The 87,269-nt window shown below is 42.2% G+C and carries 83 protein-coding genes, 1 tRNA gene, 1 other RNA gene and 1 pseudogene; 68 read left to right on the forward strand and 18 right to left on the reverse strand.

Annotated elements, in window-relative coordinates:
- Positions 1-227: 227 nt before the first annotated feature.
- Positions 228-875, forward strand: a complete 648-nt coding sequence (locus CUU66_RS15155; protein ID WP_101643613.1) for an NUDIX hydrolase — start codon at positions 228-230, stop codon at positions 873-875.
- A 153-nt stretch (positions 876-1,028) separates the two neighbouring features.
- Here CUU66_RS15155 and CUU66_RS24260 read toward each other — a convergent pair whose 3' ends face one another.
- The gene (locus CUU66_RS24260) at positions 1,029-1,184 is read right to left on the reverse strand and encodes a hypothetical protein (protein ID WP_180955302.1); all 156 of its coding nucleotides are present in this window, start codon (positions 1,182-1,184) and stop codon (positions 1,029-1,031) included.
- 240 nt (positions 1,185-1,424) lie between these two features.
- Between CUU66_RS24260 and CUU66_RS15160 the strand changes: the two genes are divergently transcribed.
- Entirely contained in the window at positions 1,425-1,814 is a 390-nt protein-coding gene (locus CUU66_RS15160; RefSeq protein ID WP_257968015.1) for a MerR family transcriptional regulator, read from the forward strand.
- Between the two features lie 96 nt (positions 1,815-1,910).
- A complete protein-coding gene (locus tag CUU66_RS15165) occupies positions 1,911-3,212 on the forward strand; it encodes a hemolysin family protein (RefSeq protein WP_101643615.1) in 1,302 nt (433 codons plus the stop codon).
- A 53-nt stretch (positions 3,213-3,265) separates the two neighbouring features.
- On the opposite strand, the gene CUU66_RS15170 is transcribed toward CUU66_RS15165, so the two are convergent.
- The 7 genes from CUU66_RS15170 to CUU66_RS15195 all read right to left on the reverse strand — a co-directional run bounded on the left by CUU66_RS15170 (position 3,266) and on the right by CUU66_RS15195 (position 8,767).
- Positions 3,266-4,120: a manganese catalase family protein gene (locus tag CUU66_RS15170; protein ID WP_101643617.1), complete on the reverse strand. Its 855-nt coding sequence runs from the start codon at positions 4,118-4,120 to the stop codon at positions 3,266-3,268.
- A 144-nt stretch (positions 4,121-4,264) separates the two neighbouring features.
- Positions 4,265-5,110, reverse strand: a complete 846-nt coding sequence (locus CUU66_RS15175) for an aldo/keto reductase (RefSeq protein ID WP_101643619.1) — start codon at positions 5,108-5,110, stop codon at positions 4,265-4,267.
- Between the two features lie 124 nt (positions 5,111-5,234).
- Positions 5,235-5,360: a hypothetical protein gene (locus tag CUU66_RS24915; RefSeq protein ID WP_257968016.1), complete on the reverse strand. Its 126-nt coding sequence runs from the start codon at positions 5,358-5,360 to the stop codon at positions 5,235-5,237.
- Between the two features lie 85 nt (positions 5,361-5,445).
- On the reverse strand, positions 5,446-5,847 hold the full coding sequence (locus CUU66_RS15180; RefSeq protein WP_101643620.1) for a hypothetical protein: 402 nt from the start codon (positions 5,845-5,847) through the stop codon (positions 5,446-5,448).
- A 48-nt stretch (positions 5,848-5,895) separates the two neighbouring features.
- Complete coding sequence (locus CUU66_RS15185; RefSeq protein WP_101643622.1) at positions 5,896-6,429, reverse strand: NAD(P)H-dependent oxidoreductase; 534 nt, start codon at positions 6,427-6,429, stop codon at positions 5,896-5,898.
- A 27-nt stretch (positions 6,430-6,456) separates the two neighbouring features.
- Positions 6,457-8,103 (reverse strand): DHA2 family efflux MFS transporter permease subunit, encoded by a 1,647-nt coding sequence (locus CUU66_RS15190; protein WP_101643624.1) that lies wholly within the window; start codon positions 8,101-8,103, stop codon positions 6,457-6,459.
- A gap of 52 nt (positions 8,104-8,155) precedes the next feature.
- On the reverse strand, positions 8,156-8,767 hold the full coding sequence (locus CUU66_RS15195; RefSeq protein WP_101643771.1) for an HlyD family efflux transporter periplasmic adaptor subunit: 612 nt from the start codon (positions 8,765-8,767) through the stop codon (positions 8,156-8,158).
- Between the two features lie 225 nt (positions 8,768-8,992).
- Here CUU66_RS15195 and CUU66_RS15200 point away from each other — a divergent pair, with 225 nt between their 5' ends.
- The 7 genes from CUU66_RS15200 to CUU66_RS15230 all read left to right on the forward strand — a co-directional run bounded on the left by CUU66_RS15200 (position 8,993) and on the right by CUU66_RS15230 (position 14,329).
- Positions 8,993-9,433: a MarR family winged helix-turn-helix transcriptional regulator gene (locus tag CUU66_RS15200; RefSeq protein WP_101643626.1), complete on the forward strand. Its 441-nt coding sequence runs from the start codon at positions 8,993-8,995 to the stop codon at positions 9,431-9,433.
- 130 nt (positions 9,434-9,563) lie between these two features.
- Positions 9,564-10,742 (forward strand): trans-sulfuration enzyme family protein, encoded by a 1,179-nt coding sequence (locus CUU66_RS15205; RefSeq protein ID WP_101643628.1) that lies wholly within the window; start codon positions 9,564-9,566, stop codon positions 10,740-10,742.
- A gap of 153 nt (positions 10,743-10,895) precedes the next feature.
- The gene (locus tag CUU66_RS15210) at positions 10,896-11,351 is read left to right on the forward strand and encodes a DinB family protein (RefSeq protein WP_101643630.1); all 456 of its coding nucleotides are present in this window, start codon (positions 10,896-10,898) and stop codon (positions 11,349-11,351) included.
- 167 nt (positions 11,352-11,518) lie between these two features.
- Positions 11,519-11,683: an aspartyl-phosphate phosphatase Spo0E family protein gene (locus CUU66_RS15215; RefSeq protein ID WP_101643632.1), complete on the forward strand. Its 165-nt coding sequence runs from the start codon at positions 11,519-11,521 to the stop codon at positions 11,681-11,683.
- Between the two features lie 404 nt (positions 11,684-12,087).
- Complete coding sequence (locus tag CUU66_RS15220; RefSeq protein ID WP_101643634.1) at positions 12,088-12,870, forward strand: transporter substrate-binding domain-containing protein; 783 nt, start codon at positions 12,088-12,090, stop codon at positions 12,868-12,870.
- Between the two features lie 38 nt (positions 12,871-12,908).
- Positions 12,909-13,574, forward strand: a complete 666-nt coding sequence (locus CUU66_RS15225; RefSeq protein WP_101643773.1) for an amino acid ABC transporter permease — start codon at positions 12,909-12,911, stop codon at positions 13,572-13,574.
- Positions 13,575-13,600: 26 nt separating this feature from the next.
- Positions 13,601-14,329, forward strand: coding sequence for an amino acid ABC transporter ATP-binding protein (locus CUU66_RS15230; RefSeq protein ID WP_101643775.1), 729 nt, complete (start codon positions 13,601-13,603; stop codon positions 14,327-14,329).
- A gap of 239 nt (positions 14,330-14,568) precedes the next feature.
- Here CUU66_RS15230 and CUU66_RS15235 read toward each other — a convergent pair whose 3' ends face one another.
- Positions 14,569-15,423 carry a thermonuclease family protein gene (locus CUU66_RS15235; protein ID WP_101643636.1) on the reverse strand — a complete coding sequence of 285 codons (855 nt, stop codon included), beginning with the start codon at positions 15,421-15,423 and terminating at the stop codon, positions 14,569-14,571.
- Positions 15,424-15,698: 275 nt separating this feature from the next.
- Between CUU66_RS15235 and CUU66_RS15240 the strand changes: the two genes are divergently transcribed.
- The 7 genes from CUU66_RS15240 (at position 15,699) to CUU66_RS15270 (ending at position 23,555) form a co-directional block, all read left to right on the forward strand.
- Positions 15,699-15,935, forward strand: coding sequence for a CsbA family protein (locus CUU66_RS15240; protein ID WP_101643638.1), 237 nt, complete (start codon positions 15,699-15,701; stop codon positions 15,933-15,935).
- 440 nt (positions 15,936-16,375) lie between these two features.
- Positions 16,376-18,355, forward strand: a complete 1,980-nt coding sequence (gene uvrB / locus CUU66_RS15245; protein ID WP_101643641.1) for an excinuclease ABC subunit UvrB — start codon at positions 16,376-16,378, stop codon at positions 18,353-18,355.
- 7 nt (positions 18,356-18,362) lie between these two features.
- A complete protein-coding gene (uvrA, locus tag CUU66_RS15250) occupies positions 18,363-21,242 on the forward strand; it encodes an excinuclease ABC subunit UvrA (RefSeq protein WP_101643643.1) in 2,880 nt (959 codons plus the stop codon).
- Positions 21,243-21,532: 290 nt separating this feature from the next.
- Positions 21,533-21,835, forward strand: coding sequence for a DUF4870 domain-containing protein (locus CUU66_RS15255; protein ID WP_101643645.1), 303 nt, complete (start codon positions 21,533-21,535; stop codon positions 21,833-21,835).
- A gap of 25 nt (positions 21,836-21,860) precedes the next feature.
- Entirely contained in the window at positions 21,861-22,985 is a 1,125-nt protein-coding gene (locus CUU66_RS15260) for a DUF4097 family beta strand repeat-containing protein (RefSeq protein ID WP_101643647.1), read from the forward strand.
- Positions 22,986-23,007: 22 nt separating this feature from the next.
- Positions 23,008-23,205 carry a PspC domain-containing protein gene (locus tag CUU66_RS15265; protein WP_101643650.1) on the forward strand — a complete coding sequence of 66 codons (198 nt, stop codon included), beginning with the start codon at positions 23,008-23,010 and terminating at the stop codon, positions 23,203-23,205.
- Entirely contained in the window at positions 23,202-23,555 is a 354-nt protein-coding gene (locus tag CUU66_RS15270; RefSeq protein WP_101643653.1) for a phage holin family protein, read from the forward strand. Before CUU66_RS15265 ends, CUU66_RS15270 begins: the two co-directional genes overlap by 4 nt.
- A gap of 176 nt (positions 23,556-23,731) precedes the next feature.
- Here the strand turns inward: CUU66_RS15270 and CUU66_RS15275 are convergent, their stop codons facing one another.
- The 3 genes from CUU66_RS15275 to nagA form a co-directional block, all read right to left on the reverse strand.
- Positions 23,732-24,487 carry an N-acetylmuramoyl-L-alanine amidase gene (locus CUU66_RS15275; protein ID WP_101643655.1) on the reverse strand — a complete coding sequence of 252 codons (756 nt, stop codon included), beginning with the start codon at positions 24,485-24,487 and terminating at the stop codon, positions 23,732-23,734.
- A 1,569-nt stretch (positions 24,488-26,056) separates the two neighbouring features.
- Positions 26,057-26,794: a glucosamine-6-phosphate deaminase gene (gene nagB / locus CUU66_RS15285; RefSeq protein ID WP_101643777.1), complete on the reverse strand. Its 738-nt coding sequence runs from the start codon at positions 26,792-26,794 to the stop codon at positions 26,057-26,059.
- A gap of 45 nt (positions 26,795-26,839) precedes the next feature.
- Entirely contained in the window at positions 26,840-28,015 is a 1,176-nt protein-coding gene (gene nagA / locus CUU66_RS15290; protein ID WP_101643661.1) for an N-acetylglucosamine-6-phosphate deacetylase, read from the reverse strand.
- Positions 28,016-28,298: 283 nt separating this feature from the next.
- On the opposite strand from nagA, the gene hprK reads away from it, so the two are divergent.
- The 5 genes from hprK (at position 28,299) to CUU66_RS15315 (ending at position 32,289) form a co-directional block, all read left to right on the forward strand.
- Entirely contained in the window at positions 28,299-29,237 is a 939-nt protein-coding gene (hprK, locus tag CUU66_RS15295) for an HPr(Ser) kinase/phosphatase (protein WP_101643664.1), read from the forward strand.
- Between the two features lie 34 nt (positions 29,238-29,271).
- Positions 29,272-30,084 carry a prolipoprotein diacylglyceryl transferase gene (lgt, locus tag CUU66_RS15300; RefSeq protein ID WP_101643666.1) on the forward strand — a complete coding sequence of 271 codons (813 nt, stop codon included), beginning with the start codon at positions 29,272-29,274 and terminating at the stop codon, positions 30,082-30,084.
- Between the two features lie 87 nt (positions 30,085-30,171).
- Positions 30,172-31,125 carry a nucleoside recognition domain-containing protein gene (locus CUU66_RS15305; protein WP_374703004.1) on the forward strand — a complete coding sequence of 318 codons (954 nt, stop codon included), beginning with the start codon at positions 30,172-30,174 and terminating at the stop codon, positions 31,123-31,125.
- Positions 31,112-31,771: a pyrophosphatase PpaX gene (gene ppaX / locus CUU66_RS15310; protein WP_101643668.1), complete on the forward strand. Its 660-nt coding sequence runs from the start codon at positions 31,112-31,114 to the stop codon at positions 31,769-31,771. Before CUU66_RS15305 ends, ppaX begins: the two co-directional genes overlap by 14 nt.
- Positions 31,768-32,289 (forward strand): acyltransferase, encoded by a 522-nt coding sequence (locus CUU66_RS15315; protein WP_101643670.1) that lies wholly within the window; start codon positions 31,768-31,770, stop codon positions 32,287-32,289. The genes ppaX and CUU66_RS15315 overlap by 4 nt, the downstream gene beginning before the upstream one ends.
- Positions 32,290-32,372: 83 nt before the next feature.
- Here the strand turns inward: CUU66_RS15315 and CUU66_RS24265 are convergent, their stop codons facing one another.
- Positions 32,373-32,510, reverse strand: a complete 138-nt coding sequence (locus tag CUU66_RS24265) for a hypothetical protein (protein WP_180955303.1) — start codon at positions 32,508-32,510, stop codon at positions 32,373-32,375.
- Between the two features lie 306 nt (positions 32,511-32,816).
- On the opposite strand from CUU66_RS24265, the gene CUU66_RS15320 reads away from it, so the two are divergent.
- The 15 genes from CUU66_RS15320 to CUU66_RS15390 all read left to right on the forward strand — a co-directional run bounded on the left by CUU66_RS15320 (position 32,817) and on the right by CUU66_RS15390 (position 46,273).
- Positions 32,817-33,995 (forward strand): ATP phosphoribosyltransferase regulatory subunit, encoded by a 1,179-nt coding sequence (locus CUU66_RS15320; RefSeq protein ID WP_308302509.1) that lies wholly within the window; start codon positions 32,817-32,819, stop codon positions 33,993-33,995.
- Positions 33,992-34,621 (forward strand): ATP phosphoribosyltransferase, encoded by a 630-nt coding sequence (gene hisG, locus CUU66_RS15325; RefSeq protein WP_101643676.1) that lies wholly within the window; start codon positions 33,992-33,994, stop codon positions 34,619-34,621. Before CUU66_RS15320 ends, hisG begins: the two co-directional genes overlap by 4 nt.
- A 197-nt stretch (positions 34,622-34,818) precedes the next feature.
- Positions 34,819-36,087: a histidinol dehydrogenase gene (gene hisD, locus CUU66_RS15330; RefSeq protein ID WP_101643782.1), complete on the forward strand. Its 1,269-nt coding sequence runs from the start codon at positions 34,819-34,821 to the stop codon at positions 36,085-36,087.
- A gap of 112 nt (positions 36,088-36,199) precedes the next feature.
- On the forward strand, positions 36,200-36,787 hold the full coding sequence (gene hisB, locus CUU66_RS15335) for an imidazoleglycerol-phosphate dehydratase HisB (RefSeq protein WP_101643679.1): 588 nt from the start codon (positions 36,200-36,202) through the stop codon (positions 36,785-36,787).
- Positions 36,788-37,420: an imidazole glycerol phosphate synthase subunit HisH gene (gene hisH, locus CUU66_RS15340; protein ID WP_101643681.1), complete on the forward strand. Its 633-nt coding sequence runs from the start codon at positions 36,788-36,790 to the stop codon at positions 37,418-37,420.
- Complete coding sequence (gene hisA, locus CUU66_RS15345; protein ID WP_101643683.1) at positions 37,417-38,151, forward strand: 1-(5-phosphoribosyl)-5-[(5-phosphoribosylamino)methylideneamino]imidazole-4-carboxamide isomerase; 735 nt, start codon at positions 37,417-37,419, stop codon at positions 38,149-38,151. Before hisH ends, hisA begins: the two co-directional genes overlap by 4 nt.
- Positions 38,148-38,906, forward strand: coding sequence for an imidazole glycerol phosphate synthase subunit HisF (hisF, locus tag CUU66_RS15350; RefSeq protein ID WP_101643685.1), 759 nt, complete (start codon positions 38,148-38,150; stop codon positions 38,904-38,906). Before hisA ends, hisF begins: the two co-directional genes overlap by 4 nt.
- Positions 38,903-39,550 carry a bifunctional phosphoribosyl-AMP cyclohydrolase/phosphoribosyl-ATP diphosphatase HisIE gene (gene hisIE / locus CUU66_RS15355; protein WP_101643686.1) on the forward strand — a complete coding sequence of 216 codons (648 nt, stop codon included), beginning with the start codon at positions 38,903-38,905 and terminating at the stop codon, positions 39,548-39,550. Before hisF ends, hisIE begins: the two co-directional genes overlap by 4 nt.
- A gap of 83 nt (positions 39,551-39,633) precedes the next feature.
- Positions 39,634-41,142 (forward strand): tetratricopeptide repeat protein, encoded by a 1,509-nt coding sequence (locus tag CUU66_RS15360; protein WP_101643689.1) that lies wholly within the window; start codon positions 39,634-39,636, stop codon positions 41,140-41,142.
- A 134-nt stretch (positions 41,143-41,276) separates the two neighbouring features.
- Positions 41,277-42,236 carry a thioredoxin-disulfide reductase gene (gene trxB / locus CUU66_RS15365; RefSeq protein WP_101643691.1) on the forward strand — a complete coding sequence of 320 codons (960 nt, stop codon included), beginning with the start codon at positions 41,277-41,279 and terminating at the stop codon, positions 42,234-42,236.
- Between the two features lie 326 nt (positions 42,237-42,562).
- On the forward strand, positions 42,563-43,021 hold the full coding sequence (locus CUU66_RS15370; protein ID WP_101643693.1) for an NUDIX hydrolase: 459 nt from the start codon (positions 42,563-42,565) through the stop codon (positions 43,019-43,021).
- 29 nt (positions 43,022-43,050) lie between these two features.
- On the forward strand, positions 43,051-43,950 hold the full coding sequence (gene rapZ / locus CUU66_RS15375; RefSeq protein ID WP_101643694.1) for an RNase adapter RapZ: 900 nt from the start codon (positions 43,051-43,053) through the stop codon (positions 43,948-43,950).
- The gene (locus CUU66_RS15380; RefSeq protein ID WP_101643696.1) at positions 43,940-44,926 is read left to right on the forward strand and encodes a gluconeogenesis factor YvcK family protein; all 987 of its coding nucleotides are present in this window, start codon (positions 43,940-43,942) and stop codon (positions 44,924-44,926) included. Before rapZ ends, CUU66_RS15380 begins: the two co-directional genes overlap by 11 nt.
- Before the next feature lie 38 nt (positions 44,927-44,964).
- Positions 44,965-45,909 (forward strand): DNA-binding protein WhiA, encoded by a 945-nt coding sequence (gene whiA / locus CUU66_RS15385; RefSeq protein ID WP_101643698.1) that lies wholly within the window; start codon positions 44,965-44,967, stop codon positions 45,907-45,909.
- Positions 45,910-46,015: 106 nt separating this feature from the next.
- Positions 46,016-46,273 (forward strand): HPr family phosphocarrier protein, encoded by a 258-nt coding sequence (locus CUU66_RS15390; protein ID WP_101643700.1) that lies wholly within the window; start codon positions 46,016-46,018, stop codon positions 46,271-46,273.
- A gap of 133 nt (positions 46,274-46,406) precedes the next feature.
- On the opposite strand, the gene clpP is transcribed toward CUU66_RS15390, so the two are convergent.
- On the reverse strand, positions 46,407-47,006 hold the full coding sequence (gene clpP / locus CUU66_RS15395) for an ATP-dependent Clp endopeptidase proteolytic subunit ClpP (RefSeq protein ID WP_101643702.1): 600 nt from the start codon (positions 47,004-47,006) through the stop codon (positions 46,407-46,409).
- A 290-nt stretch (positions 47,007-47,296) separates the two neighbouring features.
- Between clpP and CUU66_RS15400 the strand changes: the two genes are divergently transcribed.
- The 9 genes from CUU66_RS15400 (at position 47,297) to eno (ending at position 56,811) form a co-directional block, all read left to right on the forward strand.
- A tRNA-Arg gene (locus CUU66_RS15400) sits at positions 47,297-47,368 on the forward strand.
- A gap of 453 nt (positions 47,369-47,821) precedes the next feature.
- Entirely contained in the window at positions 47,822-49,153 is a 1,332-nt protein-coding gene (gene rpoN / locus CUU66_RS15405) for an RNA polymerase factor sigma-54 (protein WP_101643704.1), read from the forward strand.
- 10 nt (positions 49,154-49,163) lie between these two features.
- Positions 49,164-49,397: a glutaredoxin family protein gene (locus tag CUU66_RS15410; protein ID WP_101643707.1), complete on the forward strand. Its 234-nt coding sequence runs from the start codon at positions 49,164-49,166 to the stop codon at positions 49,395-49,397.
- 278 nt (positions 49,398-49,675) lie between these two features.
- Positions 49,676-50,692: a sugar-binding transcriptional regulator gene (locus CUU66_RS15415; protein ID WP_101643709.1), complete on the forward strand. Its 1,017-nt coding sequence runs from the start codon at positions 49,676-49,678 to the stop codon at positions 50,690-50,692.
- A gap of 59 nt (positions 50,693-50,751) precedes the next feature.
- Positions 50,752-51,759 carry a type I glyceraldehyde-3-phosphate dehydrogenase gene (gene gap / locus CUU66_RS15420; RefSeq protein ID WP_101643712.1) on the forward strand — a complete coding sequence of 336 codons (1,008 nt, stop codon included), beginning with the start codon at positions 50,752-50,754 and terminating at the stop codon, positions 51,757-51,759.
- Positions 51,760-51,955: 196 nt separating this feature from the next.
- Positions 51,956-53,140, forward strand: coding sequence for a phosphoglycerate kinase (locus CUU66_RS15425; RefSeq protein ID WP_101643714.1), 1,185 nt, complete (start codon positions 51,956-51,958; stop codon positions 53,138-53,140).
- Positions 53,141-53,177: 37 nt separating this feature from the next.
- A complete protein-coding gene (gene tpiA / locus CUU66_RS15430; protein WP_101643715.1) occupies positions 53,178-53,939 on the forward strand; it encodes a triose-phosphate isomerase in 762 nt (253 codons plus the stop codon).
- A complete protein-coding gene (gene gpmI, locus CUU66_RS15435; protein ID WP_101643717.1) occupies positions 53,932-55,464 on the forward strand; it encodes a 2,3-bisphosphoglycerate-independent phosphoglycerate mutase in 1,533 nt (510 codons plus the stop codon). Before tpiA ends, gpmI begins: the two co-directional genes overlap by 8 nt.
- Positions 55,465-55,515: 51 nt before the next feature.
- Complete coding sequence (gene eno / locus CUU66_RS15440; RefSeq protein ID WP_101643718.1) at positions 55,516-56,811, forward strand: phosphopyruvate hydratase; 1,296 nt, start codon at positions 55,516-55,518, stop codon at positions 56,809-56,811.
- A gap of 369 nt (positions 56,812-57,180) precedes the next feature.
- Here the strand turns inward: eno and CUU66_RS15450 are convergent, their stop codons facing one another.
- Positions 57,181-57,729 (reverse strand): hypothetical protein, encoded by a 549-nt coding sequence (locus CUU66_RS15450; RefSeq protein ID WP_101643722.1) that lies wholly within the window; start codon positions 57,727-57,729, stop codon positions 57,181-57,183.
- A gap of 836 nt (positions 57,730-58,565) precedes the next feature.
- Between CUU66_RS15450 and CUU66_RS15455 the strand changes: the two genes are divergently transcribed.
- The 7 genes from CUU66_RS15455 (at position 58,566) to CUU66_RS15485 (ending at position 66,461) form a co-directional block, all read left to right on the forward strand.
- Positions 58,566-59,765: an IS256 family transposase gene (locus CUU66_RS15455; protein WP_101643724.1), complete on the forward strand. Its 1,200-nt coding sequence runs from the start codon at positions 58,566-58,568 to the stop codon at positions 59,763-59,765.
- A 687-nt stretch (positions 59,766-60,452) separates the two neighbouring features.
- Positions 60,453-60,686 carry a preprotein translocase subunit SecG gene (gene secG / locus CUU66_RS15460; RefSeq protein ID WP_101643726.1) on the forward strand — a complete coding sequence of 78 codons (234 nt, stop codon included), beginning with the start codon at positions 60,453-60,455 and terminating at the stop codon, positions 60,684-60,686.
- Positions 60,687-60,877: 191 nt separating this feature from the next.
- Positions 60,878-61,624 (forward strand): alpha/beta hydrolase, encoded by a 747-nt coding sequence (locus tag CUU66_RS15465; RefSeq protein ID WP_101643728.1) that lies wholly within the window; start codon positions 60,878-60,880, stop codon positions 61,622-61,624.
- Between the two features lie 29 nt (positions 61,625-61,653).
- Positions 61,654-64,023 (forward strand): ribonuclease R, encoded by a 2,370-nt coding sequence (gene rnr / locus CUU66_RS15470; protein WP_101643730.1) that lies wholly within the window; start codon positions 61,654-61,656, stop codon positions 64,021-64,023.
- 607 nt (positions 64,024-64,630) lie between these two features.
- Positions 64,631-65,098: an SsrA-binding protein SmpB gene (smpB, locus tag CUU66_RS15475; RefSeq protein ID WP_101643732.1), complete on the forward strand. Its 468-nt coding sequence runs from the start codon at positions 64,631-64,633 to the stop codon at positions 65,096-65,098.
- A 128-nt stretch (positions 65,099-65,226) separates the two neighbouring features.
- Positions 65,227-65,588: a transfer-messenger RNA gene (ssrA, locus tag CUU66_RS15480) on the forward strand.
- Between the two features lie 279 nt (positions 65,589-65,867).
- Positions 65,868-66,461 carry a YdeI/OmpD-associated family protein gene (locus CUU66_RS15485; protein ID WP_101643734.1) on the forward strand — a complete coding sequence of 198 codons (594 nt, stop codon included), beginning with the start codon at positions 65,868-65,870 and terminating at the stop codon, positions 66,459-66,461.
- Positions 66,462-67,251: 790 nt separating this feature from the next.
- On the opposite strand, the gene CUU66_RS25455 is transcribed toward CUU66_RS15485, so the two are convergent.
- Together CUU66_RS25455 and CUU66_RS15505 are read right to left on the reverse strand one after the other, a co-directional pair.
- The gene (locus CUU66_RS25455) at positions 67,252-67,482 is read right to left on the reverse strand and encodes an aspartyl-phosphate phosphatase Spo0E family protein (protein WP_101643736.1); all 231 of its coding nucleotides are present in this window, start codon (positions 67,480-67,482) and stop codon (positions 67,252-67,254) included.
- A 2,138-nt stretch (positions 67,483-69,620) separates the two neighbouring features.
- Positions 69,621-70,856 carry a sensor histidine kinase gene (locus tag CUU66_RS15505; RefSeq protein ID WP_101643743.1) on the reverse strand — a complete coding sequence of 412 codons (1,236 nt, stop codon included), beginning with the start codon at positions 70,854-70,856 and terminating at the stop codon, positions 69,621-69,623.
- A 223-nt stretch (positions 70,857-71,079) separates the two neighbouring features.
- Here CUU66_RS15505 and CUU66_RS15510 point away from each other — a divergent pair, with 223 nt between their 5' ends.
- The 12 genes and pseudogenes from CUU66_RS15510 (at position 71,080) to CUU66_RS15575 (ending at position 82,820) form a co-directional block, all read left to right on the forward strand.
- Entirely contained in the window at positions 71,080-72,027 is a 948-nt protein-coding gene (locus tag CUU66_RS15510) for a sugar-binding transcriptional regulator (RefSeq protein ID WP_180955304.1), read from the forward strand.
- A 146-nt stretch (positions 72,028-72,173) separates the two neighbouring features.
- Complete coding sequence (gene deoC, locus CUU66_RS15515) at positions 72,174-72,848, forward strand: deoxyribose-phosphate aldolase (protein ID WP_101643747.1); 675 nt, start codon at positions 72,174-72,176, stop codon at positions 72,846-72,848.
- A 78-nt stretch (positions 72,849-72,926) separates the two neighbouring features.
- A pseudogene (locus CUU66_RS24920) lies at positions 72,927-73,141 on the forward strand (cytidine deaminase); the annotation flags it as partial.
- Between the two features lie 74 nt (positions 73,142-73,215).
- Positions 73,216-74,397, forward strand: a complete 1,182-nt coding sequence (locus tag CUU66_RS15525; protein ID WP_101643748.1) for a NupC/NupG family nucleoside CNT transporter — start codon at positions 73,216-73,218, stop codon at positions 74,395-74,397.
- Positions 74,398-74,828: 431 nt separating this feature from the next.
- Positions 74,829-75,629 (forward strand): spore coat protein, encoded by an 801-nt coding sequence (locus CUU66_RS15535; protein WP_101643751.1) that lies wholly within the window; start codon positions 74,829-74,831, stop codon positions 75,627-75,629.
- 719 nt (positions 75,630-76,348) lie between these two features.
- Complete coding sequence (locus CUU66_RS15540) at positions 76,349-76,663, forward strand: iron-sulfur cluster biosynthesis family protein (RefSeq protein WP_101643753.1); 315 nt, start codon at positions 76,349-76,351, stop codon at positions 76,661-76,663.
- Between the two features lie 221 nt (positions 76,664-76,884).
- Positions 76,885-77,214, forward strand: a complete 330-nt coding sequence (locus tag CUU66_RS15545; protein WP_101643783.1) for a cupin domain-containing protein — start codon at positions 76,885-76,887, stop codon at positions 77,212-77,214.
- Positions 77,215-77,330: 116 nt separating this feature from the next.
- Positions 77,331-78,263: an ABC transporter ATP-binding protein gene (locus tag CUU66_RS15550; protein WP_101643755.1), complete on the forward strand. Its 933-nt coding sequence runs from the start codon at positions 77,331-77,333 to the stop codon at positions 78,261-78,263.
- 4 nt (positions 78,264-78,267) lie between these two features.
- Positions 78,268-79,212 (forward strand): ABC transporter permease, encoded by a 945-nt coding sequence (locus CUU66_RS15555; RefSeq protein ID WP_101643757.1) that lies wholly within the window; start codon positions 78,268-78,270, stop codon positions 79,210-79,212.
- Positions 79,213-79,854: 642 nt separating this feature from the next.
- Complete coding sequence (locus CUU66_RS15560; RefSeq protein WP_101643758.1) at positions 79,855-80,694, forward strand: phytanoyl-CoA dioxygenase family protein; 840 nt, start codon at positions 79,855-79,857, stop codon at positions 80,692-80,694.
- A gap of 735 nt (positions 80,695-81,429) precedes the next feature.
- Positions 81,430-82,488: a lactonase family protein gene (locus CUU66_RS15570; RefSeq protein ID WP_101643762.1), complete on the forward strand. Its 1,059-nt coding sequence runs from the start codon at positions 81,430-81,432 to the stop codon at positions 82,486-82,488.
- Positions 82,489-82,706: 218 nt separating this feature from the next.
- On the forward strand, positions 82,707-82,820 hold the full coding sequence (locus tag CUU66_RS15575; protein ID WP_101643763.1) for a YjcZ family sporulation protein: 114 nt from the start codon (positions 82,707-82,709) through the stop codon (positions 82,818-82,820).
- A 184-nt stretch (positions 82,821-83,004) separates the two neighbouring features.
- Here CUU66_RS15575 and CUU66_RS15580 read toward each other — a convergent pair whose 3' ends face one another.
- Positions 83,005-83,334, reverse strand: a complete 330-nt coding sequence (locus tag CUU66_RS15580) for a MerR family transcriptional regulator (protein ID WP_101643765.1) — start codon at positions 83,332-83,334, stop codon at positions 83,005-83,007.
- A gap of 196 nt (positions 83,335-83,530) precedes the next feature.
- Between CUU66_RS15580 and CUU66_RS15585 the strand changes: the two genes are divergently transcribed.
- From CUU66_RS15585 to helD, 3 genes are all read left to right on the forward strand, one after another.
- A complete protein-coding gene (locus CUU66_RS15585; RefSeq protein WP_101643766.1) occupies positions 83,531-83,710 on the forward strand; it encodes a Fur-regulated basic protein FbpA in 180 nt (59 codons plus the stop codon).
- A 24-nt stretch (positions 83,711-83,734) separates the two neighbouring features.
- Positions 83,735-83,878: a hypothetical protein gene (locus tag CUU66_RS24270; protein ID WP_180955305.1), complete on the forward strand. Its 144-nt coding sequence runs from the start codon at positions 83,735-83,737 to the stop codon at positions 83,876-83,878.
- Positions 83,879-84,123: 245 nt separating this feature from the next.
- Positions 84,124-86,448, forward strand: a complete 2,325-nt coding sequence (gene helD / locus CUU66_RS15590; RefSeq protein ID WP_101643768.1) for an RNA polymerase recycling motor HelD — start codon at positions 84,124-84,126, stop codon at positions 86,446-86,448.
- Positions 86,449-87,269 lie beyond the last annotated feature (821 nt).

Here is an 87,269-nt window from a genome sequence, read left to right on the forward strand (position 1 = left end):
AGCCGAGGAGGCTCAGCGCCCGCCCCGCGGAAAGCGAGCATCCTGTAGTGGAAATCAACCCCCTTGTTCAATAACAACGAAGTTTGCGAAAACAGCCTAGCATAAAAATATTCCTTAAGATTGATTGGTATCCTAAACTTTGTTTGGAAAATATTGAAGATATAAAGCCGGAAATTTTGTAAATGTATAGTCCTGGAAGATTCGTATATTAAAAGGAGATGCACACAATGGAAACCGAAATGCTTACCATATTTGACGATGAGGGAATTGAAATCGGGACAGCGCCCCGCAGTGAAGTACATAAAAAGGGCTATTGGCACCAAGCTTTCCATTGCTGGTTTGTTTGTTCGGAAAATGGGATTCCGTATATTTACCTGCAGAAACGAAGTCCTGGGAAGAAAGATTACCCTGGTCTTTTGGACATAACGGCAGCCGGGCATTTGCTGGCCCAAGAAACGATCGAGGACGGAGTCAGGGAGATACATGAAGAACTGGGTATCGACGTGTCCATAAATGATCTGATTCCGCTGGGGATTATTAAATACTGTGTAATGAAAGAAGAACTAGATTTTATTGATAAAGAATTGGCTCATGTTTATTTATTCCAACATGAAGGAGCGATCAATGAGTTCCACCTTCAGGAAGAGGAAGTTTCAGGCATGGTTAAAATTGAGTTCAATAGCTTCTATGAGTTTTGTTTTGGCAGAAGAGATGAACTTGATATACTTGGATTTGAGGCAGATTCCTCGGGTCAAAAAATAGAATTAAAAAAGACAGCAGCCCGGGAAGACTTTGTCCCGCATGAAAGAGAATACTACGAGGTTATTGCAGAACGAATCAGGGAAAAGCTTGAGAGGCACTTTGACGAGGATTGATCCTGGTTTGATCCAGGACCGCTTAGCATTAAAGGTGCGGATTACTGGGAGTTGAATTGATGGAAGATAAGAAGGCAAATCTGTCATAAATAGAAGCAGGGAAGTTCGCGGCTTCCCTGTATTTTATCTTTGCAGGTCCAGACAACCATTCGACTATCTTTCCGAAATCCGGATATCTGTAAAAGTTTGGTTAAAAAGTTCACTTCTGATCAGCAGGATGCCTAGTACGTCTCGTTCATCTTCAGCAGTGATCACTTCATTTAAAATGGTCGTGCTGCCGTTCTTTACAACTACCTTATATTCATTCATAATCTCACCCCTAACGTATGGCTAAGAATATTATAATGGAACGTGAATTTTTATGAAATATAAACGTGCCTGCCTTCCTGATAAAACACATCATATCACTGCCGCAAACCTGCCTGCGGCACTATTTTTCTTCTAAACTGAAATCTTATGACGTACAGTGGATATTGTAAGATTACTATTATTCCTGTATAATAAGGTCTTAACCATCACGTTATAGTTTGGGGTGATTCCGTTGGGACTGTGAAACTGAAAATCAGCGAGGTAGCTGAGCTGGCCAATGTTACAAAGCGTACAGTCGATTATTACACAAATCAAGGGCTGCTTAGGGCAGAGCGTTCGGCTTCCAATTACCGCTATTATGACAGGGAAGCTGTTGACCAAATCGGGGTCATCGAGCGATTGAAGGATGAAAAGCTGTCACTTGCTGAAATCAAAAAGCGTCTTAAAGTAGATCAAGCTGAAAATGCTGACATAGAAGAACTGAAGATGAAAATTCAGGACTTGGAAATGGATGTCTCAGATATTATGAACATCCTGGAAAAAAAGGGTTTAACAAAAGAAACGATCCGGAATAACCTGTCTCACGAGAGTATTTCTCTTATGCAGACATTACTTCTTTTACTGATATAACTTGACTTGAAAATATATATTCTTAACATATACAGGAGGTGTATGGGAGCTGACTTTGAAAAGCCTTAGGAATGCTTATAAGTCAGACCCTATTTATTGGACATATTAAACTTGATATTGTTAGCGGTGCTGATTGCTATGACTGGATTCTTCGTGGCAACAGAATTTGCGATTGTAAAGGTTAGAGGTTCAAGAATTGATCAGCTTGTTAGTGAAGGTAAAAAAGGCGCAGTTTCTGCCAAGAAAGTCACCACTCATTTAGATGAATATTTATCTGCCTGCCAGCTGGGGATTACCGTAACAGCACTCGGCCTTGGGTGGATAGGGGAGCCGACTGTAGAAAGTCTGCTTCATCCTCTCTTTACGATGTGGAACCTGGATGAGAACATCAGCCACATATTATCCTTCGGAATTGCTTTTGCTTCCGTTACTTTCTTACATGTAGTAATTGGAGAACTGGCACCTAAGACAGTTGCCATTCAAAAAGCAGAGCAGATTACACTTGCATTCGCTGGTCCGATCATCTGGTTCTATAGAATCATGTACCCATTCATTTGGGTTTTAAATGGTTCAGCTCGTGCTTTGACAGGACTTTTTGGCTTAAAGCCGGTTTCTGAGCATGAGCTTGCTCACTCGGAGGAAGAACTTCGCATTCTGTTGTCGGAAAGCTACAAGAGCGGCGAAATTAACCAGACAGAACTTAAATACGTTAACAATATCTTTCAGTTTGATGAGCGGATTGCGAAAGAGATCATGGTACCCCGTACAGAAATTGTCAGCTTGTACGCTGACGATGTTCTAAGCACCGTGTTAGAAACTGTTAAAAGGGAAGGGTACACACGCTATCCAGTCATTGAGGGCGATAAGGACCATGTTCTTGGTATTGTGAACATCAAGGAGATTATCACTTCAAGAATATCGAACGGGGCCCTCTTAGAAGGAGAAGCATCTGTGGAGCCTTATATAAAACCTGTTATCAGAGTCATTGAGACCGTTCCTATCCATGATTTATTGCTTCGCATGCAGAGAGACCGGGCTCAAATGGCCATTCTGATCGATGAGTATGGCGGAACATCAGGTTTAGTTACGGTTGAAGATATATTAGAAGAAATCGTCGGTGAAATCCGTGATGAATTTGATATGGACGAAGTGGCGGATATAAGGAAAATTGCGGAAGGTCATTATATCCTCAGCGCGAAAGTATTAATTGAAGATGTAAATGACATGTTTGGCATTCATCTGACTGAAGAGGATATCGATACTTTGGGCGGCTGGGTGCTGACGCAGAAATTTGATGTGAAGGTTGGCGACACCATAGGTGCGGAAGGCTATGATTTCACAGTGAAAGAAATCGATGGGCATCAGCTGATCTCGGTTGAAATAAAAAAGCAGATATAAGGAAAAGGATTACTTTTTAGGCTCGGCGCCTGTAAAGTAATCCTTTTTTGTTTTTACCTATTCAAATCAGTGAGCCCTGGTGCATGCTCATTTGGTCTTTCCGGAAGCTCTGGAACCGGATGCCCCTCAGGAGGCTGCACCACTGAGTATTCACCGCCGTTACGGCTAGGAGATTGACCGTTTAAAACTTCCGCGATTCTTGTTTCATCTAATCTAAAATTAAATTGGACATTATGGAATCCCATCTCCACATACTTGCGGCATTCCGGGTACTTATTAATATCATAGTTCGGGATCGGGAACAGCTTAGCCCAGTCTACTCCAAGCGATTCTAAGCCCTTAGCGAAAGCATTCTGATGGGCATTGTCTCTTACAATCAAGAAGGCAACGGTTTCCCGCAAAGCTTTATTAGAGCTCATTTCATAAATTCTTGTTTTCTGCAGAACACCAGTTGATTCTAACACCAGGTTATCCAGCAGGTTGGCGGCTAAGTTCCCATGATCATAAACGTAGGAACCCATCCACGGATTGCCGTTAGCATCTTCCGGAAGGGAAGCCTGTGCACCCATGATAAAATGATGGGGAAGCCCGTCCTTAACCGCTTCGTCAAGTGGAGCTCCATCTGCCCCAGCGTCACCAGCCTGTCCTGCGCCAGTGTCATCCAAAAGTGCATTAATGGTATGCTGGACCAATTCAACGTGAGCAATTTCCTCTAAAAAGATGCCCTTCAGCAAATCGCGGAATTGAGCTGCTTTGCCGCGGAAGTTACTGCTCTGAAAGAAGAACTGCATCATCGTACGCATTTCTCCGAAACGTCCGCCGAGAATCTCCTGAAGAACCTTAGCAGCGGCCGGATCCGGCTTATCTGGAACGATCGGATTAATCAACTCTTGCTTATAATAAAACATGTGTATGCCTCCATTCATGTACAATACACATGTATCATTTGCTAAGAAGAAGGTAACTATTCGGGGACTGTCCCCCATTTCCCGAGTTATTTCCCAGAAAAAAAGACAGTCCCCAAAATTTCAGGAGACTGTCTCTTACTATTATTAGAAGTTAAAGTTGTCTGGGTCAGCACCGACACGCTCATTTTTGTTGAGCTCATCAATCGCAGCTATATCTTCCGCTGATAATTCAAAGTTAAAGACGTCTGCATTTTCAATTATGCGGTGTTCTTTAATTGATTTAGGGATGGTAACCACTTCATTCTGCAGATCCCAGCGCAGAATGACTTGTGCCACTGTTTTATTGTGTTTTTCTGCGATCTGCTTAAGCACTTCATTTTCAAATAAGCCGCCCTGCATTAATGGAGACCATGCTTCAAGCTGGATTCCCTGGTCTTTACAGTATGTACGAAGCTCACGCTGGGCCAGCTGCGGGTGATACTCCACCTGATTCACCATCGGCTTAATTTCAGCAACTGTTAATAGATCTTCTAAATGATGGACATGGAAATTACTCACACCGATGGCGCGAACACGGCCGTCTTTGTAGAGTTTCTCAATGGCCTTCCACGTATCCTTATATTTTCCGGCAACTGGCCAGTGGATTAAGTATAGATCTAAATATTCCAGGCCGAGTCTTTTTAAGCTTGCCTCATAAGCCTCAAGGGTAGACTCATATCCTTGATCTGAATTCCATACCTTTGAGGTAATGAACAAATCCTCGCGTTTCAGGCCAGTTTCTTCTAACGCCTGGCGGATTGCTTCACCAACGCCTTCTTCATTCTTATATACGGCAGCTGTATCAATGCTGCGGTATCCATTTTTAATAGCCGCTTTTACAGAAGAAATAACTTCTTCGCCTTCTTCAACTCTCCAGACTCCTAATCCAAACCAAGGCATTTTCACACCATTATGTAATACGGTAGTATCCTGTAAGCTGCTTGCTGCCATTTTGTTTCCTCCCTAATTCATGATTTTACTTCATGAAAAAAGTATCTACTGACTGTTAAAAATAGTCAAACAATTTGATTTGTTGTCTTCGCATTAGCGTTTTGCCTTTAATTAAAAAAGATCATCATTCAGCTTTTGGATGGATCTTTTCTTGAAAAGCACCGTCCTCCGCTTTTCGATCAGGTGAGACCCCGAAGGCGAAGCCGAGGAGGATCGGGCGCCCGCCCCTAAGGTCCGCGAGCATCCTCATGTTCCAATTAACCCCCTTGTTAATAACAACAAAGTTTGCGAAAACAGAAAAACCTGTACCAGTTCCAGGTACAGGTTTTAAGCAATCATTTTTTAGGATGTTTACTTTTCATGGCATTAAGAGCTTTTCGAAATTCATCATCTTTAATGACCATTTTATCTTTTTGTGCTTTTTTCGGATCAGAAGCTGGCTGTGATTTGAATTTTTGCAGCGCTTGACGGTATCCGTCGTCTTTCATTTTCAGGTCCGTGTCTTTAATTGAAGCATTCGTCTGCTTTTTGTTTTGATCCTCTGAAAGTGCAGCAGGGTCATTCTCAGCGCCGGCTGAGGCTTGTTCTGATTGAGGTTCCTCTGTAATCTGGCCAGACAATGGTTCTTCTAAGACCTGAGATGTTTTGGAATCAGAAGAAAGCGCCCGGGAATTCATACGGACCAATAAGATGAGAAGAATTATGGCAACAAGGACGCATACTATCACAATCGTCATCTATTTTCCGCCTCCTTTAAAAACCAATAGATCAAGATAAGAGTATCCTTAAGCTTGTTGATTGACAAACTTCTTAGTGACGAGTGCCACACGCTCACCCAAGGCCCTTCCAAGAACAGCCCCGTTTTCAGAAAGTACTTCATCACTGTCGATGGGACAGGTTACTCCCACTCCGTAATAGGAGCCATACGTAGCATTCTCCGGAAGATTTCCTGGCAGACCGACAATGATCATGCCTTGGTGGAGCATCGGTGTAATTAAGTTAAGCATGGTAGATTCAAGTCCGCCATGTTCAGTTGCGGTTGTGCAGAAGACAGCACCAATTTTATTGATCAGCTTTCCTTCAGCCCATAGATAGCCCAGCTTATCGATCCAAGCTTTTAATCCGGAGCTGATCGTACCGAAATGGCCTGGGCTGCCCCAGATAATCGCATCCATTTCATGCAGTTTGTATACATCGGCTTCCTCAACGGATTGAAGGTAAACCTCAGAGCCTTCCACCATTTCTGCTCCCTGGGCAATGGCTTGTGCAAGCGCCTGTGTATGTCCGCCTTCACTATCATAAACAATACAAATTTTCATGATACATGACCTCCTGGTATGGTTCGTCTATGATTGTAAGTTTCTTTCTGGTGCAGGCAGCATGAGAACTTCGCTGTCCTGTTTCTGCGCCTGGGCTGCCTTTTGTTCAACGATGTCTTCCCCAAAGTTTTTATCCTTTCGAACATCCCGTAAGAAGAAGCTTAGGATGAAACCAATGGCAGAAATGGCTGTTGACCAGTAAAATGCATCATTTATCCCATTAACTGTAGCCTGGATATTGGCTTGTTGTGCCATGAGCTGTACAGTGGTCTGTTGTGCCTGTGCAAGTGGCAGATGCATTTCAGCTGCTACTTTTGAAACTGTGTCACTGAAATTCTGCATGAATATAGGGTCAGCGGTATTCATCTGGTCAGTCGCTGCCGTTAAGTGAAGCGTGGTACGATTTGTAAAGATCGTTGTAATGAAACTTATTCCCAATGAGCCGCTTACATTTCGGGCGGTATTTGACATGGCGGTACCATGGCTGTTTAAACGCCTTGGCAGCTGATTCATCCCAGCTGTCATGATCGGCATCATCAAGAGGGACATCCCAAATGAACGGATCACATAGATAGCAAGGATTGTATTATAGGAAGTACCCATCGTAAACTGAGTGAACTCGTACGTCGTTACCACTGTAATAAATAAACCTACGATAGCAAGCGGTCTTGGACCCACTTTATCAAATAGAATTCCAGATACAGGAGACATGACCAGCATGACCAGTGCCCCTGGAAGCATAAGCAGACCGGATTGAAGGGCAGTAAAGCCTCGCAGGTTCTGCAGATAAATAGGGAGCAGGAACATCCCTACAAACATGGCTACTGTGATGATCACATTGATTAATGTGGCCAATGAGAAGATATCATATTTAAAGACTCTGAAATCCAGAAGAGGTTTCTCGGATCTTAACTGCTGAATGACAAAAACGGTTATAAAAATGATCCCGATAATAGTAGTAGACAGCACGATAGGGTCTGACCAGCCTTTAGAACCGGCTTCCGATACTCCATAAAGCAAAGTTGAGAACCCGACTAAGGACGCGACAGCACCGAATACGTCGATTTTGATATCTTTCGGCGGAAAAATATCTTTTAGTTTAACCAGTGCAAACAAGATAACGAGCAGGCCCAGCGGCACCATCCCGTAAAACATGACTCTCCAGCTATAGTTTTCAATCAGCCAGCCGGAGAGAGTAGGTCCTGCCGCAGGTGCAAACATCATCGCAAGACCAAAGATCCCCATCCCTTTACCCCGCATTTCAGGAGGGAAGATAGAAAGAATGATCGTCATGACTAATGGCTGCAGCACGCCGCCGCCAATCGCCTGAATCAGCCTTCCTGTCAGCATCATGGAAAAATTATTGGATATCCCGCAGATAAACGTTCCGGCAGTAAAGCATATCATTGCGAAAATAAAAAGCTTCCTTACCCCGAATCTTTCAATTAAGAAAGCAGATAGAGGGACAAGTACCCCATTCACAAGCATATATCCAGTTGATAGCCATTGGATGGTTGTAGCTGCTACACCAAATTCATTCATTAAATGTGGAATGGCCACGTTTAAGAGTGTCTGGTTGAGGATCGCCAAGAATAGACCCAGCATTAATACAGAAAGCAGTGGAATATGCTGGCGGATATTATAACCCGCAGCATTTTCGGATTGAGCATTCATGCGGTAAACCTCCTTCCCCTGTTTTTAAAAGGATTAATATATTCAAAAACGATTATTTTTTAATTTTGACTTCGGCATTCATGCCTGGCATTACTTTTTCGGAATAATTATCGATTGAAATTTTAACAGGAATATATTGAGTTACTTTTGTATAATTCCCGCTTGTGTTCTGCTGGCCCATTAGTGAAAAGATTGAATTCGCTGCATGGCCGATGCTTTCTACTTCTCCTTCGATGACTGTATCTTCATCACCATCCACGATTACATCAACGCTGCTGCCAGTTTTCACATCTTTTATTTTTTTCTCGTCAATATTAGCTACAATGAATAGTTCCTTCATATCTACAGCCTGTGCAAGAACAGTACCTGGCTGTACCAACTGGTTTTTGTTTACAGACTCTTTAATAATGGTTCCATTATCGGAAGAGTTAATTGTTGTAGATTGTTTCCCATCGTTTATTTTTCCTAGCTCTGTGTTAGAAGAAATTGCTTCTCCTTCTTCCGCGTTCCATGACGTTAATCTGCCTGCCGCAGGAGAGGCGATTGTCTGGATGTCACCTGAAACATGTGCGTTATTGGTCTTAATATAGGTTGAAGACTGATAATAGTAATACGCTCCTCCGCCTAATAAACCAATCACGATTAAAATGACCAAAATATTCATTAACCATAAATTTTTTCTCACTTTCCTTACTCCTTCCTTTTATAAAAAAGTTATTATTTATTAGTTTTAATAAAAGTTAACTATGTTAACTATATTGACGTAGAATCCATTAAAACATATAATATCTTTGTTGTAAAGATATTTAATTTGGGAAAATGTTAAACCGGTATCCTCTTTAAGAAAATCGGTCTAGTTACCTATATATGCAGAGGAAAGAGGGATGTCATGACAGACGAAAAGAACTACTTGGAAGACATGGATCGAATTACTGAAGCCTTTTTTCGTTTTAAAAATAAATTGATAGAAGAGAAGTACGAAGAGCTTCCAGTTAAAATGACTACGACGAAATATCGAATGCTAAAAACGATCAAACAAACAGACCAATGTATGGTTGCTGATATAGTCAGAAATCTAGAATTATCTTCAGGAGCCACCACTCTGATCCTAAATAAACTGGAAGAGGAAAACCTGCTTACTAGAAAAAGATACGAGAAGGATCGAAGAATCGTATTTCTGAGACTGACCAAACAGGGGGAGGACATTCTTCATAAAATCTCCGAAAGCAGAAAAGATTTTTTTACGGCTGCTTTAAAGACCCTGACAGACGATGAGAAAATGCAGCTCATGCATTTATTGCAAAAAATCACAGTAGATATGGATTTATAGAATACCTCTCTCCGCTGATGCCCGTTATCCGGGTCTTTCTTCATATTGCTTTAACGCAGACTAAGCATGATTTACGAGCTAATTTCTCATACTATCTAAGGTTAAACGAGAAATAGCTGGAGGAATTTCCATGGATAAGCGGGAAGAATTTTTACGGGATCAGAGAATTTGCATGAATATGAATGAGGAGTCTGAGCAGTTTGAAGGGGCAGTTATTCCGCCAACGTTCGGCAACACACTCTTTACCTTTAAAGATTTTGAATCCTTGATTGATGCTGAAAAAAGTCAGCAGACAAAATATGTATATTGCCGGGGAACAAACCCAACAGTAGAGGCAGCTGAAAAGAAGCTGGCTGCTTTAGAGCGGGGTGAGGTCTGCAAATGTTTCTCCTCAGGTATGGCTGCCATATCAGCAAGCCTGACCGCCAGCGTGAAAACAGGGGATCACGTCCTTTGTATCAGCCATTTATATACATCCACGATGGATCTTTTGAAATATCTTTCAAAATTCGGGGTCGAACATTCGGTCGTTTATTCTATTGATCTTGAGGATATTGAAGCTGCCATAATGGATCATACAACCGTCATCTACATAGAAAATCCAACTGACACCTACCTGCGCATTATCGATATCAAAGCGGTATCAGCACTTGCCCGATCTAAGGGAATCCGCACGATTCTGGATAACTCATGGGCGACTCCCCTTTTTCAAAAACCCCTGACTCATGGCATCGATATTGTGGTTCATTCCGCTTCAAAATACCTTGGCGGACACAGTGATCTTTTGGGTGGTGCCTTAATTACAAGCAGAGAGATCATGGATTCAATTTTCAAAAAAGAATATCTTCTCATGGGCGGTGCGCTGGGCCCCTATGCAGCAGCACTGCTGCTCCGGGGCCTCCGGAGTCTGCCATTGCGGATGCTTGGCCATCAAGAAAACGCAAAGAAGGTTGCCGGATACTTGGCGTCACATCCGGAAGTAGCGGCTGTTCACTACCCTGGACTCCCCTCCCATCCTGACTATGAAAAGGCTTCTATGTTTCTAACCGGGTTTTCCGGCCTCATGAGTATTGAATTGAAGAATGAAAGCTTTGAACAGGTCAAAAAGGTCATCAATGCTTTCAGCGTTTTTCAAATCGGCGTTTCCTGGGGTTCTTATGAAAGTCTTGTTCTATCCCCTAATTATGGGTACAATGTTGAGAAATTAAAGCAAGAAAGAATTAGCCCTGGCATCATCCGTCTTTCTGTGGGGCTTGAGCATGAAGACTTTTTGATAAACGATTTACATCAGGCCTTACAGGAAAGCTGAGAGGGGATTTATACCAAGGTAATGTGCAGAGAAAGGAAGCTGCACATTTTTTTATGAAAAATAGTTAGATTTTTCTTGAAATTCGTTTTATGCCTTCCATTATAATAAGGGTAGAAGCTAGGGTGCTAAACGTGCCTGACTGGGAGGATGTATATGAGAAATATTCTTGAAGAATACACTAGGATCACTGACTTTTTTGAACAGCTTAAAACAACACCGGAAAAGTTGTTTTTTTTAGCAATAGGCGAAAACAAGTGGTCATCTGCAGCAATCGTGGCACATTTCATTTACTGGGACCGCTACATACTTGAAAGCAGGCTTCCGGGCATGCTGGAAGGGAGAGACCTTGAGAAGAGCTCGGTCCATGTAGAGGAGATGAATGATCGTGCCAAACACTATGCGCATTCAGGCGTCTCCAAAGAACACCTTTTAGATGAAGCTATAAGCTGGAGAATGAAGTCAGCACAATTATTGAAAGATGCCGATTTTAATAAATCCTTCCGGATAGGTGAAAAACCATTGACTTTAAAACAATTCATTGAGGGAGATATCGAGCATGATCGCCATCATATGCGGCAGATGGAAGAACATATCAAGAGGAATTTATAATAAAATTTTCCTTTAATCGTTAAGGAAACAGGGCAATAGTCCTGTATTTGTTGGAGGGGTTGAAAAATGTAAACAAGTCTATATGAAAGTTAACAATATGGTTTTATTTGAAGTGCAAATATAGTAAAATCTTCCTAAGAACCATAGTAAACGGAGGACGGGCCCTCATGATGACCAAGGCCGCTTTAGAAGAGAAAATTGAAGAAACCCGCACGATCATGATATATACTGCCAGTATAATGGGTATCCTTTCAGCCGAAACTATACAGCTAAGCCAATCACTGGATACATATATTGCCTTATACCAGCTATTAAACAAAAGCGAATCATAAACGTAACCCAAGTGAAAAAATGAAAACTACATAGATTACCCCTAAAGGATGAATCCCGTGATTCATCCTTTTTACTTTGGGAAATAACCGGGAAATGGGGGGACTGTCCCCATGAGTTGGGAAATAACCGGGAAATGGGGGACTGTCCCCGTGTTTGGGAAATAATGGGAAAATAGGGGGACTGTCCCTAGGTTTGGAAAATAACGGGGAAATAGGGGGACTGTCCCTAGGTTTGGGAAATAACGGGGAAATGGGGGACTGTCCCCCGAAGTGCCTCTAAAAAATGGATGGGGCAAAAAGGTTAGTTTCTAGGTTGAGAGGGTAATAGAACTACGAGGCAATTATTATTATTTTCGTAAAGTATTGGCACGCATATGGCCAATGAAAGGAGAAATAGAAGCAGAATGAAGATAAAAAATATCATACTCTCTTTATCAATTCTTTTTCTCATAAGCATTTTGTCTGCATGTGCAGAGAAAGACAAGCTTGCTGATGGATCGGAGCTTATGAATAAGGATGAATTTGTATTTGCGGCTTCAGGCGAATTCAAACCATTCAGTTATATGACAAATGATATGAAAATAAAGGGTTTCGATGTGGAAGTTGGTAATGCAGTTGCAAAAGAGATGGGTTTAAAGCCCGTACCTAAGCGGCTTAAGTTTAAGGGAATTGTTGAAGGTGTTAAGACAGGAAGAGCAGATGCAGCGGTAGCCAGCCATACGATCAATCCGCTTCGAAGTAAACACGTCGCATTCACTACTCCATACTACTACTCAGGACCTCAAATCTTCACCAGACCAGACAGCAAAATCAAAACCGCAGATGATTTAAAAGGCAAAGAAGTTGCAGTCGCGAAAGGATCTACGTACGCGGATGTGGCAGGAAAGTATACGAAGAACCTAAAAATGTATGACAGTGATATAACCGCTTTAAAAGCCTTGGATGGCGGACGCCATGATGCAGTTATAACGGATTTTGTAACTGGGAAAACCGCCCGTAAAGAGGGCTTTAAAATTGAAGGGAAACAGCTGATTGAACGAAGTGAACAGGCAATCGTGCTTCCCAAGGACAATCCTCAGCTTTTGAAAAAAGTAAACAAGGCGCTTGAAAATCTTCGCAAGGATGGGACACTGAAAAAGATCAGCATGAAATACTTTGGAGAAGATATCACGACAAAACCAGAATAAATCTTATTAATCCAATGGATGAAAGGGAGATGGAATTCTTGCCTAGTTTTTCTCATTTTTTAAGTACTTTTGGTGAAACAAAAGGTGTATTTATAGATGCAATGATATTGACGCTCAAGCTTACAGTCGTCTCTGTCTTGCTCGGAATTATAATAGGTCTGTTATTTGCACTGTTAAAAATATCAAATGTAAAAGTGTTAGGGTGGATTTCGGATGCCTATGTCTTTCTAGTCAGGGGAACACCGCTGATTGTGCAGATATTTATTCTGTATTTCGGGTTAAGCGGAATTTTCTTAATACCTGATTTCTGGGCAGCTGCCCTGGCACTCGCTTTTCATAACGGAGCTTATATATCGGAAATCTTCAGGGGGTCCATCCAATCGATTGACCACGGCCAGATGGAAGCGGGGCGCTCACTCGGCATGTCGCAGTCCCTTACTATGCGCCGTATTATCCTGCCGCAGGCTTTCCGCCGTGCCCTGCCGCCGCTCGGCAACCAATTTATCATCGGGTTGAAGGATTCTTCACTTGCCGCTTTCATTTCGATGAACGAGCTGTTTAACGTTGCCACCACACTGGGATCTAACAACTTTGACGAAATGACTTATTTGTTAATCGTAGCCGTATACTATCTGATCCTTGTTGCGTTGTTAACACTCGCAGTAAATGTATTAGAAAAGAAACTGGCAAAGAGTGATCGATAGGGAGGAACGAAATCGTGAAAAAAGAAATGATTCGAGTAGAAAAACTAAATAAATCGTTTGGAGATTTACATGTTCTAAAAGATATAGATGTAAATGTTTATGAAAGTGACGTAGTATGCTTGATCGGAGCCAGCGGCTCTGGTAAAAGTACTCTGCTGCGCTGCCTGAATTTCCTTGAAAAAAAAGATAATGGCACCATCATGATTGAAGGGGAAGAAATAAGCGGCAGCAAAAATAATGTGAATGAAGTACGTCAGAAGGTAGGCATGGTGTTCCAGCATTTCCACCTCTTTCCGCATATGACGGTGCTGGAAAATATCATTGAAGCCCCGACGAAGGTAAAAAAAATATCAAAGAGCCAGGCAATCCAGGAAGCTAGAGAGCTGTTGCGTAAGGTAGACCTTGAGGACAAGGCGGATGTTTATCCAAACAAGCTTTCCGGCGGGCAGAAGCAGCGTGTTGCGATCGCGAGGGCCCTGGCCATGAAACCTGATATCATGCTGTTTGACGAGCCAACTTCAGCCCTTGACCCAGAGCTTGTCGGGGAAGTGTTAAATACGATGAAAGAACTTGCCGAAGAAGGCATGACAATGGTCATCGTCACCCACGAAATGGGCTTCGCCCGCGAAGTAGCCAACCGTATCATCTATATGCACCAGGGACGGATTGTTGAAGAAGCAAGCACCCAAGAATTCTTCACTAATCCAAAAGATGAACGCACAAAGGCCTTCTTGAGCGCTACAACTGTCAAATAATTTGGGGACTGTCCCCTATTTCCCTGGGGAAATGACTTGTTTTATAAAGAAAACGAGCGGAGCTATCCTTATTTCCCTAAGTTTTGGGGGAGGGAATAAACGGTTTTTGTGAATAAAAAAGATGGTTTTTCCGCTTGAAAGAGCTGGGAAACCATCTTCTTTTGTGTGTTTTTAAGACGTGTGGTGCTATTTTAAGCTATAGCTTTTAGGCAAGCTGCTTCCGCCCGGAAGCTGTAAAGTTACCGCTTCGAAGCCCGGTATCCGGCTTTTTCTGCTTCCTTCTCGGAACAGAACCAGACAATGTTATCTGTTGTGCTTTCGTAAAAGCTGCCTCCCGGTACGTGATAAATCTTAGAATTAGCATTTCCTTTGATTTTACCAGAACAGCTTGTGTTTGTTTCTGTATCATCGCTTGTTTCATTCCCTGTACTGCTGCCAGCAGAAGCAGCCTTAACCGAAGAGCCGGTGGATGAAGTATTTTCGCCTTCTGAATTGAAGCCATCCTCATCCGCGTAATCTTCAATGCTCCAGATTCCTTTTTTTGCTTTGCGTGCTTTTTTCTCTGCCTCTCTGAACTGATCTACATATTTCGTATTGGGTGGATAAACCGCAACCCTGGCCAGTCCCTCATCGATTAAGATTTGGTTGTACAGTTTATCGCCAACCCAGATGTATGCAAGCAGGCGGCCGTACTGATCTCTTTCCTCGGCATCCATCTCAAGCGTCACTTCTCGTGCAATCAGATTTTTGGAGGTGAATTCGGATGCTTCCTGCCCAAATGGCTGGACCCCTAACCTCGGATGCTTCGTTTCTGGCGTATCCACTAAAGTCATCCGGACTCTTTCATTTTTTCCATTCGTTAATTTAACATCAATCGTATCTCCGTCTACTATATGTACGACCATACCTCTCAAGCCCTTGACAGGTGCCTTGGCCTGGCTGCTATCTTTGTTCTCTTCCTTACTGCTTGATGGCTGCTTTTCTTCAAGATTCGTATCCTTTGGCTGGTCCCCGCTCTTCTCCGGTGAAGATGTGCATCCAGTTAAGGTGAAAACAGAAATAAGCAGTGATATAAGAATGGATTTCAATTTCATAGTAAAACCTCCTGCTTGCTGTAAAGTGCCTAAAATGTTTCTATCTATGCTACCATAATAAATCCTCATAGCCTAGAAAGGAAGAGGTAGGTCCATGGAGCCTGCTTAATTTTCTGTATTTAGAAAGTGCTGATCTATAAGCGGAGCGGACTACCCAATCATTTAGCATGCAAAGCTGAAAATATACAGCGGCTGCATGCAATTAAGTGATGCTTTCCTATAAAACATATACTAAAATAAATCTATCAATATATTAAGAGGTTGTACAAGGAGTGATGCAAACCGTGAAAGTTCTATCTGCTCTTTTTCTTCCCGGATTAATGGTTATGCTTTTTACAAGAGTCAGCTATAATCAAATTGTGGCCCTGATCCTCACAGTTGCTTTAATCGCTGTCTCTGTTTATAAAGGATATACAAACAGCTGGCTTCTAATTGTCATAGATGCATTTTCACTAACGGCCGGTTTTTGGCTTTCTAACAATTTCATTAAAAAGAAGAAAAAGGGTGCCTGACGATAGCACTCTTTTTTATATGCAAAGTTGTAACTTACAAATATTGCATGTGATAAAAACAGAATGAACGTTCGCTTTTTATTGGTTTTTTTTAGGGGCTTTGTGGTAAAATGGGATATAAGGCTCTTACACCTCATAAACTTAATCTTTCTAGGTATGTATCTGGAGGATTTCGTCTTTACTATATAAATAGATACAGCATAGAACGCTTTAGTTATTTTTAGACATCCTTCCGAGACTTTATTAATAACTAGGCTTTTTTATTTTTAGGCTGCGTGATCGTTAATTTTTTGACTTCGGCTCTTTCTTATATTATTGGGAAGGCTTTCGGATTGCCCATGGGCAAGTTTAACGCAGCTTTTTTAAGATTATGATCACTTAGTTCGAATTTTACAAAATGATGAAGTTATATATAAATTGTTTGATTGGAGGATTGTCTCGTGAAGAATCAATTTGAGCTAGTCTCAAAGTACAGTCCTCAAGGAGACCAGCCTGAAGCAATTAAAAAACTTGTAGCAGGTCTTCGAGAGGGCAAGGAGTTCCAAACACTTCTTGGTGCCACAGGAACGGGTAAAACGTTCACCATATCTAATGTAATTCAGCAAGTGAATAAACCAACTCTTATCATTGCTCACAATAAAACGCTGGCAGGGCAGTTATACAGTGAATTTAAGGAGTTTTTCCCTAACAATGCTGTTGAATATTTCGTCAGTTATTATGACTACTTTCAGCCTGAAGCGTATGTTCCGTCAACGGATACATTTATTGAAAAAGATTCCAGCATTAATGATGAAATAGATAAGCTTCGCCACTCTGCAACATCATCTTTATTCGAGCGCAAAGATGTTATTGTGATTGCAAGTGTTTCCTGTATATACGGCCTCGGTTCTCCGGAAGAGTACAGGGAAATGGTTTTATCCTTAAGGACCGGAATGGAGATTGAACGTAACCAGCTCTTAAGAAAACTAGTAGATATTCAATATGAAAGAAATGATATTGACTTCCAGCGCGGAACATTCCGCGTACGAGGCGACGTGGTCGAGATATTCCCGGCTTCCAGGGATGAACATTGTATCCGTGTCGAATTCTTTGGCGATGAAATTGATCGAATCAGAGAAGTGGATGCATTAACAGGCGAGATATTAGCTGAACGTGACCATGTAGCTATATTCCCGGCATCCCACTTCGTTACCCGTGAAGAGAAAATGAGGATCGCGATACAGAATATTGAGAAAGAGCTTGAAGAACGGTTGGCTGAATTAAGGGAAGACAATAAGCTTCTTGAAGCACAGCGTCTGGAGCAGCGGACCCGCTATGATCTAGAAATGATGCGTGAGATGGGATTCTGTTCTGGAATAGAAAACTATTCCCGACATCTTACTTTAAGACTTCCTGGTTCTACTCCATATACACTTATTGATTATTTTCCTAAAGATTTTCTTCTTGTTGTAGACGAATCCCATGTTTCCCTTCCGCAAATCCGCGGGATGTTTAACGGGGACCAGGCAAGAAAGCAAGTACTGGTTGATCATGGATTCCGACTCCCTTCAGCTATGGATAACCGTCCACTCCGCTTTGAAGAATTTGAAAAAAAGGTATATCAATCTATATATGTATCTGCAACACCTGGCCCGTATGAAATTGAGCATACACCTCAAATGATTGAGCAGATTATTCGGCCTACAGGATTATTGGATCCAGAGATCGAAATACGCCCGATCCAGGGTCAGATTGACGATTTAATCGGGGAAATCCAAGACCGGATCCAAAAGAATGAAAGAGTGCTTATCACGACGCTGACAAAGAAAATGTCTGAAGACCTCACGGATTATCTTAAAGAAATTGGAATTAAGGTTCAATATCTTCATTCTGAGGTAAAAACACTAGAACGGATTGAGATTATCCGCGAATTAAGAATGGGTAAATACGATGTTCTAGTCGGGATCAACCTGCTTAGAGAAGGGCTGGATATCCCTGAAGTCTCACTTGTAGCCATTCTGGATGCGGATAAGGAAGGGTTCCTCCGTTCTGAAAGATCTCTTATCCAGACGATTGGCCGTGCTGCGCGTAATGCAAACGGGCATGTCATTATGTACGCCGACAAGATTACCAACAGCATGGAAATCGCAATACGAGAAACAAAACGCCGCCGTGAAATGCAGGAAGCTCACAATAAAGAGCACGGCATTACTCCAATGACGATTCAAAAAGAGATCCGAGATTCTATCCGGGCGACTCATGTTGCCGAGGAAGAGGAGACATATTCTCCAGCCGTTAAGCTAGGCAAGCTGAATAAGAAGGAACGAGAGAAAATGATTGCCGATATGGAAAAAGAAATGAAAGAAGCAGCAAAAGCATTGAACTTCGAAAGGGCTGCTGAGCTGCGGGATCTGTTATTAGAACTTAAAGCGGAAGGATGACATAAATATGGCTATGGATAAAATAGTTGTAAAAGGAGCCAGAGCCCACAATTTAAAAAACATTGACGTCACCATTCCGAGAGACAAACTTGTTGTGCTGACTGGGTTATCAGGGTCTGGGAAATCATCTCTGGCCTTTGATACGATTTATGCGGAAGGGCAGAGGAGATATGTTGAGTCCCTCTCTGCCTACGCCCGCCAATTTTTAGGGCAGATGGATAAGCCTGATGTCGATGCGATTGAGGGCCTTTCTCCAGCTATTTCAATTGACCAAAAAACGACCAGCCGTAATCCCCGTTCCACAGTAGGTACTGTGACGGAGATTTACGATTATCTGCGTCTTTTGTTTGCACGGGTGGGCAGGCCGACCTGTCCCATCCACAATATAGAAATCAGCTCCCAGACCATTGAACAGATGGTCGATAGAGTTCTGCAGTATCCTGAACGGACTAAGATGCAAGTTCTGGCACCAGTTATTTCTGGGCGTAAAGGAACCCATGTCAAAGTTCTCGAGGATATAAAAAAGCAGGGATACGTCCGTGTAAGAGTGGACGGAGAAATGTATGATGTCGGCGACGAAATCGAACTTGAGAAAAATAAAAAACATTCGATTGAAGTCATTGTTGACCGGATCGTCGTAAAGGACGGAATACAAGGCCGTCTGGCGGATTCATTGGAAAGTGCTCTGAAGCTTGGGGATGGGAAGGTAGTTGTGGATGTCATTGGGGAGGAGGAGCTTCTCTTCAGTGAGCATCATGCATGTCCAATCTGTGGCTTTTCCATAAGCGAGTTAGAGCCGCGTATGTTTTCATTCAACAGTCCTTTTGGGGCTTGCCCAGACTGTGATGGGCTGGGTTCTAAGCTTGAAGTGGATAAGGAGCTCGTTATCCCGATTAAGGATTTGACGCTGAGAAATCATGCGATTGCTCCGTGGGAACCAACCAGCTCCCAGTATTATCCACAGCTGCTTGAGGCCGTTGCCAACCACTATGGAATCGACCTGGATGTACCAGTGAAAGATCTGCCTTCACACCAGCTCGACAAAATTTTGTATGGCTCGGCGGCTGACAAAATCTATTTCCGGTACGAAAATGATTTTGGACAGGTAAGGGAGAATTATATTAAATTCGAAGGTGTTATTAAAAACGTCGAACGGCGATATAAGGAAACAAGTTCTGATTATATCCGAGAGCAGATGGAAAAGTATATGGCTCAGCATGACTGCCCAACATGTAAAGGGTATCGTCTGAAGAAAGAAACACTAGCCGTCCTTATACAGGGAAAGCATATTGGAGAAGTCACAAAGAAATCGATTGAAGAGTCATTGGATTTTTTCGAGAATCTTGAACTGACCGAGAAAGAAACTCAGATAGCCAGATTAATATTGCGTGAAATAAATGAAAGACTCGGGTTCCTTGCAAATGTAGGCCTTGAATATCTTACATTAAGCCGTGCTGCCGGAACACTTTCTGGCGGTGAAGCGCAGCGGATCAGGCTGGCTACCCAGATTGGTTCCCGTCTGACAGGGGTTCTCTATATATTAGATGAGCCTTCCATCGGCCTCCATCAGCGGGATAATGACAGGCTGATCGGGACTCTGCAGAACATGAGGGATATTGGAAATACCCTTATTGTGGTTGAACATGACGAAGATACCATGTTTGCAGCCGATTATTTGATTGATGTCGGTCCAGGGGCTGGAGTACATGGAGGGAACATCGTATCTGCTGGAACTCCTGAGGAAGTGATGAACGACTCGAATTCCTTAACCGGTCAGTACCTTTCAGGGAAAAAGTTCATACCTCTCCCTCTAGAAAGAAGAAAACCGGATGGACGCTATATTGAGGTTAAAGGTGCAAAAGAAAACAACTTAAAAAACGTTAATGCTAAGTTCCCGCTAGGAACCTTTATTTCCGTAACCGGTGTTTCAGGGTCCGGAAAAAGTACTTTAATCAATGAAATCCTTCACAAAGCACTGGCTAAGAAGCTTCATAAAGCTAAAAGCAGGCCGGGAGAACATAAAGAGATAAAGGGAATTGATTATCTTGATAAAGTAATTGATATTGATCAATCCCCTATAGGCCGGACACCAAGATCAAACCCGGCCACTTATACAGGTGTATTCGATGATATCCGTGACGTGTTTGCTTCTACAAATGAAGCAAAAGTCCGCGGATATAAAAAAGGAAGATTCAGCTTTAACGTAAAAGGAGGCCGCTGTGAGGCCTGCCGCGGTGATGGTATTATCAAGATTGAAATGCATTTCCTGCCTGATGTCTATGTTCCGTGTGAAGTCTGTCATGGCAAACGATATAACCGTGAAACCCTAGAAGTAAAATATAAGGGCAAAAATATCGCAGATGTGCTGGATATGACCGTAGAAGATTCTCTTAGCTTCTTTGAAAACATTCCGAAAATCAGCCGCAAACTGCAGACCATTTTTGATGTAGGGCTTGGCTATGTTAAATTAGGCCAGCCAGCAACAACATTATCAGAAGGAGAGGCGCAGAGGGTTAAGCTTGCTTCCGAGCTCCACCGCCGATCTACGGGCCGTTCCTTCTATATCCTGGATGAGCCGACAACTGGACTTCATGTGGATGATATTGCACGTCTGCTTGTTGTCCTGCAAAGACTGGTTGATAACGGTGATACTGTATTAGTGATCGAACATAATCTGGATGTCATTAAAGCCGCAGATTATATCGTCGACCTGGGTCCAGAGGGCGGAGATAAGGGAGGGACCATCCTTTCTTCGGGAACCCCGGAACAAATTGCAGAAGTAAAAGAATCTTATACGGGTAAGTATTTGCGTCCAATTCTTGAACGTGACCGTCAGCGGATGGAAAAGCTGATTGAGGAAAAAGAAAAACTTCATGCAAACACTTAAGCAAGCCGAAAAGGCTTGCTTTTTTGTGTTTTTACTCACAAAGAGTCGAAAGAAAAATTAATCAAACGTTTGATAGGAAATGAAAAGAGGGTTTATTTCCGGGGAAATCTTGAAAAAAAGCTTAAAAAGCATGTCACATCGTTATGTCGAAATATATGATCTAACTTCATGCTCTGCATGAAACTTTTTCGTAAGCCATAACGTAATAATTAACAACAATTAAATCGCATCCGAGATCATGCCTATTGGAGTGTCCGGGATTAATCACAAGAATTAGAGGAGAATGACAAATGGATACAAATAAGATATTAGCTTCCCTAAGTTACTTTAGTATATTTTTCGCCCCTTTCTTACTGCCTATCATTTTATATTTTGTTTCCGATGACTATTTTGTTAAAGAACATTCCAAAAAGGCTTTGGTTTCCCATTTGATTCCGTTTCTCGGGATACTGTTCATCATTTTAGGAGCGGTCGGTGATTTTACAGGCGGAGGCCTGCCTATTTTTTCATTCTTAGGAGTGGGTCTGTATGGTTTACTATGCTTTATTGTATTGATTTGGAATATTGTTAAAGGAATCAAAGTATTAAAGTAATAGTGTAATTTGAGGAGGGATCTCGGTGAAGGAAGAAAGAATACGTATCCTTGAAATGATTGAACAAGGGAAACTGACTGCTGCGGAAGCTCTTACATTATTAGAACAGCTTGAAAAAGCAGATGCACAGGTGGCGGCCAAGCAGAAAGATATGATTAATGAGCTTTCTCCAGCGGCTTCATCCCATCAGTCAGCCGGAAAGCCATTGAAAGAGGAGACATTCAACCAAAAGGTACTGGTGGCAAAGGATAAGCTCTTTGATTTTGTGGATACAGCCTTATCAAAAATTAAAGATGTGGATTTGGACTTGAATTTTGGTACGTTTAGAGAGATAGAGCATATCTTCCAGATTCCGGATCCTGACTTTACTGAGATCATCACCGATGTATCGAACGGCACAATCGAATTAATCCCCTGGGCCAGCCAGGAAGTCCGGGCCGAGTGCAAAGTAAAGGTATACCGGGTGAAGGATGATTTAGAAGCAGTACGTGAATTTATGAAAGAAACGATTTTTCAAGTGGAGAGTGGGGTCTTTCATTTCAGCAATGGGCAGAAGTGGATGAAAGTTGCAGCAAAGGTCTTCGTACCTGACCGGAATTATAAAAAGATCAAAATCAGGATGTTTAATGGTTCTGCCCTGGGAGAAAAGCTGCAGGTACAAAAAATAAATGCGAAAACCGCCAATGGAAAAATCATATTAGCTGAGTTAAGGGGAAAAGAAGCTGAATTTGAAACAGCAAATGGGCATATTACGCTGGAGAGATCACATTTCCAATCCGTGGAGGCAGAAACGATTAACGGACCCATCACGGTAAGCGGATCTTACGAACGAGCGGATGTACATTCCTTCAATGGTCATATTGAGTGCAGAATAGATAATAAAGAATGTGAAAGCATCCGGGCAAAAGCGGTGACAGGCAGTATAGATCTTTTTCTTCCCGCTGGTGCCGCGATTGATGGGGATCTGAAAACAAACCTGGGAGGCTTTAACATAAATCTCGGAGGAATAGATGTAGTCGAGGAAAAAAGTGATGTCGGCAAAAAAAGCCTGCGTTTCAAAGCGGACCATCAATCTCAGAAGAAAATTTTGGTGTCGGGAGAAACTATGTCCGGATCTATTTCTGTAAACAGGGATGTCTTGGAGGCATAGTGTTTGAAAGGGGTATAAACAGTTGAGAAAAAAATTAATAAGATCGAAAACCAACCGGAAAGTAGGAGGGGTGCTTGGAGGATTAGCGCAGTCCTTCGGGATCAACACTACTCTTCTGCGGTTAGTTTTCATTATAGCCCTTATCTCCACAGGGTTTACACTGGCTTTCGTATATTTAATTTTCATGTTCATTCTCCCAAATGAGGGGGATCAGTTTTGAAATGGCTGCTTAAGCTGGTTCTTAATGCCATCATATTTATCCTGCTGGCAAATTATCTGCATGGCATTTACCTATCAGGGTTGGGGGCTGCCTTAGGAGCGAGTCTGCTTTTATCACTGCTGAATATGATTGTCCGTCCAATCTTGATATTGCTTACTCTACCGGTTACAATCCTCACCCTGGGGCTGTTCATCCTTGTCATTAATGCTGTAACATTGATGCTGACCGATGGCCTTATGGGAGAAGCTTTTGAGATTGCGGGCTTTGGCACTGCAGTAGTTGCTGCGCTGGTAATGGCCCTTTTGAATATTATCATCAATAGCCTGCTGAAAGAAGAGAAACGAAAGTAAAGGAATGGCGCTGGCATTACTGTCAGCGCTATTTTTTGTTTCTAAATAAGACAAGGAAAAGAGGTGCATATCGTGCGGCTGTCCTAGGGTTCCGAATAATTCGGAATATAACCTCTCTGCAAAAGATCACAAAAAATCCCGGAAGAAAGATTTTCCGGGATAAGTTTAAGAAAGCGCTAAAGAATAGAAGCGTCGAATCCTGCTTTTTTTAATTGTTTAACGAGTTCTTCTGCATTTTTCCTGTCACTAAAGGCTCCGACCTGGACCTTATGAAGATCTTCCGAAGGCTTCGAAGGGGGAGTTGCTGGTTCAGCTGGAGCAGGCATGGCAGGAGCTGGTTTTGCCGCAGGGGGTTTAGCAGGAGCTGGTTTTGGTTTGGCCTTCAGGCCGTATTGCTGGGCTAAGGCCTTAACGATTGCCTCTGCACAGGCCTTTCTGTAATAATCTGAACGAAGCAATTTGATGTCCCTTCGGCTGGTCATAAAGCCGCATTCGATTAAGATGGCGGTCATGCTGCTTTCCCGGAGTACGTGGAAATCAGCTGTTTTAACTCCCCGGTCCTTCACACCGGTTTTGTTGATCAGGCTGGCTTGTACTTTTTTTGCCAATGCAAGGGATTCTTTAGGCTTTGAGGTGTGAATATATGTTTCAATACCTTCTGCATCCACCCAAGCTGTTCCATTTCCGGCTGCATTTGCATGTATGGATACATATACATCAACGCCCAGTGAATTTGCAAAATCGGTACGCTGTTTAAGCGGCACATCATTTTTATCAGAATGGGCAAAATAGACGGTTACATTCTGATAGGTCAGAAGACTTTCTTTGGCATAACTGGCGACAGCACGGTTAAATTCGTATTCTTTAAAACCATCAGGGCTTCGTTTGCCGGGTGTGTTATAGCCATGCCCGGCATCGAGCATGAATTTCATATGCAAAACTCCCATCTTTAGGAATGACTTGTCCATTATTAATATATGAAGTTTTGTCGAAAAAGGAGTCAGTTTACAGAAAAAAGGATTAAGATATCCCTGGCTTGGGGAGAACGTTGCCTGGTTCCTTAGGAACGTGAATCTGCCATACTAGGGAAACCGTTTCAAATATAGAGTTACGTAATGATTCTAGGCTCTTTTCTAAAAGATTGTTGTTTTTTACTAAGTTTGTGAATCTATTCTATTGTTAAACAGTTGATTGGATGTAAGGTGCGAGACTCCTTGATCCAGCTCAAGGCTTTAGACCCTCGAGTCATAAGCCAATCCGTCTATGGGGAGAAAAGCACTCCCCACAGCCGGCTCGTCTTATGCTTGGCTGACGCACGATGCACATGATGTGCGAGCCAGGCGGGGCCACAGGACGTGGCCGTTCAAGCGTGGTAAGTGCGACTAAGCTTCTGTCTTCACTGTCGTTCGCCAATCAGCAAGTCTTCTTTATCGGGTCTCTGCCTGCCAAATTGTTTAGAATTTTATATCAATTGGGATTATCACTGAGCGTTTAATATTTATATGTTGGGCAGGCACCGCTTTCCGCTTTTCTGTGCGGGAGTAGCGGGTATTGTCCAGCTCCGGACTGACACCGCGGGTCTAGCCAATCGCCATTAAAAGGCAAAATCGGCCTTTTACTGCCGCTAGTCTTATGCCGGGCTAACGCACGATGCACAGGATGTGCGAGCCAGGCGGGGCCACAGGACGTGGCCATTCAAGCGTGGTAAGGGCGACTAAGCTTCTGTCTTCGCTGTCGCTTGCCAATCAGCAAGTCTTCTTTATCAGGTTCTGCTTTTCTTTTAGCGTCTTGCCTCTAATTAAAAAGATCATCATTCTGCTTTTGGATGGATCTTTTCTTGAAAAGACCGTCCTCCGCTTTTCGATCAGGTGAGACCCCACAGGCGAAGCCGAGGAGGCTCAAGCAGCCCGCCCCTAAGGTCCGCGAGCATCCTCACGTTCCAATCAACCCCCTTGTACAATAACAATCAAAGTTTACGAAAACAGCCTTATACTAAAAGCTTGTAGTAAAAGTTTATTCCATGCCTGTTGAACCCTCACGCCTGTATACAGGGAGAGAATTGCGGTCCATTTTTATTGAAAAACCGCTATTTGGGGGGAGATGAACTACACTTTGGTTCCCTTTTTTATCACTTTAGTTCCTGGCTCCTGGAAATATGCGTTTTGGAGGAGGTTTTCCTCCAAAAGAAAAGGAAGCAGTTTAATTCCTCATGGCTTATGCTTAACTCTAAGGGAAATATGCTTATCTTCGGCAGGTTTATGCTTACTTTTATAGGTTTTATGCTTATGTTTTCAACGTTTATGCTGATCTCTCTTCCTCCAATGCTTAAGTATAGTGCTTTATGCTTATCCAGCTGCCTTTATGCTTTTCTTTTGAGGAATATGCTGATTCGCCCAGCGTAAATCTTCTGTGTATTGGCAGGGCTCGTTTTAAAGCAGCACAGCAAGAAGGCTGCCGAGACGTTCTCGACAGCCTGGGTATTTCTAACATTAGAATCCAGTTTAAACTATGTTACCAGTAAGCTGCAGGGCATCCTGGTCAGCGATAAGGGTAACGTTGTGGTGAGTCTTTAAAGCGGAAGCGGGGAATTGTTCGCTTACGGAATCTTCAAAAAGCTGTTTAATGGCTTCTGCCTTGGATGCTCCGGAAGCAAGAAGCAGGATCTCCTTGCTTTTTAAAATACTGGCGATTCCCATCGTGATTGCTTCCCTTGGAACACTGTCAATGCTGTCGAAAAACCTGGAATTGGCTTCTCTAGTGCTTTGGTCGAGCTGTACGACATGTACGGTCGATTCAAACGACGTTCCCGGTTCATTAAATCCGATGTGCCCGTTGCGGCCAATACCTAAAACCTGTAAGTCTACACCGCCCAGTCCTTCAATCAGTTTGTCATATCGCTGGCATTCTTCTTCCAGGCTGCCAGCTTTCCCATTCGGAATATGGGTATTTTGTTCTGCTATATCAATATGGCTGAAAAACATGTCACGCATAAAACTTGCGTAGCTGTTGTGGCTGCTTGGTTCCAGACCAACATATTCATCCAGATTCACCGTACGTACATCTTGATAGCTGGTGCCATTTTGGCGGTGATCCTGTATTAACTCCCGATAAAGTCCAACAGGTGTGCTTCCTGTGGCAAGTCCCAGGACGGCAGAGGGTTTTTCTTTTACTAGATTCATTACTTTATTAGCTGCAATGCGGCTCATTTCCTCAAAGCTTTCTGCTTTTATGACGTGAATATTCAATGTTTTTCACCTCTTATTTATATTGTAAGACCGTAACATTCATTTTAGAGCATATCCGGAAACGCCGCGGCAGTAAGTTGCGGCAATTTGGATATCTGGATTTAGGAGGACCAGGTCAGCATCTTTCCCTCTTGCAATGCTTCCTTTCCGATCAAACACACCTAACTGTTTCGCTGGATTTTCAGAAGCAAGGCGGATCACATCCTTTAGTTCCAAATCCGTAAATTCCATCATATTCTTTACACTGTCAAACATTTTTAAAATGCTTCCGGCGAGTGTTCCATCTTCAAGCAGTGCCTGTCCGTTCTCTACGGTAACTTCCTGACCGCCAAGATCGTAGGTGCCAGCGCGCATGCATTTCGCGCGCATAGCATCGGTTATCAATATTATACCCTCACTTCCCTTGGCATTAACGGCAAGCTGAATCATTTCCGGCCGTACATGATGCCCATCAGCAATGACTTCAGCTTTTAGATCCTTCATTAATAGGGCTGCGCCGGCAACTCCTGGCTCGCGATGATGAAGTCCACGCATGCCGTTGAATAAATGAGTTACCTGCCGTGCCCCAGCCTTAACTGCAGCTTCCATCTGTTCATAAGATGCATCGGTATGTCCCATAGAGGCGACGACCCCTGTTTCATGTAAATAGGAAATAAAGGGCAGTCCCTCCGGCTGCTCGGGGGCTACCGTCACAAGCCTGATGCTATCACCGGACGCTGCCTGCCACTTTTTGAACAGCTCTATATCGGGGGCGATAATGTGCTTTTCTGGCTGTGCCCCTTTTTTGGAAGGATTGATAAAGGGTCCCTCCAGGTGGATGCCTAAAACTTCCGCTTCACCAGGCTGGGATTTTTCCATACGGTATTTGCCAGCATTGATGACCGCCGCTTCTATCTCTTTCACTCCCTGAGTGATAGTCGTAGCGAGGAAACTTGTTGTTCCTTCAGCTGGCAGGACTGAAGCGATCGTATGTATGGCTTCCGGTGTACCGTCCATCGTATCTGCCCCGGCCGCTCCGTGAATATGTATGTCTATAAAACCTGGGATAAGCTTCGAACCGGTCTCTGCTTCAACAACCGTAATCCCATCTGTACGGATGTGAGAGGGATCTTGCCCAGCTTCTGCAATTTTTCCGTCTTCAATCAGCACGTAGCCTTTGTGTAAAACTCCTTCTTCAAGATAAATATCGGCATTAGTTATGAGAATTGAGTTCATTCATCGTACCTCCTGCGGCAATCGCTGCCGTTTAATTCCTTTCTTATTGTACCTTAAAAAGGATTCTAGGGTACTTTTCAGATTACCTTCCTTCAAATTGTGAAAATGAACCTGTCAGTATTCCTATATTCAGAAAGCTGTACCTTTGGCTGACAGCCATAAATGGTCATTTGGTTTTCTTTATACGAAATAGGTTTTCAGCGAAAAAAATGCTACAATATAAAAAATAAATGGCAATAAAAATATGATACATCTTAAAGTGTCTCCAGAAGGAGGAAATTATTTGGCAAAGGTACGAACTAAAGATATTATTGAAAAATTTAACCTTGAGTTGATAAGCGGTGAAGAGGGAATTAACCGGCCGATTGTAACAAGTGATTTATCAAGGCCGGGATTAGAAATGGCCGGCTTTTTCGATTATTATCCAGCAGAAAGGGTGCAGCTCCTCGGCATGACGGAGATGGAGTTTTACGACAAGCTGAGCATGCCCGAGCAGAGGCAGAGAATGTCTTCCTTATGCAGTGATTTGACTCCCTGTATCATTGTCACTAGAGGCCAGGAAATCCCTGAATATCTGATCGAGGCTTCAGAACGTGAATCGGTTCCAGTTCTGCGTGCTTCATCCAAAACGACACGGCTTTTTAGCAGGCTGACCAATTACCTGGAATTTAAACTTGCCCCTACAACTGCAGTTCATGGAGTGCTGATCGATATTTACGGTGTAGGTGTTTTAATAACTGGCAAAAGCGGTGTGGGTAAAAGTGAAACAGCGCTTGAACTAGTGAAACGGGGACATCGTCTTGTGGCAGATGACTGTGTAGAAATCCGGCAGGAGGATGAGGAAACACTAGTTGGCAACTCGCCCGAGCTTCTTCAGAATTTATTGGAAATCAGAGGACTTGGCATCATCAATGTAATGACATTATTTGGTGCAGGCGCTGTCCGGAATTACAAGAGAATATCGCTTGTGATTAACCTGGAGCTATGGGAAAAAACGAAGCAGTATGACCGGCTGGGTTTAGATGAAGAAAAGATTAGAATCCTTGATACCGATCTTACTAAGCTGATCGTGCCGGTTCGTCCGGGACGGAATCTAGCGGTCATCATCGAGGTGGCGGCCATGAACTTCCGTTTAAAGCGCATGGGTTATAATGCTGCTCAGCAGTTTACGAGCAAGCTGGCCGACGTCATCATGGAAAGTGATCACCACGACGAAGTATAAAGAATAGTAATGATAGATAGAGAGGGAAATGTGAATGGAGAATTCAATTGAGCCGATCAGCAAGATCGCTTTTGAGCTTGGTCCGCTTTCAGTCCATTGGTATGGAATCATTATCGGGACTGGAGTTCTTTTAGGCCTGCTCCTGGCGATGAGAGAATCTGAAAGGCGGGGGCTTTCTAAGGATACCTTCCTGGATTTGATCTTATTTGCTGTGCCGGCTGCCATCATTTGTGCGAGGATTTATTATGTATTGTTTGAATGGGAGTATTATTCCAAGAATCCCGGCTCGATCATTAAGGTTTGGGAAGGAGGGATAGCCATTCATGGAGCCCTTATCGGATCTGTGCTGACCGCGTATATTTTTACAAAAATAAAGAAGATTTCATTCTGGAAAGTGGCTGATATAGCAGCGCCTAGCATCATCCTTGGCCAGGCGATCGGCAGATGGGGAAACTTCATCAACCAGGAGGCGCATGGCGGGGAAGTGAGCCGAAGCTATTTAGAAGGCCTGCATCTTCCGGATTTCATCGTAAACCAGATGTACATAAACGGCGCTTACTATCACCCGACCTTCTTATATGAATCACTATGGAATTTAGCCGGGTTTATTCTGCTGCTGTTCTTAAGAAGAGTCAACCTCCGTCGAGGAGAGCTTTTCTTGACATATGTGATCTGGTATTCTATCGGCCGCTTTTTTATTGAAGGATTAAGAACAGATAGTCTAATGCTTACAGATTACCTGCGCATTGCACAGGTATTGTCACTGTCACTAATTGTCATAGCGCTGGCTGTAATCATTTACCGCCGGGTGAGCGGCCAGGCAGTTAAACACTATAAGGATGCATAAAAAATGGCCGGATCTCGCGGATCTATAAAAAGAGGGCAGGGGATAAAGGTTTTTTGAACCGGCTATGACTTACAGGGGGGAAGAGTGTTGTTTCTTGGTATGTTTAAAAGGGGACTGCTGGCTGGCTTAAAGACGACGTGGACACTTGGGAAAGTGATATTTCCTGTCACCTTACTTGTTTCGATTCTTCAATACACTCCAGTGCTTGACTGGATCGTTAAAGGGATCTCGCCCTTCATGAAGGTGCTGGGACTGCCGGGTGAAGCTTCCATTCCGCTCGTTTTGGGAAATTTCCTGAACCTTTATGCAGCGATAGGGGGCATATTATCACTCGATTTAACGGTAAAAGAAGTATTCATTCTAGCTGTTATGCTTTCATTCTGCCACAATCTCTTGATCGAGACAGGTGTAGCCCTCAAAGTAGGGGTTAAGCTATGGATCATCCTGTCTGTCAGGATTGGCTTGGCGCTGGCCTCGGCCATTATGATCAATCTGTTCTGGCATGGAGGCGGCGAGCTTGCGCAATACGGGTCGCTGAAATCAAGGGGCGGCGATGTTTCCGGTGCTCTGCCCATTCTGATGAATGGTATGGAGACGGCCTTGATGGGTATTTTAAAGCTGGCAATCATCGTGATACCATTAATGGTTATCATTCAAATTTTAAAAGAACTGAAGTGGCTTGAAAAGGTGTCTGAGGCACTGGGCCCGATGATGAAGGTTCTTGGGATGAATAAGAACGCCTCCATGACGATGGCCACCGGGCTTATCCTCGGCCTGGCTTATGGGGCAGGAGTTATGATACAGGCTGTGCAGGAAGACGGCGTCAGCAAAAGGGATGCCACTCTCGCCTTTATTTTTCTGGTTGCCTGCCATGCTTTTGTGGAGGATACGGTCATATTCATTCCACTCGGAATTCCTGTGTGGCCCCTTTTCCTAATCAGGGTGATTACGGCCTTTATTTTGACAATGCTTGTATCATACCTATGGAAGAGATCGGAAATGGTCAAATTAAGAAAGGAAGCATCTTATGAGCACATCTAATATCACCACAATCTTATTTGATTTAGACGGAACATTGATTAATACAAATGATTTAATTATTGCTTCCTTTGTAAATACGCTGAATCTTTACTTTCCTGATAAATATAAAGAGGAGGATGTTCTCCCGTTCATGGGACCTCCGCTTTACGAATCGTTTTACAGTGTGGATCAGGAATTGGCACATGAGATGGTAGCAAAATACCGGGAATTTAATCTAGCTAACCATGACCAGCTTGTGAAGGAATTCGAAGGTGTGTATGAAACGGTAGAGGCCCTTCATCATGCCGGCTATAAAATGGCAATTGTTTCAACAAAGCTTCATGATACCGTTTTAAGGGGGCTGAAGGTAGGGCGCCTTGACCGGTTCTTTGATGTGATCATTGGCCTTGATGATGTGGAACGGGCAAAACCGGATCCTGAACCGTTACAGAAGGCTCTTAAAATATTGGATTCAACGCCGCAGGAAGCAATCATGGTGGGAGATAACCACCATGATATTCTTGGCGGGAAAAACGCAGGGACGAAAACAGCTGGTGTTTCTTGGACGGCTAAAGGGAGAAACTATCTCGATCAATTCGAACCGGATTATATTCTTGAGCATATGAGCGAGCTGCTGGCTATTGTGGGGGCAGCGGAGAGCGAATGAGGCGGACTACCCGATATCCTGTAGAGGGAGCGAATTCCCTCTGGCATGTGTATAAGACGGTGCCATTTTGGAAAGTAGTAAAGAACTTCCTGGTCATCCAGGCCGCCAGATATACACCTTTTCTAACGGTGAAAAATTGGCTGTATCGCACATTCTTAAGGATGGATATAGGCGAGCAGACGTCTTTTGCCCTGATGGTGATGCTGGATGTGATGTTTCCTGAGAAGATTTCTGTCGGCCGTAATTCCGTAATCGGCTATAATACGACCATTCTGGCGCATGAGTATCTGATAAAGGAATACAGGCTGGGTGAAGTGGTCATAGGAGACGAAGTGATGGTTGGCGCAAATACGACCATTTTGCCGGGCGTAACAATCGGAGACGGTGCAATCGTTTCAGCAGGCACATTAGTGCATAAGGATGTTCCTCCAGGTGCGTTTGCAGGCGGGAATCCCATGCAGATCATCTATACAAAAGAGCAGCTCCGGGAACGGATGGATCTGGAAGCATCAGAGTAATCAAAAAGGACTTGACGGCAGGCGGTGCCGCAAGTCCTTTTTTGCTGTTTCGATGATTTTAATGCCGCAGACGGTTTGAGGCCTCATTTGATCAGTTCAGTCAAATCCCCTTCCAGGCGCTCCATAATTTCCTGAAGCGTAATACCCCCCTGGGCTGTCGAAGTTTCATAAGCATTCTTTAAAATATCAAAAAAAAGCTCCTGTTTCTGCTCTGTACTCATAACCAAGTCTCCATATAATCGTATTTTTCTAACCACATATCATCTGTTCCTTCAAATTAAGTCCATGAATAAACTCTACATTGTTTAAGACGTTATTACCCAGGGAAGGTTACACTTAAACATGGGGACTGTCCCCCATTTCCCGAATATTTCCCAAGGGGGTTCTTTTTTCTTGACGATTAGGGACAGCAGAAGTAAAATACTTGTAACTTTAATTTATTAGTACATTAGCAAACTAAAGGATTTTGAAAATTTTAAAACTCCTTATGAGGAATCATTTTATAGAGGATGTGTGTTGAGTTGCCTATGCCGTTTATGTTCGAGAAACCGCTCGGAATGAGGGATTCTCTTCCGTTATTATATGAACGAAAAAAGAACCTGCGCTTGGCCGTTTCCGGCGAATTTGAAGCCTGGGGCTATCAGTTTATCGAAACACCTGCACTGGAATACTACGAAACCATTGGTGAAGCTTCCTCCATCCAAAATCAGCAGATGTTCAAGCTTCTTGACCAGCAGGGTGATACCGTCGTTTTAAGGCCGGATATGACTGCTCCCATTGCAAGGGTGGCCGCTTCAAAGCTATTAAAGCAGCAGGTTCCAGTCAGGCTTGCCTATTCAGCTAATGTCTACCGTGCACAGCAGAAGGAAGGCGGGAGAGCTGCAGAGTTTGAACAAATCGGTATAGAAACCATTGGGGACGGAACGATCAGTGCTGACTCTGAAATCATCAGTTTATTAATTTCTTCTCTTAAAAAAGCAGGATTTACAAAATTTCAGATTTCTATCGGTCATATTGGATTTATCCAGCAGCTGATGCTCGATATTTTAGGCAGGGAAGACCGCGTGAGCCAGCTTTCAAATTATTTAATTGAACGGAATTATGTAGGCTACAGAGACCATATCAACTCTCTTGCGCTAGCAAATATAGATAAACAAAGATTAATTGATATCCTAGATTTAAAAGGTACAGAAAATATTTTAGAAAAAGCTGGAGCACTTCTTGAACATAACCGGGGTGCCGAAAAGCTGAATGAATTGGCCCAGCTCATGCAGCAGTTAAAAGAGTATGGAGCAGAGCAGTATGTAAGCCTTGATTTAACCTTGATGAATACGATCAGCTATTATTCCGGAATCGTGTTTGAAGTATATGCAGAAGGTGTTAATTTTCCAGTAGGGAATGGCGGCCGTTATAATTCCCTATTGAAAAAGTTCGGCAGAGATACACCTGCGACTGGTTTTGCCCTCCGGGTCGATCGTCTGATCGAAGCAATGGGGACGCTTAAAGATCAAGCAGAAATAGAATGTGTCATTTTCACACCTGAAAGGAAGCAGGATGCCTTGAAGCTGGTGAATGAGCGGAGGGCAGGCGGAAGCAGGATCGCTATGCAGGATCTTAACGGAATAGGGGATCTGGATTCGTTCACAAAAAACTATTCAGAGGTACATTATTTCATTGGAGCTCCCGGAAAGGATGAAACGCCATGAACGAAATGCTGACTATGGCCATGCCGAAGGGGAGGATTTTTGAAGAGGCACTGGAATTATTAAGGCAGGCTGGTTATTCACTTCCTCAGGAATTTGAAGATTCCAGAAAACTGATTATAGATTTAGAAGACGAAAAGCTGAGGTTCATGCTGGCAAAGCCAATGGATGTTGCGACCTATGTAGAGCAGGGGGTTGCCGATATTGGGATTGCAGGTAAGGATGTTCTCCTTGAAGAGGAACCGGACGTATATGAGCTGCTTGACCTCCATATCAGCCATTGTTATTTGGCGGTAGCAGGAGTTCTGGGTTCGGCCATTAATGAGGCTGCACCAAAAATTGCGACGAAATATCCGAATGTTGCATCCCACTATTTCAGGGAGCAGGGTGAGCAGGTGGAAATCATTAAGCTTAACGGTTCCATTGAACTTGCTCCGTTAATCGGACTGGCTGAAAGAATTGTGGATATTGTTTCTACAGGGCAGACCTTAAAAGAGAATGGACTGGTTGAGTTTGAAAGAATTGCCGAGGTCACTTCAAGGCTGATTGCAAATCGGGCAAGCTATCGTTTAAAGGAACAGCGTATTTCGGAAATGGTGGAGAGATTATCTAAAATAATTAATAAGTAACTATGTGAAGGTCCATGGTTGAAAGTGAATGGAACGCACATGCGAGGCTCCTTTGGAACAAGACAGGGAGACCCAGGTAACACCGGAGGAGCTCCCCGAACGGCCGCGGAATGCAGGGCGTTATGCTTCAATCATCAGACCACTTTAACAGGACTAATAAAAATAAACGCAATTTTAAAAAAGGATGCGGGAAACTCATGAAGATTGAACGGTTGACTAAAGGGCTGTCGCTGAAACGTTCCGTTGAAAATGGGACTCAGGAACAGAGGGACGCAGTCATTGGAATTATCAGCAGTGTACGCAAAAAAGGAGATTCTGCCCTTCATGAATGGACAAGGAAGTTTGACGGCGCAGAACTGTCTGAGCTGCAGGTTTCCTCTCTTGAAATAGACGAGGCGGCAGACTCTATATCAAGTGAGATGGCTGATGTTATAAAGGAAGCGGCGGAAAATATCCGTTCCTTTCATACTAAGCAGCTGAGGAATTCGTGGATGACCACAGATGGAACTGGCACTCTTCTTGGACAGAAGGTGACCCCGCTTGATTCCGTAGGTGTGTACGTGCCAGGAGGAAAAGCGGCTTATCCATCATCTGTATTAATGAATGTGATTCCAGCCCGTACAGCAGGTGTGAAACGCATTGTGATGGTAACTCCACCCGATCGGGATGGCAAGCTGCCTGCCGGCGTTCTGGCTGCTGCAAAAATAGCAGGAGTGGATGAAATATATAAAGTGGGCGGTGCACAGGCTGTCGCTGCGCTGGCGTATGGCACTGAAACGATATCACCCGTTGATAAAATTGTGGGACCGGGGAATATTTATGTGGCCCTTGCCAAGCGTGAAGTGTTTGGGGATGTGGACATCGATATGATCGCTGGTCCGAGCGAAATTGCTATCCTGGCTGATGAGACGGCTATTGCCTCTGAAGTGGCGGCAGATTTACTGTCACAGGCCGAGCATGATGAGCGGGCGAGCAGTGTGCTTATCACTACGTCCGCGGAGCTTGCGGAAGGGGTTTCGAAGGAAGTAGAGAAACAGCTCTCTGCTTTGCCAAAGGAGCCTATAGCCAGAAGTTCAATTAAGGATTTCGGGCGGATTTATGTGGCAGAAACGATGGAGGCGGCCGTTGAAGCGGTGAATGACATTGCGCCAGAGCATCTTGAGGTAATGACGGAAAACCCGATTGAGCTGCTGGGACAGATCCGGCATGCAGGAGCGATTTTCCTCGGAAGATACAGCTCGGAACCCGTAGGCGATTACTTTGCGGGTCCTAACCACGTACTTCCCACTAACGGAACAGCGAGATTCTCAAGCCCCCTTAATGTGGAAGACTTTCAAAAGAAATCGAGCGTAATCATGTACAGCAAACAGGCCTTTGGCCAAAACGCTGCCAAAATAGCCGCATTTGCAAGACTTGAAGGATTAGAAGCCCACGCGAGGGCGATTGAATCGAGACTTGGAGAATAAGCTTGGGAAATGGGGGACTGTCCCCCAAAAAAACAGGCAGAAATGCAGGGATATAGGGACTTTCTTCGTTTGGGAAATAGGGGACTGTCCCCACAATATAGGAGGGGTTTTGATGGAGCGGGTTGCAAGAATCGAGAGGAAGACGAATGAGACGGATATTAAGCTCGAGTTTGGTATTGATGGTGAGGGTCTTGCTTCATTAGAGACGGGGGTTCCGTTTCTCACGCATATGCTGGATTTGTTTACGAAGCACGGGCAGTTTAATTTGATTGTGGATGCTAAAGGAGATATTGAGGTCGATGATCATCATACATCTGAAGATATCGCAATCTGCCTGGGCCAGGCGCTCACGCAGGCGCTCGGTGACAAGCGCGGAATTAAGCGGTACGGCAATGCATTTGTACCAATGGATGAAGCATTGGCACAGGTTGTGGTCGATTTAAGCAACCGCCCTCATCTTGAATTCAGGGCAGAATTTCCTTCACAGAAGGTAGGCACGTTCGATACGGAGCTTGTTCATGAATTTTTATGGAAGCTGGCCCTCGAAACGCGGATGAACCTGCACGTCATTGTTCACTATGGACAAAATACGCACCACATTATTGAAGCGATCTTTAAGGCACTGGCCCGTGCGCTGGACGAGGCTACAACCATAGACCCAAGAGTTAAAGGAGTGCCTTCCACGAAAGGGATGTTATAAATGATCGGCATCGTAGATTATGGCATGGGAAATCTGTTTAGCGTCAGCAAAGCTCTTGAGCGGCTGGGCGCTGACTATTTCCTGTCATCTGACCCTGAAAAATTGGCAGAGGCTAAGGCGATCCTGCTTCCTGGTGTAGGAGCGTTCAAGGATGCAATGGACCAATTAAATGCTCTAGGACTTACACCCTTCTTAAAGGATTATGCTCTAAGCGGCCGGCCGCTGCTGGGCATCTGCTTAGGGATGCAGCTGTTATTTGAGAACAGCGATGAATACGGTTTTGCTGAAGGCCTTTCTTTACTGCCAGGCACCATCAGACATTTCCCTGGTGTTGATGCAGACGGAAATACCTATAAAGTCCCGCACATGGGCTGGAATAAACTCAAGTACCAAGTTCCTTCGCCGCTGTTGAACGGCATTGAAGAAAGCCATGTGTATTTTGTCCATTCTTATTTGGCAAAAACCGATAGTGAAATGATCAATGCAAGTGCAGTTTATGGAGAAGAAGTTCCGGCCATCGTGTCTAGGAACAATGTGATGGGCATGCAGTTCCACCCAGAGAAAAGCGGGGAAACAGGAATGGCGCTGCTCCGAAATTTTATTAACCTGTCAGAAAGCAAGGTGACCTTATGAGTTCATTCATGATCTATCCGGCTATTGATATCCGGGGCGGAAAATGTGTAAGACTTCTTCAGGGGGATTATGAGAAGGAAACCATCTACGGCGATTCTCCGTCCGAAATGGCAAAAAGCTTCGCAGAGCAGGGGACTTCCTGGATTCATATGGTTGACCTGGACGGAGCGAAAGCCGGGAGTCCGGTGAATGATGCTTCCGTCATTCAAGCTGCACGTGAATTAGGAGTAAACATCCAGGTCGGCGGCGGCATCAGGACGGAAAAGGATATTCTTCATTACCTTAATAGCGGGGTTACGCGTGTGATTTTAGGCAGCATAGCGGTGTCTGATAAGGATTTTACAAAGGATATGCTGAAAAAGTATGGACGATCCATAGCCATCGGCATCGATGCTAAAAATGGCATGGCAGCCACACATGGCTGGCTGCAGACGTCAGAGGTAAAAGCTGTTGAGCTTGGTAAAGCGCTGGCTGATGCAGGCGCGGAGACGTTTATATTTACTGATATTGAAACAGATGGCATGCTTTCAGGCCCCAATGTGGACGCTGTTGCAGGGATGGCCAGAGAGACAGGAAAGAGTGTCATTGCTTCAGGCGGTGTCAGCAGCCTGGGGGATATCAAAGGCCTTTCTAGACTAGCCTCAAGCGGGGTGTCGGGTGCCATTGTCGGTAAAGCCTTATATACAGGGGTATTTACAGTGCGTGAGGCGCTTAAAGAGGTGCAGCAATGATAACCAAACGGATTATTCCCTGTCTGGATGTAAAAGAAGGAAGAGTGGTAAAAGGAATTCAATTCTTAAGCCTTAGGGATGCCGGAGACCCGGTGGAGCTTGCTGCCTTTTACGACCGTGAAGGTGCGGATGAGCTAGTCTTTTTAGATATTTCGGCCTCACATGAAGGCAGAAAAACGATGGTTGAAGTCGTGAAAAGTGTGGCGGCATCTCTTGCCATTCCTTTTACGGTAGGCGGCGGCATCAACTCTCTTGAAGATATGAAGCGGATCCTTCGTGCCGGTGCTGATAAAGTTTCGCTCAATACAGCAGCGGTGGTGAATCCAGGCTTAATTTCAGAGGGTGCTAGATTCTTTGGCACGCAGTGTATCGTCGTTGCCATTGATGCAAAGTATGATGAGGAAGCAGGAACCTGGGTTGTATATACGCATGGCGGCAGAACGAAGACAGAGAAGACAGCCGTAGCCTGGGCGCAGGAAGCCGTTACATTGGGTGCAGGCGAAATTCTGCTTACAAGCATGGATAGCGATGGAGAGAAACAGGGATTCAATCTTGAGCTCACCTCCGCTGTCAGCAAAGCCGTGAGCGTTCCTGTTATTGCTTCAGGCGGCGCCGGCAATGCGGAACATTTTTATGAAGCTTTCACACGCGGCAAGGCAGATGCCGCACTTGCAGCTTCTATTCTCCATTACAAAGAAACGTCTGTAACAGAAGTGAAGAATTTTTTACTAAGCCGGGGAGTGAACATACGATGAATGTACAGGATTTAAAATTTGATGAAAAAGGCTTGCTGCCGGCTATTGTCCAGGATATGAATACGAAAGAGGTTTTAACCCTTGCCTATATGAATGAGGAATCTCTTAAGCGGTCTATGGAAACAGGGGAAACCTGGTTCTTCAGCCGTTCGAGAAATGAACTGTGGCATAAGGGAGAAACAAGCGGAAACACTCAGAACATTAAAGAAATAAAATATGATTGTGATCAGGATGCATTAGTAGTCCTGGTTGTACCAAAAGGCCCTGCCTGCCATACTGGATCTGTCAGCTGCTTCACTGAAAGTGTCTATCAATCAGAGGAGCCTGCAGGAGGTTCTGCTGGAAGTTCCTCGCCTGCGGATTTCCTGCTCGAGCTGGAAGAGTTAATTGCAGAGAGAGAAAGACTGCGTCCGGAAGGATCCTATTCAACGTACCTGTTTGAAAAGGGAGTTGACAAGATTCTTAAAAAAGTAGGAGAAGAATCGGCTGAGGTCATCATTGCAGCCAAAAATAGAGACGCAGAAGAATTGAAGTGGGAAACTGCCGATCTCTTCTATCACGTACTCATTCTGCTGCGGGAACAAAACCTGCCATTCACTGAAGTTCTTAACGTACTCAAACAAAGACATCGGGATGGGAAATAATTGGGAAATGGGGACTGTCCCCATTTCCCATTTTTGTGGTATAATGCTTTAGTTAATTAATGTTTTGTTAATGGAGGACTTCCATGTCTAAGGATTCAAAAGCTATACAGCAGGCACAAATTTTTTCATTTCATCCTACAGGCGAGTATTACTTTGCCAAGGGATTAAAATATTTTCACCGCCGGGATTTACATAAGGCGAAAAAGTATATGGAACGAGCGTACGAGCTGGAGGCCGGCGAGCCAATGATTGCATGCCAGCTCGCTATTGTTTGTACAGAGCTTGGTGAATATGAGCATTCAAATGAGCTTCTCCAGACGATCTTAAGCGGCCTTGATCCCTTCATGACCGAATGCCACTACTTTTTGGCGAATAATTATGCCCATTTGGGGATGTTTAAAGAAGCATATAAACACGTAAACGATTACCTGGATAAAGAAGAAGACGGAGAATTCAGTGATGATGCTGAAGAGCTGATCGATCTCATTGCGTTCGAGATGGATGAGACAGGGGAGTCGCTAGAATACCTGGATCAGCAGGACGGATTGATCTTTAAACAGGAAAAAGCCAGGGAACAGCTTGAAACAGGCAATTTTGCCAAAGCCATAGAAACCTTAAGCGAAATAGTAAAAGAATACCCAGAATTCTGGTCGGCTTATAATAACTTGGCGCTGGCCCATTTTTACCTGGGAAAAACGGATGAGGCTTTTAATGTACTGGATGAAGTACTTGAGAAAAATCCAGGGAATCTTTATGCCCTTTGCAACCAGCTTGTGTTTCATCATTATCAAAAGAATGCCGGCAAGGTTGCTGAAATTACAGCCATGCTTGAAAAAATCCGTCCGATCATGAATGAACAGCGATTTAAGCTTGGAGCCACATTCGCCATGACCGGTCAGTACGAACAGGCGTATAAATGGCTTAAGCTTCTGCAGAAAAAAGGGTTTGATCACGACGGCACTTTCTATTATTGGCTGGCGGACAGCGCCTATCACCTTGGACATACACATACTGCAGAGCAGGCGTGGAAACGGGTGCTTTCCTTCAACCCTGAAAAAGAAGGAATGGAGCCATGGAAAGAAGCTAAAGAGGTTTCCGGGTTTGAAGACCATTACCCTTCGATTATGAAACGGCTCGAGAGCGATTTGATCGAGGAAAGATTGTTTGGGATTTTCCTGACCAAGCATTCTATCCATCAGAAACGAGTCAGCAATCATGATGCCTTTACTAACAATAAAAAATTTGATGATCTTGAAAAAGAATACTCAAGGTATATCAGGTCTTCAGTAAGAAAGCATTCTGCCGGGGCCATCCATTTTGCCGATCACACAGCAGATCTGTTATTATCACATTACCGGCCGATCAAGCTTACTGAAGCAGGCGTTTTCCTGATGTGGTTCACTGTTGCTGCCGAAGCGTACAAGCGCGATATACCGCTCAAAAATGTACAGGCTCATGCGGCATCTATCGATTTCATTTGGCATAGGCTGAGAAATGAACCGATGACCCAGAAGGAAGCGGCTGAGAAATATGGGGTTTCAACTGCGACACTTAGAAAATACATTCAATCAGTGAATGATTTGCTCGTTTAACCTGCTCGGTTTTTTTCGGTTTGAGCAAATATTTGGACTGAATTATATAACTTATATACGATAGTGTTTAGGAAATACTAGGATTATCTTTGCATACATTGCGGTGGATGCCTATCATATAAGGGGTGTGCAATATGACTGATGAAAAAATTTATGATGTGATTATAATCGGGGCAGGTCCTGCGGGAATGACTGCGGCCGTATATACCTCCCGTGCAAATTTATCTACGTTGATGATCGAACGCGGCGTGCCGGGCGGACAGATGGCGAATACAGAGGAAGTTGAAAACTATCCGGGTTTTGAAACCATTCTCGGGCCTGAGCTCTCTACAAAAATGTTCGACCATGCCAAAAAGTTTGGTGCAGAATATGCGTATGGTGACGTCAAAAGCGTTATTGACGGACAGGAATATAAAACGGTTAAGGTAAGCAATAAAGAATATAAAGCGAGAAGCATCATCATTTCTTCAGGTGCCGAATACAAGAAAATCGGCGTTCCTGGCGAGAAGGAATTAGGCGGCCGCGGTGTATCCTATTGTGCGGTTTGTGACGGCGCCTTTTTCCGGAATAAAGAACTTTTCGTCATTGGCGGCGGAGACTCAGCAGTGGAGGAAGGCGTTTATTTAACGCGGTTCGCTTCAAAAGTAACGATCGTTCACCGCAGAGATGAACTTCGTGCTCAGAAAATCCTTCAGCAGCGTGCTTTTGACAACGAAAAGGTGGATTTCATCTGGAATCACACGATCAAAGAAATTAAAGACAAGGACGGAAGTGGAAAAGTCGGAAGTGTAACCCTTGTTTCTACTGTAAATGGTGAGGAGAAGGAGCTTCCGGCTGATGGTGTATTTATTTACATCGGCATGCTTCCGCTATCCAAGCCTTTCGAAGACCTGGGAATTACGAATGTGAACGGGTACATCGAAACGAATGACCGGATGGAAACAAAGGTTCCAGGCATTTTTGCAGCTGGAGACATCCGTGAAAAATCTCTCCGCCAAATCGTAACGGCTACCGGCGACGGCAGTATTGCTGCACAGAGTGCCCAGCATTTTGTTGAAGAATTGATGGAGAGCATGAAAGCGGCAAAACAGTAAAAACTTAAATTGGCAAAATTTACATTTCGTCATGTTGTTTTAATTCTGCTGTAACACGAATGAAATATAAAATGGGTATCATTAAAATAGAAATTGACCCCCTTTTATACAAATTTATTTTGTAGAAGCACAGGCAGATGCCTGTGCTAATTTTTTTGGGCAGAGAACCTGCGGGTGGCTATAAGTGGATAAAAATACATTCTATGTTCATTGTAGCGTCATTTTAAAAATAGTATAATGGAATGAATATCATTTTTTGTAAATGCCAGCTATCTACTATTGGAATAGCTATATATAAATGTTGTTGATGATGAGGTGACGAAATCGTGCAGCGTGTAACAAACTGTGTATTGGTTAACGATAATCAAGCATTACTGCTTAAGAAGCCTCGCCGTGGATGGTTTGTGGCCCCTGGCGGCAAAATGGAGCCGGGAGAGTCCATCCGGGATGCCTGTATCCGGGAATATAGGGAAGAAACAGGAATTTATCTGCGCAACCCTTCCATTAAGGGGATTTTTACATTTATCATGAAAGAAGGAGACAAAGTATTATCCGAATGGATGATGTTTACCTTTTATGCCACAGAGTTTGACGGTGTTAATGTAGAGGAGTGCGAAGAAGGGGAGCTTTCCTGGCAGCCTCTTGATATGATCAGTAAATTGCCGATGGCAGCCGGTGACCATCATATTCTTGATTACATGGTACACGGCTCGGGCATTATTTATGGAACATTTACGTACACTCCGGATTTTGAATTGATTGCCTATCGGCTGGATCCCAGCTGATTGGCGGTCTCTAGAGAGAGGGGAAGCATATGAGTACAGGTTCTGTTAACGATATTCAGCTTGTTATTATTACAGGGATGTCAGGTGCCGGAAAAACAGTGGCCATTCAAAGCTTTGAGGACTTAGGCTTCTTTTGTGTGGATAATCTGCCGCCAACCCTGCTTCCTAAGTTCTTGGAACTGATGAAGGAATCAGGCAGCAAAATGAATAAAGTGGCTCTGGGCATGGACTTGCGTGGAAGAGAGTTTTTTGAACATTTATTCCGTGCGCTGGATGAGATGAGTGAAAGATCTTGGATCACACCGCAGATATTATTCCTTGATGCTGATGATTCTGTGCTTGTGAGACGATATAAAGAAACTAGAAGGACCCATCCTTTAGCGCCAGTAGGCCTGCCGCTCGAAGGGATTCAATTAGAGCGGGGCATGCTTGAAGAGCTCAAAGGAAGGGCCAGATTCATATACAATACTTCAGATTTAAAGCCGCGGGAGCTTCGGGAAAAGATCCTCAGTGAATTTTCAACGAATAATAAAAGCACGTTCATGGTGAATGTTATGTCATTCGGCTTTAAGCATGGGATCCCGATTGACGCAGACTTAGTCTTCGATGTCCGCTTTCTGCCAAATCCTCACTATATCGATGCCATGAGGCCTAAAACGGGGCTTGATGAGGATGTTAATGAGTACGTGCTCAAATGGAGCGAAACACAGAAGTTTCTAGAGAAAGTGACAGATTTACTGACCTTTATGCTTCCTCATTATAAAAGGGAAGGCAAAGCCCAGCTTATAATAGCAATCGGCTGTACCGGAGGCCAGCATAGATCGGTTGCCCTTGCCGAATATATCGGCCATTTCTTTAAAAAGGATTATTTTACACAGATCACTCACCGGGATATTGAAAAAAGGAAGGGTCAAACCGATGCAAAATAATCCCACACTGCCTAAGATTGTCGTTATCGGCGGGGGAACAGGATTGCCTGTATTAATACGAGGGCTTAAAAAATATCCGATAGATATCACTGCAATTGTAACGGTGGCAGATGACGGAGGGAGTTCGGGACGCCTGCGGGACGATATGCATATACCGCCCCCGGGAGATGTGAGGAATGTTCTTGCTGCCTTATCAGATGTCGAACCTTTGGTGGAGCAGATGTTCCAGCACCGCTTCAGCCATTCGGTGGAGTTAACCGGTCATTCTCTCGGAAATTTGATCATTGCTGCGATGACATCCATAACCGGGGATTTTGTCCATGCGATACAAGAAATGAGCAAGGTACTAAATGTACGCGGCAAAGTCATCCCTGCGGCAAATCAGAGTGTTGTTCTGCACGCCGAAATGGAAGATGGCTCGATCGTTACAGGTGAGTCCAAAATTCCACAGCAAGGTAAAAGGATTAAAAGGGTTTTTCTAACGCCTGATCATATTCAACCGCTTTCAGAAGCCTTGGAAGAAATAAAAAATGCAAATTTAATCGTTATCGGGCCTGGAAGCCTGTATACCAGCATCCTTCCAAATCTGCTTGTTCCTGATTTAGGCAGGGCAGTCTGCCGTTCAAAGGCAAAGAAAGTTTATATATGCAATCTGATGACTCAGGCGGGAGAGACGTTGAATTTTACCGCAAGCGACCATGTGGAAGCTATATACCAGCATATGCAATGCTCGTTCATTGATGCTATTCTTGTCAATAATGAAGAAATTCCGCAGGATGCCAAACTCAAGTACAAAGAAGAGTATGCTAAACCGGTTATTTATGATTTTGACCGCCTGAGCCAGTTCGGAGTTGAAGTGCTGCAGGAGCCGATTGTAAGCTATGACGGGAATGTAGTCCGCCATGATACAAAAAAGGTAGCAGAAATTTTATATAATTTATTATTAAGTGAACACAAACTGGCAAGTCATCCGTAGAAAAGGATGGACAGCATTCAAGACAGGAGGTGAGAGAGATGTCTTTTGCATCAGAGACAAAAAAAGAGCTTACAACTTTAGAGGTTAAAGACTGCTGTGTCAATGCAGAACTTTCAGCACTCATACGGATGAATGGCTCACTCTCCTTTTCAAACAAAAAACTGGTCGTGGATATCCAAACCGAAAATGCCGCCATTGCGAGAAGAATATATACATTGTTAAAAAAGAGCTTTAATGTTCCAGTGGAGCTGCTGGTCAGGAAGAAGATGAAGCTTAAGAAAAATAATGTGTACATAGTCCGCTTGTCACATCAGGCCCAGGAAATCCTTCAAACGCTTAAAATCATTGGCGAGGGCTTTACCATTCATCGTGATATTTCAAAAGAGCTGACAGCCAAGAAGTGCTGTAAGCGGTCCTATTTAAGAGGGGCCTTCTTAGCGGGAGGATCGGTCAATAACCCGGAAACTTCCTCTTATCATCTCGAAATTTCTTCGCTATACAAAGAGCATAATGACGAACTTTGTGAATTGATGAACGGATTTGATTTAAAGGCTAAAACCCTAGAGCGGAAAAAAGGCTATATTGTGTACCTGAAAGAAGCAGAAAAAATAGCCGAGTTCTTGAATATCATTGGTGCACACAGTGCTCTTTTGCGATTTGAGGATGTAAGGATCGTCCGGGATATGAGAAATTCGGTTAACAGACTGGTTAACTGTGAGACGGCGAACTTAAATAAAACCATCGGTGCATCCTTAAGGCAGGTTGAAAATATTAAACTGATTGAACAGACAATCGGTCTCAGCGTCCTTCCAGATAAGCTCCGGGAAATTGCTGAGCTTCGTGTGGCCTATCAGGATGTGACTCTTAAAGAACTAGGCGAGATGGTTTCCGGCGGCAATATCAGTAAATCCGGAATCAATCATCGACTTAGAAAAATCGATGAAATAGCCGAAAAGCTTCGATCCGGGGAACCGATTTCATAAATGATCAAGAAACGGTTTCAAGAGATGGAATAAATGGTTAAATAAGTATAATACTCTAATGATTTAAAACATAAATAATAAAAAGCGATAGGGGAGGAAAAAAGAGATGGTTGATAAAGTAGTCCAGGTCCGCCTGAAAACCGGGCTCCAAGCCCGCCCGGCCGCACTATTTGTCCAGGAGGCCAACCGGTTCACAGCAGATGTTTTTCTGGAGAAGGATGGCAAAAAAGTCAATGCGAAAAGCATCATGGGGCTCATGAGTCTAGCGGTCAGCACAGGTTCTGAAGTGAAGCTGGTTGCGGATGGCAGAGATGAAGAGGAAGCGTTAGAGGCATTAGAGGCATTTGTACAAAAGCAAGACTAATATTTCAGTAAAAACTGTCCTTAGCGGCAGTTTTTTTCTTGTGGCAAAGGTTTGAACAGGACCCGCCAAAGAATGAAGATTAGTATTATATCAAAAAGACCGCACTCACAAAGGAGGGCGGTCTCATGTATTATTATGATTTTTTCTCAAGGTCGTTACGAGTCATGATTTTGTCAACCAAACCATACTCAACAGCTCTTTCAGCAGTCATGAAGTTGTCGCGGTCCGTATCGCGGGCAATAACCTCAATCGGCTGTCCAGTCCGTTCAGAAAGAACCTCATTTAACTTTTGACGCAAGAAAAGAATGCGCTTTGCAGCGATTTCAATTTCAGTAGCCTGGCCTTGAGCCCCACCAAGCGGCTGATGGATCATCACTTCACTGTTAGGAAGAACATAGCGTTTTCCTTTTTCACCAGCTGCCAGCAGGAAAGCACCCATGGATGCAGCCATACCAATACAGATTGTAGAAACCTGAGGCTTAATGAATTGCATTGTATCGTAAATCGCCATACCAGCTGTAATGCTTCCGCCTGGGCTGTTAATGTAAAGGTGGATGTCCTTCTCAGGGTTTTCCGCTTCAAGGAAAAGCAGCTGAGCTACGATGGAATTCGCTACATTATCATCAATAGCGCTTCCAAGCATGATAATCCGGTCTTTCAATAAGCGTGAATAAATATCATAAGCACGCTCACCACGGTTTGTTTGTTCAATAACTGTAGGAATTAAATTCATATATCTTTCTCCTCCTTTAAAGAAGTAATCCAGATGGATTATTTATCCTCATGTGATAATGATACACAATTGGTCAATTTAGGTCAAACGATAGGCTTGATTATCATTCGACAAACCTCTTGTTTATGTATTAAAATAAAAAACATGTTTGACCTTACGGGTATATTTTCTGCTCGAATTGAAATACTTTAACCATGATACCCAAAGTTATCCGTTTTAAACATAATTTGCTCTTGCAAAAGTGTAAGAAGTTCCATATAATAATGTCTTGAGGCGTTAAATTTTAGCTTGCCCTCGTGGTGCAACGGATAGCACGTGAGATTCCGGTTCTTAAGATGTGGGTTCGATTCCTGCCGAGGGCGTACCAGGACTCTTCGCTGAGTTAAGCGAAGGGTCTTTTTTGTTTGTTTTATCTTAGCCGCTTTTGACCGGTTTGAAGATGCAGAACGGTGGTTGCTTGATCTTTATGCAGGATTTTCTGGATTTATGAACGATTTTTATGATATATGCAGGATTTTTTAGATATATGCAGGATTTTTATGATATATGCACGTTAAATGGAATATATGCAGGATTAGTAAATTCCACACCCTGCTCTTCATAGGCCTGGCATAATATAAGTGCAGCTTAGCGCTATAGTGGTCAGGTCTTCTCCTTGTCCATGAACATGCCCCTTACAATCCAACGAACCGCATTTTGTGTACGTTATTATCAAGGAAATGTATCCTTGACGGCATCTAAAATTGTAAACGGTTACATTTTCCTTTCTATCTGATCTTTTTTTATAATAGAATAGGGATGGGGGGGAGATTGGTATGGAATTGAGGAATGGGCTGTTTCAGCAGCAGAGTTTGAAGCTTTCGATGACGCAGGAGTTAAGCCAGGCGATTGCCTTGCTGCAGTATACGTCTCAGGAGCTTGCTGCTTATCTGGAGGAGAAGGCAGCGGAAAACCCATTAGTGTCTATAGATTCTTCACCTGATGGTTCTTTTAGTGATCGGATGAAACGGAAGAGCAGTATGCGGGCACCCCGTGAAAAAGATGCTAAGTATTGGCTGGAGCAGATTGGCAGCCAATCTGTATCGCTAAGTGATTATTTGAAATGGCAGTTATCGCTATATAGCTTAGACCATATAGAAAAGAAAGTCATGCATTGCTTGATTTTAAATTTAGATCAGAATGGGTATTTGCGGGCATCTCTGGATGATGTTGCCGGGCTTGCCGGCTGTGGCATACCAGTAGTGGAGAATTGCCTGCAGGAACTGCAGAGGCTTGAACCGGCTGGAATCGGGGCCAGGAATTTGCAGGAATGCCTGCTTCTCCAAGCCCAAAGAATGGGGCATGAAATGAAGCATGCCAAACTCATACTGAAGGAACACTTTCTGCTGTTTGCTGAAAAGAAGTGGAAAGAGCTTGCCAGGAAACTGGGTATTTCTTTAAGGGATATACAGGATGTGCAGGATTATGTTCTTACCTTTAATCCAAGGCCGGGTGCTTCCTTTCATCAGGAAAAGGCTTCCTATGTGGTTCCTGATGTGAAGGTGGAGTACAGGGATGGGGGCCTTAGGGTGCGATTATTAGAAAACCAGTCCTATCAATGGAATTTAAACCAGAGCTATTATGATGCATTAAAGGCCTATAAAGACCAGGGCGTTGATAAGTTCATCCAGGAGAAGTGGCAGGAATTTCAGTGGATTTCAAGAAGCCTTCAACAGAGAAAAGAGACCATTTTAAAAGTGACTAAATTAATCGTAGACAAACAGGCACAGTGTTTTATAAAAGGTCTTAGTGAGCTTAAGCCCATGACCATGAGGGAATTGGCAGAGGAACTCGGAATCCATGAGTCGACTGTAAGCAGAACAGTGAGGGAGAAATATGTACAGGCGCCTTTTGGCACGGTCGAGCTGCGGGCTTTTTTCACGTCTAATCTGCAATCTGTTTCTGCTGAAGATATTTCGGCGGCGTCGGCAAAAAAGGAATTGCAGCTGCTTATTGATAACGAAGATAAACTCAAACCATTATCTGATCAAGATATATCTGATATATTGAAAAAGGAAAAGGGGATTATTCTTTCTAGACGCACGGTTGCTAAGTATCGTGATCAGTTGAATATTCCTTCCTCTTCTAAAAGAAAACGCTATAGCTAGGGTGGATGGCATGAAAGAAATCATATTTTATACAAGAGCGCAGTGTCCGCTTTGTGACAAAGCAAAAGAGCTGCTGGAACTCATGAAGGGCGATCTGAATGTTTCTATCAATGAGATTGATATCCATTCAAGCGATCATCTCGTTGAACAGTTTGGGTTAATGATCCCGGTAGTAGAATATCAAGGTGTGGTGCTGCAATATGGCCAGATTGATCCGGCAGAGTTAAAGAAACAGCTGGGATAACATGCTTGCAAATAAGCGGAATTTAATAAAAACCAGATAAAGGTCCGGCCTGGATAGAAGAGCGCTGAAAGGGGGGAAATAACCCGTCAAACTGCAGGTTTTAAGCGGAAGCGCTTGCAGAAAAAACTTGAACATATTAGTTGAACTATGAATATACTCCTGTTAGAATGAGACTTGAAATAGGGAGTATTTTTTTTGCTGGTAGTGGGACATAATATGTCTATGCGGGACAAAAAACGACCAACCTAGTTCGCGGTTAAAGAAGGAGTAATCAATCAATGCGCTCATTAATTGAGGTACAAAGAAAATTATTGCCTGATTTAATGGATGTTATGCAGAAGCGCTATCATATCCTCCGTTACATAAAATTTATGCAGCCTGTTGGCAGGAGAAACTTAGCAGTTAGTCTTAGCCTGACGGAGAGGACGTTGAGGGCGGAGGTTGAATTTCTTAAGTCTCAAAACCTTATTGATATATTCCCTTCAGGAATGCAGCTTACAGATGCCGGCTTCGATTTATTAGAAAAATTAGATGGTGTAATGAGAGAGTTAACGGGTATAGACAAAAAGGAAGATGGATTAGCCAAGAAGTACTCCATTAAAGAAGTCATTATAGTCAGTGGAAATAGTGATGTATCACCCTGGGTCAAAGCAGAATTGGGAAAAGAATGTGCTGCTTGCATAAAAAGGAATTTATCGGGGGAAAATATCATCGCTGTAACTGGCGGTTCTACACTGGCTGCAGTTGCTGATATGCTGACACCGGATTCCCGCAAGACGCTGTTTGTCCCAGCACGGGGCGGTCTGGGTGAGGAAATGGAAAATCAGGCTAATGTAATTGCGGCCAATATGGCTGCTAACATGAATTCTTCCTACAGGGTCTTATATGTACCGGAGCAGGTTAGCAAGGAAGCGTATCTTTCATTTATGAAAGAGCCGGCCATTAAAGAAGTCATCTCTCTTATTAAAACAGCTAACATCGTGGTGCACGGCATTGGTGATGCAACCGTCATGGCTGGGCGGAGAAAATCTTCTCCGGAAATTATGATGAAGATAAAAGATGGGAATGCTGTTGGAGAAGCTTTTGGATACTACTTTAATGAAAAGCCTGAGATCGTTCACAAAGTTCATACAGTCGGTATCCAGAAAGAAGATCTGGACCATGCCGACAGTGTAATAGCTGTTGCCGGCGGCAGTTCAAAAGCCAAAGCAATCAGGGCCTATCTTAAAATGGCACCCTCTGCCACTACCCTAATAACAGATGAATCTGTTGCAAATGAGTTATTAAAGGGCTAAGTCCTTTTAAATATAGTAACTATAAAATTAATTCCCTAATTTTAAAGGAGGATTTTCACATGACAGTAAAAGTTGGTATTAACGGATTTGGCCGTATTGGACGTAACGTTTTCCGCGCGGCTTTAAAGAACCCAAATGTAGAAATCGTAGCAATCAATGACTTAACAGATGCAGCAATGCTTGCACATTTATTGCAATATGATACAGTTCACGGCACTCTTTCTGAAAAAGTAAGTGTTGATGGAGATACTTTAGTTGTTGAAGGACACAAAGTAAAAGTTTTAGCAGAGCGCGACCCAGCTCAGCTTGGATGGGGAGACCTTGGCGTAGAAGTAGTTGTTGAATCAACTGGCCGTTTCACTAAGCGTGAAGATGCTGCTAAACACTTAGAAGCTGGCGCTAAGAAAGTAATCATTTCTGCTCCTGCTAACGACGAAGACATCACAATCGTTATGGGTGTTAACAACGATAAATACGATCCAGCTAACCACCACGTAATCTCTAATGCATCTTGTACTACAAACTGCCTTGCGCCGTTTGCGAAAGTACTTCATGAGCAATTCGGAATCGTACGCGGTATGATGACAACTGTTCACTCTTATACAAACGACCAGCAGATCCTTGACCTGCCGCACAAAGACTACCGTCGTGCACGTGCAGCTGCTGAAAACATCATCCCGACTACAACTGGAGCTGCAAAAGCTGTAGCACTAGTATTGCCTGAACTTAAAGGTAAATTAAACGGTATGGCTATGCGTGTACCAACTCCAAACGTATCTGTAGTTGACCTTGTTGCTGAGCTTGATAAGAATACAACTGTTGAAGAAGTGAACGCTGCACTTAAAGCGGCTGCTGAAGGCGACCTTAAAGGAATCCTTGAGTACAATGAGCTTCCATTAGTATCTACTGACTACAATGGCAGCACCTATTCTTCTTCTGTTGATGCTCTATCAACAATGGTAATGGAAGGCAATATGGTTAAAGTTCTTTCTTGGTATGACAACGAAACTGGCTACTCTAACCGTGTAGTTGACCTTGTTGATTTCATCGCTGGCAAAGGTCTTTAATTCCTAGCATTTGCTTAAATATTACATCTCAATATTTTGGCTTTATTGGTAAAAATATGGCTATAATAACAAAGAGATAAGGGGAGCGGGGATACATACCCTTCTTCCCTCTTTTTTTGAGAATAGCAGATCAAGCCTGCCGCCGGGCGTTAGCCTGCTGATCGGCAAGGCTACATAAAAGGAGGTCTTTAGGTTCATGAATAAGAAATCAGTCAAGGATATTGATGTTAAAGGAAAACGAGTATTTTGCCGTGTAGACTTCAATGTGCCTATGCAAAAAGGTGAAATAACGGATGAAACAAGAATTAAAGCGGCTGTTCCAACCATTCAGTATCTAACTGAGCAGGGTGCAAAGGTTATATTAGCCAGCCACCTAGGACGTCCTAAAGGCCAGGTAGTGGAAGAGTTACGATTAAATCCAGTTGCTAATAGACTAAGCGAGATTTTGGCGAAGAATGTGAAAAAAACAGATGAAGCATATGGTGATTCTGTAAAAGCTGAAATCGAAAAAATGGAAGAGGGAGACGTTCTTCTATTAGAAAACGTTCGTTTTTATCCTGGAGAGGAAAAAAATGACCCTGAATTAGCAAAGTCTTTTGCTGAACTGGCTGATGTATATGTGAATGATGCATTTGGAGCTGCGCACCGCGCCCACGCGTCCACTGAAGGAATTGCCAAGCATCTGCCTGCAGTTGCAGGACTATTAATGCAAAAAGAGCTTGATGTATTAGGCAAAGCATTGCTTGATCCGGATCGTCCGTTTACTGCCATTGTCGGCGGTGCGAAAGTAAAAGACAAGATCGGTGTTATCGAAAATCTGCTTGATAAAGTGGATAACTTGATTATCGGCGGCGGCCTTGCTTATACATTTATTAAATCTCAGGGGCATGAAATCGGTAAATCCCTTCTAGAAGAAGACAAAATTGAGCTTGCAGCTTCATTTATTGAAAAAGCAAAAGAAAAGAAAGTCAACTTCTATATGCCTGAAGATGTCGTCATCGCTGATGACTTCTCAGAGGATGCCAATACTAGACATGTTGATATCACTGACATTCCTTCTGACTGGGAAGCACTGGATATCGGTCCTAAAACACGAGAAAAGTATGCAGAGGTCATTAAAGGTTCAAGATTAGTTATCTGGAACGGGCCTATGGGCGTATTTGAATTGAATGTATTTGCCAACGGAACAAAAGCAGTTGCGCAGGCACTTGCTGATTCTGCTAATACATTCAGTGTAATCGGCGGCGGAGACTCAGCGGCTGCAGCAGAAAAGTTCGGATTAGCTGACAAAATGTCTCATATTTCTACAGGCGGAGGAGCTTCCCTTGAATTCATGGAAGGTAAAGAGCTTCCGGGTGTAGTTGCATTAAACGATAAGTAATGTTCTAGGGACGAAAGCACTTGAAAGGGTGAAAGATATGCGTAAACCAATTATTGCAGGTAACTGGAAGATGAATAAAAAGCTTGGCGAAGCAAAGAGCTTTGTTGAAGAAGTAAAGGGTTTAATCCCATCTCCGGAATCAGTGGATTCTGTTATTTGTGCGCCAGCGTTATTTTTAAATGAATTAGTTCAGCTGACTGAGGGCAGAGACCTTAAAATCGGTGCCCAAAACATGCACTTCGAAGAAAACGGAGCCTTTACAGGGGAAGTCAGCCCGGCTGCTTTAGAAGATCTTGGTGTTCAATATGTCATCATCGGTCATTCAGAACGCCGTGAAATGTTTAATGAAACAGACGAAACAGTGAATAAAAAAGCTCTTTCAGCCTTTAAATACAATTTGACTCCAATCGTTTGCTGCGGTGAAACTCTTGAAGAGCGCGAAAGCGGACAAACTAACGAGCTTGTCGGCAATCAGGTGAAAAAAGCATTAACCGGTCTTACACCAGAACAGGTGAAAAATACAGTTATCGCTTATGAGCCGATCTGGGCAATCGGAACCGGGAAATCATCTACAGCAGAAGATGCTAATGAGGTTTGTGCCCACATACGTTCCGTTGTTGCTTCAGAATTTTCTCAGGATGTTGCAGATGCAGTCCGTATCCAGTATGGCGGCAGCGTAAAGCCATCCAACATTAAGGAATACATGAGCCAGCCTGATATCGATGGTGCACTTGTCGGCGGAGCCAGCTTAGAAGCACAGTCTTTCCTTCAATTATTAGAGGGTGGAAAGAATGAGTAAATCACCTGTAGCGCTGATTATCCTGGACGGCTTTGCATGCCGTAACGAAACAAAAGGAAACGCAGTTGCACAAGCAAAGAAACCTAATTTTGATCGTTTCTGGAACCAGTTTCCGCACTCACATTTAACAGCTTCTGGTGAAGCTGTGGGCCTTCCTGAAGGTCAGATGGGGAACTCAGAAGTAGGTCATTTAAATATCGGTGCAGGAAGACCGGTCTATCAAAGCTTGACCCGCGTAAACCTGGCTATCCGCAAAGGTGAGTTTGAAAATAACGAAACCTTCATCTCTGCGATGAACCATGTGAAGCAAAAGGGAACCAATCTTCATTTGTTCGGCCTGCTTTCTGATGGCGGTGTACACAGCCATATTAATCACATGTTTGCACTCCTGCGACTTGCTGCTAAAGAAGGAATAGAGAATGTGTATATTCATGGAATTTTGGATGGCCGTGATGTTCCTCCAAAATCAGCGGAAGATTTCATTAAGCAGACAGAGGAAGTCATCAAAGAAGTTGGCGTCGGCAAGATCGCTACAATATCCGGACGCTTCTATTCCATGGACAGAGATAAGCGCTGGGAACGGGTTGAAAAATCATACCGGGCGATGGTCGATGCGGATGGCCCTGTTTACAGTTCCGCAATGGAATGTTTAGAAGACTCATATAGAAACGGAATTTTTGATGAATTCGTTCTTCCTTCCGTTATTACGGATAAAACAGGTAAGCCGGTAGCGACTATACAAGACAATGATGCGGTGATTTTCTATAATTTCCGCCCGGACCGTGCGATCCAAATCTCAAACACGTTCACAAATGAAGACTTCCGTGCGTTTGACCGCGGACCTAAAGCGCCAAAGGATCTTTTCTTTGTATGCTTGACTCATTTTTCTGAAACAGTCAAAGGATATGTGGCATTCCAGCCTATCAATCTGGACAATACTCTAGGTGAAGTCATTTCTGCTGCAGGACGCACTCAGCTGCGGATAGCTGAAACGGAAAAATACCCGCATGTTACGTTCTTCATGAGCGGCGGCCGTGAGAAGGAGTTCCCTGGAGAGAAGCGGATTCTCATCAATTCTCCGAAAGTGGCGACCTACGACCTAAAGCCTGAAATGAGCGCTTACGAAGTGACAGATGCATTGCTGAAGGAAATTAGTGAAGATAATTTCGATGCGATTATTCTTAACTTTGCAAATCCGGATATGGTTGGACATTCCGGTATGTTAGAGCCTACAATAAAGGCGATAGAGACTGTGGACGAATGTCTTGGGAAAATTGTGGATTTGATTTTATCCAAAGGCGGATCAGCAATCATTACGGCCGACCATGGAAATGCAGACGAAGTGGTAACACTCGAAGGCAACCCTATGACAGCCCATACGACAAACCCTGTTCCAGTTATCGTTACAAAAGAAGGCGTGACCTTAAGGGAAGATGGCATTTTGGGTGATCTTGCACCAACTATGCTGCAGTTATTAGGATTAGAGAAATCTAAAGAGATGTCTGGAAATTCTATTATTAAGTAAAAACCCGGCCTGTACGGGATAAAAAATGTTAATTCAAAGGAGAGTTTTTAAATGCCATTCATTACACATGTATACGCAAGAGAAGTTCTTGATTCACGCGGTAACCCAACAGTAGAAGTAGAAGTTATGACAGAGTCAGGCTTTTTCGGCCGCTCAATCGTTCCTTCAGGTGCATCCACTGGAGAACACGAAGCTGTAGAACTTCGTGATGGTGACAAGTCCCGCTACCTTGGTAAAGGGGTTCAGCAGGCAGTTTCCAACGTTAACGACGTAATCGCTGATGAAATCATCGGTATGGACGTTACTGACCAAGTTGGAATCGACCGTACTCTAATCGCTCTTGACGGCACTGAAAACAAAGGTAAATTAGGCGCAAACGCTATTCTTGGTGTTTCTATGGCTGTAGCACATGCTGGTGCAGACTCTGTAGGACTTCCTTTATACCGTTACCTTGGAGGAGTTAACGCTAAGCAGCTTCCAACTCCAATGATGAACATCATCAACGGCGGATCTCATGCTGACAACAACGTAGACTTCCAGGAATTCATGATTCTTCCTGTTGGGGCTCCTTCATTCAAAGAAGCGCTTCGTATGGGTGCAGAAGTATTCCATTCTCTTAAGAAAGTTCTTAGCAGCAGAGGGTTAAACACTGCAGTTGGTGACGAAGGCGGATTTGCTCCAAACCTTGGTTCTAACCGTGAAGCATTAGAAGTTATCATTGAAGCGATCAAAGGTGCTGGCTATGAAGCAGGTACTGATATTCTTCTTGGAATGGACGTTGCTTCTTCTGAATTCTTTAACAAAGAAACAGGCAAATACGACCTAGCTGGTGAAGGCCGCACTGGTCTATCTTCAGAAGATATGGTTGCCTTCTACGAAGAGCTTGTTAATGAGTTCCCAATCGTATCTATTGAAGATGGTTTGGATGAAAACGACTGGGAAGGCCACAAGCTTCTGACTGATCGTCTTGGCAAGAAGATTCAATTAGTCGGTGACGATCTATTCGTTACAAACACTAAGAAGCTTGCACAAGGTATCGAGCAGGGCGTAGGTAACTCTATCCTTATCAAAGTGAACCAAATCGGTACACTTACTGAAACATTTGATGCAATCGAAATGGCTAAGCGTGCTGGCTACACAGCAGTAGTTTCCCACCGTTCTGGTGAAACAGAAGATGCAACAATTGCAGACATCGCTGTTGCTACAAATGCAGGCCAAATCAAAACTGGTTCACTTTCACGTACGGACCGTATTGCGAAATACAACCAGCTTCTTCGTATCGAAGATGAGCTTGGCGAGCTAGCTGTTTATGAAGGCTTAAAATCTTTCTATAACTTAAAGCGATAATTGAAAATTAATGAAAGGCCCTAAACCTGACGAGGTTTAGGGCCTTTTTTTTTATCTCTTAATAACTGATAGCAAAAACAAGAACCCTTAATACATAGAGAGAATAATATAAAGTATCCTGCCTGTCCTCAGTTCATTTAGTAGAAAGGAGCTTTATATGAACCGGATTAAATTTGAGCATTTGTTTGCTTTTATTATTATATGTGTACTCTCAGCCTCTCTTTTTATATTTAAAGATAATAGCGAAATTTCGTATCTGATAGTAGGGGTCTTAGCCAATTCCTTAGGAGCCATAAGTGCCTTTTATTTCACAAAACATGATCCGCGCAAAAAACAAAAATAGAATGGGGCAATCCTTGGAGATGCCGCTTATTTATTACTGATATAATCGATAACCAACGCCTTTTGAAATTTTTCTAAAAAGACCCCGATACACGCTGCTGCAATCAATAACGGATAAAACCTATGAATCGTCTCTGCCAGCAGGGAAGCTGTCCAATACCGGTGAAGCAGGCCAGAGCCCCCTTGATAGACAGCTGCAATGGTAACTACTATAAAAAGAGAAAACCAGATGAACGTCAAGGTACTGGTGCCAAACCGGAAAGAAGCCGCTATTATGCCGATCCCTAAGGCAATTACTGGAATCCATAGAGGGTGTAAATGCAACTCTTGAATATGAACTGTCTCTAGCACAATGGGCGAAGTCAGCATGCTCGCTAAATACCATGAACTTATAAAATACGCTAAAAACAAGAGCCATTTTCGGTTATTGTATTTTGTCTTCCATAAGAGAAAAGCAGAGGCAGCGATTAAAAGGCCGTCCAGCCATATGCTGTGATAGATAAATAAAACGAGGGCGGTAAAGAGGCTGAATAGGATATTAATACTGTCTAGAACGCGCAAACCCTTCAAATACATGGGAACTCCTCCTCTCATAACTAATCAAATTCTCTCTATATATAAAAATTATCCTATTTATACAGGGGATAACCTTGAATGGAGAAATATTTTTTGGCAGATTATTGTTTTCTGCTGTACTCAGTACAGCAATATGCCCGCCCTGGGCCTGTATGAAAGGGTTTCTCTATAGGAACTCCTGGAGGTGATCTTATTGCCTTTGTGAAGGTCATTTCTCTAACTGATATGTTCCTCAATCTCCTTATGAGGCCATTTCGCTTTCTGATTTACTATGTTTTGTCCTTTATGCGCTTTATCAAGGACCTTTTGCTTTGTAATTTACTATGTTTTGTCCTTCATGCGCCTTATGAAGGACATTTTACTTTGTGATTTACTTTGTTTTGTCTTTCATACGCCTTATGAAGCCCTTTTTGGTAACTGATTAACGGTGTTTTGTCCCTCATCCGCTTAATGAAGCCCTTTTTGGTATCTGATTAACGGTGTTTTGTCCTTCATTCGCCATATGAAGCCCTTTTTGGAATCTGTTTTACTATGTTTTGTCCTTCATCCGCCTTATGAAGACCTTTTTGTAAATTGTTTTACTATGTTTTGTCCTTCATCCGCCTTATGAAGACCTTTTTGTTAACTGTTTTACTATGTTTCGTCCTTCATGTGCCTTATGAAGGACATTTTACTTTGTGATTTACTTTGTTTTGTCTTTCATACGCCTTATGAAGCCCTTTTTGGTATCTGATTAACGGTGTTTTGTCCTTCATCCGCTTTATGAAGACTTTTTTGGGAGAACGTATTTTATTCTGTGTAAATGGTTATAATTGCCAATGAGGAGATGATCATTTATGCATAAGGATATGACAATTAAGGACTTAGCGAGAGAATGTAAGACAGTAGATGATATACAGTTTATGTTGAAGGATTTGTTCCGGGAAACTCTTCAACTAGTGTTTGAAGCAGAGATTGAGGACCACCTTGGATATGCCAAGAATCATATTTCTGGAAATAACACAGGCAATAGCCGAAACGGTTATATGAAAAAGACTATTAAAACCAAGTTTGGAAACACCACCTTAGATATTCCCAGGGATCGAAAAGGCGATTATGAACCCCAGATTATCAAGAAGTATGAAACTTCCATTAATGGTTTGGAAGATCAAATACTGGCCCTCTATTCTAAAGGAATGTCTACGCGGGATATTGAAGATCATATGCAGGATATTTATGGTATTCATGTATCTCCAACCATGGTAAGTAAGGTAACGGATAAAATTTTACCTCTTGTGTATGACTGGCAAGCCCGTCCTTTGGACGCTGTCTATCCGATCGTTTATTTAGATGCTATTCATTTTAAGGTGCGCCATGAGAATCGGATTATTAGCAAGGCTGCTTATACTGTTTTGGGAATAAATACGGATGGTGTAAAGGATATTTTAGGCATTTGGATTGGCGAGAATGAGAGCGCAAGCTTTTGGCTGAGTGTCTGTTCGGACTTGAAAAGCAGAGGGGTCGAAGACATCCTCATTGCTTGTAAAGACGGGCTTTCCGGCTTTTCTGATGCCATAATTGCTACTTTTCCTCAAACGCACATTCAATTATGTGTGATCCATCAATTACGAGCGAATATGAAATATGTAGCTACTAAGGATCGTACTGGGGTTATGGGGGATTTGAAGAAAGTATATAAAGCTGCCACACTGGAACAGGCCGAGTCAAACTTTGCAAAGTTGAAAGAACTATGGGAGAAAAAATATCCTACCGTTATTAAATCATGGGAAGAAAATTGGCTTGAACTCACAGCTTTCTTCCACTACCCACCGATCATTAGAAAGATGATTTATACAACCAATACAGTCGAGGGTTTTCATAGACAGCTTAGAAAGGTCACAAAAACCAAGAATACTTATCCAACGGATAATGCCTTGAGAAAAATTGTCTATCTAGCCACTATCGGAGTAACGGATAAATGGACTAAACCTATACCAGATTGGCTAGAATGTAAGGCACAGTTTGATATTATTTTTGAGGGTCGCCTTGGGAATTAACCACCTTCAATTTAACTAGGTGGCGTGTGTTGGGACTACGTCCCAAGAGTTTTACGCTTTGCTTCTCCCAAAAGAAGTCAAAAAAAGAGAAGAGAACTCCTCTCTTCTTGTTCAGAACCCTGTCAGGTGCTCGGGGTGCTCTCCAGCATTGCCCTATCCCCCTAGATAGGTAAGAGCCCTAAACATTATGAGCGTTTACAAGATGAATTATTCATTTACACAAAATATTTTATATTCCCTATGAAGGACATTTTACTTTGTGATTAACGGTGTTTTGTCCTTCATTGTCTGATGAAGGCAATTTCACTTTCCGATTTACTGTGTTCATCCTTTTATTCGCATGATCAAGGCCATTCAGTTCTGTTTTAGTATGTTTTGTCCTTGATTCCCTCAACAAGCCTATTTCTCTTCGCCTATCATACTTTGTTCTCTAATCACAATTGTGAAGGACGTTTCTTTATGTCGCCTGATCCGCACTTTAAGTGCAACGAATCACAAGAAAGACAAAGTTAGCTGTTTTTTCCTAAGCCATTAAAAAGCGATGTATAAAATCTGCTAGTCGGATAATAGGCCCTGCCGGCACAAGGTATTACCTATAAATAACCACTTCGAACAACTGCCCCATTGTAGAGATGGAAACTTTATGGTACATTTAAAATACTGTAGTCGTATTCAGGAGGTGAACTCGTGCACGCATTATTAGTTACTCTATTAGTCATTGATTGTATTGCACTTATCATAGTTGTATTGCTTCAGTCAGGAAAAAGCGCGGGGCTTTCAGGTGCCATTTCTGGTGGCGCAGAGCAGCTTTTTGGAAAACAGAAAGCTAGAGGAATGGATCTTATCCTTCAGCGTGTAACCATTGTATTGGCTGTTTTGTTTTTTGTGTTGTCTATTCTGGTTTCTTATGTTCAGCTATAAAATATGTACAGATAAACCCGGCATAAAAGCCGGGTTTTTTGCTATTCATAGGAGCCGAGCCTTTTATGAGCCACTGGTGGAGGATTGCTTTATAATAGAAGGAAATATACAAATCAGGGAATAGTTTCATTAAAACTGCTCCCAATTGGAATAATACAATAAGAGAACATCAACGAAGGAGCTTTTCAATCATGAGAATTAAATTACCGCAGCCATTTACCTTTGAAGGAGGTAAACGTGCTGTCTTACTTTTACATGGATTTACTGGTAACTCTGCAGATGTAAGGATGCTGGGAAGATATTTAGAGAAGCGGGGCTATACCTGCCATGCTCCTCATTATAAAGGACATGGAGTGCCGCCTGAAGAATTAGTCCACACAGGTCCTAAGGATTGGTGGAAGGATGTCATGAGAGCATACGATTTTCTTAAAAGTAAAGGATATGAGGAAATTGCTGCTGTAGGTTTATCGCTGGGCGGCGTATTTTCATTGAAATTAGGTTACACTGTACCTATAAAGGGTATCGTACCAATGTGTGCACCCATGTATATAAAAAGTGAGGAAGTCATGTATAAAGGCGTCCTTGAGTACGCCCGTGAATGGAAAATGAGAGAAGGTAAATCGCCGGAACAAATAGAAGAGGAGATGCAGGAGTTCAGTAAAACACCGATGAACACCTTGAAAGGTCTGCAGGACCTTATAGCAGACGTCCGCGATCATGTTGACCACATATATGCCCCGTTATTCGTGGTTCAGGCCCGCAATGACCACATGATTAATACAGACAGTGCTAATATCATCTATAATTCAGCAGAGTCCGTTAATAAAGACATCAAATGGTATGAAGAATCAGGCCATGTCATAACTCTTGATAAAGAAAAAGAACAGCTTCATGAAGATGTGTATAAGTTTTTAGAAAGCCTAGATTGGCAAGACTAATGTTACCCCGCATAAGGAGGGATTTTTAGATGGATGAAGTAATCCAGCAGCATGTAGAACGTCTGCTTGAATATATGAAAGAAAGCAGCTATAAACCATTAACGGTTCAAGAATTAGAAGAAGCTTTTGGCATAAATGACTCTTCTGAATTTAAAGATTTTGTAAAAGCACTGGTCCATATGGAAGAAAAGGGGCTTGTTGTAAGAACGAGGAATAATAGATATGGGCTGCCTGAGAAAATGAATTTGGTTCGCGGGAAATTGACAGGCCATGCGAAGGGCTTTGCCTTCGTTGTTCCGGATGAGCCTGGAATGGATGATATCTTTATCCCTCCGAGTGAAACAAAAAATGCGATGCATGGCGACATAGTGCTAGCCCGTGTATCTGAGGAAAAATCAGGTTCGCGCCGCGAAGGAACCATTGAGAAAATCGTGGAACGCGGCATACACGAGATCGTAGGTACATATACAGAAAGCAAAAGCTTCGGTTTCGTGATTGCAGATGATAAAAAAATAGCAAATGATATCTTTATACCGAAAGGCGCTTCTATGGGAGCGGTTGAAGGCCATAAGGTTGTCGTCAAACTGGTATCTTACCCGCAGGGCGGTCTTAGTGCAGAAGGAGAAGTCATTGAAATCCTTGGTCATAAGAACGACCCTGGAGTCGATATTCTTTCTGTTATCCATAAACATGGAATCGCCGTTCCATTCCCTGAAGAGGTCATCGAACAGGCGAATAGTGTCCCAGATACCATTGAAGAGGATCAAATCGGAAATCGCCGAGACCTTCGTGACCAGATGATTGTGACCATTGATGGAGCTGACGCAAAGGATTTGGATGATGCTGTAACAGTGACACGCCTGGATAACGGCAACTATAAATTGGGAGTCCATATTGCCGATGTGAGCTATTATGTGACGGAAGGGTCTCCAATCGACGTGGAAGCTGCCGACCGCGGTACAAGCGTTTACTTGGTCGACCGGGTTATCCCAATGATTCCCCATCGTCTGTCCAATGGGATTTGCTCCTTGAATCCGAAGATTAACCGCTTCACTTTATCCTGTGATATGGAGATTAATGCGGAAGGTACTGTTGTTAAACACGAAATCTTTGAAAGTGTGATCAAAACCACTGAACGAATGACGTATTCTGATGTGAATAGAATATTAGTGGATAAAGATGAAGAGCTTCGCAGCCGTTATGAGCCTCTTGTGCCTATGTTCGAAGATATGGAACAGCTGGCACAGGTTTTACGGAACAAACGTATGAAGCGCGGTGCGATTGACTTCGACTTTAAAGAGGCTAAGGTGCTCGTGGATGACGAGGGCCATCCGACAGAAGTCGTTCTTCGTGAGCGCTCAGTGGCTGAAAAGCTGATTGAAGAATTTATGCTTGTCGCCAATGAAACAGTCGCCGAACATTTCCATTGGATGGACGTTCCGTTCATATACCGTATCCATGAAGATCCGAAAGAGGAAAAATTAAGGCGTTTCTTTGAATTCATTACAAATTTCGGCTATATCGTTAAAGGAAGTGCCAATTCCGTACATCCGCGCGCCCTGCAGGAAATAATTGAGGCGGTAGAGGGCAAGCCGGAGGAAATGGTGATATCGACTGTAATGCTCCGTTCGATGCAGCAGGCGAAATATGATCCGGAAAGTCTTGGCCACTTTGGCCTGTCAGCCGATTACTATACTCACTTCACGTCTCCAATCCGACGGTACCCGGATTTGATTGTTCATCGCTTAATCCGTACGTATCTGATTGAAGGCAAGCTGGACCCGTCCACAAGAGCCAAGTGGGGAGCTGTGCTTCCGGAAATTGCGAAGCATACCTCTGAAAGGGAGCGCCGTGCTGTCGACGCTGAGAGGGAAACAGATGACCTCAAAAAAGCTGAGTTCATGATGGATAAAATTGGTGAAGAATACGATGGAATCATCGGCTCTGTAACCAGCTTTGGTATGTTTGTGGAGCTTTCGAACACCATTGAAGGACTTGTCCATGTAAGTGTCATGAATGATGATTATTACCGCTTCGATGAGCGCCATCTGGCTATGATCGGTGAACGTACCGGCAAAGTATTCCGTATTGGTGATGAAATAACCATCCGAGTTTCAAACGTGAACAAAGATGAAAGAGCCATTGATTTTGAAATTGTCGGGATGAAGAATAACCGCCAGAATGAGACTGGAGAAAGAAAAGTCTTTAAAACAGGCGGCGGACGCCGTAAAGATGATACAGGCGGAAGAGGAAATGGCGGCCAAGGCGGATCAAGAGGGCGCCGGGGCGGTAAAGGTGAAAAGTCTGGAGCTGGAAAATCCGCTGAGAGCAAACCCCGCCGCAAGAAAAAGTTCTTTGAGAACGCACCTGCGGCCAAACGTAAAAAGAAAAAGAGATAAGGTGAATTGCAAAAGGGAGCCTTTTATAGAGGCTCCCAGTTGTATTTCTATATTTGGACTGGTTTTTTAGTGGTGGCTTGGACGGCGGTCATAAAGTCACTTTTTTAGTGGAAATCGCTAATATGAAGGCTGAAACCGGCTACTTTGGTGGCCTTTCTTAAAAAAACAGTGGGTTTTGGAGCCAGGAAAGCATGAATTTGGATGATATACCACTCATTTTAGTAAAATTGACTTAATGCAGCCTGGTTTATGCTTTCATTTATGGGTTTTATGCTTATATTTAGAAGGTTTATGCTTATGATTTTAGGTTTTATGCTTAAGTTTTCCTTGTCTATGCTTATCTGGCTGCATTCAATGCTTATATTTGATGCTTTATGCTTATCCAGAGTCCTTTATGCTTATCTGCCAGACAATATGTGACCCTAAGCTTAGCATGAATCAACACCAACTCAAAAAGACCGCCGATACTTTCTCGACAGCTGGGGCCTTACCCAAACAGTGGCAATCTTTCTTCCAGAAACCCCTGTTTGAAGAAAGGGGCTGTTTTTGGTACAATTTTTGGATAGACCATAGAGATACGGATTTTTTTCCGAGGGGAGTAGAAACTATGCCAAAGGGTACAGGAAAACTTATTTCAAATAATAAAAAAGCATATCATGATTATTTTATAGAAGAAACATATGAGGCAGGCATCGTTCTGCAGGGTACTGAGATTAAATCAATCAGAGCGGGAAGGGTCAACTTGAAGGATTCGTACGCTCGTGTCCAAAATGGCGAAATGTATTTATACAGCATGCACGTCAGCCCATATGAGCAGGGGAACCGCTATAATCACGATCCCGAACGGCCAAGGAAGCTGCTGCTTCACAAACGAGAAATTGATAAGCTGTTTGGAGAAACAAAAGAGCAGGGCTATGCGCTCCTCCCATTAAAGGTATACTTGAAAAATGGTTTTGCTAAGGTTTTAATCGGACTAGGCAAGGGTAAAAAACAATATGACAAACGTGAGGACGCTAAGAAGAAAGAGGCCAAGCGTGAAATCGAGCGTGCTTTCCGCGACCGCCAGAAGATGTAGCCATGAATCTCAGGCAGGATGTGGATATAGCATTTTTGCAGGATTCGTGCTATAATAACTTATGTAGCACGTTACAATTGAATAAGCAGTTAAGCTGAATTATTCTCGTACGTCACTTTCTTATATCTGGGGACGCTACGGATTCGACAGGGATAGTTCGAGCTTAAGTTGCGAGTCGAGGGGATCGGCCTCGTTAAAACGTCAAAGCCTATAACTGGCAAACAACAAAACTCTTTCGCTTTAGCTGCTTAATAACAGTTTAAAGTGGTTCGCCCCTCCATCGCCTGTGTGGTAGGGTAGCGGACTCAAATTTAGCAGGCTACGCCGGAGTCCACCGTCTGAGGATGAAGGAAGAGAACAACCAGACTAGCTGCCCGGACGCCTGTCGATAGGCAAATGGAGCAGCGAAACATCAATATGTCGACTACACTCGTAGAAGCTTAAGTGGCGATGTTTCTGGACGAGGGTTCGACTCCCTCCGTCTCCACCATACATATTGTAGGGTGGATTTTTTATTTAGAATGAAAAATATATAAAGCATAAATTGTCCCAAGAGACAGTTTATGCTTTATTTTGTTTTTGGACAGCGGATTCTGCTAATACCGTATTTTGAGTAAAAAGATCCGTAATTTCTTTTTTTACGAAGTAAAATTGTTATTTGAATGAATTAGAGATAATAACTATGTAGTTGATATAATGAATTGGAGAAACTTAGAATGACTATTCTTTATTGTAAGCTGATCAAAAAATTGAAAAGGGGTGTTCCTTGATGACAAATACTAGAATGAATCCTAAGGTTGATGAATATTTAAGTAAGGCGAAAAAGTGGCAGGGAGAATCTGAAAAATTGAGAATGATTATTCTTGACTGCGAGCTGACCGAAGAATTTAAGTGGATGCATCCTTGTTATACATTTGAGAAGAAAAATATCGTTTTAATACATGGATTTAAAGAATATTGTGCGCTTCTGTTTCACAAGGGTGCCTTGTTACAGGATGCTCATGGGATTCTAATCCAACAAACGGAGAATGTACAGTCGGCGCGCCAGATTCGGTTTACCAATGTTCAAGAAATAGTTGAAATGGAAAGCATCTTGAAAGCCTATATTTATGAAGCCATTGAAGTTGAAAAAGCCGGTTTGGAAGTCAATTTTAAAAAGCATGCAGAATACATAATTCCTGAAGAATTACAAAATAAATTTGATGAACTCCCTGCCTTGAAGAAAGCTTTTGATACACTGACTCCGGGACGGCAAAGAGCTTATATTCTTTATTTTTCTGCACCCAAACAATCCAAAACCCGAGTGTCAAGGGTTGAAAAATATATGCCGCAAATTCTCAATGGAAAGGGATTAAACGATTAGTATATTCGATGAGCACGATTCACACAATCTGGAGAAACATGCCCATCACTTATAATTGTTCACCCCGACTTTCAGCAACTTAGCATTGAGTCATCCTTGATAAACGAACTTTTGTTTTATTAAAGGTGGACTCTATTAACAAAACAGAGGCTATACAATTATATGAAACAGTAAAGAAAGAAAACATCTCCGAAATATCGCAGATTTATGAGCAGAGTGCAACAGAGGATGGCTTACCTATAACATTTTCCCGTTATATCGTTCGTGCAACTATTTAATATTTTTCAACTAACTGGTACGTTAGTTTGAGAAGGAGGCTGCTGCGGTAGTCTCCTTTTTGCTTCCTTCAAAGGAATGCTGGTTCAAAATAAAGGATAAATAGATAAGGGAAAAGAGAGGAATAATTTGAGTGTGACAATAATGAGGTACAAAGAATTAGTAAATGAAAAAAGTTACCATATCTCATTTGAACGCATTTGTGAATGAAGAACAAAAGAAGCTAGACTGAGAAATATTGTAATTAAAAGTTGAAATTTATCCGGAACGTTTAAAAGGCTGGATAGTTATTAATGTTAATGACCTAATTAATTCTAAATATCATTATGATAAAACTAGATTAAACGGATGTTGTGGGAAAGATGGGTTAGACGGAAATAACAGGATATGCGTAAATAACCATGAAATCGGCAATGAAATGTCAGGTTGCTGGCAACTCCATTTAACTGCTTTTAAACCCGGATTTAGTAGGTTTAAGAAACTAAAACAATAGACAATTTCATTTCCTATAGGATTATATCTTGAATATGGGTTGCTTAGACAGCGTTTTTTGATTGCGATTGCTGGTTTCAAGATTCTTAAAGACTTCGTACTTATTAAGACAAGCATCAAGTTGTTGACTAATTGCAATTGTATTTGGGCTTAACAGGCCTTCTGTTGAACCTGTATTAATTAGATCTGAGCGAAGTAATATAATTTTTTCTATTATTTCGAAAGGGGTTTTACATAAGCATTGGTATTTCAAGGAAGCTCCTCATTTCCAATTATATAGCAATATATTACCAAAAGAACGCGTCAACGCCTAACAAAATACACACTTGAAGTTAACTTTTTAGTACAAGTCATTAAAAACATACAATATACGGTATGTAACTCTTCTTTATGTTTGTATCTTCACCATATGTGGCAGGGGAAGAATAAGGTACACAAGTTACCTTTTGAAGGTCGCAAGTGCCAGTGTTGACTTTATCAATGTGACAGAGTATTAGGCATAGCAGCAAGAGATTGTGAAATTTCTACTTAAACAAACGGGTGCGATGCTTTAACAGGGCATCGCACTTTTCCTTGTTTGAAAAACAGATCAGGTTTTACAAATATTACATTATTTATGAAATACAGTATAGCAGAAAAAAAGAAATGCAAAATAATACTGTTGCTATCATTTAATAATGAGGGATAAATTTATGTATAGCCAAATAGATAAAATGGGTAGTAAATTTCATTCACTTCAAACAGATATATGGCTTCATCACGATTTGTTTAGTCCTGGGTGGTGGAGTATCTTCATTATTAACGTATTATTTCTTATTCTGTTCATTGTCTTAATCGACCGTTATAGAACGTTGTTAATATCTTTTACTTTTGTGGTTGGTTTTGTAATTGTTGGTCTAGCGAATGAAATAGGCTCTTTTTTTGATTTTTGGAGTTACCCACATCAATTCCTTGTTTTTACACATCGTTTTAATGCAGTAGATTTTGCAGTGGTTCCCGTGATTATGACTTTGACGTATCAATACTTTTCAAAGTGGAGGCCTTATTTTGTCACGATTGTTATTTTGTCAGCAATAATGTGTTTCATTGGGATACCTGCATTTGTTTACTTCGGATTGTATAAATTAGAAAATTGGAACTATCTATACTCATTTTTAGTTACGGTTTTTATGTTTTTGATATTGAAAATTATTGCTGATTTCGTAAGAGATAAATCCAAAAAACATTCGTAGATAAAAATAGGGGTGTAGGTAAAAGGGACGTATCAAATAATTCTTTTTAATAACGGTCAATTTGTCTGAGTAGGCTGATGGCTGGGTCAGATGAGAGGCGAATAATTTGGTGCAATTTTTAGTAGATGTAATAACTTTTAGTAACAGGTGCTCCTGAGGCTATTGTTTTTGTGCAGCTGATAAAAAGAAGTGACTATTTTTTGAGGAAGAAATGTTGCGGCAGCCATTTCCAAATCAATGAGCAGTAGAACTTTTTTTAGTTATTTCATCAATAGCAAAAAAGATGATCGAGCTAATAATGGCAGGTATAAAAAATCCTGGGTAAATAAAGTATGTGAGCAGCCCAAATCCAATATGAATGAATCCAGATAACCAGAAACGAACATTGAAAAACTTCATTGATATAAATTCGGCCATTAATGAGACAGGTAAACCATAAACAAAATTTCCAATTAAACTATAAAAAAGCACAACAATCATAAAAAGAAATACCTCTCCATCCGAATTATACAATTGTCTTTTATTCATAGAGGTAAGAAATGAGATTAGAATAATTCCACTAGTAAAAGTCAGTGACGAATAGAATGCAACTTTGAATTTCCTGAATTTATCTTTAAACAGAGTCTTTCTAATAATAGGAAACAGAAAGCCAATTGTCATGACAATAAGTAAAGTCCTGATTATTAGTAGTGTATTAGAAGCTAAAAGTATCAATAGAAAGATAAGCACAGAGAAAACAAGAATATAAGAGTTTCCTTTTAACATTGGATACCTCGGACCTTTTTAGGCTTATTCTACAATAAGTTAGAGTTAGGAGAAATTGCGACATTAAATATTCCCATAGAGAAAATCCTTAAATATAAGGAGTTTTAGTCGTGTATAATTACAAGGCTTTTTCATTAAGGACTTGCAGTTCCGTTAAAGTGAACTGTGAACTTATTCATGCTAAACATTACTTTTGTGCACTTTAGCCGTTATTCTGAAAGTATAATCAAGTCTAATCATAGCCTGTAACATGCCGACGTTCCAATCAACCCCTAGTTCAATTAACATCAAAGTTTGCGAAAACAGCCCTTAATATAAAAAAACCACCCGGAACTATTTTTATATAGTCGGTTATCCGGGTAGTATTTCATACAGGTCTGCAGTCAGATTCCACTTATACAGGAAGGAAGATGGTAAATACAGTTCCTTTTCTTTTTTCGCTCTCTACTTCGATTGTTCCTTTTAATTTATGAACTGTACTGTAAACCATCAGCATGCCAAGACCTGTTCCTTCTGTTTTAGTTGAATAATAGGGTCTGCCTAATCGTGATATTTCTTCTTTGTCCATTCCGATGCCGGTATCTCTGATTTTGATTATTATGCTTTTATTTGCTTCGTACACATTAATAAACAGCATTCCGCCGTTCTCTTTCATCGCTTCTATTCCATTTTTGTATAAGTTGATCAGGCATTGCTGAAGTTGGTTTTTGTCATAATGTATATATAAAGAATTGTTGAAACTGTATTCTACTTCAACTTGATGCATATTTGCATAGGGAATAATAATGTTTTTCGTATATTCCATTTCTGCTTCAAGATTGGAAAAAATCATATTTTCTGATTGAGGTTTGGCAAATGCCAAAAAGTCACTAACAATTGTTTCAGCCCTTTTTAATTCCTGCAGGGAATATTCGATATATTTTTTTTCTTCCTGTGTTATCGTTACTGACTGATTTAACAGCTGTAAAAATCCGCTTGTTACTGTTAAAGGATTTCTTATTTCGTGTGAAACACTTGCTGATAATTCACTTATTAGGTTCAGCCTTTCTGAGTTCAAATACTTTTCTCGAGCTTTCATATTCGCGAGTATTTGTTCAATTAGCAGCATGATAATTGCCATTACAAGCAAATGAGTGGTTAAACCATAAATAGCAAGAGTCCAGAATTCAATGTTTAATACTTGGTAATAAAAAGATAGGGATGAAAAGTAAAGCACCATAGTAGATAGGGAAATGAGCGAAGCGCATATAATTCTGCTGCGGGCGCCCAGTCTGTTAAACCATGGGCTTAATAAAGGTACTAACGAAAATATAACGGTTGAGAAAATGAATGAATGATATACGCCTTCTCCTCCAATAAAGAATCTATAAGTATTAAGCACTGCATATAATATAAGGGCCCTTTTGTATCCACCGTACAGTGCGATAATAATAAACGGAATGTATCGGAGATCAATGATATATCCAATCTCCAATTTTATCGGAAATGCCATACACAAAAGCATAGTGACAGCGGATAGTATTATAAGAATATATGTGTTGAATTTTTGAAGCCTATTTTCTAAGAAGATCAAGAAAATCAAAACAGGAAAAAGTAAAAAAAGGAAATTTAATAGTAATGTTTCAATCAAGAGGAACTTCCTTTCAAAGTCTTTTTTTTTGAAGGCTGTATACTTTGGTACAACTCTAAATAGATACTACAATAATTGCTAGTTTTTGTGTAAGTAAATAGGAATTTATTTTATTTGCGGAAAAAATGATCAGCGGGAAAATCAAAAACAGAAAATTTGTTCATTTTATCATGAATATCTGATATGATAAAAAGTATTAAATGATGAAAAAGGGGGGATTCCATTGGAGTATGAAAAATTAAATAAAGTAATAGAAGCTGCAAAATTATATTACCTTCTTGATTATAATCAAAATGACATTGCTAAAAAACTTGGTGTTTCCAGACCTACTGTTTCCCGGCTGCTCCAAACTGCTAAAAGTGAAGGAATTGTCCAAATAAAAATTGTAGATACTGCCACAGATACTGAAAAATTGTCGTTAGATCTTGAGCGGAAATTCAATTTGAAAAAAGCGGTAGTTGTTTCAGTCCCCAAATATGAAAACCCCATTATTAAAAATTATCTTGGTGAGGCCGCTGCAAATTTCCTCGACGAAATAGTTAAGGATGGAGATATTATAGGTGTAACCTGGGGGACTACTCTTTATCATGTAGGAATAGAACTAAAGCAAAAGCATGTAAAGGATGTTAAGGTTGTGCAATTGAAGGGGGCTGTAAGCCATTCAGAAACGAATACGTATGCTTCCGAAGTTTTATACTTATTTGGAAAGGCTTACAACAGTTCTCCCATGAATCTTCCGCTCCCCGCAATTGTGGATCATGTAGTCGTGAAAAGAGCAATGGAAGCTGACCGGCATATAAGAAAGATACTTGATTTAGGCAAAAATTCCAATATTGCTGTTTTTACAAATGGAACTATTAATCAGGAATCTCTATTGTTTCAGCTGGATTATTTTTCAGAAGAAGATCTTCAAACTATTTTTGAGCATGCAGTTGGAGACATTTGTTCACGATTTTATGATGAAAAAGGTAACATTTGCAATGACAGCTTAAATGAGCGCACTCTCGGAATTGATCTAGAAGAATTGAAAGAAAAGGAATATTCTATTCTGGTTGCCGGGGGAGCACAGAAAATTGACGGCATTTATGGAGCATTAAAGGGTGAGTTTGCCAACGTCCTAGTGACGGACCAAATAACTGCGCAATTTCTGCTGGATAAATTAAACAGCTGAGAAACAAGACCTTTCTATAGAGGGTCTTTTTTTGAGTAATGTTTAACTTTTGTTCAATTGTATATTTACATTTGTTCACTTCTGATATATAGTAATTCATGCAGAGCTGAAAGCGGTTTATTTGAAAGATCGAAAGGAAGATTTAAATGAATAATAATATAACTAGTTTAATAGATCATACTTTATTAAAAGCCAATGCTGCTGAGTCAGAAATTGTGACTTTGGCAGCAGAAGCTAAGAAATACTCCTTTGCTTCGGTTTGCGTTAATCCAGTCTGGGTTAAGGAGGCTGCCGAGCTATTAAAAGATGCGCCTGAAGTAAAAGTTTGTACAGTGATCGGGTTTCCTCTCGGAGCATCTACTTCAGAAGTGAAAGCATTTGAAACGTCTAATGCCATTGAAAATGGAGCAGACGAAGTGGATATGGTTATTAATATCGGGGCTCTAAAGGATAAGAACTACGAGTTAGTAGAGCACGACATAAAAGCAGTGACGGACGCTGCGAAAAACAAGGCTTTAGTAAAGGTCATTATAGAAACAGCTCTTTTAACAGAAGAAGAAAAGATCAAAGCTTGTGAGCTTGCTGTAAAAGCAGGAGCGGATTTTGTGAAAACTTCAACTGGTTTTTCAACTGGAGGCGCCACGGCTGAAGATATCGCCTTAATGAGAAAAACAGTTGGACCGGATATAGGTGTAAAAGCTTCCGGAGGAGTCAGAGGTCTTGAAGACGCGAAGAAAATGGTACAGGCTGGGGCAACCAGAATTGGTGCCAGCTCAGGTGTTTCGATTGCTAAAGGCGAAATCAGCAGTTCAGATTATTAAAAACTAGTAAAAAATAGATGCCTATCCGGGAAGCTTTGGAGCTGTCGGTTAGGCAGTTTTTTGCGAGGTTAAAGAAGTATGGAGATCAAACAATTAATAAATGAAGCCATCACTGCCAGGAGACAGGCCTAAACTGCTTATTCTGGTTTTCAAGTAGGGGCTGCCATACTGACAAAAAGCCAAAAAGTGTTTCATGGGTGTAATATCGAAAAGGCTTCCTATGGTTGACAAATTGTGCTGAAAGAACGGCAGTATTTAAGGCGGTTTCTGAAGGTCATAAGGATTTTGAGGCCCCGGGATATGCACAAATAAACAGCTTACTTACTAGAACCGAATTGAACCAATACATCAACGTGGAGGGATCAGCATGAAATATTTAGTGGCAATCTTAGGGCTGCTCGTGGTCTTTGGCTTAGCTTTTCTAGCAAGCAATAACCGTAAGCAGATCAAATATAAACCTATTATTATAATGGTCGTTATCCAATTGCTATTATCAGCATTATTATTAAATACGAAGTTTGGATTCGTTATCATAAACGGCATCGCATCTGTATTTGAAAAACTGCTGGCATATGCCGGCGAGGGTATCCAATTTGTCTTTGGGGGCATTGCCAATGATGGGCAAAGTCCATTTTTCTTAAATGTCCTTCTGCCGATCGTATTTATTTCTGTTTTAATCGGTATATTCCAGCACTTTGGCATTCTTCCATTCATCATGAAATGGATCGGATTCCTGCTGAGCAAGATTAACGGAATGGGTAAATTGGAATCTTATAATGCAGTTGCGTCAGCCATTGTAGGGCAATCTGAAGTATTTATTACTATAAAAAAACAATTGGGCAAGCTGCCGCCTAATCGTTTATATACACTAAGCGCCTCTGCAATGTCCACGGTTTCCATGTCCATTGTTGGTGCTTATATGACTATGATAGAACCAAAGTATGTAGTAACTGCTATAGTGATTAACTTATTTGGCGGATTTATTATTGCGTCAATTATTAATCCCTATACAGTCAATGATGATGAAGATATTTTAGAAGTAATTGAAGAAGAAAAACAATCTTTTTTTGAAATGCTTGGAGAATATATATTAGATGGTTTTAAGGTAGCCATTATTGTTGGAGCGATGCTGCTTGGATTTGTAGCATTAATGGCGGCAATCAATAACGTGTTTGATATGATGTTCGGCATTTCATTCCAACAGATTATTGGGTATGTATTCTCACCATTTGCTATCATCATGGGTGTACCTTTCGCTGAATCGGTTCAGGCAGGTGGAATTATGGCAACAAAGCTTGTCACAAACGAATTTGTCGCCATGATGGACTTAGCAAAAACAGCCTCTCAATTCAGTGAACGGACATTAGGAATTGTCTCTGTATTCCTTGTATCTTTTGCGAACTTCTCGTCTATCGGAATCGTAGCAGGTGCCGTTAAAGGACTGAATGAAAAGCAGGGGAATGTGGTAGCTCGTTTCGGGCTAAAACTGCTTTACGGCGCTACTTTAGTAAGTGTGCTGTCAGCTGTCATCGTCAGCGTTATCCTATAAACTTTCAAAAAAGCTTCCCTCCTTCATGGAGGGAGTGCTTTTTTATTTTTCTTAGAAATTGTTTGTCAATTAAAGGAGAGAACAGGAAGAGCGGTAAGACGAATTTATCGGGAAAGTGGCTATGCTCCAATCCTGGGTAACGCTGACTCTGCCGGCACTGTTCTCCCTTACAGGGATTTGGGAAGACCTATATAATATCTGGATCGTGGTTTTAGCCGCTTCAATCTTATACTTGCTGCGGGACTGCGCTTAAAATATTCAACGCTGGGAAGGCAAGCTTAGACAGCGTCTCTTCTAAATGGGGTTGAGGTATGTATATTACTGCCAATTCTTGAAGAAAGTTCATAATGGGATATGGAGGTTCTTTTACATCAATGAGCCGGGCAAAGGAAATATTACTCTTTGTAAGTGAAAATTTGAGGAGTGATTAGATGCCATTCGGTGCACATGAAACGATGGAAGTACATGAATGTTTAATGGAAAAAGTAAATATGCTTAATCAATTTAATTTTTATATGAAGCATGCAAAAAATCCACAATTGACGAATATGATCATCCGTCATCAGCAGGAAGAAATTCGTTCATATAATGAGCTTGTTTCATATACTCACGATTACAATCGATTTACACCGATTTCTCCAAATACGAATATCAGAGGAATGGAACCGCAGCAGATCAATTATGGTCTTCAGAATCCGCCGTCATTTCAACCGGAGTCTTCATTAAACCAGCTTGGCGACAAAGAGGTTGCTATCGGTATGCTGCTGTGCCACAAAAATGCTGCCAGGAATTCTATGTGGGGTGCATTGGAAATAGCCGATCCTACCCTTCGTAAAATTATGATAAACTGTTCAGTTAACTGTGCAAACCAGGCATACGAAGTGTTCTTGTTTATGAACGAAAATGGTATGTACCAAGTGCCAGAGCTAAATAATGAGACAGCAAAAACACTACTTCACAGCTATGTGCCAACCGGTAAGGAATTAGAAAATACCTATTTTGGCCGCCAAGGACAAAATGCAGGTATGTCCGGACAGACAAAAAATGCACAGGGAAACTATACCTTCACAGGAAGCCAGCAGGGAATGGATTTTAACGTAAATTCTCCTCAAAGTACACTGTATGGAGGAAATCAAGAAGCAGGACGCCAGCAATATCCTCAGACAGGTACTCCGGGATATGGCGGAACTCAGGGAATATCACCCTACGGAAACCAAAATTACGGCAGATAATAGTCAGATCGGTATCCACTCGGAGTATTCCGGGTGGTTTTTTTAATAGGCTCTTTTCGCAAAGTTTGTTGCTTTTTAATGGCAGGTTGATTTCCGTTACAGGTGCTCGCTTTCCGCGGGGCGGGCGCTGAGCCTCCTCGGCGTATCGCCTGTGGGGTCTCACCTGTCCCGCTGCTCCCGCAGGAGTCTCGCACCTTCCACTGCAATCAACTGGTTCGATAAGGGAAAACATCTCGCAAAACAATAATCCTTTAGAAAACAGCCTTTTAAATAAAGCTCATTTCTAACGCACGATGCACAAGGATGTGCAAGCCAAGCGGGGCCACAGAAACGTGGCCGTTCGAGCGTGATAAGGGCGACTATGCTTCTGTCTTCGCTGTCGCTTGCCAGTCAGCAAGTCTTCTTTATCAGGTGTCAGCTTTTCTTTTAGTGTTTTCCCTCTACTTAAAAAAAGATCATCATTCAGCTTTTGGATGGACTTTTTCTTGAAGCGCACCGTCCTCCGCTTTTCGACCAGGTGAGACCCCGCCAGGCGTAGCCGAGGAGGCTTTAGGCGCCCGCCCCTAAGGTCCGCGAGCCTCCTCACGTTCCAATCAACTACCTGCTTCAATACCAACAAAGTTTGCGAAAGCATCCATATACATTTAAAAAAAGAAATGGTATAGCAGTCTAAATAAGGGTAATTAAATAGTAATCATCACGGAAGGGAGAGAAGTATAATGAATATTGTAATCAAACCAGCTGCTGCTGCAGAAATAAGCAAATATGATTTTCAGGAAGACGAAGGAATTAGGATAGAAGCTATTTACGTAGGGAGCTGTTCCATCTATGCAGAGCACAACCTCAAAATTGATAAAAAGGGACCGGATGATGATCTCTATGAGATAGAGGGCATTCCCGTACTGATTTCAAAGGAGAGCGGGAAGCTCCTGCATGATCAAATTATTTTAGACTTTAATCCTAGTTTAGGTTATAAGCTGTCTTCTGCTGAAGAAGTATATAAATATAACTTGCAGCTTGTTAGAAGAAAATAAGCCACTGAGACTTGCGTAATAAATGCAGGTCTTTTTTTATAGCAAGAATATAGGGGTTCCATGACGAAAAAATTAATACATCTCTCTTTGAAAATTAAGGACTAAGTTGGAACGCAGTTTATTTTTAAAGGACTATCGCTAAGAAATAGAGAACTAAGATAAAGGCAGGGGGCATAATGGTTAATTGCCGTAAGCCGAAACATAATGGAGAGGTGCAAAAAATGAATCATACACAAGGAAAGCAAAATCTATTTCAGTTGGTTTCAGAGATAAGGGAATACAAAAATTTTATAGTGTCCGAAGTGAATGACCATGTCTTAAGAGCGGCGGTCATTGATGGGGAATTCCACTGGCACCATCATGAGACAGATGAATTATTTATCGTACTTGAAGGAGAGCTTCATATTGATTTTGATCACAAAGAGACAGTTTCTCTCAAACCGGGGGAGGTATATACAGTTCCCGCCGGAGTAAAGCACCGGACCAGATCTGATGGCAGGACCGTTAATTTATGCTTTGAAAAAAATGACACGGATATTAATGGTGTATGATAAAACATTTAATAGGTATTGGAAAACTTTGTAACTTATTGGTTTCCTGTTCGTATATAATGATGGGTGTGTGATTAGAGCATAGAAACAGAATGTTTTAGAAAGAGGTGGAACATATGTCGGTAAATGCATTAGAAGTCCGGTCCTTAACCAAGGTGATCGGCAAAAAAAGGATTGTTGATGATGTGAGCTTCAGCGTGCATAAAGGAGAAATCTTCGGTCTTCTAGGTCCGAATGGAGCCGGGAAAACGACCATTATCCGTATGATTGTAAGTTTGATCAAGCGGACAAATGGAGCGGTTATTGTGAACGGCAATAATCTAGATGAGCAGTTTAAAGAAACGATGAGTGAGATAGGTGCGATTGTTGAAAACCCGGAATTTTATAAATATATGAGCGGGTACAAAAATTTAAAGCATTACGCGAATATGGCAATCAAAGAGGTTTCAGATGAGCGGATTAAGGAAGTTGCCAGATTAGTGAAGCTAGAAGATGCTATCCACCAAAAGGTGAAGACATACTCACTTGGAATGCGGCAGAGGCTTGGTGTGGCCCAGGCATTGCTGCATAACCCTTCGCTGCTAATTTTGGATGAGCCTACAAATGGATTGGACCCGCAGGGAATCAGAGAATTCAGAGATTACTTGCATTCTCTTGCCCGTGAAGGTATTTCCGTTCTGGTATCCTCTCATTTATTATCTGAAATGCAGCTGATGTGCGACCGATTTGCAATCATTGAAAAAGGCAGGCTGATCCATATATCTTCCATGAAAGAAACGATGGAGGAGGATCAAGCAGCAGAAGTTGTGTTTGAAGTCAGTGACAGCAAAAAAGCGGCAGATGTGCTGAAGAATCAAGTGGCAGCTTCAAAAATTAAAGTGATTTCAGAAGAACAGTTTTCCGTCTATGTAGAAAGAACGGGTATCAGTACGATCAATAAGCTATTGATCTCTAACGATATAGATGTATATGGGATTAGCAGGGTTACTGCTACATTGGAAGACCGCTTCTTAGAAATAACGAACAAAGAAGCAGTAAGGGAGGCGTAAGCAGGTGATTTCATTAATCCGTAATGAACTTATGAAAATGTTTCAAAAAAAATCCAGCTGGATTTATATGATTATCATAGTAATAGCAGTCATCGTGGGCGGTATCATCTACAATAAAGTAACCGGCGAACCTCAGGAAAATTGGCAGTCTGGGGTTAAGGCAGAAATAGCCGGGCTCCAGCAGGATGCGAAGGCTGCCAAAGGAGAAGAAAAACAGTTTATTAATAATCAAATTGAACAGAACCAAAAATATCTGGATGAAAATGTGAACCCAAATGCAGTCAGCAACTGGCATTTCATGAATGATGTTGTATATGGCATGACTACGCTGGTTACTCTGCTTGCAGTGATAGTATGCAGTGCAAGTGTATCTTCAGAATTTGCGGACGGGACCATCAAGCAGCTGTTAATCAGGCCGCATCAGAGATGGGCGATTCTTCTTTCTAAATATCTGTCATTGATCATCTATTCCTTGATTCTAGTAGCAACGCTCATCGCGGCAGGATATCTTGTTGGTTTAGTTACATTCGGCAGCGGAGACTTTACAGCGAAGATCTTTGATATGGCTATAGAAGGAAATAAGGAAGCTGAAGTCGGACCTCAGTTCTTCCTTAAGATTGCTTACTACCTTCCGAGTCTGCTGATTATAACGGCTATAGCCTTTATGCTCTCCACTTTATTTAAAAGTCAGGCACTGGCAGTTGGCATCGGAATCTTTGTTCTGTTTCTTTCTTCATCACTTGGAGGATTAATTGTTGTTCTAGCAGATAAATATGAGTGGGCTAAATATCTAATTTTTCCACATCTCGATTTAACGGTTTATGCCTTGCAGGATAAGATATTAGGGGATATAACCCTGCCAATTTCCCTAACCATTCTGGCCGTCTACTATGCCATTTTTATGGCGCTGACTTTCGTGTTTTTCCAGAAACGGGATATTAGTATATAAAAATGGGGAGCTGCGAAGGCAGCTCCTTTTTACGTTTCTCCTAATCAGGTATATTAACATAAGGCTGTTTTCGCAAACTTTGTTGTTATTGAACAAGGGGGTTGATTTCCACTACAGGATGCTCGCGGACCTTAGGGGCGGGCGCCCGTGCCTCCTCGGCTCCGCATGTGGGGTCTCACCTGTCCCGCTGCTCCCGCACAGAAAAGCGGAAAGCGGTGCCTGCCCAACATATAAATATTAAACGCTCAGTGATAATCCCAATTGATATAAAATTCTAAACAATTTGGCAGGCAGAGACCCGACAAGCATAAGACAAGCCGGCTGTGGGGAGTGCTTTTCTCCCCATAGACGGATTGGCTTATGACTCGAGGGTCTCAGCTTGTAGCTGGATCAAGGAGTCTCGCACCTTACGTTCCAATCAACCTGTTTAACAATAGTGTAAGTTCACGAAACTTATTAAAAAACAACAATCTTTTAGAAAAGAGCCTAACATAAAGAAAATATTTGGCGTTCTTACGCGCTGGTTTTATTGCAGTATCGGTTAGAATTTTCTCATAGATCTGCTATACTAAGAAAATAAAACGCTTTCAAATGGTTATCTGCCATGACTTAAAATTACCCGAATAATTGGAGGAATGTAGGATGAGTAAAACCACATTGAACTCTTCACTTAAATACGATACTGCAGAAATCATGGGGGCCCTTTACGGCCCAGGGATTACTGGTTTAAAAGGAGCTTTTGACCGCAAATGGGTAAAAGAACTCGGTGAAGATATTGCAGGTCTCTATGAAGAGGCCCTAAAAAGACCGGGCGGGGCAGTGGGACGAGGTCCTAAGCGCCACTATGTAGAAATCCATCCTGAAGATATCCGCGGTTTTGTAGACCTTGTTACCCATCCTTGGGTTAAAGCAGTTTGCGAATCTGTTCTGGGTCCTGAATATAAAATTGTCGAGATAGGCTTTGATGTTCCTAACCCGGGTGCTGTTAATCAGCCTTGGCACCGTGACTTCCCTGCACCCCAGGATACAATTAAAGGCAGAAGGCTTAACTCCCTTGCTTTCAACGTTACTACGGTCGACGTAGAACCGGACATGGGGCCTTTTGAAATCGCGCCTGGGACCCAATGGGATGATGCGAGCGAGTTCGAACATGAAATGTTCCCTCCGAAAGAGTTTTATTCCCGTTATGAAGGAAGAGCTGAACAAAAAATGCCTAAAATGGGTGATATTTCGGTACGTTCCGCACTGACCATCCATAGAGGAACGGCTAATCACTCTGATCAAGCACGCCCTGTACTGGTGCTAGGAGTAGATGCCCCTGGAGCAAACAATCACGAGCGCCATGACCTGCAAATTACGAAGAAATTTTATGATACCCTTCCAGAGGACCTGAAAGGCCGCTTAATGTGTCGTATTGTTGATGAACTTGAAGTCATTGTACAAGGCCACTCCATTGAAGGGCTGATGATGGGAGAGGCATAATAGGCAGCTCTTTAGTGAGTACGAATTAGTAGTTTTCTAGAAAATTAGCACTTTAGATAAGGCTGTAAAGGCTGTCGAGATATTCTCGGCAGCCTTATTTTATTCAACCCTGTTTAATCGTGGGATTGATACATACATACTTCTAAATCTGGGTGATACCACTCTTGTTAACTATCCAAAACTAGCTCAGTGCTTATGGCAAGTCAATGCGGCTGCTTGAAGATCTGAACGACATAGCCCGCTTACTTTCTGCAGCATCCTTGGGGGGGATAAGCATAAGAGCAGGATTCATAAGCATTAAGGCTGCGGAATAAGCATAAGGCAGAAAACATAAAGCATTGATTTTTAGTAGATCAGCATAAACCTTGAATAGATAAGCGTAAAACCCTAACAGATAAGCATAAACCTTCAAAACATAAGCTTAAACTGCTGAAAGTAAAGCATAGAAAGTTAAGATAAAACTAAAAACCTGCTAATTTGTCTAAAACTTATTAATTTTACTTGGCTGGCCGATAGAAAATACATTTACAGTACATAAATTTCATATTCGAAAAAATATCGAGTCTGTAACAGAGAAGTCGACCAAGCAGTTCGATACAAGGAGGGGGAGCCGATTAAATAGATTGTCAATAATCCATAATTGTTAATAAGTGTTTCGCACAAGCTTCACATTCATGCCTTCCATCAATACATGTTATAATATGGACAAAATTCGTTATAGATTGGAGTTCCGATATGACAAAGACTAATTTTATTGGGTATGTTGGCACATATACTAAGGGTGACAGCCAGGGCATTTATTCTTTTTCTTTAGATACTGAAGCTAAAAAGTTGAGTAATGTGGCTTTAGCTGCTGAACTTGGGAATCCTACATATGTAAATGTAAGCAAGGACAACCGTTTTCTCTATTCGGTGGCTAAAGCTGGAGATAAGGGCGGCGTGGCTGCTTATTCAGTCAATGAAGAGACTGGTGCACTCCGCCTCATCAATCAGGAAGTATCGGATGGGTCATCGCCATGTCACGTGGATGTAAATGCTGATCTGACAGCCGTTGTCTCTGCAAACTACCATAATGGGACAGTGGATTCCTACGTGTTAAATAATGATGGCAGCCTTAATCCTGTATCTTCTGTCGCTGCCCATGAAGGCTCAGGTCCTAATAAGGACAGACAGGAAAAACCTCATGCTCATTATTCCGGATTTACACCTGATCAAAAGTATATAGCGGTTATTGATCTGGGGATTGATAAATTAATAACCTATCAGCTTGCAGAAGACGGAACCCTCTCCGAAGTGAGCAGTTTGTCTGTTAAAGCTGGCAGTGGTCCAAGACACCTTTCGTTTCATCCTAATGGGAAGTTTGCTTATCTGATGACAGAACTCAGCAATGAAGTGATCGTTCTTTCTTATAATCAGGAAACAGGAGAGTTCAAAGAGGTACAGTATATATCTGCAATTCCTGCAGATTTCAATGAGAACAGCCAGGGAAGCGCCATTCATGTCTCCTCTGATGGCCGGTTCGTATATGCGGGTAACCGCGGGCATGACAGCATAGCTGTATTTAGAGTTAATGAAGAAAGCTTTGAATTAACATTAGTCGAATATACCTCAACGGAAGGCTCATGGCCAAGGGATTTTGTATTGGATCCTTCAGAGAAATTCCTGATTGCCTCCAATCAGGAATCGAGCAATCTTGTGCTTTATGAAAGAGACGAAACTAGCGGAAAACTAACTGTATTACAATCAGATGTAACGGTTCCGTATCCTGTATGCGTTAAGTTTTTAAACGCATAAAAAAAGTAAAAGTCAGCCGGTCAGCCGGCTGACTTTTACTTTCTCCGCATCCAGCAACTCTCCCGATACAGATGTAAGCACCGTTGGAAAATTCACCTAAAGAAAACCAAGCCCCTTTTTCCCAGCAAAGAAACCTTTCTGCCTATCGCTACATAGTATGTATGGACTCAGCAATAACCTTCGGGTTATTAATAAAATCTTTGAAGGAGGCATATTTTATGTCTGGAAATGTTGGAGGATACGGGTTTGGTTCAGGGTTTGCTTTATTGATCGTATTGTTTATTCTTCTTATCATCATTGGAGCTAGCTTCTGCGGAGGATTTGGCTACTAATCCGATTAGCAGGTAATTCTTAATGAACCGCTTATTCCTAAAAATAACAATGGGCTGAAATCGCTACTATGATTCCTACCCCAAAACCCCATGCGGACTGAGTCTGCATGGGGATTTTTTTTAACATTGCTGCCGGCAGCTTTGCAGTAATCTTTTGATGATACCGCAAGAGATTAATAAATAGTTACCTATTCTTGCTGACGCCAAATTGAGCGTTAATCTGCCCCTGCAGCATTTTCTGCCGGATTTTTTTGTATTCTTCCTTTCTCAGTTCTCTCATATAGTCCTGGCGGATTTCGTGAGTCTGTACTCCTTCTTCTCTTTTAGCTGCGATGTCCATCAATCGCTCTACATCATCAAAGGAAAATTTTCTGCTCCCTCGTTCTGTTCTTTCGGGAAAAATTAACTTCCGTTCTTCATAATATCTAATTTGCCTGACGGATAATCCCGTTAATTCACTTACAATTCCGATCGTGATTACTTTTTTTGTTTTATAAGATGGGTCGAGCGTCACGCTATAACACACTCCTCTAATCATCACATGTAGTAATGATCATTATAAGATGTGTTAAATAAATTTGACAGAATATTGTTAGAAAACCTTACATACATCAAAGTATTACGGAGGTTATCTAACATGATGGAAGACATTAGCTTAACGGCTGCATAAAATAAGGATCATACACAAACTAATTAAGGGGAGTGAGGTAATGCCATTATTAAGAGAAGCTGTTGAGAAGAAAAGGAAATTTATTATTCAAAAGCTAATTCAGGCAGGAGTGTATAAACCTACTGATCAAGAGATCAACTCGTTTACTCTTTCGCAGCTGGAAAAAGATTATCATTATTTTATCTTGCGAGGACAGAATCTTAAAACGAAGAACAGTTAATCATTATAAAAAGGTGAGAATGCTATGGTGGACGAAAAAGCGATAGAGTTAGCGAAAAAAATAGTGGAGCTTGATCTTTTGCGTGATGAAATCTGGGAGGACTTTGCACGACTTGCTGGTGACAAAGCGTATGAACTTCTCCGGTACATTCAGAATCATTCAGCCTAGATGCCTGACTTGGATTATATAAAATAGAAAACCCCTGATCCGCGTGGTCAGGGGTAAATTTCGCTTAAAAAGCATATATTAAAAAATATGTACATTGAAAGTAGCCATTGGTCGTTAACCGTGTTATGATTAATATCGACCGCGCTTTTAAATGTTTTGAGTATATAAATATCCTTATTTTAATTGTATCTTAAACGTTAGCGCTTTGTCAATAAATAATTTTATGAAAATGGGAGGAATATGGTATGAATGAAACCCATTTAGAATGGCAGAAGGAACAGGAACGCGTAGATTTCGTCCACAGCCAAATTAAAAAAAAGCAGGAAACCTTAAAACAGAATGCGGCAGGCCTTAAGCAAGGGATCATTGGCCTTAGGGAGACCTTCTGGGAAGATGTTACGGTAAATCTCGATGAACCAGATGATGTAATCGAAACTCAGGCCAGCCTAAAACAGCAGGCAGAATTACTTTCTGAGCGTGAACGGAGCCATGGCCTTCTGTACGAAAAATTGAAAAAGCTCGCAAGGCTTGAAGATTCTCCTTACTTTGGGAGAATTGATTTTTTTGAAGAAAACGAGACAGCAAGTGATACCATCTACATTGGTATTGCATCCTTGCTGGACGAACAAGAAGAAAATTTCCTTATATATGACTGGAGGGCTCCTATTTCCAGTCTTTATTATGATTTTCCTCCAGGGCCTGCGCAATACGAGACTATGGATGGTACCATCAGTGGAGAACTTGAGTTGAAAAGGCAGTTCATCATTAAGAATGCCAAAATAAAAGGATTGTTTGATACGGGGATAACCATCGGTGACCGGCTGCTTCAAGAAATACTGGGAAACCAGGCGAACACCAAAATGAAAAGTATCGTTGCTACCATTCAGAAGGAGCAAAATCAGATTATCAGGAATGAAAAAAGCAAAGTTCTAGTCGTTCAAGGTGTGGCAGGAAGCGGAAAAACATCAGCAGCTCTCCAGCGTGCAGCTTATCTGCTATATACCCATAGAGAAACCCTTAATTCTCAAAATATGATTCTTTTCTCTCCAAATCCCCTTTTTAACAGCTATATATCTACGGTGTTGCCGGAGCTGGGGGAAGAAAATATGAAACAGACCACCTATAAACAATTCCTGGAAAGTTTAATAAGTACCGCTTTTGAACTTGAGGATCCTTTTATGCAGATGGAAGCTTTTTTAAGCGGTGAAGATCAGGAGAGAATATCCGTCATCCCTTATAAATCAAGTCTGGAATTTAAAAGCTTGATTGCTGGTTATTTATCCATACTTAGTAATGAGGGCCTAATATTTAGAGATATCAGCTTTCGCGGCAGAGTTCTTATTACAGCAGCGGAAATTGAACTTCACTTTTATGGGCTGGACCGCCATATTTCGATTTCTAACCGAATGAGATTGACTGCTGAATGGCTGTTAAAAAGAATCTCCCTTTTCGAAAAGCAGGAGCGGGAGGAAGAATGGGTGCTTGAGGAAATGCAGCTTCTTGAAAAGGAGGATTTCCTTGAAGTTCATAGGGAAGTGCAACGGAAGAACAGAAGGATGAAAGCAGCATTTGATGAAAGTGAGCAGGAAGAAAAAAGGCTGCGAAAAAAAATTGTTCAACAGCATTTCACCCCCTTAAAGAAACGACTAAAACGATATGGTTTCCTCCATATTCTTGAAACCTATCTGCGCCTTTTTACTGAACAGCATCCTGCAATAGAAGAACATAAGCCTGTTAACTGGGATATCGTCAGTTCGGTTACCAGAACAGCAGTCGGCCGTAAAAAGCTGTTATGGGAGGATGCGGCACCGTTTCTGTATTTCAGGGATAAGCTGATTGGAAGAAAGTCCTATACACATATAAGGCATATTTTTATTGATGAATTCCAGGATTACTCCCCTTTCCAATTTGATTATTTAAAGGAGCTTTTTAGGGGGGCCAGTATGACATTGCTTGGTGATTTAAATCAGGCTATCTATCCACATTCACAAGAATCTGAATCTCTGTTATCGGACGAAGATGGAAACGTGGAAGAAGAAAGAATCATCCTGACAAGAAGCTATCGATCGACCCGTGAAATTGTGGAGTTTACCAGGACATTAGCTGATCAAGGAGAACAAATCATCCCTTTTAACAGAGAAGGTGAAAAACCTGAGGTCATTCAGGTTGCGGCTAAAGAGGACCAATATCAGCATATTATATCGACGGTCCGGGACTTAGAAATAAAGGGCTTTGAAACGATTGCTATAATCTGCAAAAGCATAGGTGAAAGTGAAGAGGCATACGAAATGCTCCGTTCATCCCTTAATATCCAGCTTATGAACCAGGACGCGACCTCTTATTCTAAAGGAGTAGTAGTGATCCCAGCCTATCTGGCAAAAGGAATTGAGTTTGATTCCGTTGTGATATGCAACGCCTCGCAAGAAGTATATGGGAGAGAATCTGAACGAAAGCTATTTTACACGGCATGCACAAGAGCGATGCATACTCTTACATTAATAACAGTAGGAGAGGCAAGTCCGTTTATTAAGAAAATCCCTGCCGATAAATATCTTATTAAAAAGCTATGATGAACTGCCTTTTTGATAGAGCTGGCAGGTACTCGCTTTCCGAGGGGGCGTTTCGGGAGCCTCCTTGGCGTAAATGCCTGCAGGGTCTTCCTTTTAACCTATGTTCCTGCTGGGAGTCTCCCACCTGCAGTGAGGGTCCGCATAGTGCGTTGAATTATCATACGTTTTAATCTAACTATTCGAAAAAATGTAAAAAAATTGGGATTATAGGTTTATCAGGAAACAAGCCGGGTAAATAAAGGAATGTAAGACAAACATTCTCATAGTACCTAAGGAGATGATTGATGATGTTGACAATCAAATACTCGTGGAACAAAGAGAATGATGAAGCAATAACAAGTCCAGGTGATCAGGGTTAGAGAAGTATTCAAGAAAAAGATCCCGAGCAAGACCAAATCTCGCAGAGGAGCTGATTTCAATGAATATGATGAGAAACCACTGGAATAAAGAAAATGATGAAGCAATAACAAGTCCAGGTGATCAGGGTTAGAGAAGTATTCAAGAAAAAGATCCCGAGCAAGACCAAATCTCGCAGAGGAGCTGATTTCAATGAATATGATGAGAAACCACTGGAACGCAGAAAATGATGAAGCGATAACAAGTCCAGGTGATCAGGGTTAGAGAAGTATTCAAGAAAAAAGATCCCGAGTAAGATCAAATCTCGCAGAGGAGCTGATTTCAATGAATATGTTGAGAAACCACTGGAACAAGGAAAATGATGAAGCAATAACAAGTCCAGGTGATCAGGGTTAGAGAAGTATTCAAGAAAAAGATCCCGAGCAAGACCAAATCTCGCAGAGGAGCTGATTTCAATGAATATG

The sequence above is a fragment of the Peribacillus deserti genome (assembly GCF_002863585.1).
Lineage (GTDB): Bacteria > Bacillota > Bacilli > Bacillales > DSM-1321 > Paraperibacillus > Paraperibacillus deserti_A.

Bases quoted from the DNA above. Each gene is read 5' to 3' on its own strand.
- CUU66_RS15155 (WP_101643613.1), top strand. From the start codon at position 228: ATGGAAACCGAAATGCTTACCATATTTGACGATGAGGGAATTGAAATC.
- CUU66_RS24260 (WP_180955302.1), bottom strand. From the start codon at position 1,184: ATGAATGAATATAAGGTAGTTGTAAAGAACGGCAGCACGACCATTTTA.
- CUU66_RS15170 (WP_101643617.1), bottom strand. From the start codon at position 4,120: ATGTTTTATTATAAGCAAGAGTTGATTAATCCGATCGTTCCAGATAAG.
- CUU66_RS15175 (WP_101643619.1), bottom strand. From the start codon at position 5,110: ATGGCAGCAAGCAGCTTACAGGATACTACCGTATTACATAATGGTGTG.
- CUU66_RS24915 (WP_257968016.1), bottom strand. From the start codon at position 5,360: ATGAGGATGCTCGCGGACCTTAGGGGCGGGCGCCCGATCCTCCTCGGC.
- CUU66_RS15180 (WP_101643620.1), bottom strand. From the start codon at position 5,847: ATGACGATTGTGATAGTATGCGTCCTTGTTGCCATAATTCTTCTCATC.
- CUU66_RS15185 (WP_101643622.1), bottom strand. From the start codon at position 6,429: ATGAAAATTTGTATTGTTTATGATAGTGAAGGCGGACATACACAGGCG.
- CUU66_RS15190 (WP_101643624.1), bottom strand. From the start codon at position 8,103: ATGAATGCTCAATCCGAAAATGCTGCGGGTTATAATATCCGCCAGCAT.
- CUU66_RS15195 (WP_101643771.1), bottom strand. From the start codon at position 8,767: ATGAATATTTTGGTCATTTTAATCGTGATTGGTTTATTAGGCGGAGGA.
- CUU66_RS15200 (WP_101643626.1), top strand. From the start codon at position 8,993: ATGACAGACGAAAAGAACTACTTGGAAGACATGGATCGAATTACTGAA.
- CUU66_RS15205 (WP_101643628.1), top strand. From the start codon at position 9,564: ATGGATAAGCGGGAAGAATTTTTACGGGATCAGAGAATTTGCATGAAT.
- CUU66_RS15210 (WP_101643630.1), top strand. From the start codon at position 10,896: ATGAGAAATATTCTTGAAGAATACACTAGGATCACTGACTTTTTTGAA.
- CUU66_RS15215 (WP_101643632.1), top strand. From the start codon at position 11,519: ATGATGACCAAGGCCGCTTTAGAAGAGAAAATTGAAGAAACCCGCACG.
- CUU66_RS15220 (WP_101643634.1), top strand. From the start codon at position 12,088: ATGAAGATAAAAAATATCATACTCTCTTTATCAATTCTTTTTCTCATA.
- CUU66_RS15230 (WP_101643775.1), top strand. From the start codon at position 13,601: ATGATTCGAGTAGAAAAACTAAATAAATCGTTTGGAGATTTACATGTT.
- CUU66_RS15235 (WP_101643636.1), bottom strand. From the start codon at position 15,423: ATGAAATTGAAATCCATTCTTATATCACTGCTTATTTCTGTTTTCACC.
- CUU66_RS15240 (WP_101643638.1), top strand. From the start codon at position 15,699: ATGCAAACCGTGAAAGTTCTATCTGCTCTTTTTCTTCCCGGATTAATG.
- uvrA (WP_101643643.1), top strand. From the start codon at position 18,363: ATGGCTATGGATAAAATAGTTGTAAAAGGAGCCAGAGCCCACAATTTA.
- CUU66_RS15255 (WP_101643645.1), top strand. From the start codon at position 21,533: ATGGATACAAATAAGATATTAGCTTCCCTAAGTTACTTTAGTATATTT.
- CUU66_RS15275 (WP_101643655.1), bottom strand. From the start codon at position 24,487: ATGAAATTCATGCTCGATGCCGGGCATGGCTATAACACACCCGGCAAA.
- nagA (WP_101643661.1), bottom strand. From the start codon at position 28,015: ATGAACTCAATTCTCATAACTAATGCCGATATTTATCTTGAAGAAGGA.
- lgt (WP_101643666.1), top strand. From the start codon at position 29,272: ATGGAGAATTCAATTGAGCCGATCAGCAAGATCGCTTTTGAGCTTGGT.
- ppaX (WP_101643668.1), top strand. From the start codon at position 31,112: ATGAGCACATCTAATATCACCACAATCTTATTTGATTTAGACGGAACA.
- CUU66_RS15315 (WP_101643670.1), top strand. From the start codon at position 31,768: ATGAGGCGGACTACCCGATATCCTGTAGAGGGAGCGAATTCCCTCTGG.
- CUU66_RS24265 (WP_180955303.1), bottom strand. From the start codon at position 32,510: ATGAGTACAGAGCAGAAACAGGAGCTTTTTTTTGATATTTTAAAGAAT.
- CUU66_RS15320 (WP_308302509.1), top strand. From the start codon at position 32,817: ATGCCGTTTATGTTCGAGAAACCGCTCGGAATGAGGGATTCTCTTCCG.
- hisG (WP_101643676.1), top strand. From the start codon at position 33,992: ATGAACGAAATGCTGACTATGGCCATGCCGAAGGGGAGGATTTTTGAA.
- hisD (WP_101643782.1), top strand. From the start codon at position 34,819: ATGAAGATTGAACGGTTGACTAAAGGGCTGTCGCTGAAACGTTCCGTT.
- hisB (WP_101643679.1), top strand. From the start codon at position 36,200: ATGGAGCGGGTTGCAAGAATCGAGAGGAAGACGAATGAGACGGATATT.
- hisH (WP_101643681.1), top strand. From the start codon at position 36,788: ATGATCGGCATCGTAGATTATGGCATGGGAAATCTGTTTAGCGTCAGC.
- hisA (WP_101643683.1), top strand. From the start codon at position 37,417: ATGAGTTCATTCATGATCTATCCGGCTATTGATATCCGGGGCGGAAAA.
- hisF (WP_101643685.1), top strand. From the start codon at position 38,148: ATGATAACCAAACGGATTATTCCCTGTCTGGATGTAAAAGAAGGAAGA.
- hisIE (WP_101643686.1), top strand. From the start codon at position 38,903: ATGAATGTACAGGATTTAAAATTTGATGAAAAAGGCTTGCTGCCGGCT.
- CUU66_RS15360 (WP_101643689.1), top strand. From the start codon at position 39,634: ATGTCTAAGGATTCAAAAGCTATACAGCAGGCACAAATTTTTTCATTT.
- trxB (WP_101643691.1), top strand. From the start codon at position 41,277: ATGACTGATGAAAAAATTTATGATGTGATTATAATCGGGGCAGGTCCT.
- rapZ (WP_101643694.1), top strand. From the start codon at position 43,051: ATGAGTACAGGTTCTGTTAACGATATTCAGCTTGTTATTATTACAGGG.
- CUU66_RS15380 (WP_101643696.1), top strand. From the start codon at position 43,940: ATGCAAAATAATCCCACACTGCCTAAGATTGTCGTTATCGGCGGGGGA.
- whiA (WP_101643698.1), top strand. From the start codon at position 44,965: ATGTCTTTTGCATCAGAGACAAAAAAAGAGCTTACAACTTTAGAGGTT.
- CUU66_RS15390 (WP_101643700.1), top strand. From the start codon at position 46,016: ATGGTTGATAAAGTAGTCCAGGTCCGCCTGAAAACCGGGCTCCAAGCC.
- clpP (WP_101643702.1), bottom strand. From the start codon at position 47,006: ATGAATTTAATTCCTACAGTTATTGAACAAACAAACCGTGGTGAGCGT.
- rpoN (WP_101643704.1), top strand. From the start codon at position 47,822: ATGGAATTGAGGAATGGGCTGTTTCAGCAGCAGAGTTTGAAGCTTTCG.
- CUU66_RS15410 (WP_101643707.1), top strand. From the start codon at position 49,164: ATGAAAGAAATCATATTTTATACAAGAGCGCAGTGTCCGCTTTGTGAC.
- CUU66_RS15415 (WP_101643709.1), top strand. From the start codon at position 49,676: ATGCGCTCATTAATTGAGGTACAAAGAAAATTATTGCCTGATTTAATG.
- gap (WP_101643712.1), top strand. From the start codon at position 50,752: ATGACAGTAAAAGTTGGTATTAACGGATTTGGCCGTATTGGACGTAAC.
- CUU66_RS15425 (WP_101643714.1), top strand. From the start codon at position 51,956: ATGAATAAGAAATCAGTCAAGGATATTGATGTTAAAGGAAAACGAGTA.
- tpiA (WP_101643715.1), top strand. From the start codon at position 53,178: ATGCGTAAACCAATTATTGCAGGTAACTGGAAGATGAATAAAAAGCTT.
- gpmI (WP_101643717.1), top strand. From the start codon at position 53,932: ATGAGTAAATCACCTGTAGCGCTGATTATCCTGGACGGCTTTGCATGC.
- eno (WP_101643718.1), top strand. From the start codon at position 55,516: ATGCCATTCATTACACATGTATACGCAAGAGAAGTTCTTGATTCACGC.
- CUU66_RS15450 (WP_101643722.1), bottom strand. From the start codon at position 57,729: ATGTATTTGAAGGGTTTGCGCGTTCTAGACAGTATTAATATCCTATTC.
- CUU66_RS15455 (WP_101643724.1), top strand. From the start codon at position 58,566: ATGCATAAGGATATGACAATTAAGGACTTAGCGAGAGAATGTAAGACA.
- CUU66_RS15465 (WP_101643728.1), top strand. From the start codon at position 60,878: ATGAGAATTAAATTACCGCAGCCATTTACCTTTGAAGGAGGTAAACGT.
- rnr (WP_101643730.1), top strand. From the start codon at position 61,654: ATGGATGAAGTAATCCAGCAGCATGTAGAACGTCTGCTTGAATATATG.
- smpB (WP_101643732.1), top strand. From the start codon at position 64,631: ATGCCAAAGGGTACAGGAAAACTTATTTCAAATAATAAAAAAGCATAT.
- CUU66_RS15485 (WP_101643734.1), top strand. From the start codon at position 65,868: ATGACAAATACTAGAATGAATCCTAAGGTTGATGAATATTTAAGTAAG.
- deoC (WP_101643747.1), top strand. From the start codon at position 72,174: ATGAATAATAATATAACTAGTTTAATAGATCATACTTTATTAAAAGCC.
- CUU66_RS15525 (WP_101643748.1), top strand. From the start codon at position 73,216: ATGAAATATTTAGTGGCAATCTTAGGGCTGCTCGTGGTCTTTGGCTTA.
- CUU66_RS15535 (WP_101643751.1), top strand. From the start codon at position 74,829: ATGCCATTCGGTGCACATGAAACGATGGAAGTACATGAATGTTTAATG.
- CUU66_RS15540 (WP_101643753.1), top strand. From the start codon at position 76,349: ATGAATATTGTAATCAAACCAGCTGCTGCTGCAGAAATAAGCAAATAT.
- CUU66_RS15545 (WP_101643783.1), top strand. From the start codon at position 76,885: ATGAATCATACACAAGGAAAGCAAAATCTATTTCAGTTGGTTTCAGAG.
- CUU66_RS15550 (WP_101643755.1), top strand. From the start codon at position 77,331: ATGTCGGTAAATGCATTAGAAGTCCGGTCCTTAACCAAGGTGATCGGC.
- CUU66_RS15560 (WP_101643758.1), top strand. From the start codon at position 79,855: ATGAGTAAAACCACATTGAACTCTTCACTTAAATACGATACTGCAGAA.
- CUU66_RS15570 (WP_101643762.1), top strand. From the start codon at position 81,430: ATGACAAAGACTAATTTTATTGGGTATGTTGGCACATATACTAAGGGT.
- CUU66_RS15575 (WP_101643763.1), top strand. From the start codon at position 82,707: ATGTCTGGAAATGTTGGAGGATACGGGTTTGGTTCAGGGTTTGCTTTA.
- CUU66_RS15585 (WP_101643766.1), top strand. From the start codon at position 83,531: ATGCCATTATTAAGAGAAGCTGTTGAGAAGAAAAGGAAATTTATTATT.
- CUU66_RS24270 (WP_180955305.1), top strand. From the start codon at position 83,735: ATGGTGGACGAAAAAGCGATAGAGTTAGCGAAAAAAATAGTGGAGCTT.
- helD (WP_101643768.1), top strand. From the start codon at position 84,124: ATGAATGAAACCCATTTAGAATGGCAGAAGGAACAGGAACGCGTAGAT.